The sequence below is a fragment of the Parafrankia sp. FMc2 genome (assembly GCF_041008525.1).
Classification (GTDB): domain Bacteria; phylum Actinomycetota; class Actinomycetes; order Frankiales; family Frankiaceae; genus Parafrankia.
In genome coordinates, this window is the sequence record NZ_JBFLUG010000002.1 from 1 (window position 1) to 115,343 (window position 115,343).

The window sequence follows — 115,343 nt, forward strand, 5'->3', positions numbered from 1 at the left end:
GCGGGGGCGCGGGCGGGCGGGGTGAGTGTGTCGGCCGGCCGGGCAAGTGCCTCCGGCGGGGCGGAAACGGGCCGCCGGGTCGCCGGCACCGGTGACCGGGGTTACGTTTCCGGACGGCGTCCAGCCCGCGCAACAGCTCCGAGCCGGCGGTGGCTCCGCACCGTCAGTGGCCTCGGGGCAGGAAGCGAGCGTCAGCCGATGGACCGGATCCGCCCCCTCAACGCCTTCGACACCGCCTTGCTCGACTACCAGCTTCTGCACGCCGACGTGCCGATCAACGTCAACTGCCTGCTCGTCGGGACGGGCCCGGCACCGGGTATCGAGGCACTGCGGGCCTGGGTGTCCGAGCGGCTGCTCCGGTTCCCGCTGCTCACCGAGCGGCTGGTCTGCCTGCCCGGACACCGGGCCCGGTACGGGTGGCGCGCGGATCCCGACGTCGACCTCGACCACCTCGTGCGGGAGCACCCGCCCGCCGGCGTCCCGGGCGGGGGCGACGGCGGCGCCGGCGAGCCGGGTTTCGCCGGCACGGAGCTGCGTGACTTCGTGGAGCGCCGCAGCGGCGCGGTCGTCCCCGTTGCCGGGCCTCCCTGGCAGCTGTGGCTGCTGCGTTCCGCGGACGACACCGCGTTCGCCCTGCTGTACCGGGCGAGCCACATCCAGCAGGACGGCACCGCCAAGAACCTGGTGCTGTCGGCGCTGTTCGGGGTCGGCTCCGACCCGACGGCGTTCGTGCCGCCGCAGCGCCGGGAGCCGGGGCGGGCCCGGTCGCGGGAGGTCGGTGCGGCCGTCGCGCGCTCACTGCAGTGGCTGGCCCCCAACGCCAGGTCGGCACCGTTCACCGCCCCCTGGATCGGGCGGACCACCCACAGCTGGGCCACGACCTCCCTGGCCCGGCTGCGGGCCGTCGGCGCCCCGGTCGGCGCCACCGTCAACGACGTCTTCCTCGCCGGGCTGGCCGGGGCGCTGCGGCGCTGGGAGGGAACCGGTCCGGCCACGGAGGGCCTGCCGGTGGCGATGGCCGTCAGCACCCGCCAGCCGGGCGAGCGTGCCATGCTCGCGAACTTCGTGGCCGGGGCGCGGATCGTCCTGCCCTGCGCCGAGCCGCTGCCCCTTGATCGGCTGCTGGCCGTCCGGGACCGCACCGACCGGCTCAAGCAGGGCGGCACCCTCGGGGTGGGGGAGCGGCTGCTGTTCGAGCTGCTGCCCGCCCGGATCCGCCCCCGCCTGTTCGGCGCCGGGCTGAGCGGGCGGTCGTCCGCGCTGTCGGTCTCCAACCAGGCCGGCGCACCGGGCCCGCTGGCCGTCGCCGGTCAGCCGATCACCGCGGCGGTGCCGATCCCGACGTTGTTCCCGGGGCAGCGGCTGGCCTGTCATCTCAGCGGCCTCGGCGACACCGTCAGCGTCGGCACGGCGGCGGACGCCGGGCTGCCCGGGTCCAGAGATCTCGCCGGTCTGTGGGAGGCGGAGGTCAACCTCCTGGAGGAGGCCGTCCGCGCGCTGCTGGTCGGCAACGGGCAGTGGGGTGGCCGGCGTGTCCGCCGCGGGTAGGGCGACGGCTGCCAGCAGGACGGTCGTCGCGGCGGCCGTCCTCGTGCTCGCGGCCTGCCTCACTCCGGCGTCGGCGAGCGCGGACGGACCCACCCGGCCGCGTCGGGCGGGAGCTGGCGCGGGGGAGGGGCCCGGGGAGCAGGCGGTCCGGCTGCGCCATGCCGGGGTCGACCGCCACGCCGTCGTGCACGTGCCGGCCGCGGCGGCCCGGGCGGGCGGCTCGCTGCCGGCGCTGTTCCACTTCCCGGGCATGTTCGAGACGCCGGAGATCGCGGACGCCTCCGCCGGGCTGGCGGCGTTCGCGGACCGTGCGGGTTACCTCCTCGTGATCCCCGAACATGAGGGAATCGGCTGGCAGGGCGTACCTGGTGGGCAGGACGCGCCGCCCGTCGACGACCCCGGTTTCGTCCGTGCGCTGACTGATCTGGTGGTCGCCCGGTACGGCGCCGACCCGTCCCGGCTGTACGCCTCGGGCATGAGCAACGGCGGCCTGTTCACCCAGGGGCTCGCCTGCCGGTACCCGGACCGTTTCGCCGCGTTCGCGACCGTCGCCGGGTCGGCCCCCGGCGTCGGCTGCCCGTCCCGGCCGCCGGCGCCGGTGCCGATGCTGGTGATCCACGGCCGCGAGGACAAGGTGATCAACTACGGGCAGGCGGAGGCCGGTGCCCGCGGCTGGGCGGACGCCGCCGGCTGCGCGCAGACCACCCTGGACACCCCGCTGCCGGACCGCGACCGGGCTGACGGCACCACCGTCGTGCGCCACGAGTTCACCGGATGCCCACCGGGCACCCCCGTCATCCTCGACGAGATCGTCGGCGGTGGCCATCTCCGGCCCGGCGGGGAGCCGCTTCTCCCCGGGCAGGTCCTCGGGCGCGGAAACGGCGATCTCGACGCGAACGAGGCGATCTGGGCCTTTGTGTCGCGCTTCCGGCTGCGTCCCTGAGCGAGGGGGCCTGGTCGCGGACAGATCGCGCATACGCTTCGAGCGGAGGGCGTATCCCGACGAGAGGAATGTCATCGGCGATGGCAGTCGTGGGAATCACCGGGCACCGCGTCCTGTCACCCACCATCACGGAGTACACGACCGCCGAGACGCTGCGGCTGCTGCGCCGGCACCCGTCCGGTGACCTGGTCGGGGTGAGCTGCCTGGCCGAAGGCACCGACAGCACCTTCGCCGACCTGGTCCTCACCATCGGGGGCAGCCTCGTCGCCGTCGTCCCCGCGCGGAACTACCGGGACTTCCTGCCGGCCGAGCACCGGCCGGAGTACGACCGCCTGCGGGACGCCGCGATCCGGGTGCGGACCCTGGAGCTGGCCGAGGTCGACCTGGAGGCGCTGATGGCCGCCAGCCGGGCGATGGTCGACGAGTCGGACGAGCTGATCGCCGTCTGGGACGGCCGCCCCGCGCGCGACTACGCCGGCACCGGCGACGTCGTCGCCTACGCACGAAGCAGGAACAAGCCTGTCCACGTGGTGTGGCCGCAGGGCGCCGTGCGCGACTGACCGCCCGGTCGAGCGGTCACCCGCCCGGTGATCGCCCGGGTCAGCGAGGGGCCAGCGGCACCACGCTGATCTGTACCGGGGTGAGGCCGCTGGTGGGGCCGGGCGCCGGAGGCGGCGGGTGCGGGGCCGCGGGGGTGACCGCCGCGCCGGCCGGGCCGGTGCCGGCGGCAGCGGCCGGCGGTGGCGGTGGGGCTGGCGGAGCGGGCTGGGTCACCGCGGCCGCACCCGGCACTGGCTGATCGCCAGGTGCCGGGCGGACCGCCTGCGGAGGAACCCGTGCCGGCCTGGGGCGTGGCGCGTGTGGGCCCGGCGCGACCTCCACCGCGGTGGCCACCCGCGGCGGGGCCTGCGGGAGCTGCGCGGGGACGGCCGGCTCTGTTGCTTCCGCGGCGCCCGAGGGGGGCGTACTCGCGGAGCTGCCCGGGACGAGGCCGGTGCCGGTGCCGGTGCCGGGAACTTCCGCCTCCTCCGCGGCGGGACGTGGCGTGGCGCTGCGCCGGGGATGCTCCGGAAACGGCGGAGCGGCGCGGTCGGGCGCCTCCGGCCCGGGCAGCACCGCCGTGGTGCGTGCCGCGGCGGTGGCGGTGATCGGGCCGGCGGAGGGACCGGCGATGGCGGCTACCGCGACCGCTGTGACCGCGCAGAGCGCGGCGGCCGAGACCGGGCGCCACCGCGCTGCCGGCCTCTCCCACCGCCCGTCCATCAGGGCAGGCTCTGCTGTGCGGGCGGGCTCTGTCGTGCGGGCGGGCTCTGTCGTGCGGGCGGACTCTGCCGTGCGCGCGGACCTGAACGGCCAGCCGGGCCGCGGCGGCGTCGGCGGGGCGATGCCCGCGGCGAGTGCCCGGGGCTGCTCGGCCGGCGCTGCGACGTCGGGGAGCCAGGGTGTTCCCGCCACCGCGGCCTGCATCGCCGTGCGGGCCCGGCCGGGCGGCAGCGCGTCAAGGACCGCCGCGGTGGTCCGGTCGACCGCAGGGGCGCCGCGGCGCCGGGTGCCCGCCACCGCGGCGCCGCGCCGCGGCCAGCCGGTCGGGGCCGGCTGACCTGTGCCGGCGAACGCGACCACGCGGGCCCAGGCGGGGCCCGCCGGGTCCACCGCGCCCTCGCCGCCGGGCGGCGTGGGCGTGAGGCCAAGGGAGACCACACGCGGCCCGGCGAGCGACAGGACGATCTCCTCGGCCGCCGGGACCGACTGCGCACCCGCCCGGATGTCGGCGCCGGCCGGCGAGGCCAACAGGTCGAGGAGGGTGACGGCGACCCGGTTCAGCTCGGCGGAGGACAGCGGCCCGCGCTCGGCAACCTCCTGGGCCAGCGTCGGGCCGTCGACGTACTCGGTGACCAGGTACGGAAAGCCGTCGCCGTCGCTGCCGTCGCCGATGACTCCGACGTCCAGGACAGCGCAGCGGGCGGGGTGGTCAGCGGCGGCGTGCTCGGCGACCGCGGTGAAGCGTGCCCGCAGCCGCTCCTTGGCCTGCTCCCGGTCGGCCTGCTCCCGGCCGGCCGGCTCGGGCCAGGTGCCCTGGACCGCGGCCGGGTCAGCCAGATGGAGCGCGACCCAGGCGCCGCCGACGGCGCGGCTGAGGAGCACGGGCCCCGTTGGGCCCTGCGCGATCCGGCCGAGCACGCGGTAGGGCCCGACCGAGGTCGGGTCGCTCGCGAGTGGCGGCTGCGCGCGCCAGGGCAGGCCGGTCGTCATACCGGCGCTTCACGGGTGACGCGGGCCTGACCGAGGGTGCTCACCCGATCGAAGGTAGCCGTTCGGGTCGTTTCCGTGAAGCCCGGATCGTCCCCGTCCGGTACGGCTGGTCCCGCCGACGTGGTCCCGACCGGCGCGCGGGGCGGGCGTTCACGCGCCGTCGCGGTAGGTCCGTTCGATGCCGTCGAGGAGCCAGGTCAGCGCCTGTTCGAACCGCTCCGCGGCGAACGGGGCGTCGCCGGCCAGCATCCGGGAGAGGTGGGGGAACACCCCGCTGTCGAGGAGCCCGCGCAGCGCCGGGTCGGCGTCGATGCGGCGGCGCAGTCCGCACAACGGCTGCGGGACGTCCGCTCCGAGTGCCTTCGCGGCCAGCTCCTGTGTGGCGCACCCGATGACGAGGTCGTCCACCGCGTGGATGATCGTCCGCTGGGCCGCCGTGTCGCTGGTGATCCCCGAGGCGGCGGCGAGCACCTGCTCGAGGTGGCGCAGCTTGTTCGGGCCGAGCGCGGGGCGCAGGCCGAGGGCGAGCACCCAGGGGTGGCTCAGCAGGCACTCCCGCGTCCGCCGGGCGATGCGGGTGAGACCGGTGCGCCAGTCGGGGCCGAGGTCGGTGACGAGATGCTCGGCGAACAGGGCGTCCCGCATCAGCGCGAGCAGCGCGTCCTTGTCCTGGACGTGGGTGTACAGCGTCATGGTGCCGACCCCGAGCGCTGCCGCGACGCGGCGCATCGAGACCGCCTCCAGCCCTTCGGCGTCGGCGATCCCCAGGCCGGCGGCCACGATCCGGTCGGAGGTGAGGGAGCCGCGGGGCGTGGCCTGCCGCTCGCGGGCCCGGGTCGGCGGTCTGGGTGTTCCGGCCGCGCCGGAGGGGCGCTCGACATCGGCCGGAACGGTGCCTGTGGTGCTCATCTCACCCGCCAGGGACATCGTCTTTGTGGGGCGTCAATCGTACGGCGTACGCTCGACCGGTTGGTTGCCCGTACAGCGTACGAAGCGTACGCGGGCAGGGGCGGGTGGTGCGGCGGGGCCGAGCTTCGGACGCCGCACGACGACAGGCGTGGGCTGTGGGAGGCGCGATGGCGGACGACGGGGCACTGGCGGGGAGCGGAGCGGGAGCGGAGAGCGGCGACGAAGGCGGAGACGGCGCGGTGGAGAAGCCCACGGCGGTCGTTCCTCCGGTGGCTTCCGGGTCAGCCGATGGGACGGCGCCAGCCGACGGGGTGGCGGCTGAGCCTCGACCGGCCGAACCTGTGACGGCGAAGCCGCCGGAGGAGGTCCCGGCCGCGGCGCAGGCTCCGACACGTGGCCCCGCGCGCCGTGCGCCGGCGTGGGCGGTGCTGGCCGTGTGCTGCCTGGCCCAGTTCATGGTCGTCCTGGACGTGACGATCGTGAACGTGGCACTCCCGTCCATGCAGTCCGACCTGGGACTCTCCGCGTCCGGACTGCAGTGGGTGGTGAACGGGTACACCCTCGCCTTCGCCGGCCTCCTGCTCTTCGGCGGGCGGGCCGCGGACCTGTTCGGTCGGCGCCGGGTCTTCGTCACAGGGCTGACGTTGTTCACCGCGGCGAGCCTGGCCGGCGGCCTGGCCACCACCGAGGCCACGCTGATCGCGGCGCGCGCGGTGCAGGGGCTCGGTGGCGCGGTGCTCGCGCCCGCCACGTTGAGTGTGCTGATGACCTCGTTCCCGGATCCGCGTGAGCGGGCTCGCGCGCTCGGTCTGTGGAGCACGACCGCTGCCGGCGGTGGCGCGCTCGGCGTGCTGGCCGGCGGCCTGCTGACCCAGATCGCGGACTGGCGCTGGGTGTTCTTCGTCAACGTGCCGATCGGGCTGGCGCTGATCATGGGTGCGCGGATCGCGCTCGTCGAGTCCCGCGGCCAGGCGCGCGGGGTGCGGGATCTGGACGTGCCCGGCACGGTCACGGTCACCGGCGGCCTGGTCGCGCTGGTGTACGGCATCGTGCGGACGGAGTCGGGCAGCTGGGGCTCTCCGGTCACTCTCGGCTGGCTGGCGGCCGCGGTGGTGCTGCTCGCCGCGTTCGTGGTCATCGAGCTGCGGACGGCGAACCCGCTGGTGCCTCTGGGTGTCTTCCGGCGCCGTGCGCTGCGCTACGCCAACCTGATCATTCTGATCATGGGAACCGTCATGTTCGGGCTGTTCTTCTTCCTCACCCTGTATCTGCAGCGGATCCAGGGCCAGGAGCCGCTCGAGGCCGGTCTCTCGATGCTGCCGATGCCACTCATGATCATTGTCGGCTCGCAGTTCAGCTCGCGGATGGTCGGCCGCCTGGGCCCGCGTCCGCTCGTCATCGCCGGCACGCTGACCGCGGCGACCGGCATGGCCTGGCTCGGCGCCCTGAGCGCCGGCGGCTCGTACTGGACGCAGGTCTTCGGCCCGCTCGCGCTGTTCGGCCTGGGTATGGGCACCAACATGGTCGCCGTGACCACGGCTGCGACATCCGGTGTGCCGCCGCAGATCGCCGGTCTCGCGTCCGGGCTGCTCAACACCGGTCGGCAGATCGGCGCGGCGGTCGGCCTGGCGCTCCTGGCGACCATCGCGCACCATCACAGCGAGGGACGGCTCGCGGCTGGCACGCTGGAGGCGGAGGCGCTGACCTCCGGGTACTCCCTCGCCTTCGTGATCTCGGCCGGGCTTCTGCTGCTCGCTGCTGTGGTCGCATGCCTGCTTCCCGGACTTCCACCGGCGGTGCCGGTGACCGTCGCCGAGCAGCCCCGCGGGGACCGCGAGCGGCTGGAGGCCCTCGCCGAGGCGTGACCTCCGGCTGATCCCTCGGCTCGACCGCGTGGGCTGTTCCGCCGCCTGCACCGCGGCGCCGGCAGCCGAAGCCGGCACCGGCGAAGCCCTGATCACGCTGTCGGTGCCGGCCGGACGTCGGGCTGGACGTCGGGCCGGCACCGGCGGCTGCTACTCGATCGCCTCGCCGCGAGCGAGGCGCAGCGAGACCTCCATGATCCCGTGGTCCTCGGTGGAGATACCCGGGATGCTCGGGTTCGGGATGTCGAAGTCCGCGAAGGTCACCGGGATCTGGCCGACCACCTGGATCTGGTCGTCGAGGCGCTGGGCCTGCAGGTCCATGGTCACCTCGCGGGAGACCCCGCGCAGGTTCAGGGTCCCGGTGGCCTTGTATGTGCGCTTCTCGTCGCCGGCCGGGATGGAGCCGAGCTCGATCGGCCGGGTCAGGGTGAACTCCGAGACCGGGTAGGTGTCGACGTTCATGATCCGGTTGCGGAACTGGTTGTCGCGGCGGTCCTCGTCGCTGCGCACCGTCGCCATCTGGACCTCGAAGTTCGCCTCGGAGACCTCGGTGCCGGAGATGGTCACCGTGCCGGCGACGTCCGAGGTGCGGCCGGCGGCCGTCGTGTTCTGGCCGAAGAGGACCTCCTCGACGCGGTAGCCGGCCTCCGAGCCCGAGGTCACCCGCCAGGCGCCGTCCAGGGATCCGGTGGCGGCCGTTCCGGCGGTCGCGCCGCCGTTCGACGTTCCGGTGGCCTGGTCGTCGAGCGCGAACTCCTCCGGGGCGTCCTCCTTGATGACGTTGATGTACAACGCGGTACCGCCGACGACCAGGACGGCCACCGCGAGGACCGCGCCGATGAGGTACAGCGGCCAGCGCCGCTTTCCGCGAGGCGTGCTGTCTGCCACCGGTCACCCGCCTTGTGAAGGTCCGAACATTCCTGGCGGCAATGTTGCACACACAACCTGAGTGGAACCTGATGATGCGGTGTCAGTAGCGTGTCGCGCTCCGCCACGTTGCTGTGCTCGCGTCTGCCGGCGGCGTCGCCCGTCTGCCGGCGGCCTCGCCGCCCGTTCTCGTCGCCATGGCCGCCTGAGCTGCGGTGCTACCAAAATGCGGGCCAGTGCTCCGGCCTTCAGGCCGGGGGTGAAGGCCCGCGCGGGAGGGCCTCCAGGCCCGAGCGTGCTTTAAACCGGACGGGTCTGTTCCTCGATGTACCGGTGGAGCACGTCCAACGGCGCGCCACCAACCGAGCCCGCGAAGTAGGAACCCGACCACAGCCGGTTCGCTCGCCAGTAGTGCCGGGCCAGCTCGGGGAACTCCTGGCGCATCCGCCGGGACGACACGCCCTTGAGACTGTTGACCAGCTTCGACAGGGCGACCTTCGGCGGGAAGGTCACCAGTAGGTGGACGTGGTCGTGTTCGCCGTTGAACTCGACGAGTTCGGTCTCGAAGTCGACGCAGACCGCCCGCGCGATCTCTTCCAGGCGGGTCAGGTGCCGGTCGTCGAAGACCCGATGCCGGTACTTGGTAACGAAAACCAAGTGAGCGTGCAGCGCGAAAACGCAGTGTCTGCCGGTACGGATGCTCGGATCGCTGGCCATAGACCAATGGTAGGTTCTGCTCGTGCAGCTTCGGTACAGCTTCCGCTTGTATCCGAGCGCCGGTCAGCGGGCGGCGTTGGCGCGGGCGTTCGGGTGCGCCCGCGTGGTGTACAACGACGCGCTGCGCGCCCGGGAGACTGCACGTGCCGGCGGACTGCCGTTCCCGAAGACCGGGGATCTGTCCAAGCTGCTGATCACCGAGGCGAAGAAGACCCGGGAACGGGCCTGGCTCGCGGACGTGTCTGCGGTGGTCCTGCAGCAGTCCCTGCGGGATCTGGACACGGCGTACCGGAACTTCTTCGACGGGTTGAAAGGCAAGCGCCCGAGGATGGGTCCGCCTCGGTACAAGTCGAAGCGGGACAGCCGGCAGGCGGTGCGGTTCACGGCGAACGCCCGCTGGTCGCTCACCCCGGGCGGGAAGCTGCGACTGCCGAAGATCGGCGACGTGGACGTGACGTGGTCCCGGCATCTGCCCTCGGCACCGTCCACGGTGACGGTGGTCCGGGACAGTGCGGGCCGGTACTTCGCGAGCTTCGTCATCGAGACCGGGTCGCAGGAGACCCTTGCGGGCTCGCCCGCCGAGATCGGTGTCGACCTTGGGCTGACGCACTTCGCGGTCCTCTCGGACGGCACGAAGATCGACTCTCCTCGGTTCCTCCGTCGGGTCGAGAAGCGGCTGAAGAAGGCTCAGCGGGACCTGTCCCGCAAGAAGAAGGGCTCAGCGAACCGGGCCAGGGCCAGGCTGAGGGTCGCCCGTGCGCATGCGCGGGTGGCCGACGCGCGGCGCGAGTTCCACCACCAGCTGTCCACCAGGCTGATCCGTGAGAACCAAGCGGTCGCCGTGGAGGACCTGGTGGTCCATGGGCTCGCCCGTACCCGGCTCGCCACATCGGTGCACGACGCTGGCTGGTCCGCGTTCGTCGCCATGCTGGAGTACAAGGCCGCCCGGTACGGGCGGCGGTTCGTGCGGATCGGCCGGTTCGAGCCCACGTCGCAGGTGTGTTCGGTCTGTGGGGTGAAGGACGGGCCGAAGCCGCTGGACGTCCGGAAGTGGACATGCGGTGCTTGCGGGTCGACGCACGACCGGGATGCGAATGCGGCGGTCAACGTCGCGCTGGCCGCCGGACTGGCGGTGTCTGCCCGTGGAGCGCAGGTAAGACCGGCACCCGTGCCGGCACCGCGCGGCGAAGCGGGAACCCACCCGAAGCTCACGCCCACAGCGGCGTAGCAGGCGGGAATCTCCGTCCTTCAGGGCGGAGAGGATGTCAACCGCGTGGCGTGCTGGGCGGCTCGGCCTCCGCGTCCGACCCGGGGACGTCGGCTCCGGGTGGTGGCGGGCTGGCAGCCGGCTGCTCCGGCTCCGGCTCCGCCATCGAGCCGACGGCGGGCTCCTCCGGCGCCGAGCAGCGTGACAGCATCGCCGCGGTGTTACCGGTCGCCCCGGCGAACCGGGCCGTGATCCCGCGTTCGCGGAACTTGTGCTGCACGTCCTCGAGCGCGGCGACGCCGGCGGAGTCCAGCAGCTGCGCCTCGGACAGGTCGACGACGACGCGCGGCGGGTCGTGGGCGTAGTCGAACGCGTTGACCAGGTCGTTGCTGGAGGCGAAGAACACCGGGCCGCTCACGGCGTAGATCCGCTCGCCGCCCTCCGGGTCGAGAACGCTGGTCACCTTGGTGAGATGGGCGACCCGCCGGGTGAACAGCAGAGCTGACAGCACCACCCCGACGAGCACGCCGTAGGCGAGGTTGTGGGTCGGCACGACCACCCCCACGGTCACGACCATCACCAGTGTCTCCGAGCGGGGCATCCGTCGCAGCGTGCGCGGCGCGATGCTGCGCCACTCGAAGGTCATCACCGAGACCAGGATCATCACGGCGACGAGAGCCGACATCGGGATCACGCCGACCGCCTCGCGCAGCGGGACCACAAGGAGAAGCAGGAATCCGCCCGCGGCGAAGGTCGACAGCCTGGTCCGGCCGCCCGAGGACACGTTGACGATCGTCTGGCCGATCATGGCGCAGCCCGCCATGCCGCCGAGGAACCCGTTGACGATGTTGGCGAGCCCCAGCCCCCACGCCTCCCGGTTCGCGTCGTGGGACGTGTCCGTCATCCGGTCGACGATCTGCGCGGTGAGCAGCGTCTCCAGCAGGCCGACCGCGGTGAGGGTGGCGACGTACGGCGCGATGATCCGCAGGGTCTCCCAGGTCATCGGCACCGAGGGGAGCCCTGGCACGGGCAGGGAGCTGGGCAGGCTTCCCTCGTCCCCGACCGTCGGCACCGAAAGGTCGAACGTGACGGCGGTCAGCGTCAGCAGCGCCACCGCGACCAGCGGCGGCGGCACGGCCCGGGTGATCCGCGGGACGGTGAGCAGGACGGCCAGGCCCACCCCGACCAGGATGTAGACGGCGGGGGACTCGCCGACCACGTGCGGCATCTGCGCCATGAAGATCAGGATCGCCAGCGCGTTGACGAAGCCGATCATCACCGTCCGGGGGACGAACCGCATCAGTCGCGCCACGCCGAGCTGACCGAGGACGAACATCGTCACGCCGACGCCGACGGTGGTCGCGAGCAGGTAGTCCAGGCCGTGCTCCCGCACCAGCGGGGCCGCGACCAGGGCCATCGACCCGGCCGCGGCCGAGATCATCGCGGGCCGGCCGCCGGCGACGGCGATCACGACCGAGATCGTGAAGGAGGCGAACAGGCCGACCTTCGGGTCCACCCCGGCGACGACCGAGAACGAGATGGTCTCCGGGATCAGTGCCAGTGCGGTGACCAGGCCGGCCAGCAGCTCGACCCGGACCGTGCGCAGCCCGGGCCAGGCTGGCCGGGCCGCCCTGGCCAGCCTGGGCAGGCTCGCCCGCGCCCGTACCCGAGCGAGAAGCGGGCGGGTGCGGGCGGCGGCGGGCCCGGGCTGACCCAGGGACATTTCAGGCACGCTGAACTCTCACAGGCGCGAGGTGGTGGTGCGGTCGAGACACCATCCGGGATGAACCGGTCGGGCTGTCGGGGCTCCCGCCTGGACGGGCCGGCACACGGCCCCGGCGCGGACCCCCTCCGGCCGGAGGGGCCCGGATGACCCGGTGGCCGGGCGACGGTGCCCCGGCCGCACGGCGGAGGACATCCCCTACTCTTCCGGTAGGTCAGATATGACGATACAAAGCCCCCCGAACCGGATCTACGGGCCCTCTTCTCACGCCCGCGGCGCTCCGAGCCGCTCAAGGTCATCCTGCATGGTGTTGATCTCCTTGGCCTGGTTGACCACCATCGCCCGCGCCAGCGCGCGCACCCGGTCGTCAGCGGCGTGCAGTGAGGCGTGCTGGGCCATCTCGACCCCGCCGCGGTGGTGACGGATCATCAGGGTGAGAAACAGGACGTCCAGGTCACGCCCGCTGGCCGCGGCCAGCCGAGCCAGCTCCGCCTCGGAGGCCATGCCCGGCATCCGCACTGCTGCTGTCTCCTCGGCGGCCGCGCCCCCGGTAGAGGCGCCCCCGCCGGCGGTGCTCCCGGCCGGCGAGTTCCCCTCCAGGCCGGGCATCCCCCCGTGACCGGGGTGGCCGCCGCCCTGACCGGCCGGGTCATCCGGGTCGGTCATCCACGCCATCGGTGCACGGGCGGAGGTCTGCGGCCGGCCCCAGCCGGCCAGCCAGGTGTACATGACGCCGATCTCCTGCTGCTGGCCGAGCGCGATGTCCTGGGCGACGCTGCGGATGGCGGCGTCACCGCCCCGGCTGAACTCGACCATGGCCATCTGGACGGCCTGCGAGTGGTGCTCGGACATGTCCCGGGCGAACCCGACGTCCACCGAGCTGTCGGCCGGTGGGCGGTCGAGTAGCCCGCGCAGCCCGGCACCCGCGGCGAGGAGCCCGACCACGGCGAACAGCACGAGCGGTGTCCACCAGAGCCGCACCCACGCAGGGGACCGCTCGGCCGGCGCCGCACCCGAAGCGGCCTCGGGCGCCGTCGTCGCCGCGAGTGTCGTCTCCGCGGGCGCGGTCTCCTCGGGCGTCGTCACGTCCCTGGTGGTCTGGTGCTCACGCGGCATGGCGGACACGCCCTGATCGTCGTCGGACCGGCTCATCACCGTCCAGTCTGACCCACCAGCGGCGCCCGGTCAGGGGCGAACCGCCCGGGAGCGCCGGGCCACCCGGCCCCCGGGTTCCCTCCGGCGGGTCGTCAGACCTGGATGTGGGAGTTGAAGACGAACGTGCGCTTGCCGACCTGCACCCGGGTACCGGGCACCAGCGGCGCGGGCTGGTGCGGGCTCAGCGGCGTCCACACGGTCGCCTCCGGCGGGGCGATGTACGTCCCGTTGGCCGACCCGCGGTCGGTGATCACCGCGTCCCATCCGTTCAGGGTGATCACCGCGTGGACCCGGGACACCGCGCTCTCGCCGTCCTCCACGGGCAGCGGGCGGGCGTTGCCGGCGCGGACCGCCTCGTCCCGGTCGGGCTGGCGGCCGATGACCAGATCCATGTCGACGTTGACGGTCTGGCCGTCGTCGAACACGAGCACGCCGATCGGCGGCCGCGGGCCGAGCACGGTCCGGTTCGTCTGCTGGGCCAGGGAGATCCCGCACTCCGCGCAGTACGGCGCCTGCGGGTGGTTGAAGTGGCCGTTGGCACACATGATGCCCTCGACCTGGGGCTGCGCCGCGTTCGGCAGCATCGTCTCGGCGTCGTCGTCCTCGATGAGGTCCGACACCGTGAAGGTCGGGTCGCCGGGCAGCTGGGTGAGCGCGTCCTGGTCGTCGTCCAGATCGTCGTGGAGGTCGTCGTGCAGGTGCTCCGCACTGTGCCCGTCGTGGCCCTGGCCGCGGGCGGCCAGCTCACGCGCGGCGAGCGTGGTGGGGGGATCCTCGTCCAGCTCGTCGAAGTCGGCGGCCTGGGTCGGCTCGGCAGCGGCCGCGAGCCGGCGGTGCGCCTCGTCGTCCTTGCTGAGCAGCGGGGTGAGCGCCGGCGGTGCGGTGGACAGCTGATCGGGCATCCGCCGGCCCGGAGAGGGGATGGGCGCGGCCTCCGTCATCGGCTCGCGCGGCGGCTCGAACCCGGCGAGGAACGCGTCGCCGGAGCCGAGGGACGCGGCCGCGGCGGCAGCGTCGTCGTCCACGATCAGACTCGCCGCCGTGCCCGGAACGGCACCGACCCGCAGGTCCAGCGGGAAGCCGAGGTCGTCGAGCCCGCGCAGGCCGGTGAGCCCGGCGAGGCCCGCCTGCAACAGGCTGGGCATCGCCTCGGTCGGCCCGATGTCGACCCTCGTGGTCTCGAGCGGCAGCAGCCGGTCCACCCAGGTCGCGGAGTCCACCCCGGAGAGGGACACCGGCGTGGGGCCGCCGGTGACGACGTCCATCGCACCGTGGACCAGCGCGGCGATCCGGTCGTTGACAGTTGTCAGCAGGCCGAAGTCGGGGACCCGCTCGGCCTCGGCGTCGACGAGGAGGCCGGCCACGCGGCGGACGAGACGGGAACCTGTCGTGGCCGGGCTGCCCGCCTCGCTGGTGACCTCGGCACACAGCGCGAGCAGCCGCTTGGTGGTCTCAATGGTCTCCGGCCGGCTCACGGAGGCGACGACCAGCACACCGGGCCGCCTGACGACCACACCTGCCTGCCCGCCGTGCCCGGTGCCGACCACGACCCGGAAACGGTCCAGTCCCGCCATTGCCTCGCCCTTCGCCGCTTCTCCGCGTCGTGCAAACGGTACCGATCTTCAGACTAGCGGCACCCCCGCGCGCCGTACCGTACTTATCCTGCCGGGCGGATCGCCACGGTAAGCCGATATGTCCGATGTTCACCTCCGGTGAGGGGTGTGCGTGCGTCCGCCTTCTCTCCCGTGGTATCACCCACGCGGACGCGGCCTGGCGTGGTCGTCAGACCGGGCAGTTCACGGCCGGGCACCGCCGCCCCGCCGGGCGCCGGCCCGAGGGCGTTCAGATGAGCCGCCCGCCGCGGAAGCGCCACCGCAGGAACGGGACGCGCATGGGGCCGTTCGCGGTCAGCCACACGCCCAGCCAGACGACCGCGAAGTGGAGCAGGAAAGCGGCGCCGGCCAGTCCGTCCGCCCCCGGAACCGCGCCGGCCCGCACCGCGAGCCAGACCAGCAGCCCTTCGTTGAGCGCGGTGAGCAGGCCGAACAGCATCGGCCAGTCCTTCTCCCAGCGGAACTGCTGCAGGCCGTGATAGACGACCTCCCAGCCCAGCCCGATCGCCGCGACGGTGAACAGCACCCCGAAGCTCGCCCGGTAGGCCGCGCCCAGCGGCGCGTCGGTGGGCAGTACGGGGGTGATCAGCACCGTCAGAAGAGTGCCGACGATGGCCAGCAGGAACAGCCTGGTCTGAAGTCGTCCGGCCAGTGTCGGCACCATCGTTCAGATTCTCCGATCGGTACGGCGTCAGACCGGTTGGTTGCGCATCCAACGCACCCATTGCGACACCGAACGGGCCACCCCCAACCGGGGTACGAATCCCTGCGAAGCCAGGTCGTCACAGATTTCCTGGGCGGCGATCTGCAGCCCCAGGAAGGTGTCCACCCCGGGGAAGTACCCGCCGAGAGTCGCCGCGCCCGACGCGTAGAGCCGCCCCGAACCGCTACGCGTGCCGCGGACCTCGAAGGTGCGCTCCACGTCGAGGCGGCCGAGCGGGTTGTGACCGGCACCGGAGTGGTCGAGAAGGTCGGCGAGGACCCGGTGCTCGCGGATGTCCGCCACCAGCCCGGTCGCGTCGATCACGTAGGCCGCGGGGACCTCGAGCATGCCGTCGGCGGTGCGGACCCGGGTGACCACCGTGCCGCCCGGCCCGGGGGTGAGCCGCTCCACCTCGCCGACCCTGGTCGCGTACCAGCCCTCGTGCCGGCCGCGGGCGAGCTGCTCCTGCCACTTGCGCCGCCGGGGGGTGTTCGTCCCGCCGATCGTCTCGTAGAGCGCCCTGCGCTCGTCGCCCTCGAGCGCGCGCATCCGGGCCTTGAGCTGGCCGCCCCACACCGACTTCGGATAGTTGAACCCCTGGTAGGCCCAGCCGTCGCCACCGCGGCGGCGCATGAACACGCTCGGCCCGTGGGACCCGCGTACGTAGGTGCGGAACAGGTGCACGATGTGCGTGCGGGCGCCGTGCCGGTCACGGTCGGTGATCAGGCGGTCGAGGATCCGCGAGGCGACGATGCCCGCGCCGCGCACCACCACCGTCGCCGGATGGCGGATCAGCTCGTCGTAGACGTGCTCGTGCGGCTCGTAGGCGTTGACGACCCGGCGGACGTCCCCGTATCGCGACCGGTACTCCTGCAGGTCCGGGAGGAACTTCAGGCCCGGGTAACCGACCCCCAGGTGGACGTGCCGGCTGCGGAACGCCACCCGCCGGGTCGCCGACCGCCCGGTCGGGGGAGTGATGATCGTGAAGTAGCCGCCGCCGGCGCGGCGGCGGACCATCCGCACCTGGCCGGGCACCAGCATCTGCGGGTAGGAGATCCGCGCCGCCTCCCGGGCCATGCTGTCGAAGACCGCCCCGATCCTCGGGGTGAAGTAGTCCGACAGCAGCGGCTCGGTGGCGACCCGGAACAGCGGCTCCACGAAACCGCGCAGGCCGCGGGCGGCGAAGGCCTCCCGGACGGCGTAGGACGGGAACGCCCAGATGTTGTCCGGCGTCGACCCCGAATCGGACCGGATGCGTTCGTGGTCGGGGATCTGGGAGACCCGGGTCAGGTACCGGTAGGTCTGCCACGGCGTCTCGATGTTGGAAAGCACGCGGATGGCCGAGGTCGGCGCCCCCGCGATGCGCAGGTAGTCGACCAGGACGAACGAACCGATGCCACCGCCCACCGTGACCAGGGGGGTGTCGTGGACGGGGATGCCCGCCTGGGCCAGCATGCCGTCCGTCCAGACCGACGTGTCCACCAGCGCGGGGGTGAGGTCCCCACGCACCGGGGCCGGGTGGCTGGCCCGAGCGGGGGCCGGAGACCTGGTCCGGCCGGGCGGTTCGGGATGTGCGGGTGGCGGCGGTCCGGACCGGGCGGGCGGTCGCGAGGGTGCGGGCGGTGCCGGCTGCGGTGGCGGCTGCGGTGGCGGGGCCACCGGGCCCGCGAGGACCGTGGTCGGCCCGTCGGCGGGGTCGTCGGGCTGGTCGTCAGGACGCGCGGTGGGGCGCCCGCCGGGGCGGGGCTGCCGGTCACCGGGTGACTGCGCGCCGATCACCGCCGGTGCCTCCTAGATCCGACCTGCCGGCCTGACGCCGTCTTCCCTGGCCGGGAAGCCAGGATAGGTCGGTGGACCCCCCGTCCGGGCCGGATGTCCGTGGCAAGACAGGGCCCGGCCGGGCCCGGTGCCGCGACGGGCCCCGGGCCCGGGGCGCCGTCGTCAGGGGAGCGCCCGGTCCAGGTGGATCGCCGCGCTGATCAGGGCCAGGTGGGTGAACGCCTGCGGGAAGTTGCCCAGGGCCTCACCCGACGGGCCGATCTCCTCCGCGTAGAGCCCCACGTGGTTGGCGTAGGTGAGCATCTTCTCGAACACCAGCCGGGCCTCGGCCGTGCGGCCGGCCCGGGTCAGCGCCTCGACGTACCAGAACGAGCAGAGGTTGAAGGTGCCCTCGTCGCCGGTCAGCCCGTCGCTGCCGTCGGCGGCGTACCGGCGCACCAGGCTGTCACTGACCAGGTCCGAGCCGACCCGGTCCAGGGTCGACAGGAAGCGGGGGTCGGTCGGGCCGGAGAACTTCACCAGCGGCATGCAGAGCAGCGACGCGTCCAGCCGCGGCGAGCCCGGGAACTCCATGTACGCCCCGAGCTGGGGATTCCACGCCTCGTTCTGGACGAACCGGTAGGCCCGGCCGGCGTGGTCCTTCCAGTCGTTGGTGGGCCCGGGAAGACCGCGCTGCCGCGAGATCCGGCAGGCCCGCTCGAACGCGACCCAGGTCATCACCGCCGAGTAGGTGAACCGCTGCCGCCCGCCGCGGGTCTCCCAGATGCCCTCGTCGGGCTGCTCCCAGTGCTGGGCCAGCCAGTCGAGCTGGCGCCCGAGCGCCTCCCAGAGCTGGAACGAGATCGGGACCTGCTTGTTGTAGAGGTAGACCGAGTCCATCAGCTCGCCGTAGATGTCGATCTGGAGCTGGTCGGCGGCGCCGTTGCCGATCCGGACGGGCTTCGACCCGCGGTAGCCCGCGAGGTGCTCGAGCACGATCTCGTCCAGGTCGGCGTTGCCGTCCACGCTGTAAAGCACACGCAGGCCCTGATCGGGGGGTGCCTCCTTGCACCGCTGCTCCAGCCAGTCCATGAATGCCGCGGCCTCGTCGGTGAAGCCGAGTGCCATGAGCGCGTAGGTGGTGAAGGCGGCGTCCCGGATCCAGGTGTAGCGGTAGTCCCAGTTGCGGACCCCGCCGAGCTCCTCCGGCAGAGAGGTGGTCGGGGCGGCGATGAGTGCCCCGGTCGGGCGGTACACGAGCAGCTTCAGGACCAGGGCCGAGCGGAGCACCATCTCCCGCCAGCGGCCCTGGTACCGCGCGGAGCGCAGCCAGCTCTGCCAGTACCCGAGGGTCCGGGCGAACAGCTCGTCCGCCTCCCCGGTCTGCAGGGGCCGGATGGGGGAGTTCCACTCCAGCACGATGTCGGACGTCTCGCCCGTCGCCAGCTCGAAGTCGCAGGCGACCGCCGTCCCCACCACCCGCAGCGGCAGTGCCGTACGCAGGACGAGGCTGCCCGACACCGACTCGAAGACCGCCCCCGCCCCCGGCACCAGGGTCACTGTGTGGGACGCCCGCCCGTAGTCGAAACGGGGGTCGCAGCGCAGCGTGAACCCGGCGGTGCCGCGGACGGCGCGGGCCTGCCGGACGATCACGTGCGGTGTCTCGGTGCGGTCGTTGTCGACCGGGACCATGAAGTCCACGACCTCGCCCACCGCGGACGGAGTGAGGAACCTGGTCATCAGGATGTTCGAGTCGGGCAGGTAGAGCTGCTTGGCCTTCGACCCGCCGCAGTGAATCCGGAAGGAGCCGCCGCGGTCAGCGTCCAGCAGGCTCGCGAAGACGGACGCGCCGTCGAAGCGCTGCGGGCAGTACCAGTCGATCGTTCCGTCCGTGGCCACCAGGGCCACGGTGCGGAGATCACCGATGACCCCGTGCTCCTCGATCGGCGGGTAGTCGGATCCGGGCATGCAGTTCTCCGCGCGTGGGATGTCCGGGCGAGCCGGAGAGACGGGCTGTGCGGCAAGTCCTGGGAAGCGGCGGGTCCTGAAGGTTCCGTGCGTCTTCCATCGGGTGGTCACTGCGCCCACGTCGGCGTGGTTAGCCGAAGGTACCCCGCCCCGGCGGGCGGACCGGCCTCTCCGGCAGGCCACAGAGCACCGCCGAAAGTGCCCCCGACTACCCGATCGGGGTGGTGACGGCCTGCCCCGGCCGGGCGGGCGGGGGCTGGCTCCGGCGAGGTGAACCGCCACTTCTGACAGTCGAGTCGTCTGCGGGGGCGACTGCGGCGACCATGGCCCACGCGGGTGGTCCGGCACAGGCCCGGGGTCTTGAGTGTCCGGCGTTCGGGCAGGCACCCTACGATCACGACATGACGAAGCAGTGGCCGGCCATCGCGGACGGCCGAGCCGGCCTTGTCATGTTCGCCCGCGGCGACCGGGTCTTTCCGGTGGATGACCTTGGCGGCGGTGTGTGGTCCAGGCGTGGGACGGTGCTCTCCGTGCACCCGCTGTCGTGGGAGGAGATGCAGCCCTCGTCCGGCGGCGTGCGGGTGGACGCCACCCCCGCTGCCACCTCCGGGTGCGCGCGCGCGACGGTGCTGTGGGATGACGGCTCCGCGGAGGTGCTGGCGGAGGACAAGCTCTGCCTGGTCTACGACCAGGAGGCACCCGTCGGCATCCGCGTGGTCACGATGCCGATGAGCCAGCCCTGCGACGTGGTGGACCACGGCGGGCAGGTGGTGCTGGTGCTGCGGGAGGGCCTGCTGCCCCCCGAGGCCGTCATCGCGCTGCGTGCCGGGCTCGGCCGGGTGCGCGCCGCGCTGACGCCGGGCCACACCGACACCGCGTCGGCGGCCGAGCAGCGGCGCAGGGACCTCGGTCTGCTCAACGCTCTGATCGCCGAGATGACCAGCACCGGCGTCGCGCCCACCGGAAGAGCAGCCGCCGGCACCAGGTCCGCCGGACCGATGCCCGCCGGACCGATGCCCGCCGTCACGCCGACCGGGACCGCGCCCCCTCCTGCCCCCGCGACTACCGGCACGAGCGGGGAGCCTGCTCGGAACCCGGACGCCGGGCGCCCGGCGGCGGCGGTCGGGCGCCCGACCACCGCGCCGGGCGGTCAGAGCGGGAACGCGCCTCGACCGAGCGCCGGCGTGCCTCGATCGGGGGTGAGTGTGGGGCGTCCTGACGCCGTCCCGCCGGGCTTCCGCCCCCGGATCCCGGGGCCGGGGGAACCGGCCCGGCCCGCCGCGGTCGGGTCCGCCCCCGCGGGGGACGAGGTCGTGGTCGGTGGCTACCTGCCGGCCGAGCCCGCGCAGCCGAGCGGGATGACGCGGCGCACCCAGGGCGGCCAGGGCCCCGAGGGCGGGCAGCGACCCGCGGCCGCGGTGCTGCGCCCCGACGTGATGGTCGGCGGACCCGGTGACGGCGCGGCCACGGGTCCGCAGGTCCGCCCGGACCTGGGCGGGCGCCCTGACGTGTTCGTCGGACGTCCGGACACGGACGCGGACATCGAGGGCATGGTGGCCAGCCCGCAGGGCAGGGCGGTCACGAACCCCGGGACGGGCCCGCTGCCCGGTTCCGGGCCGCAGGCACGGTCCAGGAGATGACCCGGAGACAAACCGGCGCACCGGCCGCGGGCCGGGGGACCGCGTCGGCCCGGTGCGCCTGATCCGGTGATGGAGAGAGCCGCGGCGCCGCTGGTCGTCAACCGGCGGGAGGGGCGGGGACCCGGACCGCCGCGGGCTCAGAGCCCCTGAGGGCGGGGCCGCGCGCTCAGGAGGTCGAGTACGGCCCCGGACGCACCCCCGGGCTGTAGGCGTTGCCGTTCATGCCCGCGCGTGGCTGCTCGGTCATGGCCTGGCTGACCTTCGACGCGATGGCTTCGGTGAGCCGGATTGCCTGGGTGAGCGAGAGATTGAGGACGATCTCGCTGTCATCGGTCATCGCGAAGCGTACCGACACATCCGCCATGCTCTTTCCTCCCATTTCAGGTCCCCCGGACACCCGTGGCCGGTGGCCGATCGTGCCGAGGAGGCCCTTGAGGACCGCCTCATCCCCGCGGCCAAGGGACGTGGTGACCGATCCACGATCCCCGATCGGGTTGTCGGCGCGTGCGTGACCCCCCTCGTTCGGGGATGGGGCGATGCTGGTAGCCGTCGGCGTGGTGGACTTTCGGTGACTTCCCATGGTCGAAAACGTCTCCCCCGTACTGACCTCGCCTGACTGAGGTCATCTCTCGGTGATGGTCCCATCTCGGGGCGTCGCCGGCATTCAGGGGAGTTTTCGGTAAAGGTGACATGAGACACGACTGTGGTCTTATTCGAGGGTCATCCTGCCTCCTGTTTCCGCTCCCGGCGGCTCCGCGGCGGTCGAACCGTCGCTCGCGGCACCCGGGAGCGGCTGTCCGTGCCGGCTCGGGAGCAGCAAGCTGCCAGAAACGGTCAGATCCACCCTGGGAACCACATCCGCATCCGCCAGGACGAGTACGGAATCACCTCGGCGGCCAGAATCGGATAGAAGTAGGCGAACAGGAGGACCACAGCCACCGTGTACACGCCGACGGCCAGCGCGCCGGTGAGCCGCCTGACGTCAGACGCCTCCCGCGGCCCCAGCGCCAGCCCCGCCATCGCCGTCAGGCCCAGCACCAGGAACGGCAGCGACGGCAGCGCGTAGAAGAAGAACATCGTCCGGCCCGGGAGCAGCAGCCAGGGCAGGAACGCGGAGCCGAACCCGACGAGCACCAGCGCCGCCCGCCAGTCGCGGCGGCGTACCCACAGCACCAGCGAGCCGACCAGGGCCGCCGTGCCACCCCACCAGATCGCCGGGTTCCCCAGCGCGATGACCTCCCGTGAGCAGCCACCCGGTGCCGTGCAACCCTCGGCGCCGAACGCCGGCGAGCTGTAGAAGTAGGCGATCGGACGTCCGAGCACCAGCCAGCTCATCGGCGTCGAGCGGAACGGGTGGGAGTCGGACAGCCCCTCGTGGAAGTTCAGGACCTGCTGCTGGTAGTCCCACCAGCTGCGCCAGGCATTGACGAAGCCGTCACCGTGCGCGTCCCGGTTCCAGCCGCCGTCGGTGACGAACCAGCCCGTCCACGTCGCGAGGAACGTCACGACGGGCAGGGCGACGAAGCCCACCAGCCAGCCGGGCAGATCACGGCGCAGCGCCCCCAGGAAGGGTGACGGCGCCCCTGCCGTGCGGCGGGCACCGACGTCCCACGCCAGGGCCAGCGCCGCGAAGCCGACCACGGTGTAGAGCGCGCTCCACTTCACGCCCATGGACGCGCCGAGCGCGACTCCCATGAGGATCCGCCACGGGCGTGGGCCGAGCCGTGGCCCGAACCGCGCGTCGGCGGACCCCGCCGCGCCCGGCTCCATCCGGTCGAGCCGGGCGGCCATCCGCCGGCGGCCGTCGTCGCGGTCGAGCACCAGGCAGGCCAGCGCGATGACGATGCCCGTCATCAGGAAGATGTCGAGGATGCCGATCCGGCTCTGCACGAACTCCAGCCCGTCCAGCGCCAGCAGGAGGCCGGCGAAGCATCCCAGCAGCGTCGAGCGGAAGATCCGCCGCGCGGCCCGGGCGAGCACCAGGACGGCGAGCGTGCCAGCGAGCGCGGACGAGAAGCGCCAGCCCAGCTCGGGGCTGCCGTGCGCGGTGCCCGCACAGTCGACATAACCGAACAGCCACTGTGACGCGGCCATGAGCCACTTGCCGAGCGGCGGGTGGACGACGTACGCGGGTCCGTCGCAGGTCTTCGAGTTGATCTCGTACCCGGCGGTCATGAGACCCCAGGCGTCCTTGACGTAGTAGACCTCGTCGAAGTAGAGCCCGCGGGGTTCGGTGAGCCGCCAGAAGCGCAGGATGCCGGCGGCGACGGCGATGAGCACCGGGGCGACCCAGCCGACCAGCCGGTCACCCGGCATGGGCGGGCACAGCTTCGCCCGCCGTTCCTGCCGCTCCCGCTCCGCCCGGCCGGCCGGGACGGCGGCAGTCGGCGTGCCCGCACCCTTACCCGCGTCCACGTCCGCGTCGGGACCCGGCGGTCCGGTCTCGGAACGGGAAAGATGCGCCGTCGTCGCCGTCACACCGATCAGGGTAGGTCCTGGGTCCTGGCAGACTGGTCGGGTGTCCGGGACCCTGGTGCTGTGCGGTGCCCCGATCGGTGACCCACGCGACGCCAGCCCGCGGCTCGCCGAGGTGCTCGCGACCGCGGACATCATCGCCGCCGAGGACACGAGGCGCCTGCGCCGGCTCGCCCACGCGCTCGGGATCACGATCCGGGGCCGGGTGGTCTCCTGCTACGACGCGGTCGAGGGCGCGCGTGCCGCGATGCTCACGGAGCAGCTGCTCGCCGGCTCCACCGTCGCGCTGATCACCGACGCCGGCATGCCCGCGGTCTCGGACCCGGGTTTCCGCCTGGTCGCGGCGGCGTCACAGGCCGGCGTGCCGGTCACGGTCGTGCCGGGCCCGTCCGCGGTGACGGCGGCCCTCGCGGTGAGCGGGCTCCCCTCGGACCGGTGGACCTTCGAGGGGTTCCTGCCCCGCAAGGGCGGTGAGCGCCGCGCCCGACTGCGTGGCCTCGCGGCAGAGGCCCGCACCATGGTGTTCCTCGAGTCCCCACACCGTCTGGTGGCGGCGCTGCGCGAGGCGGCGGACGTCCTCGGTGGCGGTCGGCGGGCGACCCTGTGCCGGGAGCTGACCAAGACCTGGGAGGAGATCGTCCGGACGGATCTGGCTGGCCTGGTGGACTGGGCGACGGACGGCCGGGAGATCCGAGGCGAGTTCACCCTGGTCGTCGCCGGTGCTCCGGCGGGGGCCCGCGGCGGAGCTGACAGCGCGCCCGGTGGTGCGGCCGCGGGCCGGCCGGCCGGCCCGGCGGTGCTGGCCGCGGCGGTCGAGCACCTCGTCGCGGGGGGCATGGCGCCGAAGGAGGCACGTAAGACGGTTGCCGCCGACCACGGGATCGGGTCCCGGCAGGTCTACGACGCGATCGTCGCCGCCCGTGCCGCGGCCGAACCCGAAGGCGATGACGTTCCCGACCCCGAGAACGCCGCCGGGCCTGACGAGGGCTCCGGGTCTGACGAGGGCTCCGGGGTCGGAAGGCACCTGGGCGGTTCGTCGCTGACCGGAGCCTGAACCGGGCGGGCCCGTTCCGCCGGCGCGGCACCGTGGCCGGAATCGGACGCGCCGGAACCCGGCCTGCTGGCAACGGCGGCCGGGGGCGGGACACTGGATCGCGACAGCCGGGGTACGCCCCGCGCGCCGTGGTGGCTGAAAGAAACCGTCCGCCCGCGTCCGACCCCACTCCGCCGGAGTGCGGACCGGTTTATGATGCGCGATGCAGGCGTCAGGGGGGCGGTTCGCACCCCGCGGGTCGCGGTTACGGCGGCTCGCGGTGCGACCGACGACGCGAGGGGGAGCTTTCATATGGGCGTGGCAACGACCGAGTTCTCGGTCCGGAAGACGGAGATTCCGGGGCTGCTCGTCTTCGACATCACCAGCATGGCGGACGAGCGCGGCTGGTTCCAGGAGAAGTTCCACCGGGCCAAGCTGGTCGCCGCCGGGTTGCCGGAATCCTTCGAGGTGGTGCAGACCAGCGTCTCCTTCAACCGGAGCGCGGGCGTGACCAGGGGTTTTCACGCTGAGCCCTGGGACAAGTACATCTCGGTGGTGGCCGGCCGGGTCTTCTGTGCCTACCTGGACCTGCGGGCGGGCGGGAACTTCGGGCGGGTCGTCACCGTCGAGATCGACCAGAACTGCGCGGTGTTTCTTCCGAGAGGGGTGGCGAACTCCTTCCAGACCCTGGAGGATGACACCTACTACATCTACAGTGTCAACCGGCACTGGAGCGCCGAGGAATACGACGACTACGTCTTCGTCAACCTGGCGGACCCGGCGCTCGGCGTGCGCTGGCCGATTCCGCTCGACGAGGCCGTGATCTCGGAGCGGGACCGGAACCACGCCGCGCTGGCGGATGTCCGCCCGTTCGACGAGGTGCCGGCATGACAATGGCACGGTCGTCCGCGCACAACGCCCGCGGCCGGAACACGGCGGGTGGCCACGGAGAGCTTTCCGCAGGCAGGTCGGGATCGGTGTCGAAAGGTGGGCGCAGGCCGGTATGAAGGGCATTGTTCTGGCGGGAGGTACGGGTTCCCGGCTCTATCCCATCACCCACGCGGTCAGCAAGCAGCTCATGCCCGTCTACGACAAGCCCATGATCTACTACCCGCTTTCCACCCTGATGGCCGCCGGAATCCGCGAGATCCTCATCATCACCACCCCGCAGGACCAGGCGCAGTTCCAGCGCCTGCTGGGTGACGGTTCGCGGCTCGGCTGCCGGTTCGAGTACGCCGTGCAGGACGAGCCGCGTGGGCTGGCCGAAGCCTTCATCATCGGAGCTGACTTCGTCGGCGACGACAAGGTCGCCCTCGTCCTCGGTGACAACATCTTCTACGGCGTCGGCCTGGGGGAACAGCTCAGGCGGTACACCGACCCGGTCGGTGGGGTGGTCTTCGCCTACCACGTCTCGGATCCGGAGCGCTATGGCGTGGTCGAGTTCGACGACCGGCGGCGGGCGATGTCCATCGAGGAGAAACCGGAGAAGCCGAAGTCGCGCTACGCCGTGACCGGTCTGTACTTCTACGACAACTCCGTTCTGGAGATCGCCCGGGCCACGAGGCCGAGCGCCCGGGGCGAGCTGGAGATCACCGCGGTCAACCAGGAGTACCTGAGCCGCGGTGGCCTGAACGTGCACCTGCTTGACCGGGGTACCGCCTGGCTCGACACCGGCACGTTCAACTCCCTCATGCAGGCAGCCCAGTTCGTGCAGGTGATCGAGGAGCGGCAGGGTCTCAAGATCGGCTGCATCGAGGAGGTCGCCTGGCGGGAGGGCTTCCTCACGGACGACCAGCTGGCGGCGCTCGTGCGGCCGCTGGCGAAGAGCGGCTACGGCGCCTACCTCCAGAGCCTGCTGGAAGGCTGAGTCGCGCCCGGCGGCGGCGGGCCCGGGCTGTGCCCGGCCGAGGCCGGGGGCTGACGCCGGGACGGGGCGGGGTCCGGGACGTCCGCGGGGCGCAGGAAGCGCGCCGGGTTGCCGACCCACACCTCACGCTCCGGAACGTCGTGCAGGGCAACCGCTCCCATGCCCAGGGTGGACCATGGCCCGACGGTGAGACCTTCGCGGACCAGCGCGCCGGCGCCGAGATAGGCCCCCGACCCCACCCGCACCGAGCCGGCCAGCGAGACGGACGCGCACAGCGTGGCGTAGTCGTCCACGACGTCGTCGTGGGTGAGAACCGTGTTCGGCATGATGACCACGTGCCGTCCGAGCTGGACCGAGGCGGTAAGCACCACGCCGGCGAGCAGGACGCAGCCGGGCCCGACCGTGGAGGAGCCGGAGACCGCCGCGGTGGGGTGCACGATCGTCGCGTACCGCTCCTCGGTGACACCGGCCTCCGCCAGCCGGCCCGCGAGCCGCTCGCGGCCCCGGCCCGGGCCGGGGCAGAGCACGATCCGCGCCTGGGGACGCTCCGTCACGGCGTCCAGGCCACCGAGGACGGGTAGCCCGTCGATCTCGCTGCCCCAGCGCGCGGGGTTGTCGTCGACGAATCCCAGGATGTCGTGGCCGCCGGCGGCCCGTGCCGCCTGCGCGGCCTCCCGCGCCAGGCCGGAGGCGGCGACCAGGATCAGCGGCCCGCCGCCGCCCGCCGCACCGGCCGGGCGGGTGCTAGCCGGCCTGGACATGCTGATCCAGGAAGTCCTCGACAGCCCGGGCCCGGTCCTCGGGTGCCGCGGCGACCGTCTGCTGCAACGTGATCAGGCCTTCGGTGGTGAGGGCCTGGGTGACGCGGGACAGGACGCCCTGTAGCTGGAGGTTCGCGACGTCCAGGCGGACGACGGGCAGGAGGTTGTTGGCCGGCAGCGCGTGCCGGTCGTCCTCGAGCACGACCAGCCGGTTGGCGGCGACCGCGGGATCCGAGCGGTAGACGAGCGCCACCTGCACCTTTCCGTCGAGCAGGGCACGGATCGTGCCGGGCCCGCCGTTGTCGAGGACCTCCGAGTGCCCGAAGCTGACGCCGTAGGTGTCGCGCAGCACCGGCAGGCAGGCGGACCACGCCGAGCAGCTCGCCGGCGCCCCGAAGGCCAGCGCGGGGCCGACCCCGGGGGCGGCCAGGTCGGACAGGGTGCCGAGGTGGTGCTCCTCCGCGGTCGCCGCCGTCACCGCGAACACCGGTGCCCGCCCGCCGGGCGCGGCCGGGTAGGCGATCAGGCGGCGCTGGGTCAGCGCCGGCATGAGGCCCTTCACCGTGACCACCTGGGCGGTCAGGGCGGGCGCCGTCTGCACCCCGCTGCCGGTCTGGCCCGCGAGGCCGGATCGCAGTTCGTCGAGATGATCCGGCGCGACGTCGACCGTCCCCTGCTCCAGCGCCCACATCAGCTGGTCTCGGGTCGGGAAGGAGCGCACCGTGGTCTGGTACCCGTGCCCGCCGAGCTCCCGCGCGTAGAGGTCGGCGACCAACGAGCTGTCGAGGGCACTGGTGGCGCCGACCGTGATCCGCGGACCGGCCGCGCCGTCGTCCGCACCGCCGCCGCCGGTCAGGCTGACGCCGACCAGTACCCCGACGGCGATGACGCACAGGACGGCCGCGGCGGAGGCGGCCAGCCGCGCCCGCCCGGTCGGAAGCCTCACCGAATGCCGCTCGCGGTGTCCGGTGAGGCTTCCGACCGGGCCCCGGGACCGGGGGACGCGCTCGCCGCGGCCATGGCCGCGGTGCGGACCGCGATGACCGACTTGACCAGCGGGCCGCTCCGCTCGTCGATGATCTCGGAGTCGGGGAAGTAGGCGCGCAGCTCCGTCCGGCCGATCAGCTCGGTCGACATGGTCGCGCTCAGCGCGTCCTCGCGGTCCGGCGACTTCGTGTGCGCGAGCGGCCAGTGCTGGGCGACCGAGGCACGAGCCGAGACGGGCAGGAACTGGAATCCGGGGAACAGCCAGTGCGGCTCGAGGGGGAAGTAACGGTTCGGTGTCTGCACCCAGTGCAGCGGCGCCAGGCGCCGGGTGACGTCCGCGAACGCGAGCCGCTTCGCGTGCCCGCCGACATGCTCGATGACCGAGTTCGAGAAGACCAGGTCGAAGCGCCCGGTGAAGGTCTCCGCCGGCGGGTCGCAGGCGTCGCCCACGACGACCTCGATGCCAGGCGGGGCGGGCTCGGCCGGCTTCTCGAGGTTGATCACGACCACGTGGACGGGTCGCCGCTCCAGCCGCTGCCAGAAGTCGACGGTGCCGCCCAGGTCGACGACCCGCATGTCATCGATGTCCGGGAAGTGCTCGCGCACGCGGTCCCATCGGCGGCCCCGGCTGCGCGCGCCGAGCGAGTTCGGCGACTCCACCATCAGCCGGCGCACGCTCCTGCCGACGCTCATGGGCGCAGCACCTGACCGGCCGGGCTGCCGGCCGCCTCGACCGCCGGGTCGTCCGCCTGGTGGGTCGGAATCGGGATGCTCCGCGCGGGGACGTTGCCGGCGGGGACGTTGCCGGCGGCAGTGAGGCCGGCGGCAGTGAGGGCGGTCAGGCTGGCGGCACCGGTGACCACGGCGGCTCCCGCCGGCTCGGGGCGCGTGATGCCGTGCAGCCGGTCGTACACGCTGATGTAGGCGGCGGCCTGGGCGGCCCAGTCCAGCACGTCGACAGCGCGGCGGCGACCGCGCTCGCCCAGCTCACGGCGGCGCTCCGGGTCGTCCAGAAGGTCACAGACGGCGGTGGCGAAGGCGACCACCTCGCCTGATTCGACGTACACGGCCGAGTCTCCGGCCGAGACCCGCGTCTCGGCGAGATCGAAGGTCACGACTGGCAGCTGGTGCGCCATGTACTCCATTGTCTTGTTCATCGTCGAGATGTTGTTCAGCTCGTTGAACGGGTCCGGGCTGAGCCCGACGGACGCCGTGGAGAGATAGTCCCGGATCATTTCCGGGTCGGCCCGGCCGGTGAACGTCACGTAGTCGTCGAGGTCCAGCTCGGTGCACAGCGCGCGGAGCTCCTCCAGGCAGTCGCCGAACCCGAGCAGCGCCGCGCTGACGTCGGTACGGCCGAGCTTGTGGACAATCACGTCCATGACGCGCAGCACTATGTCCACGCCGTCCTGGGGGCCCATGATGCCCAGATAGCAGACGAGGTGCTCGCGGCCGAGACGCAGCTCGGGGCGGGCGGGCCCGGGTTTCATCCGGGTCGTGTCGGGGCCGCTGCGCACCACCGTCGTGTTGTCCGGGGTGCGACGGCCGCGCTGCATCGCGATCTCGCGGTAGGACTCGTTCGTGGAGATCACGTGGTGTGCGGCGCGGTAGGTGACGCGCTCCAGGCCGAGCAGCGCCTTGAAGATCTTCGTCGACGGCTTCTCGAACCGGGCCAGGTAGATCTCCGGGCAGAGGTCGTGCTGGTCGTACACGAACCGCGCGCCGACCAGCCGGCCGAGCAGGCCGAGCGGCGCGTAGGTGTCGGGCGGGTTGCAGGCCTGCACGACGGAGAACGGCCTGGTGGCGAATATCCGGACGAACAGCAGGGCCGTCCGCAGCCAGCAGTAGACGAACTCGTTGATGTACCCCGCGAATCCGTTCGCCTGCGCCGGCGGACGGTATTTGTAGAGCCACACGCCGTCGAGCACTTCGCGGGACGGGTCCCCCGGGCCCTTGGGGCAGATCACCGAAACCTCGTACCCGGCCTTCACCAGGGCCTGGCACTCCAGCCAGACCCGACGGTCCAGCGGAACCGGCAGATTCTGGACAATAATTAGTACATGTTTGCGTGCCAGCGTTCCCAAAGCCACTGCTTCCCCCCAACGCGGCGGCACCATGGAACTCGGTTGTGTACAGTTTTTGGACCAGCGAATTATGTACCCGTGTCGACCGGTGCCTCTGCGCCGACTGGTATTTTGTGGCCGACCGGTTCTTTGTGTCGACCGTTGCTCTGCCGACCGGTACCTCATGCTGACTGGTACCACTGTCGACCAGCACCTCAGTCAACCGCTTCTCCGACCGGAGGTCGGCACGATCTCAGGGTCTGATCTCTCAGGTGCACAGCCTCGCGGCGGTACGGCCTCGCACGTGCACGATCTCATCCGAAGCATGATCAAGGTGCCGGATCACCCAGTTTAGGGCATCCGGCGGATGACGATAGCGGACGGCCCCCTTGGGGGCAAGCACGTCCATAGCCGTACTATGTCCCGGGCGCGGCTTGCCGTTCGGCGCCCGACCAGCAGCCTTCGGCGGCTATAGGGGGGACGACCGTGGGTGTTAGCGAGGTAAGTCCGGCCGGGTCAGACGAGGCGGGTGGGGCGGGGCCACCCGATGTCTCCATCGTCATCGTTACCTTCAACAGCGCTTCCGTACTCGCTGAATGCATGTCTGCCTTGCCTGCGGCAAGCGACCGAGTACGCATCGAGACGCTTGTCGTCGACAACGCGTCGCAGGATGCGACGCTGGAAGTCGCGCGTGCGGCGGGTGACGGCATCCGTGTCCTGTCGACCGGTGCGAACGTCGGCTACGCGGCCGCAATCAACCGCGGCATGCAGGCAGTATCCCCGGCGGCACGGGCCGTGCTCATCCTGAATCCCGACATCCGCCTGCGCCCCGGTGCCGTCGCGGCCATGCTGGACGTCCTGGCGACGCCCGGCACCGGTGTGGTCGCGCCCCGGCTGCTGGACGCCGACGGGGCGCTGGCGCACTCGTTGCGCCGGGAGCCGTCCATCGCCCGGGCCTGGGGCGAGGCGGTCCTGGGGGGCCGTGCCGGCCGGTGGCCGGTGCTGGGCGAGGTGGTCACCTCGCCGCGGTCCTACGCCGTGCAGACCGTCGCCGACTGGGCGACGGGGGCCGCGCTGCTGGTCTCCCGGGCGTGCGCGGCGGCTGTGGGGGAGTGGGACGAGTCGTACTTCCTCTACTCGGAGGAGACGGATTTCCTGCTGCGGGCCCGTGATGCCGGGTTCGCGCTGCGGTACGCACCCGACGCGGTCGGCGTGCATCTCGGTGGCGAGTCGGGCACCGCTCCGGCGCTGTGGACACTGCTCATGGCCAACCGGCTGCGGCTCTACCGGGCGCGGCACGGCGCTGGGGCGAGTGTGGCGTTCACGGCCGGGATCCTCGCCGGCGAGCTGGCACGCGCCGCTGCCGGGCGCCCGACGAGCAGGGCGGCGGTGGCCGGCCTGCTGACCTCCAGCCAGCAGCGTCTCGCAACGCGGGCCGGCGGCCGTCTCCCCGCCCGCGGGCGGGGAGCTTCCCTCCTGGCCGGGCTGGCTGATCGTGTCCCGGCTGTGATCCCGGTGCCCGCGAGGGCTTCCGGCGGCGGCTCCGCCGGGGGATCCGCCGGCATCCGTGGCGCACGCGCCCGGAAATCCCCGGGCCTGCCCACCGGTACCGACGAGCGGCCGATCGTGTGCTTCTCCGGTCAGGACTGGTGGTATCACAACCGGGCTCATTCGGACTTCCAGCTGATGACCAGGATCGCCGAGCGGCGCCCGGTCCTGTTCGTCAACAGCCTGGCGGTGCGGATGCCGCTGCCGGGCCGCAGCACCCAACCGCTGCGACGCATCGTGCGTAAGGCGAAAAGTATTTCCCGCGGAGTGCGGACTCCACGCGAGGATCTGCCGGATTTTCACGTTCTCTCGCCGGTTCTGCTGCCCTTCTACGGCAGCGCCACGGGGCGCGCTGTGAATGCCTGGCTGGTTCGCCGGCAGGTCGCCGCGGTGGCCCGCCGGCTCGGCATGCGGGTACCGGTCTATTTCGTGACGATGCCGACGGCCTGGGACGCGGTCCGGCCGCTGGCCCGAGCCGGGCTTCTTTACAACAGGTCGGACAAGCATTCCGAGTTTACCGAGAGTAACGGTGAGGTCGTGGCTGCGCTGGAGGACGAGCTCCTGCGGCACAGTGACAGCGTCCTGTATGTCAGTCACGAACTCATGGCTCGGGACACCGCCGATGTGGGGGATCGCGCCCACTTCCTCGGGCACGGGGTGGACCTCGGCCATTTCGACGCCGCGACGGCGGTGCCCGCGCCCGCCGACATCGCGGGTGTTCCCGGCCCTCGGATCGGTTTCTTCGGCGCGCTCGACGACTACACCGTCGACTTCGACCTGCTGGAGCGGGTGGCCGCCGAGATCCCGAACGCGAGCCTGGTCCTGATCGGTGACGCGACCTGTTCGATGCGCCGCTTCGAGGCCTATCCGAATGTCCACTGGCTGGGCTTCCGCCCCTACGAGACGATTCCGTCCTACGGCGCGGCCTTCGACGTCGGCATCATGCCCTGGCTGCGCAACGAGTGGATCCGGTTCTGCAACCCGATCAAGCTGAAGGAGTACCTGGCGCTGGGGCTGCCGGTGGTGACCACGGACTATCCGCAGATCGCCGGTGACCGCGGCGTGGTGCGGGTCGCCACCAGCGCCGAGGAGTTCGTCGACCATGTGCGTGCGGCGATCGCCGACGGCGGTCCCGGCGACCCGGTGAGCCGGCGCCGGCACGTGGAGCGTGACTCCTGGGACGCCCGGTCCGACGAGCTCCTGGAGCTCATCGACAAGATCGCCGCCGGCAACGCGGGCGGGGTCCGCTGATGTGCGGCATCGCGGGCATCGTCCGTTTCACCGGCGAGCCGGTCGAGCCGGAGCTGCTGGCCACGATGACCGGCCTGCTCACCCACCGCGGGCCGGACGCGGAGGGCTTCTGGGCCGACGGGCCGGTCGGTTTCGGGCACCGGCGGCTGTCGATCATCGACCTCGGGGGCAGCGCACAGCCGATGGCCGCCGTCGGCGACCGGCACCACATCTGCTTCAACGGCGAGATCTTCAACTACCGGCAGCTGCGCGAGCAGATGTCGTATCCCTTCCGGACCGGCGGTGACACCGAGGTCGCTCTCGCGATGTTCGCCACCCGGGGGGTCGAGGGGCTGCAGCGCCTCATCGGTCAGTTCGCCTTCGCCGTCCACGACGCCCAGACCGGTCAGCTGACCCTGGTCCGCGACCGGGTGGGCGTGCTGCCGCTCTACTACCACTTCGACGCCACCCAGCTGGTGTTCGCCTCCGAGATCAAGGCGATCCTGCCGGCGCTGCGCCGGCCGCCGAGCGTCGACCACCGCTCGGTCGCCGACTACCTGGCCGGCCGCTCCGTGCCGGCTCCCGGCACGCTGTTCGAAGGCATCCGCAAGCTCCTTCCGGGCCACGTGCTCACCGCCAGCCGGGCCGGGCGGGTTCTGATCGACCGGTACTGGTCGCCCCCGCCGCTGTCCGAGGTGCGGCCGGTGGATCCCGCCCGCGCGGTCGACATGGTCGACGCCGCCCTGCAGCGGGCGGTGCAGCGGGCCACGGTCGCCGACACCCCGGTGGGCTCCTACCTTTCCGGCGGTGTCGACTCCAGCCTGGTCGCCGCGCTGATGACCCGGCAGACCGACGAACCCGTCCACACCTTCTCGGTGGGTTTCGGCCCGGGCCCGCATGACGAGCTGCCGATGGCCCGCCTGGTCAGCTCCCGGCTCGGCACCCGGCACCACGAGCTCGAGGTCACGCCGAACGACTTCGCCGACCTGTGGCCGGCGCTCACCTGGCACCGGGACGCACCGGTCTCGGAGCCCGCGGACATCGCCGTGCACCGGCTCGCGCAGCTCGCCCGGGAGGAGGTGCGCGTCGTCCTGTCCGGGGAGGGCGCCGACGAGCTGTTCGGGGGTTACCCCAAGTACCGCCTGGCCGCGCTGACCTCGCGGATCGGCGTCGTACCGGCCTGGCTGCGCGGCCCGGTGTTCGACCAGGCGCAGCGGACGCTGCCGGTGGGCGCGCACCGCCTGCGGATCGCGCTGCGGGCGCTGGGGGAGACGGACGAGCGGGCCCGTCGCGACGGGTGGTTCGCCCCGTTCACCGAGCGCGAGCGGCGTCGCCTGCTCGGCGTCGCCAGAGGTGAGCCAGGCCGCCTGCAGCCCGCCGCCGAGAACGACCCGCTGCGCGGCATGCTCGAGACGGACCTGCTCGGCTGGTTGCCGGACAATCTGCTGGAGCGCGGCGACCGGATGACGATGGCCGCCTCGGTCGAGATGCGCCCGCCGCTGCTCGACCACGAGCTCGTCGAGCTGGCGTTCCGGCTCCCCTCGACGGTCAAGGTGCGGGACGGCCGCGGCAAGTGGGTGCTCAAGGAGGTGGCCCGCCGTTACCTCCCGGCCGAGATCGTGGACCGGCCCAAGGTCGGCTTCAAGGTGCCGCTGAGCGACTGGTTCCGCGGTGACCTCTCGACCCTCGCCGGGGACATGCTGACCGGCCGCGACTCCTTCGTCGGCGAGCTGCTCGGGACGTCTGCCGTCCGGGCGCTGCTGGCCTCCCACGCGCAGGGCCGCCGCAACGAGGAGATCCGGATCTGGACGCTGCTGTGCCTCGAGGTGTGGCACGAGGTCTTCTTCCGCCGGCAGACCCATGCCCGTCCGGCAGGACCCGCGGGCGCCCTGGGAGTCGTACCCGGCTGACCCTGTACCCGGCTGCTGCCCGCCTGCCCGCCTGGTCAGGCAGCAGGCCGGGGCGGCAGGTCCCGGACCCGGCGGGCGGGGATGCCGGCGTAGACCCCGTCCGCCGCGCAGTCGGCGGTGACCACGGCGCCAGCCGCGATGACGCACCCGTCGTGGACTGTCACGCCGGGCATGATCGTGGCGCGGGCACCGATCCAGCAGCCGTCACCGATCACGATCGGTCGGCCGGTCAGCGCACCGGCCCGCGACCGGCCGGTCCCGGGCCGGTGGGTGCTGGTACACAGCAGCACCTGCATGCCCAGGTGACAGTCCGCCCCGATCGTGATGTCCGCGAACGAGTCGAAGAAGCACCCGTGGTTGACGTACGTCCGGGGCCCGATCGAGACGTTGCGCCCCCCGAACCAGCAGCCCGCGGAGATCGCGGAGTCCGTCACCCGCATGCCTGTGCGCGCCAGCAGCTGCGCCCGCAGCGGCCGGGGGGTCACCTGCGCTGCCAGCGCGCCGTTCAGGACGACGTCGCGGACCAGGTCCCGGGCGGCCTGACGGGCCCGGACCACACGAGAGGGCACGAGCCCCGTCCCCGTCGCAGTGGTCATCGCGTCGTCCTCCTGTGGTCGGGTTCCTTCGTCAGCCGCCAGGCTGCTCCGCAGCAGCCGAGGAGCAGGAAGGTGAGACTGGCGATCAGCGAGAAGCTCATCGCGTCGAAGGTCACGTAGCTGAGCATCACGGCGAAGACGCTGGCCGCCAGCGCGCGGATGAGGTCCCGGGAGCGCTGGTCGGGTGCCCGGCGCAGGGCGAGGACCACACAGACCAGCGGAATCACGAACAGCAGGATCAGCGCGACCAGGCCGACCACGCCGATCTCGACCAGGCCGCCCAGGAACTGGTTGTCGAGCGTGCGGTAGATGTCCGGCAGGAAGGTCCGGAAACCGCGGCCGAACAGCGGGGCCTGGTCGAGGTAGTAGCCGACCGTCGCGTAGTCGCTGGTCCGTCCGGAGGTGCTGGGGTCGTTGGCGACGTCGGAGAACATGCTGCGCACCGTGCCGAGCAGGCCGGGGACGGCCAGCCGCATGAGCACCAGGAAGATCGGCATGATGATCAGTGCCCGCACCCGGACGCGCGACGGCCATCCGGTGAACAGCACGATGACGGTGACCGCGGCGGCGAGCAGACCGCTGCGGGACAGCGTCATGGGAAGTGCCGCGAGCAGCATGATCACCCCGGCCCAGCGCAGCCGCCGGCGCAGCCGGCTCGCCGTCGGCAGCAGGGCGAAGTGGAACGCGAACGGAAGGATGGCCGCGAAGACCACCCCGGCCTCGATCGGATGGCTGGCGGTCGCCTTGATCCGCACGAAGGTCGACCTGGTGCTCAGCTCGTCGAAGTCGGCGATCGCCTGCAGGCCGGGCGGGCGGATCGCGGCGAGGGGGTTGAAGCCGGTGTAGAACTGCACGAGCCCGAGCAGTCCCAGCAGGCTCCCGCCGATCGCCAGCCGGCGCAGCAGGGTCTCCATCCGGTCGAGGCTCGGTATGCCGTCGCAGGCGATCAGCATGATCCCGAGCCAGCACATCGTCGCGATCAGGCCGCGGTCAGCCGCCCGGATCTCCGAGGCCGAGGTCACCCGCACGTTGGCCGCGGTGTAGCTGACCAGGACGACTACGACGAACATCAGACCGGCGGTGCGGGTCGGGTTCGGCGCCTGCTCCAGGCCGAGGGCGGGATGGAGCCGTCCGCCGAGCCAGATCAGCAGGCCGATGAGGCCGAGCAGGTTGGCGGGCGTCGCCGCTGATCCGAGCGAGCCGATCACCAGCTGTGCGGACAGGCCGAGCAGCAGGAACACGAAGACCGTCAGCAGGCTGACCGCGTCGAGGCCCGCAAGGCGGCCTGCCCAGCCCGGTGGCGCCAGACCGGCGCCCGGCGCGAGCCCTGGTGGGAGGCCTGGCGTGACCCGACGCCCCCAGTCCGCCCCGGCGCCGGAGCGGGGGCCGGCTGCGGAAGGCGAGGTCTCCGACGTGCCGGTGGTCATGAAGGTCGGTCGCTGCCCAGCGGCCGGCGGTCAAAGACCGACTGCGGGCTGTCCTCGCGCGCGTTCGGCCGCCGGAGCGGGATCCGGTAGGTGCGCTCGGTGTCGTTGTCCGCGCGCGCCTCGGACGGGGGATCGAAGGCGTCCTGCTGGTCGTACCGCTGGCGTTCCCGACGCTCGTCCTGCCGGGGCCCGGTCGTGGCCTCCGGCAGCCGCCCCGACGAGCCGCTGGGCGCGATCGGTGCGATGGGGGGAGTGGGCGAGGCGGTCTGGGGCGCCGCCGGTCGCGGCGTGCGGATCCGGTCGAAGAGCAGCACGCCGAGGAAGGTGATCAGCCCGAAGGCGGCGAGTGCCAGCGCGGCGCGGGTGTAGCGGGCCTTCTGGTCGACGGTGACGTGTGGCTTCTGCGTGATCTTGTTCAGGACGAACCAGGATTCCCGGGGGGCCCCGCCCTTCTGCTGTTCCTCGTCCAGAACCTCGCCCAGCCTGGTGACCACATAGTCGACAGTGGTCACGACCGCGGCGCGATCGGGGCCCTTGGCCTGCACGTTCAGCACCGGGCCGGCAGCGTCGGTCGGAATTCCGATCATGTAGCCCGCCGTGGCCCCCTGCCGTTTCGCCTCGTCGACCGCGTCCGCGGTGCCGACCAGGCGGCTGATCACCTCCGCGGTGATGCGCAGTGCCTGCCCGAAACCCAGGTAGGGGTTGTCGACCTTTCCGGTGTCCGCGGAAACGGCCGACGGCAGCAGGAAGACCTGCGACGATCCCGCGTAGCTGACCGGCGTGGCGACAAAGGCGCCGATCGCGGCCACCAGGGTGAGGGCGATTCCTGCCGCGGTGAGCCGCCACCGGCGGAGCAGGATGGTGAGCGCGCCGTTCATCTGCATCGCGCCTTTCTCCCGGCCCCGAGCTGGTCGGCCCGGCCAGACGGGTTCGGGAGAATCCGTGCCCGTGCCCGTGCCCGCGCCGGGCGCCGGGCCGGCCGGTCAGCCTGGCCTTCGGACATTGCGGCGGGTGGGCCCCACCCGCCGCGGCACCGTCGCTCAGTGCGCGGTTTTCCGATTCGAGAAAGCAAGAGAGTACCCCCCCAGTGCCCAGGGCCAACGGCGGCCGCTGGCGGCATGCTCGTGCGGGAAAGCTGGTCGGCCCATGGCCGGGCCGTGCACAGGTCGGCGCCGTCGCCCGTGCTCATCGGCCGGCGCCGCGGGCCGGCCGCAGGTAGCCGGCGCGCCGGGCGCTGGTTCCCACGGCTGCGGTCGAAAGCGCGGCGACCAGGAGAACTCCGGCTGCCGCCCGGGGGCGGCTGCCCCCGGCGTAGGATGCCGGGCTCGCCGGGCCGGTCGACTCCCGGTGCCCGCGCGGGAGCGGGACGATGACGATGCGCTTCGCCTCGGGAATCTCGTCCTGCCAGGTGTCGAGCTGCTCCGACAGCCGGTTCACCACCGCGTTGACCGTGTCGCGGGCCACCGCACCGTCGGTGTCCGCGGCGACAATGCTGATGATGGTGCTTCGTTCGATGACGTCCGCGAACGGTTCGGTGCTGTTTCGCGAGAAAGCAAGCTGGAAATCGGTCAGGTGTCCGGCGCCCAGCGCACCTGGCCGGGTGAGCTCGGAACGGGCGTAATAGATCAGCAGCTCGCCGGCGAACTGGGCGTTGACCGCGTCGTCACGACCCTGGTCCACCCGTAGAACAACGGCGACGCTCGCTGCCTGGGGTGGCGGGCGCAGAAAAAGCGCCACCGCCCCCACTGTGACTCCGGCCGCCAGCACGGCGGCAACCAAAACCCGGGCCCGCCCCATTCCCGTCCCCCCAAGGCGCCCTCGCCGGTCGGCGTTGGGCGGATGTGATCCGCTCCCGTGAGCTTCGCATGATCGGAGCCGATTGTGCCCCCTGTCGCGGAGATCTCAGGCCGTGTGAGATCTCTGGCCGCACGAGATCTCGGGCCAGGCAAGAGACGGCCGGCAACGTCGTGCTCCACCCACCACCATAGGGCAGTCGCCCGGACGGCTGCCGGCCGGCCGACGCGCGCCCGATACGGGTCGGTTACCATCGGCCACGCATTCGTGGGCGCGGATGTTCAATCGGGAGGGGGACCGATGAGCGGCGCCGTGCGCGCAACCGGCCTGCCGGCGGCTACACAGTGGCACGAAATTGTTACCGTGTGTGCGACGAACCGTTGGGATGGCGTCAAGCTACACGACCGTTCGCTGGCGGAGCAGCTGGCCCGGCACGTTCCCGTGCTGTATGTCGACCCGCCGATCTCACCGGCTACTCCACGGCGGCGGGCCGACATCGCGCCGCCCGCCGCGCCGCGGGTGCGCATGGTGGCGCCGAACCTGGCCCATCTCGCGCCGGTGGTCCTGCCCGGCCTGCGCCGGCGCGGGGTTGCCCCGGCCAACGCGGAGATCGCGCGGCGGCAGATCGGGCGGGCGGTGCGCGAGCTGGGCGCGCCCGTGGCCGCGCTGGTCGAGGCCGATGTGCTGCTGCCCGCCTTCGGCGCGGCCCGGGAGCGGCTCCGGGTGTACTGGGCGCAGGACGACTATGCCGGGGGCGCGGCGCTGCTCGGCCTCGACCCGGTGCGGGTGCAGGTCGCCGAGGTGAAGGTGGCGGCGAAGGCCGACGTGGTGATCGCCGCGAGTCCGGTCGTCCACGACAAGCTGGCCGCGCTGGGCGCGAATCCCGTGCTGATTCCGTACGGCTGCGATCCCGGGGCTTTTGCCGGCGTCGAGTCCGCGCCACTGCCGGAAGACGTCCACCTTCGGGCCCCGATCGCAGGGCTAGTTGGGCATATCAATGCGCGAATCGATCTGAATCTGCTGGAAGCGGTGGCGGCCGAGGGGCATTCCCTCCTGCTGGTCGGCCCGATCGATCCGGCCTTCGAACCGCTGCGGATGCAGGCACTGCTCGCCCGAAAGAACGTCGAGGCGGTGGGGCGGAAGCCCGCGGAGCAGCTGCCGAGCTATCTGCGGGTCATCGACGTGGGGCTTGTGCCATACGCCGATACTCCCTTCAACCGTGGTAGCTTCCCTTTGAAGACTCTGGAGTACCTCGCAGCAGGGCGAGCTGCTGTCTCGACGGATCTGCCGGCCACGCGCTGGCTGGATTCATCGCTGATAGTCACTGCCACGACGCCGTCGCACTTCACGGCGGCGGTCACCGCGGAGCTGCAACGCGAGCGGTCCGGCCAGCTGGCCGCCGCGCGCCGCGCGTTCGCGGAAAGCCACAGCTGGGAGCACCGGGCCGCCGCCTTCGCCGCGGCGCTCCGGGTCACCCGACCTGACGGTTCTGTGTCCATGTACGGGGGGGACCGACCGGAGGTTCGCAATGACCGTGCGTAACGCATCAGGCGATACCGGTACAGCAGACGAGATCGCGGAGGAAACAGGGAGCGGGCCTGCCCCCGGCCCGGCCGGTGACGGCGCCGAGCCTGGATCCGGCGCCGTCTTCTCCCGCCCGGCCTCCGGGGCCCGACGGGCCGGGCGTCCCCGGGCATCCGGTGGCGGGCGGCGCCGGCGGCGGCGGGCACCCCGCACCGCCCAGCCCGCACCGTTCCGTCCGCGCACCCTGTCGATCATCGTGGCCGTCGCGCTGCTCGCCGGTGTGACCGGCCTGGTGGTCGGTCTCCAGACCAACTCCGGCTCCAACGACCTGAACGTGACCGAGGCCGGGCGTTCCGGTGGCCCCGCCAGCGTGATCAGCCTCTGGGGCTCCAGCGCGCGCCTGCCGGTCCAGACCAGCCCCGACACCCGCCGGGTCGTGCTCGGCCTGCGGTTCCGCGCCGAGACCTCGGGCGAGGTCTCGGCGCTGCGGGTCTTCCGGCCAGGTGCCGGCGGCGGCCCGAACACCGGGGCCCTGTGGTCCGCCGACGGGCGGCTGCTCAGCACCCTCACGATCCCCGACAGCGACCGCGGCGGGTGGCGCCGCGGTGCGTTCGGGCGGCCGGTCGCCCTCCAGGCCGGGCGTACCTACGTCGCCGCCTACCAGGTGGAGACCGGCGGCTACGTCGACCAGGTCAACTACTTCGCCAACGGCCAGGTGCGCAAGGTCGGCCCACTGGTGGCGCTCGCCGGGGTGTACACCTACCGCGCCTCCGCCTTCCCGAACGAGACCTGGGAGGCGAGCAACTACTACGTCGACGTCGAGTTCCGGCCAGGCAGCCGCCCGTCGGGCGCGCCGGTGACGGCCCCGCCGTCCCCGGGCCCGAACGCGACAGCGCCGCCCTCGTCGCCGGCCCCGTCCGGCACCGCGGGCCCGGGCGCGACTCCCCAGCCACCGGCTCCCACCGCCCCCGCGACCGGTAACCCGGCTCCTGGCGCGACCAACCCGGGAGTGCCCCCGCCGTCCTCCGGCGGCGGGGCCGCGACGCGGGACTGGCCGGGAGCGCACAACACCGGCGTCAGGGCCGGGGTGACCCTCACTCCCTCCCGCTCGATCACGGTCACCGAGGACAACACGGTGATCAGCAACCTGGACGTGAAGGGCACCATCAAGGTCCGGGCCCGCAACGTGACCATCCGCAACGTCCGGGTGCACGGCTGTGGTGAGGGCGGTGCCATCGACACCGGCTACATGCAGGACAGGACGGGCCCGACCCTGATCGAGGACGTCGAGGTCAGCGGTGACGGCCTGTCCTGCGACCGGTCCGGTATCGGGAACTCCAACATGACGATCCGCCGGGCCAACATCCACGGTTTCCGGGCCGGTATCTACTCGGACGGCAGCACGGTGGTCGAGGGCAGCTGGGTGCACGACCTGTACTCGAACCAGTCGTCGCACATGGACGGCTTCCTCTCGAACGGCGGCTCGAACCTCACCCTCATCGGCAACACGATCGAATGTGCCGTCCCGGACGGGAACGACTACTGCACGGGCTCGATCGGCCTGTTCGGCGACTTCGCGCCCATCCAGAACGTGCTGATCCAGCGGAACCTCTTCAACACGCAGGGCTCCTACTGCGTGTATGGCGGCTCGGGCGACCAGAAGCCGTTCCCGGTGGCGAAGAACGTCCGCATCCTGGACAACACCTTCGGCCGCCGCTACCACGCCGCCTGCGGCACCTACGGGACCATCGCGGGCTTCGTGCGCGGCAACGGCAACGAGGTGGCCGGCAACGTCTGGGCCGAGACCGGGGCGCCGGTGACCCTCTGAGGGTTGGGTGACGCGCACCTCCACCCCTGAATCCCGCAACCACCCCTGAATTCCGCAACACACTGGCTGGCGCGAGGTGGGTGGCGTCGGCGGCCGAAGTGCCGCCGGTGCCACCCACCTCGTCGCATGTCCGGGCTCGGCAGCCGGAGGGGCCGGCACGGCGGACGAACAACGGCATGACGCCAGACGAACCACCTTCGGTGGGCGATCGCCGCTACGCTGTACGGGTTTGCCTGAATGGGGTATGTGCGCTAGCGTTTCGTGTCGCCACAGCGGCACCAATCAGGGGGTATGTGCCGCGCGGCGTGGGGGGTTCACATGCACGTTTTCTCGTCGCGGCAGTTTCTGTCGCCTGTTGACGGTCTGTACGCATCCGGGCACGTTGCTGCCCTGATGTGACGTCTCCTCGCCTGGCCGGAGTCCGGCGCGTGACTGTTCCGCGCCGGTCCCTCAGGGGCCTGTCCCGCTGACGGCTTGCGCCGTTTTCCTCAACCCACAGATGCCATCCGGCCGGACCTGACCCGGCGGGCCGGGGCGAGGACATGGAACCTGTCCTGAATTCGGGAGATCGCGATGCAGTCTCGTCGGCGCGTGGCCAGCCTCTGGCGTCGTGGCTCGATCCCTTCGCTGCCGGGCCGCCGTCACAGGTCCCGGGCCGTCGGGCACCCGGCCCGGCGCGCCCTGTGGCGGGTCGCGCTTCTCGCGTTGCTGGTGGGCGCCGCCTCCGCCGGTCTCACCGCCGTGCCGGTGGGGTCCGTCCTGCCGGCGGCACTGACGCCGCCGGCAGCCCAGGCCGCGGGGCCGTGCGATCCGCCGGTCAACCCGATCGTCTGTGAGAACAGCCAGGCCGGCACACCGCAGTCGCAGTGGCTCCTCACCGGCGCCGGCGACCCGTCCATTCAGGGCTTCGGCACGCAGATCAGCGTCAACAAGGGCGAGACGATCCGCTTCAAGGTGAAGACGGACGCCTCCGACTACCGCATCGACATCTACCGGATGGGCTACTACCAGGGCAACGGCGCACGCCGGCTCGACACCATCGACCCGAGCGCGGCCCTGCCGCAGATCCAGCCCGCGTGCTACACCGACCAGACCACCCATCTGGTCGACTGCGGCAACTGGGGCGAGTCGGCGTCCTGGCAGGTTCCCTCGACCGCGGTCTCCGGCATCTACTTCGCGATCCTGCACCGTGAGGACACCGGTGGCGAGGGCCAGATCACCTGGGTCGTGCGGGACGACGCAAGCCACAGCGACGTCCTCGTGCAGGCCTCGGACACGACCTGGCAGGCCTACAACTGCTACGGCGGGTACAGCCTGTACGAGCTGAGTGACACCTGCCGCCAGGCGAAGAAGGTCAGCTACAACCGGCCGTTCGCGACCCCGGAGAACAAGTTCCAGGACTGGGTGCTCAGCTCCGAGTACCCGATGATCCGGTTCCTGGAAGCGAACGGGTACGACCTGAGCTACACGAGCGGCATCGACTCGGACCGCTCCGGCGCGCTGCTGCGCAACCACCGCACCTTCGTCTCCTCCGGCCACGACGAGTACTGGTCCGGCGCGCAGCGGACGAACGTCGAGGGTGCCCGGGACGCCGGGGTCAACCTCGCGTTCTTCTCGGGCAACACGGTCTACTGGAAGGTCCGCTGGGAGCAGAGCATCGACGGGTCGGGACAGGCCTACCGAACGATGGTCTGCTACAAGGAGTCGCGCGACAACGCCAAGATCGACCCGTCCAGCGAGTGGACCGGCACCTGGCGCGACGCGCGCTTCTCCCCGCCGTCGGACGGCGGCAAGCCCGAGAACGCGCTGACCGGCACCTACTGGCTCGTCCAGAGCGACTACCACGCGATCAAGGTGCCGGCCGCGGACGGCCGGATGCGGTTCTGGCGCGACACGGGCGTCGACGATCTCACCGGGAACGAGGTGGCGACGCTCGCGCCCAGCACCCTGGCCTACGAGTGGGAAACCGACATCGACAACGGGTTCCGGCCGGCGGGCCTGTTCCAGGTCGCCCATTCGGACGTCCCGGATGCCGTGTCCGTGGTGAAGGACGCCTACGGAAACGTCGTGGAGCCCGGCTCGGCCATGCACGCGATGACGATGTACCGGGCGGACAGCGGTGCGCTGGTCTTCAGCTCGGGCACCATCCAGTGGTCCTGGGGGCTCGACGAGTCGAACCCGGACAGCACTCCGCCGGACAGACGGATGCGCCAGGCCACCGTCAACCTGTTCGCTGACATGGACGCCCAACCGGCCACCCTGATCGATGGCCTGACCAGGGCGACCGCCTCCACCGACAGCACCGGCCCGGCGGTCACCATCACCTCGCCGGCGGGCGGCGCCGCGCACCTGAACGGGGCCGCGGTCACGGTCACCGGGACCGCGGCCGACGCCGGCGGCGGTGTCGTCGGCGGCGTCGAGGTCTCCCTCGACAACGGCCAGACCTGGCATCCCGCCCAGGGGCGGGAGTCCTGGACCTACACCGGCGCGGCGGTCGGCGTCGGCGCGGTGTCGATCAGAGCCCGGGCCTCGGACGACAGCGGCAACATCGGCGCGACCGCCCAGGTCGCGACCACGGTGTCCTGCCCCTGCACGATCTTCCCGACGGATGCGGTGCCGGCGACCCCGGCGAGCGACGACGGTGCGGCGATCAACGTCGGCCTGAAGTTCACCTCCACGGCGGACGGCTCGATCACCGGTGCCCGGTTCTACAAGGGCCCCGGCAACACCGGCACCCACACGGCGACGCTGTGGACGGCCGACGGCACGCCGCTGGCCAGCGGGACCTTCGTCGACGAGACCGCGAGTGGCTGGCAGACCGTCAGCTTCCCGCAGGCGGTGGGTGTCACGAAGGACACCACCTACGTGATCTCCTACCACGCTCCGTCCGGCCACTACGCGGCTGATCCCGGCGCCTTCACCAACGCCGGTACGACCGGTCTGCCGCTGCGGGCGCTGCCCGCCGGGCCGACGGCGTCCAACGGCGTGTACCGGTACGGGCCGGCGGGGCAGTTCCCGAACCAGTCCGTCGCACCGGCGGCCGGCCAGCTCAACTCCTCCTGGAACTACTGGGTGGACGCGATCTTCTCCGACGCGTCGGCCGCGGACGTCTCCCCGCCCTCGGTGACCGCGCGGACGCCGGGCGCGGCGGCGACCAACATCGACCCGGCCACGACCGTCACCGCCACGTTCTCCGAGGACATCACCGCCGGCAGCGCCTCGCTGGTGCTCCGCGACGCGGCGAACGCCGTGGTCCCCTCGGCGGTCGCCTACAACGCCACCGACCGCCGGATCACCCTCACACCGAACGCGACCCTGCCCAGCGGGAGCACGTTCACCGCGGTGCTGTCCGGCGCCAGTGACGCCGAGGGCAACGTCATGAACCCGGCGATGTGGTCGTTCACGACGGCCGGCCCGCGCACCTGCCCCTGCACGATCTGGGACGCCTCCGCGACACCGGCGGTGCCCGCGGCCGACGACCCGGGCGCGATCGAGGTCGGGGTCAGGTTCCAGCCGACCAGTGACGGCTGGATCTACGGCCTGCGCTTCTTCAAGGGACCGGGTAACACCGGCACCCATGTCGGGTCGCTGTGGGACTCCTCCGGGGCCCGGCTGGCCTCGGTCACCTTCACCGGGGAGTCCGAGACCGGCTGGCAGCAGGCCGCGCTCTCGCCGCCGATCGCCGTCCAGGCCGGGACGACCTACACCGCCTCCTACCACGCTCCGGCCGGCCACTACGCGTACACCAACGGCGCGTTCGCGACCGCCGGTGCCGGCACCGCCCCGATCCGGGCCCTGTCGAACACCGACGCCGGCGGGAACGGCGTCTTCGCCTACGGGCCGAGCAGCCGCCCGACCGAGTCGGCGCAGGCGTCCAACTACTGGGTCGACGTCGTCTTCGACACCACCGCGCCGAACGACTCGGTGCCGCCGGTGGTCGCGGGCGTCACCCCGGCGCCGGGCGCGACCGCGGTCGCGCCCGGGACGGCGATCACGGCCACGTTCAGCGAGCCGATCCAGCCAGGCACGCTGGCGATGACGGTCCACGAGGCCGCCGGTGCCGGTGCCGCCGCCGCCGGCACCGTCAGCTACGACGGGCCGACCCAGACGGCCACCTTCACCCCGAACGCGACACTGGCCTACGGCCGCGGCTACACGGTGACGGTCTCCGGCGCGACGGACCTGCTCGGCAACGCGATGGCGGGCCCGGAGACCTGGACCTTCACGACGGCCCAGCCCGACTGCCCCTGCACGGCGTTCGGATCGACCGTTCCGCCACAGATCGCTGGCGACGCCCAGGCCATCGAGCTGGGCATGAAGTTCCGCGTGAGCCAGCCGGGTCTCATCAGCGGCGTCCGGTTCTACAAGTCGGCCGGCAACACCGGAACCCACCTCGGCAGCCTCTGGTCGGCGACCGGCACCCGGCTGGCGGCCGCGGTCTTCACCGGCGAGACGGCAACCGGCTGGCAGACGGTCTCGTTCACCGGCCCGGTGGCGGTGACCCCGGGCACGACCTACATCGTCTCCTACCACACCAACACCGGCTACTACGCGGCGACGGGTGGCTACTTCGCGGACCCACCGGCGAGCACCTCACCGGTGGTGGCGCTCGCCAGCGGTGCGGACGGGCCCAACGGCGTGTACGTCTACGGCGGCACGGCCTTCCCGACCGAGTCGTACAACAACGCCAACTACTGGGTGGATCCCGTGTTCGTCCTGAACGGGGCGCCGGACAGCGCCCCGCCGGCGATCGCGGGCCGCACCCCGGCGCCCGGCGCGACCACCAGCGTGGCGTCGGACCCGGTCACCGTCACCTTCAACGAGCCGATCCGGTCGTCCACGTTTGCTCTGACCCTGAAGGACGATGCCAACCGGGACGTACCGGGCGCGGTGAGCTACGACTGGGAGACCTCGACGGCGACCCTGCTCCCGGGCCGGGAGCTGAGCACCGGGCACCAGTACACGGCCACCGTCGCCGTCGAGGACCTGGCCGGCAACGCGCTGGCTCCCACCTCGTGGACGTTCACACCGCTGGTCGACTGCCCGTGCACGATCTTCCCGGCGACATCCACCCCGGCGGTCGCGTCCGCCGGGGACACCGACGCCGTGGAGCTCGGCGTGCGGTTCCAGGCCGACCAGGACGGCTATGTCACCGGCCTGCGCTTCTACAAGGGCGCGGCGAACACGGGCACCCACGTCGGTCACCTGTGGGATGCGGGCGGTAACCTTCTCGGTAGCGCGACCTTCACCGGCGAGACGGCGTCCGGCTGGCAGCAGGTCCTGTTCGGCACCCCGGTGGAGGTGACGGGTGGGGCCACCTATGTCGCCTCCTACCACGCCCCGGGCGGCGGTTACTCCTACACCCCGAACGACCTGGCCGCGACGACCACCCGCGCGCCCGTCCGCGCGCTCGGGGACGGCGTGGACGGGCCGAACGGGGTGTATCGGTACGGTGCGCCGGGCTTCCCGGACCAGCCCGGGGGCCGGAGCAACTACTGGGTCGACGTCCTGTTCACCACCAGCCCGCCCCAGTGACCAGCCCGTTCCAGTGACCAGGGGCCAGGTGGGCGGCGGCGGGTCGGACCTTCCGTCCGCCCACCCACCGGGTGGCGGGCAGCTGGTCGCCGGGCCCTGACCCCGAGTGGAGAAGGCACCGTGAAGATCCTGGTCTACCCCCATCACCTGGAGATCGGCGGAAGCCAGACCAACGCGATCGACCTCGCCACCGAGCTGCGGGACGCGCATGGCCACGATGTGGTCTTCTTCGCCACGCCCGGCCCGGCGGCCGCGCTGCTGCACGAGCGGAAGATCCGCCTGATCCCGGCCCCGGCCGCCTTCGGGGCCCCGTCCGCACGCATGATCGCCGCGCTGGCCCGGGTCGTCCGCGAGCAGCGGCCAGACGTCGTCCACGCCTGGGACTGGCCGCAGTGCATCAACTCCCTGCTCGCGTTCGGGCCGCTCGGGGTGCCGTTCGCCGGCAGCGACATGAACAACCTGTCGGTGTCCGCGCACCTGCCGAAGGCGGTGCCCATGACGTTCGGTACCGAGGAGACGGTGGACGTCGCGCGCGGGCTCGGGCACCGGCGGCTGTTGCTGCTGGAGCCGCCCGTCGACACCGACCGCGACGACCCTGCCGTGGTGGACGGCGAGACCGTCCGCGCCGAGCACGGGATCGGCGCCGACGAGCTGCTGGTCGTCGCCGTCTCCCGTCTGGTCGGCTGGCTGAAGCTGGAGGGCCTCATCCGCGGGATCGAGGCGGTCGGCGAGCTCGCGGGGGACCATCCGGTGCGGTTCCTGCTCGTCGGTTCCGGCACGGCCGAGGAGGACCTGCGGGAACGCGCCGCCGCCGTCAACGCCAGGGTCGGCCGCGAGGTCGTCATCGTCCCCGGGCCGATGCTCGACCCCCGGGGCGCCTACGCGGCCGCCGACGTCGTGCTGGGCATGGGCGGCTCGGCACTGCGCGGCCTGGCCTTCGGTAAGCCGGTGCTGCTGACCGGCGAGAAGGGCTTCTCCACGATCGTCGGCCCCGACACCGTGGCCCCGCTGTTCTGGCGCGGCTACTACGGCGTCGGGGACGGCACGCCGTCCGACCTCGCCGGCCAGCTGGCGGACCTGCTCGGGGACGCCGCGCTGCGGGCCCGGCTCGGCACCTGGGCCCGCGACCTCGTCCTCGACCGCTACTCACTGACCGTCACCGGCCGCCGGCTCGACGAGTTCCTGCGGGATGCCGCGGAACGTCCGCCGGTCCGGGCGGGCATCCTGCGGGACCTGGCCATGATCGCTCCGCGGGCGACCGCGAGCCGGGTCGTGCCGCCGGCCGTCCGCAACCGACTCCGCGGCGGCTCCACCCCCACGAACTGGGCGGACGTCGCCGTCGCCCGCGGCACACAGGACGGTCCGAGCCCCTCCCGCCCCGGCGGCCACCAGGCCGCGCCGACAGCGGGGGCGGGGACCAGCATCGGCAGTGACACCACGACCAGCAGTGGCACCACGACCGGCGCCGGCGCCGGCGTTGGTGCCGGTCGTGGCGAGGGAGCGGGCTAACCGGAGACGGCGGGTTCGGCGGGCGGCTGCGCGGGCTCCCGCGGGGGCCGGACCAGGGAGCGCATGGGCGCGACGATCGGGGCGTACGCCAGGGTCGCCGCGCCCCCGCCGATCACCAGGGCGAGCAGCGGCGACGACGTGAGCCGGGATCCGAGCAGGGCCACCGCGGCGAAGACGGCACCGCCGATCGCCGGCCGGACCAGGACGAGCGCGATCTGCCGCAGTGAGAACTCCATGGCGCGCAGAGCCAGGCAGAAGGCCGGGACGACGATCACCACGGCAACGAGGAGCTGCCCGGCCGCGACCCCTCGGATGCCGTCGAGGTGCGCGCCGACGGCGAGGACGGGAATCAGAACGATCAGCCAGATCGTCTGGATGCGGACCATGATCCGGGCCTTGCCGACGGCGACGAGCAGGTCATCGGTGATCTCGATGGCGACGCGGACGATGGACAGCACGGCGAGGAAGCGCAGCGCCTCGGCCGCCGGCACCCACTTGGACCCCTGCAGCGTCTCGATGATCTCGGCACCCAGGACGGCCAGCAGCGCGCACACCGGCACGGTCACCGCGGTGAGCAGCGCCAGCGCGCGGGCGAAGGCGGTGCGCAGCCGTTCCGGATCGGAGCCGAGCTGCGCGAACCCGACCAGGCTCACCCGCCGGACCGCGAACGAGAACATGTTGACCGGCCAGCTCGCGAGGTTGAAGGCCTGGGTGTAGAGGCCGAGCGGCGCCGGCCCCAGCATCCGTCCGGTGATCGTGGTGTCGACGTTCAGCATGCAGAAGGTCAGGAAGCCGGACCCGGTCAGCGGGACGCCGTCCGCGGCGAGCCGGCGGGCCATGTCCGGCCGGAAGCCGGGAAGCGGGCGGCGCGGAGCCAGCACGATGATGGCGAGCGCACCGACGAGGTTGCCGGCCAGCCGGCCCAGGACCAGCCCCCAGACACCCATGCCCGTGGCGACCAGCCACAGGGTGAGCCCGGCCCAGACGGCGAGGTTCAGGCTGTCCGCGATGGTCCGGCGCCCCTGGGAGAAGGAGCGGGTGAGCAGCGCGGTCGGTACCGCGGCGGTCGCGTCGATCAGGATCGTGAGGGCCAGCACGCGCAGGAAACCGGTGGCCTCGGGGATGTGCAGCGCGCCGGCGAACAGCGGCGTGGAGACGAAGAACAGGCCGTACAGGACCGCACTGAAAGCCATGATCAGGGTGACGCCGGTTCCTTCGACCTCCCGGACGTCCCCCTCCCAGCGAATCAGGGCGGCGGTCATGCCGGCGTCGTTGAGGCTCATCAGGAACTGCATGGCGAGCAGCGCGAGCGCGAACACGCCGAACTCGTCGATCGACAGCATCCGGGCCAGGGCGATCCCGATGATCAGGACGCCGGCCCGGGAGATCACGTTGTTGAGGAAGCTCCACCCGAGCCCCCGCCGGAGCTTGTTGCCCAGCTGGTCGTCCGGGGCACCCGCCGCGGGCAGCCGTCCCTCGGCCGGCGACGCGGCGCCCGGGCCCAGCGCGAGCGCGGCGCTGTCGGCACGCTGACGGGACCCGTACTGGCTGATGACCAGGGTCGGTTCGGCGTCCTTGTGCGGAGCCGGCGGTTCCGGTGCTCCGAGCGGTTCGAGCAGGTCGGGTGCCGGGCGTGCCTTCGCCACCTCGCTCGCCCGGCCGGCCGGCGACGACGGCACTCGTTGCACGGTGACGGTGCGGTCGATGTCGTCCGTGCCCGGCGACCGCTGCAGGGTGACGGTCCGCTCGATGTCCTCCGGGGGTGTCGGGCGGCGTGCCCGGGGCGTGCCCTTCACGGCGTCCGGCAGTGCCGGGCGCTGCACCATGACGGTGCGCTCGACGTCCTCCTGGGCTGGCGCCGGGTGATCGGCCTCGGTAGCGCTGTCGGTCTGCTCCGGGCCACCGGCCTGCCCCGGGGCGCTGGCCTGGGTGGGGTCCCAGGCCAGGGTCATGGTTCGTTCCTGGTCCCCGTCCGGGTACCGCTGGGTGCCGGGTGACGGGTCACCCGGCGGTACGTCCGCGTCCGTCAGGTCAGGCATGATCCGGAAGGACGCCACCGCTGGCCTGGTCCCGGCGGTGGCGGGTGCCGCAGGCGCAGGTCAGGTCCTCGCCGAGGCGCTCGCCGCAGGCACACATCCAGCCGATCTGGCGAGCCGGGTTGCCGACGACCATCGCGCCGGGCGGGACGTCCCGGATCACCACCGTGCCGGCGCCGACGAAGGCGTTCTCGCCGATGGTGACGCCGCAGACGATCGTGGCGTTCGCGCCGATCGTGGCACCCGAGCGGATCACCGTCGGCAGCAGGGCGTCGCCTGACTTCTTGACGGCCGCCCGGGGCATGTAGTCGTTGGTGAACACGGCGTTCGGGCCGAGGAAGACGTCGTCGCCGACGACGAGGCCGTTGAACAGGGCCACGTTGTTCTTGACGGTCACCCTGTCCCCGAGCCGGACCTCGGACTCGACGAAGGCGTGGTCGCAGATGTTGCAGTCCGCGCCGACGACCGCCCCGGGCAGGACGTGCGCGAATGCCCACACCCTGGTGCCCGGGCCGACCTGGTCGCTTTCGCACAGCGCCGCGGGGTGCACGAACGGCGCGGGCCGCCCGGCCGCGACCGCCGGACCGCCCGCTGCTGCCGGGCTGCCCGCGACATCCGTCGCCGTCTCAGTCGCCACTGTCGAGCACCGCCTTCGTCAGGGTCTCCACGACGCGCCGCTGCTGGGCATCGGTGATCTCGGGGAAGATGGGCAGCGAGAGGATCTCGCCGGCGAGCAGATCGGTGACGGGGCACGGCCGCGGCGCGTGCCCGGCGAACGGCACGGTGCGGTGGATGGGCTGCGGGTAGTGGATGCCCGCGCCGATCCCGGCGGCGTGCAGCCGGGCCAGCACCCTGTCGCGCTCCGGCACCCGGACGACGTACAGGTGCCACACATGCACGTTGCCCGGCGCGGCCTGCGGTCGGCCGAGGTCCAGGCCGAGGGTCTTCTCCGCCTCGGCCAGGTAGGTGTCGTAGCGGTTCGCCGCCGCCCGCCGTGCCTCGTTCGCCGCCGCCAGGCGGGCGAGCTTGGCGCGCAGCACCACCGCCTGCAGGGTGTCCAGCCGCGAGTTGACGCCCAGGTGGGTGTGCTCGTACTTGGTCAGGCTGCCGTGGCAGGAGATCGCCCGGACGGTGGTGGCGAGCTCGGCGTCGTCGGTGAGGACGGCCCCGGCGTCGCCGTAGGCACCGAGGTTCTTGCCCGGGTAGAAGCTGGTCGCTGCCGGTCCGGCCGCACCGATCCCGTCGCCGTTGCGGGTGGCGCCCTGCGCCTGCGCGGCGTCCTCGACGATCGCGATCTCCCGTCCCGCGACGGCGGCGCGGATCCGCTCCAGGGGAGCGAACTGCCCGAAGAGGTGGACGGGGATCACCGCACGGGTGCGGGACGTGACCGCCTGCGCCACCTCGTCGGGGTCCAGCAGCTGGTAGGTCTCGTCGACGTCCACCAGGACGGGCCGGGCGCCGGCACGGGCGACCGCCTCCGCGGTGGCGATGAACGAGTTCGCGGGCAGGATGACCTCGTCCCCGGCCTGCCGGCCGATGCCGAGGGCGCGCAGCGCGAGCTCGATCGCGTCGGTGCCGTTGCCGACGCCGACGCAGTGCCGGCGGCCGCTGAAGGCGGCGAACTCCCGCTCGAACTCGGCGACCGGAGCACCGCCGATGAACGAGGTCGTCGCCAGCACCTGGGCGAAGCCCGCCGCGACCTCGTCCTCGACCCCTCGGTGCGCGGCCGCGAGATCCACGAACGGAATCGTGTCGTTCGTTGTCATCTGGTAGTCGTCCCTCTTAGCGGTGGCTCTGGTCGGGGCCGGGCCGGGCAGGTGTGCTCTCCGCGGCCGCCCGGACGGAACCGGCGACCCGCTCGACGTCGCTCTCCGTCATCTCGTGGAACAGCGGCAGGATCACCGTGCGGTCGGTGAGGCGGTCCGTGACCGGAAGGCCGGCCCGGGGAGAGGCGCTGTCCCGGCGGTCGCCGCCGCCGTCGTAGGCCGGCTCCCGGTGCGCGGCCATGATGCCCCGGCGGGCCGAGATGCCGTCGCGCAGCAGGTGCTCGAGCAGCTCGTTGCGGGTGCCGGGAAAGCTGTCGGTCAGCTCGACCCAGAACGACTGGTAGTTCGACGTCCCGTACGGCGGGTCGGCGCACACCCGCAGGCCGGGCACCGCGGCCAGGGCCTGCTGGTAGACGGCCGCCAGCGTGCGCCGCCGCGCGATCAGGTCGTCCAGCCGGCGTAGCTGGACCAGCCCGATCGCCGCCTGGACGTCGGTCATCCGGTAGTTGAAGCCTGTCTCGACGTAGTCCTCGATCACGATGCGGCTGCTGGCGTGCCGGTCGGCGGCGCTCACGCTCATGCCGTGCTCACGCAGCCGCCGTGCCCGCGCCGCCCATTCGGGGCGGTTGGTCACCAGCGCGCCGCCCTCGCCCGTCGTGAGCAGCTTGCGCGGGTGGAAGGAGTAGGCGGCCAGCGCGGCGTCGCCGCCCACCGCGCGGCCCCGGTAGGTCGAGCCGATGGCGCAGGCCGAGTCCTGTACGAGCTCGAGACCACGCCGCAGACACAGTGCCCGGATGGGATCGACGTCGAGGGGCATCCCGCCCTGGTCGACCGCGATCACCGCGCGGGTGTCGGGGGTGAGGGCGGCCTCGATCGTGGCCGCGGTGACGTTCTGCGTCGCCGGGTCGACGTCCGCGAAGACTGGTCGGGCACCGACGTAGCGGACCGCGTTCGCCGTGGCGATGAACGACAACGACGGCACGACGACGTCGTCACCGGGGCCGAGCCCGGCGACCACCATCGCCAGGTGCAGTGCGGCGGTGCAGCTGGAGACGACGACCGTGTCGGCCGCGCCGAGGCGGGCCGACAGCGCCCGCTCGAACTCGGCGACGCGCGGGCCCTGGGCCACCCAGCCCGACCGGACCGCCGCCGCCGCGGCCGCGGCCTCCTCCTCGCCCAGCCAGGGACGCATCACGGGCAGGACGGCAGGCGCGGCGGCGGTCGCCGCCGCGGGATCCGGACTCATCGGGCGGTGCTCCCCGCCCCGGCGCCCACGGCCGGGCCGGTGGCGTCCGCGCCGGTGGTGCCGGTGCCGGTGGTGCCGGTGGTGCCGAGCCCGCGCCACCAGGTCACCAGCTCACGCAGGCCCTGCGGGATGTCGATGGTCGCGGTGAAACCGAGATCGCGTTCGGCCCGGGAGATGTCGGCGAGGCGGCGGGGGACCGGGTTCGTCCTGCGTTCCGGGCCGAACTCCGGGTCGAGGTCGCTGCCCATCACGTCACTCAGGGCACGGGCGAGCTCCAGCAGGCTGGTCTCCCGCCCGGACGCGATGTTGTAGACCTCGTCCGTCACGTCGGAGAGTGCCGCCGCCACGTTGGCCCGGGCGATGTCGACCGCGTTGACGAAGTCCATCGTCTGGCTGCCGTCCCCGAAGATCAGCGGCGCCTCGCCGCGCTCGATCCGCTCCATCCAGCGGATCAGGACCTCGGTGTAGGCGCCGTGGGCGTCCATCCGCTGCCCGTACACGTTGAAGTAGCGCAGGACCACGTAGTCGAGGCCGTACATGTCGTGGAAGCTGCGCAGCAGCGACTCGTTGAACAGCTTCGCCGCACCGTAGATCGTGCGGTTGTCGTACGGGTGGTGACGTTCCGTGGTGGGGAACTCCTCGGCCAGGCCGTAGATCGACGCCGAGGAGGCCGCCACGACCCGGCTCACGCCCGCCGCGACCGCCGCCTCCAGCACGTTGAACGTCCCGCCGGCGAGAACGTCGAAGGCAAGGCGCGGTTCCTGCGCGCACTGGGTGATGCGTATCGCGGCCTGGTGGAAGAGCAGGTCGATTCCCGCCATCGCCCTGGCAACAGCGTCGACATCGCGAACATCGCCTTCGATGACCCTGACCAGGCCACTGCTCAGTGCGGACTCGATGTTCTCCGGCCGACCCCGGGTGAAGTTGTCGAGAATGACTATCTCGGCAGGCCGGAGCGGGATCAGCTGGTCCGCGATGTGTGACCCGATAAGGCCGGCACCCCCGGTGATGAGAACACGCCGGCCGGCGACCTCGGTCATACGGCGAACCCTTTCCCCTCGACTGGCAGCGGGACCGCCTGGCCGCCCTTTGCGGCGCTTTCGGTGGCGGCTTCGAGCATTCTCAGGACGCGAAGCCCCGAGGCCCCGTCGGTGCGCGCCGGCCGGCCCTCGCGGATCGCGTCCGCGAACTCGGTGACGACGCCGCGCAGCGCCTCCGTCTCGGCCAGTGCCGGGGCCACCATGTCGCCCACCCGGTACGACACGAGGCGGCGGGCCCGGTCGTCCAGCGGCTGCTCGGTGATCTCGACACCCTTGTCGTAGATGCTCAGCCGCTGGGACGGCTCGAGGTCGTCCCAGACGACCATCTTCCGGGACCCTCCGACCACGGTCTTCCTGATCTTCGTGGGGCTCAGCCAGTTGACGTGGATGTGCGCGATCCCGCCGTTGTCCAGCGGCATCGTCAGGTAGCCCACACAGGCGCGACCGGCCTTCACCGGGTCCGCACCCAGCGCGGTCACCGACGTCGGCGTGGCCTCGGCCGGCAGGACGAAGTCCAGGATGGACAGGTCGTGCGGCGCGAGATCCCAGAAGACGTCGACATCCGGCTGGATCAGCCCGAGGTTGATGCGCACCGAGTCCACGTACTGGATGTCGCCGAGGTCGCTGCCGTGGGTCAGCTCCCTGATCTTCATGACCGACGGCGTGTAGCAGTAGGTGTGGTCGCACATCAGAACGACACCCGCGGCCTGGGCCGCCGCCACCAGCTTGGCGCCGTCCGCCGCGGTGGCAGCGAGCGGCTTCTCGACCAGCACGTGCCGGCCGGCGTCGATGCACGCGAGCGTGAGCTCCGTGTGCGTGGCCGCCGGAGTGGCGATGGCGACCGCGGTCACGGAGGGGTCGGACAGCACGTCGCCCAGGTCGGCGGTCACCCGCACGTCGTCGAGGTGCCCGGCAACCGCGCGCGCTCGATCGGTGTCGAAGTCACAGACCCAGCGCAGGCGCCATGAGGTGGATGTGGCGAAGTTTCGGACCAGATTCGGGCCCCAGTAACCGGCTCCGACCACGGCAACCCCGAACGGTTGCACAGAGATCTCCTTCACGTGGATTCGGGTGTGACGTCTTTGTGGACACCACAATATTCACGAACGGGAGAGGGAAGTAGTAAATTATTTGCTCTGAACGTCATCAGAATGAGCTGATGAAAAGCCGCCTGACGCATTCGGCTGACCCGCGCGCCGCGCCTGGCCAGGTAATCAGATTGTTGAGCGTGTCTGACCGGCAGCACCGAAGACGGCTGCCTCTCGTCACGCATCCCCCCATGTGGCATCCCCCCATCCGGGTGGTACTGTAGCATTCGGTGCACGATGATCGTAAGCGCATGATCTAGGGATGCACCTCTCGAGAAGCGCGGTCTCGGGATGCACGGCTCAAGCGGCACGGTCTCGAACTGACATGATCTCGAACCGGCGCGGTCTCGAGGCCGCATGATCTCGGGCTCTCCTGATCCCCGGAGTCGGGATCTTCCGGTGCCGCGGGCTCGTGGTCTCCGAATTTCTGTAACCGCTACCGTCGTGGCCTCGGGCGTTGTGGTCCACGCCGCCACGATCGTTGCCGGCCGCGGCCGGCGAGGGCACCCGGTGATCGCCTGCGGGCAGTCCGACAGTGAGCAGGCGGGGGGCAGCCACTGTGTACACCGTGTCGCCTGCCCCGGCTCGCGACGACGCCGATCCCACGGATCCGGCCGCCGGGGCGGGGTCCGCCGCGCCGGCGGGGCCGGTAGCTCCCCGGCGGGGCCGGGCGGTCGGTGCCACGGTCGTCCTGCTGGGGCTCACCAGCCTCCTCACCGATCTCTCCACCGAAATGGTCACAGCGGTGCTCCCGCTCTACCTCGTGGAGCGGCTCGGCTTCAGCCCTTTCCAGTACGGGCTGGTCAGCGGCCTCTACCAGGGGGCCAGCGCCGTCGGCCGGCTGCTGAGCGGCGTCGTCTCCGATCGTTTTCACCGGCATCGCGAGGTCGCCGCCACCGGTTACGCCATGTCGGCGGCGGCGAAGGTCGTCCTGGCCGCGGGCGGTGCCAGCCCAGCTGTGCTGTCCGGTTCCCTGGCCGCCGACCAGATCGGCAAGGGGATCCGCACCGCGCCCCGCGACGCGATGCTGTCCCTGTCGGCCCCCGCGGCCCGGCTCGGCTTCGTCTTCGGCGTCCACCGGGTGATGGACACCGTGGGTGCGATGCTCGGCCCGTTCACCGCCTTCGCGCTGCTCGCGCTCTCACCCGGGTCCTACGACCTGGTGTTCGTGTTCAGCGCCTGCATCGGGCTCGTCGGTGTCGCGGTGATCGTGCTGCTCGTCCGCCCACCGGCCGCCCCGGCGGTGACCGAGCCAGCGTCCGGAACCGAGCCAGCGTCCGGAACCGAGCCAGCGTCCGGAACCGAACCGGTGTCGGGAACCGCGTCGGCGGGTGCCGGGCCGCCGCCCGGCACCCGGGCGTCGCTCGCCGCCACGGCCGGGTTGCTGCGCTCCGCCCCGTACCGGCGGCTGGCGCTCGTGGCGGTGGGGCTGGCCCTGTGCACGGTCGGCGACGGCTTCATCTACCTGCGGCTGGTGCAGCAGGTAGAGCTGGCCGGTATCTACTTCCCGCTGCTGGCGGCCGGCGTGTACTGCGTGTACCTGCTGCTCGCGCTGCCGCTGGGCCAGCTCGCCGATGCTGTCGGCCGCCCCTGGGTGTTCCTCGGCGGGTATCTGGCGCTGAGCGGGGTGTACGTCCTGCTCTGCAGCCCGCGGCCCGGCGCCTCCGGCCTGGTCGCGGTGCTCGTCCTGCTGGGCGCGTACTACGCGGCCACCGACGGTGTGCTGGCCGCCGCGGCGAGTGCGCTCGTCCCGGCCTCGGTGCGCACGGGTGGGCTTGCGCTCGTCCAGACCGGTGTGGCGCTGGCCCAGCTTGCCGGGTCCGCGGTGTTCGGCGCGCTGTGGACGTGGTGTGGGCCGGAGGTGGCCTTCCGCTGGGCGGTGCTGGCCGGTCTGATCGCGGTGCTACTGGCGGTGATCGCGCTGCGCGGCGGGGGCGTCGCGGGTGCCGCGCGGGAGGACGTCGCGGGTGCCGCGGAGGAGGGGGAGGAGCAGCGTGGGTGAGACCAGGGCCGGGAGGCCACCCGGTGGGGCCGGTCCGACGGCGGGGCCGGGATCGTCGGCACCGCCGCCCGGCGGGGGAGAGCCGACGGCCCGTCCCCGCGGGGCTGCTGTCGCCTTCGTGGTCGTGCTTGTGGTCTGTCTGATGGTCGGCACCGGCTACGTCGTTCATGTCGTGCGCCGGGACGCCGATCGCAACGCCGTACCGGTGGCCGCGCCGGGCGAGGCCCCGGCCAGCCTGGATCCGTCCAGCCTTCGCGGTGATCCGCGGGTGGTCTTCCGTTCCACCGCGCGGGATGGCAGCTACGGCCGGGTCGCGATGGTCCCGCTCGGTGATCCCGACGGGACGCCGGCGATCACCCGGATGTCATGCGACCGTGTCGACGTGCGCGGGGAGACCGGCCTGTGCCTGGCCGCGGACCGCGGGCTCGTCACCACCTACGCGGCCTACCTCTTCGACGCGGACCTCCGCACGGTGCACTCCTTCCGGCTGAGCGGCGTGCCCAGCCGGGCCCGGCTGTCGGCGGACGCACGGCTGGCCGCGGTGACCGTCTTCGTCACCGGCCATTCGTACGCGGGGCCCGCGTTCTCCACCGCCACCACGCTGTACGACGTGGCGGAACAGCGCGAACTCGGCAATCTCGAGCAGTTCGCGATCTTCCGCGACGGCGAACGGATCAACCCGGTGGACCAGAACTTCTGGGGAGTGACCTTCGCTGACGACGGTGACACCTTCTACGCGACGCTCGCCACCGCCGGCACCACCTACCTGGTGCGGGGGTCGCTGCGTGACCGTGAGGTGCACACCCTGACCACCAACGTGGAGTGCCCCGCGCTGTCCCCGGACGGCACCAGGGTGGCATTCAAGGAGCGGGCCGAGGGCGACGGCCCGGTCCGGTGGGTGGCGACGGTGCTCGACCTGGCGACGATGCGCCGGACCCACCTGGCCGACACCCGCTCCATCGACGATCAGATCGCCTGGTACGACAACCGCACCATCGCCTACGGCCTCCCACGTGCCGGCGGTGACGCGGCGATCACCGACACCTGGGTCGAGCCGGCCGACGGCTCCGGCGCGGCCCGGGTCCTTGTGCCCAGGGCGTGGTCTCCGGCCTTCCGTGGATGAGCGTCGTGCCGGCCGGTGGCACGGCGCCACCCGACGGCGGGCCGGCCGCCGAACCACGTGAAGCACAGCACATTGCGCCAGGGCCGCGGCGGGGCCCGCGCCGTCTACCGTCACGAAGGTGATCGTGGACGCGGAACGGCACCCCAGATCGCGGCGGCTGGCGATCCGCTACGGCGTGCTCGGCATCACGGTCCTGCTCGTCCTGTCGACCGTGCGGATCATCGTCTTCCCGAGGATCGACCAGCCGCGGCCCGTTGACGCGATCTTCATGCTCGGGGGGCCGGGGCCCCGCCTCGCCAGGACCGTGGAGCTCGCCCGGTCGGGCATCGCCCCGACAGTCGTCGTCTCGATGCCGGGTACCTGGCGGTGCCCCGACGCCGCCGAGATCGGCCGTCCGGTGCGGGTCATCTGCTTCTGGCCCGACCCGAAGACGACCCAGGGCGAGGCCCGGGAAGCCGCTCGACTGGCCCGGATCCACGGCTGGAACTCGATCCTGTTCGTCACCGACCGCTCCCAGGACAGCCGGGCGCGCCTGCGCATCGAGCGCTGCTACGACGGCGAGGTGCTCGTGGACGTCGTCGAGACCCCGCTTCGTGACTGGCCGTACCTGTTCGCCTACCAGACGGCGGCCACCGTCAAGGCCCTCGTCTGGCAGCGGGACTGCTGAGCGGGGCCCGTCGCGGGCGGGTCGACCGGCGAGGTCAGCACTCCCGCTGGACGACGAGCGCCTTGCCCATCGCGGCCCACTCGTAGGCGATCATGTACGGCCACATGAGTCGGGGCGGCGGCACCGGGCTCATCAGGACCTGCCCGGGGTAGCAGCGCGCGAGCCGCAGCCGCGCCCGGGTGGTCTGGCTCGTCGAGGTGATCACCAGGATGGATCGCCAGCCGTGGCGGGCGGCAGCGGCGGCCGTCCAGCGCGACTCGCCCTGGGTGGTGAGGGGATCCGGCGCGAAGCAGATCACCTCGACCTCGGGGATCGGCGGGGGGCAGAGGTCGTCCACCGTGGGCACCGAGACGGCCAGCGTCGGTGCGTAACCGGCCACGGCGAGCGCGACGGCGTGCTCGAGGCGGCCGGGGCTGCCGGCGAACATCACGATGGCGTCCACCGGCGCCGGCGCGTCCCGCCGTGGGAAGACGAACAGCCGGGCGGTCGCGCCCAGGAACAGCAGACTGGTGACCCCCAGCGCCACGGCCACGGTGCGCCGGCGCCGCAGTCCGGTACCCCGGGCGCTCCCCCCGCCGGGTCTTGTGCCTGGCCGCAGGCCGGGCCTCGTGCTGGTGGCACGGCTCGGCGCGGCGGAGCCTTCGACTGGTGCAGACACGCGGGCCCCGTCAGCCCGGCCGGCGGGCACCGAACCCGCCGGTGCTGAACCCGCCGGTGCCGAAGCCACCGGTGCCCAGCCCCGGGCGCGGCCGTCCCAGGCGGAGCGGGCGTGGGCCGGCGCCGCCCTGTGAGGGCAGGGGAAGCGTCGGTTCGGGGCCCGGACCCGGCGGCGGCGCCTGCGTGGACCGGTCGTCCGGAGCCGCGGCCGGCGCGCGTCGGCCGGCAGGGCCCCGGGTGGCCGCATCCGGACCGTCGTGCGTACCGGCAAGGCCACCGGGGGGCGGCGCGTTCCAGCGCGGATGGTGGAAGGGCGCGCGGGCGGAGTCCCGGGGCCAGACCGTCCAGGAGGCCCCGGACTGCCACTGCACGATCGGAACCTGGTGGCCGACCTGGAGCCCGGTCGCCTGGTCGAGGCGGAAGCGGCCGAGCAGCGTAGTCGTGTCGAGCCCGCGGGCGGCGGCCAGGAGCGAGGCGTCACCGACGCGGCCGCAGAGCCGGATGCAGCGCCCCAGGATGAGGCCCGACACGTACGCCCACGCCGCGGTCGTGGTGGGCGGGACCCCGTGCAGCGCGGTGAAGTCGGCGGAGAACTGCCGTGCGGTCGGCCCGGTTCCCGTCTCGGCGGCGTTGTCCGGTGCCCAGCTCGCCGGGGCCAGCAGGCCCTCACGCAGGGCACCCAGCCCTGCCGTCGCCTCCGCGCTCACCGCGGTGGAGAACGCGGCGGCCCGCCACGAGCGGCGCAGCAGGATGTTGGCGATCTCCAGCTCGTCCTCGGCGCTGCCGTGCACGATGAGGACGTCCGCCGGCGCCAGCGGGCGGGCCGCCGCGCCGCCGCGGCCGGCCGCGAAGGTGTTCGACACGACCTCGTAGCCCTGCGCCCGGGCCGCCGCCCGGCACACCGACGTCAGCTCGACGGCCATCTCACCGGAGGCGAGCAGCGCGACGCGGCGGGCCTGCCGGTCGACGGAGCGGATCGCGGCCAGCACCCCGCGCGGCCAGGTGGACGCCGGAGCGGCCATGTTCACGATGTGCGGGAACGACTGGCGGACGAAGCGGGTGGACGGCGCCCCCGCGTTGATCACGAGACGGTCCGTGGCGCCGAGCGCGGCCAGTGCCGCCCGCGCGCCGACCGGGCCGAAGATCGCCGCCGGCTCGGCGGCGGCCGCCGCCCGCATCGCGCGGACCGGGTCCGGGTAGGCGTCGTACGCCGTCACACCGATCTCGTCCCAGGGGGGCGGGAGCTGTTCGTCACGGGCCCAGAGCGTCATGCCTCGCAGCGCCGCCAGGCCGACGGCGGCGTCCGGTCCGGTCAGCGGCGTGACCAGCGCGACTGGAAGCGGTGTCGTCATGGCCGGGAGCCCGTGAGGTCAAGCACTCCCCCAGAATCCCACGGCCGCCGCGGTGACACGCCCGGCGGGAGTCCTAAGATCTGGCGTGGGGCGGCCCGTGTGCGGCGCCCCGGCGGCGACGGGTGAGGAGCGAACGGGTGGCGAGAAACTCCGGTCGGTCGGGTGATCCGCCGCCGCCCCCCGAGGCACTGCCCGTTCCCGCGGTCGACGCGCACTGCCACCTCGACCTGATGGACACGCCGGTCGCGGAGGCCATCGCCGCCGCCCGGGCGGTCGGCATCACCCGGATGATCACGGTCGGCGTCGACCTGGCGACGAGCCGCTGGCAGGCCGGCGTCGCCGCGGAGCACCCCGAGGTGCGCGCCGCGGTCGCCATCCACCCGAACGAGGCCGCCCGCGGGGTGCCGGAGGAGACCTTCGAGGCGATCGCCGCACTCGCCCGCACGGCCGGGGTCGTGGCCGTCGGGGAGACCGGTCTGGACTACTACCGCACCGCGCCGGAGCAGCACGCCGTCCAGCAGGAGAGCTTCCGCCGGCACATCGCGATCGCCAAGGAGGCCGGCCGCGCCCTGATGATCCACGACCGGGAGGCGCACGACGACACGCTGCGCATCCTGGCCGAGGAGGGGGCGCCCGAGCGCGTCGTCTTCCACGCCTTCTCCGGCGACGCGGCGATGGCCAAGCTCTGCGCCGACGCCGGGTACGTCATGTCCTTCGCCGGCAACGTCACCTTCAAGAACGCCGAGACGCTGCGGGAGGCCGCCGCGGCGGCACCCGCCGACCTCCTGCTGGTCGAGACGGACGCGCCCTACCTCACCCCGGTCCCGTGGCGCGGGCGACCGGGCGGGCCGTACCTGATCCCGCTGACCCTGCGGGTTCTCGCGCAGACCCGCGGCGTGGCCGTCGACGAGCTCGCCGCCCAGGTGACCGCCAACGCGGAACGGACCTTCGGGCCCTGGTAGACACCGACGCGCTGCTCTCGCCGGCCGACATCCGCGAGCTCGCCCACGCGCTGGACCTGCGGCCGACGAAACGGCGCGGCCAGAACTTCCTGGTCGACCCGAACACCGTCCGCCGGCTTGTCCGGCTGGCCGCGATCGGCCCGGACGACGTCGCGCTCGAGGTCGGCCCCGGGCTGGGTTCGCTGACCCTCGGGCTGGTCGCCGAGGCGGCCGCGGTCGTCGCGGTCGAGGTGGACCCGCCGCTCGCCGCCGCCCTCCCGCTGACCGCCGCCGCCCGGCTGCCCGAGGCGGTGGCGCGGCGGCTACACGTCGTCGAAGCCGACGGGCTGCGGGTGGGGCCCGCCGACCTGCCGGCCGAGGTTGCCGCCCCGACCGTGCTGGCGGCGAACCTGCCGTACAACGTCGCCGTCCCGCTGCTGCTGGGGCTGCTGGAGCGGTTTCCGACCGTGCGTCGCGGCCTGGTGATGGTGCAGGCCGAGGTGGCCGACCGGCTCACCTCGCCGCCGGGCGGGCGGATCTACGGCGTGCCAAGCGTCAAACTGGCCTGGTACGCCCACGCGCGCCCGGCCGGTGCGGTGCCCCGCCCGGTGTTCTGGCCGCAGCCCAACGTCGACTCCGGCCTCGTCGCGTTCGAACGCCGGGCCGACCCGCCCGCCGACCCGGACCTGCGCGCGGAGGTCTTCGCGGCGGTCGACGCGGCCTTCGCCCAGCGGCGCAAGACCCTGCGGACGGCGCTCGCCTCCTGGGCGGGCTCACCGGCGGCGGCCGAGCGGCTTGCCCGGGCCGCGGACGTCGACCCGGGCGCCCGCGGCGAGACCCTCGACGTTTACGCGTTCGCCCGCCTCGCCCGTGAGGCCCGCCTCGCCCGTGAGGGCGGCTCTGCCGCCGACTAGAGGTCGACGCCGATGGCGCGGCGGGCGCCGGCGAGCACCGGGCGGGCACGGTCGCGGGCCTTCTCCGCGCCGGCGGCCAGGATCGTGTCCAGCTCACTGCCGGGGGCGACGAGCTCCTCGTAGCGATCCCGCAGCGGGGTGAGCCAGGTGTCCAGCGTCTCGAACAGGGCGTTCTTCAGCTCGCCCCAGCCAGTGCCGCCCTGCTCGAGACGGACGCGCATGTCCTTCACGGCCTCGGGGCTGGCGAAGTTCTCGTAGATCTGGAAGGCGGCCGAGCTGTCCGGGTCCTTCGGCTCCTCGACGGGCGTGCTGTCGCTGACGATGCCGCGGACGAGCTTGCGCAGCCGGGACGGCGGCGCGAACAGCGGGATCGTGTTCCCGTACGACTTGCTCATCTTCCGGCCGTCGGTGCCGGGCATCGTGCGGGCGTTCACACCGGTCGGGATGATCGCCTCGGGGATCTTCAGGCTGTAGGTGGAGCCGAAGAGGTGGTTGAACGAGCCGGCGATGTCGGCCGCGTACTCGACGTGCTGGATCTGGTCCTGCCCGACGGGGACCACGTCGGAACCCATGATCAGGATGTCGACGGCCATCAGGACGGGGTAGTTGAACAGGCCCATGTTGACCCCGGCGTCGAGGTCGGCCACGCCGTTCTCGGCGTTGCGGTCACGCGCGGCCTTGTAGGCGTGCGCGCGGTTCATCAGGCCCTTGCCCGTGACGCAGGACAGGATCCAGGCGAGCTCGAAGATCTCCGGGATGTCGGACTGCTTGTAGAAGACGGTGCGCTCGGGGTCGAGGCCGAGGGTGATCCAGGTCGCGGCGACGGACCGGGTGTACGCCGCGAACTTCTCCCTGTCCCGGATCGAGGTGAGGGCGTGGTAGTCGGCGATGAAGTAGATCGACTCGTAGTTCGCCGTCAGCTCGAGCGCGGGGCGGATCGCCCCGATGTAGTTGCCCAGATGGGGATCGCCGGTCGGTTTGATCCCGGTCAGCGACACCCGCGGGCGGTCCTGCGTCATGCCCGGTGATTCTACGGCCAGCCCCCGACAGCCCCGGCGGCCGAGACCGGCCCGGCGCCGAGGCGTCGGCGGCGGGTCTCAGGCGTCCCCGCCGAACAGGCCGGTCACCGACCCGTCCTCGAAGACGGCCTTGATCGCGGCGGCGATCAGTGGTGCGATCGACAGCTCGGTCAGCTTGTCGATGCGCGCCTCGCTCGGCAGCGGCAGGGTGTTGGTGAGGACGACCTCGCTGATCTCGGAGTTCTTCAGCCGGTCCGCCGCCGGGCCGGACAGCACACCGTGGGTGGCGGCCGCGATGACGTTCACCGCGCCGTGCTCCTTCAGCGACTCCGCGGCCTTGGTGATCGTCCCAGCGGTGTCGATCATGTCGTCGACGATCACGCAGGTGCGGCCGTCGACCTCGCCGACGACGTCGAACATCTTCACCTGGTTGGGCACGTCCGGGTCGCGTCGCTTGTGGATGATCGCCAGCGGGCAGCCCAGCCGGTCGGTCCACCGCTCCGCCACGCGAACGCGACCCGAGTCCGGTGCGACGACCGTCACCTCGGAGGTGTCGAGCTTGCTCTCGATGTAGTCGGCGAGCAGCGGCAGGGCGAACAGGTGGTCCACGGGCCCGTCGAAGAAGCCCTGGATCTGCGCCGTGTGCAGGTCGACGGACATCAGCCGGTGCGCGCCGGCGGCCTTGAACAGGTCGGCGACCAGGCGGGCCGAGATCGGCTCGCGCCCACGGTGCTTCTTGTCCTGGCGGGCGTAGGGATAGAACGGCGCGACCACGGTGATGCGCTTCGCACTGGCACGCTTGAGGGCGTCCACCATGATCAGCTGTTCCATCAGCCAGGTGTTCACCGGGGCGCCATGAGCCTGCAGCACGAAGGCGTCGCACCCGCGCACCGACTCCTCGAACCGGACGAAGATCTCCCCGCTGGCGAACTCGTAGGCGTTCGTGGGCACGGGCTCGACGTCGAGCTCGCGGGCGACCTCGGCCGTGAGCTCGGGATGCGAGCGTCCCGCGAAGAGCATCAGGTTCCGGCGGTTCTCGGTCTGGTATCCCACCGTGTTCTCCTCAGGGCGTGACTGGCGGCGCTGACAGGCGGCCGTGACAGGGACGGTTGTGGGCGTGGAATCCTTGCTGGGACGACGCACCCTCGCTCGGATGGTGCCCGTTCCAGGCCGGGGCCCGGGCACCGCGATCGCCCGGTCAGGTTGGCCTACCCGGTTCGATCGGGGCGCGCACGGGAGCCGGAGGGCGGGCGATCTCAGGACAGGGGGCCCCTCCGCGCGCCGGCCGCTGACCAAAGGCCCTGATCAGCACACGCTCGGCCAAACCCTTCCTACGTTCGGCCCCCGGGCGTGCAGACGCCAGCGATGGGCCGGGATGAGGATCCGGCTGTGCTTCAACTCACGCTCCGGGCCGGTGCCCCGCCCCGCTGCGTGAGCCGTCATTCGCGTCGTCGTTCGAGCTGCCGTCCGGGCCCTGGCCCGGTCCGCCGTGGCCCGGTCCGCCGTGATCCGATGCGCGGTGGTCCGATGCGCGGTGGGCCGCGTGCAGCGCGGCTTCGGCGGCGGTCGCGGCGGGGCTGCCCGGCCGGCGGCGCAGGACCCAGTCCACCAGGGTGCGCTGCCGGCCCTCGCGGACGGCGAGCGCGCCCGGCGGGACGTCCTCCCTGATCACGGAGCCGGCGCCGGTGTAGGCGCCGTCGCCCACGGTGACCGGCGCCACCAGCATCGTGTCACTGCCGATCCGGACGTCGGAGCCGATCACCGTCCGATGCTTGGCCACCCCGTCGTAGTTGACGAACACGCTGGTGCAGCCGATGTTGCTGCGCTCGCCGATGACCGCGTCGCCGACGTAGGCGAGGTGCGGCACCTTCGACTCGGCGCCGATCTCGGCGGCCTTGGTTTCGACGAAGGCCCCGATCTTGCCGTTCCGGCCGAGGGTGGTGCCGGGCCGAAGGTGCGCGAACGGGCCGACGACGGCGCCCGGGCCCACCTCGCAGCGCTCGGCGACGGATCGGGTCACCCGGGCGCCCGGCCCGACGGCGGTGTCGATGAGGGTGCAGTCCGGTCCGACCTCGGCGCCGCGGGCGAGCCGGGTGGCGCCGCGCAGATGCGTGTTCGGCTGGATCGTCGTGTCCGGCTCCAGGACGACGCCGGCGTCGATCCAGGTGGAGGCCGGATCGACGATCGTGGTGCCGGCGAGCATGGCCGCCCGGACGATGCGGTCGCGCAGCGCCAGGCCGGCGTCGCTGAGCTGCAGGCGGTCGTTGACCCCGGCGGCCTCGGCCGCGTCGGCGAGTGTGTGCGCGACCACCGGCTGCCCGTCGGCGACCAGCAGGCCCACCACGTCGGTGAGGTACTCCTCGCCCTGGGCGTTGTCGGTGGTCAGCCGCTTGAGCGCGCCTCGGAGCAGCTCCAGGTCGAACACGTAGACGCCGGTGTTGATCTCCCTGATCGCGGCGGTGGCGGCATCGGCGTCGCGCTGCTCGACGATCTCGCGCACCTGGCCGCCGGGTGCCCGCACGATCCGCCCGTACCCGGTCGGGTCGGCAACGGCGGCGGACAGGACCGTGGCCGCCGCGCCGGCCGCGCGGTGCTGGTCGAACAGCCCCGTGACCGCCGCGCCGGTGAGCAGCGGGACATCGCCCGGCATCACCACGACCGCCGCGTCGGGCGGGAGGCCCTGCAGCGCGCCGAGGGCGGCGCGCACGGCGTGCCCGGTGCCGCCCTGGCGCTCCTGTACCGCCGTGACGACGTGTGGGGCCCGCTCGGCCAGCATGGCGGTGACCTTCTCCCGCCCGTGGCCGACCACGACGACGGAGTGCTCCGCGCCGAGCGGGCCGGCCGCGTGGAGCACGTGCTCGAGCAGGCTGAGCCCGGCGACGTGGTGCAGGACCTTGGGCGTCTCCGAACGCATGCGCCGACCTTCGCCCGCAGCCAGGACGATGACCGCCGCCGGACGTACCTCAGTCACACGAGCTCCCCGGAATCTCGACGGACCTGGTGGTGGTGCCACTCCCACCCGGAACGACGTGCCGTGGACGACCCGGCCGACTCACGGAGGGTGAGGTAACGGCAGCCAGCCTACCGGGTCGGGCCTCCAGCGAAGACCGGGCGGCCCTCGCGCCGGACCGACCGGTCGTAACGCGGCGCGAAATAAGAAGAATGTTTTGGCGGGACTGCCGATGAAACACGATCGCGGCGGTTTGCATATTCCGCGGACCCGGCGTCCCCTCGCGCTCCGCCGCCACGACTCGAACGTGGACTAAGGGAACCAAAATCCCCTGTGCTGCCTATTACACTACGGCGGACCGTTGAGGGAGGACCGTTGCGGGCGTACCGTGGAGAAGGTAACCGTCCGGAAAACGCCGGCCACTCTGCGCCCACTCTACCATCGTGCCGGCTCTCGGAAGAAATGTTCGGGGGTCTCCGGCGTGCACTCGTGGCCCCGCCGGTGTGGTACGCGGTTCGGGCCGTCGCCGCCGAGAGGCGGTCGCCGGGGCGGGGCCGGCCGGCCACGGCTGGTTGTCGCCGCACTGCCGCGGTCCGGCCCCGCCTTCGTCCTGTGTCGGTGCGGGCACAGATGGCCCTTCGCCGACCCTCTGCCGCCCGGGAACGCAAGATTATGATCTTGTCGCGGGGGGTGTCGAGGGGTGGCGAAGTGGGAATCCCCGCTCCGGTATCCGACGTGATCCGCCAGCCCGCGCCCCCTGTGTGCCCGGCCGCCCCGCCCGTTTGCGTGGCGGACGCCGTGATTGGTGCCCGTTGTCATGCGGGCGGGCTAACGTGGCGACCAGAGGGTCGGCAGTGAGCGGCCCACCGCGACGGACGGGATGAAGCAATGACCGCTACCGACACGGTGAAAGCCACCGAAACCAGGCATCAGGGCGCGCCCGCCGCTGGCAGTGACGGTGAAGTGACGGGCACCGGTCAGCCCGACTCGTCGACCTCATCGACCCCGGCGGGGCGCCACACCATCGCCCCGAGTTCGCTGGCCCGTGCCCGCGGTGAACAAGTCGTGCTGGTCACGACCATCCTCATTCCCTTCCTCGCGCTTGTCGCGGCAGTTCCGCTGTTGTGGGGGCGGTGGATCTCCTGGCGGGACGTCATACTGGCCGCGGTGATGTACGCGATCACGGGCCATGGCATCACCATTGGATTCCACCGCTATTTCACGCACCGGGGATTCAAGACGTCCAGGCCGGTGCGGGCCGCGTTGGCCATCGCCGGCAACATGGCTATTGAGGGCCCGGTGATCCGGTGGGTCGCCGACCATCGCCGCCATCACGCGTTCAGCGACGCCGACGGTGACCCGCATTCGCCCTGGCGTTACGGAACCGGCTCGGTGGCGCTCGCCCGCGGGCTGTGGCACGCGCACATCGGCTGGCTTTTCGACGTCGAGCAGACCGACCAGCGCCGCTACGCCCCCGACCTTCTCGACGACCCGATGATCGTGCGGATCAGCCGCTCCTTCGCGCTCTGCGCCTTCGTCAGCCTCGCGCTGCCAGCCGTCGTCGGCGGGCTGTGGGGCGGCTCGTTCGAGGCCGCCGTCCAGGCGTTCTTCTGGGCCTCGCTGGTCCGGGTGGCCCTGCTGCACCACGTGACCTGGTCGGTGAACAGCATCTGCCACGTGATGGGGTCCCGGCCCTACCGCTCGCGGGACCACTCGGGCAACGTCTGGCCGCTCGCGCTGCTCTCGATGGGAGAGTCCTGGCACAACCTCCACCACGCCGAGCCGACCTCGGCCCGGCACGGTGTCCGCCCGTGGCAGGTCGACACGAGCTTCTACGGGATCAAGCTGATGGAATCACTACGGCTGGTCCGGGACGTCCGCTGGCCCGACCCGGCGCGGCTCGAGAGCAAGCGCGCCTGACCCGGAGCGCGGGCGGCGCGCGCCGGCCACGCCGCCCACGCAGGGTGCCCCGGGGCGGCAGCCCCTCGCACCCTGCGGTCATCACGTGCGGCGGTCAGCCGGCAAGCTCCGACAGCTCGAACCAGCGCTCCTCCAGCGCGGCGGTCTCCGCCTCGGCCTCGCGCAGCTCGTCGTTGAGCCGGCCGATCACCGCGTAGTCGCTCTGGTCGTGCGCCGCCATGCGTTCGTGGATGCTGGCGATCTTCTCCGAGAGGCGTTCCAGCCGCCGCTCGGTCGCGCTCAGCTCCTTGCGGGTGGCGCGCTCCTCGGCGCTCGAGCGGCGGGGCGCGCTCGGCGCCGGATCGGCGCGGGAGCTGCCCGAGGCACCCGGTGCCGGCGTCCCGGCCGCCCGGAGGCGCAGGTACTCGTCCACCCCGCCGGGCAGGTGCCGCAGGCGCCCGTCGATGATCGCGTACTGCTGGTCGGTGATCCGTTCGACCAGGTAGCGGTCGTGCGAGACGACGATGAGTGTGCCCGGCCAGGAGTCGAACAGGTCCTCCATCGCGGCGAGCATGTCGGTGTCGACATCGTTCGACGGTTCGTCGAGCACGATGACGTTCGGTTCGGACAGCAGCAGAAGCAGCAGCTGCAGCCGTCGCTTCTGCCCACCGGAGAGCTCCTTGACCCGGGCCGACAGATGCTCGCGGGCGAAGCCCAGGCGTTCGAGGAGCTGCGCCGGAGTCAGCTCCCTGCCGTCGATGACGTAGGTCGTCCTCGTGCGGGCGAGCACGTCGCGTACCCGGTCGCCGGCGATGTCCTCCAGCTCGCGGAACTGCTGGTCGAGCACCCCCAGCCGGACGGTCTTACCGCGCTTCACCGTCCCGGAGGTGGGCTCGAGCGTCCCGGCGACGAGGTTGAGCAGCGTGGACTTGCCGGCGCCGTTCGCGCCGAGGATCGCGGTGCGCTCGCCCGGCGCGATCCGCCACTCGACGTCCCGCAGCACCTCGCGGCCGTCGAACGACACCCCGGCGTCGAGCAGGTCGATCACGTCCTTGCCCAGGCGGGCGACGGCCAGCCGGGACAGCTCCAGCCGGTCCCGCGGCGGTGGCACGTCCGCGATGAGCTGGTTCGCGGCGTCGATCCGGAACTTCGGCTTGGACGTGCGGGCGGGGGCGCCGCGCCGCAGCCAGGCGAGCTCCTTGCGCATCAGGTTCTGGCGCTTCCCCTCGACCGCCGCGGCCTGCCGGTCACGCTCGACCCGCTGCAGCACGTAGGCCGCGTAACCGCCCTCGAACGGCTCGACGATCCGGTCGTGCACCTCCCACGTCGTCGTGGCGACCTCGTCGAGGAACCACCGGTCGTGCGTGATCACCAGGAGCCCGCCCGCGTTCCGGGGCCAGCGGGACCGCAGGTGCGCCGCGAGCCAGGTGATGCCCTCGACGTCGAGGTGGTTGGTCGGCTCGTCCAGGGCGATCACGTCCCAGTCGCCGACGAGCAGGGTGGCCAGCGCGACCCGGCGGCGCTGACCGCCGCTGAGGGTGCCGATCCGCGTATCCCAGGCGATGTCGGGTACCAGGCCGGCGATCACGTCGCGGACCTTCGGGTCACCGGCCCACTCGTGTTCGATGCGGTCACCGACGATCGAGTAGCCCACGGTCGAGGCGTCGTCCAGCGTGTCGGACTGGTCGAGCATTCCCATCCGCACCCCGCCGCGGCGGGTCACCCGCCCCGAGTCGGGCTCGACCCGGCCCGACAGCATCCCCAGCAGCGAGGACTTCCCGTCGCCGTTACGGCCGACGACGCCGATCCGGTCGCCCTCGTTCACCCCGATCGTCACCGCGTCGAACACCACGCGCGTCGGGTACTCCAGCCGCAGCGCCTCGGCCCCCAGCAGATGTGAGCTCACAGGCGGACACCCATCAGGGGCTCGGGCGCGACCCGCGCCCGGGACGTCACGACAGCCGGCGCCGGAACCCGACTCACGCCGGTGACGAGGCGGAGGGCGCGGGGGAGACCGGCGGGGCGGGGGGAGTAGGTCCGGTGGACGGCCGGCTCACCTGGGCACCCGCCACCGGCCCCTGGGCACGCCGCACCGCGCGGGCGACACCCATGCCGGCCAGACTGGCCGCCAGCGAGACACTCGCCGCGGCATCGCGGGCGAGGAACGCGCAGGTCGGGCCCGAGCCGCTGACGATCGCGCCGATCGCGCCGAGTTCGATCCCGCTCTCCAGCACCCGCCGCAGGGACGGGCGCAGCCGCAGCGCCGCCGGCTGCAGGTCGTTGACCAGGGCGGCCCCGAGCTCCTCGGGATCACCGCTGCGCAGGGCGGCGAGAACCGCGTCGGCGGGCGTCGGGCCGGTCTGCAGCCGGCCCTCGGCGAGTCGGTCGAACTCCGCGTAGACGGCCGGCGTGGACAGCCCACCGTCGGCGAGGGCGAACACCCAGTGGTACTCACCGCGCCCCAGGACGTCGGTCAGCTGCTCGCCGCGGCCGGTGCCGAGCGCCGTCCCGCCGGTGAGCGGGAAGGGGACGTCGCTGCCGAGCCGGGAGGCGAGCTCGACGAGGGTCGCGCGGTCGAGCTCCGTGCCCCACAGCGCGTCGCAGGCGACCAGGGCGGCCGCGGCGTCGGCGCTGCCGCCCGCCATGCCGGCGGCGACCGGGATGCCCTTCGACAGGGTCAGATGGATGGCCTCGCCGCGGATGCCGGCCGCCTCGGCGACCAGGTAGGCGGCGCGGACGGCGAGATTGTCGCGGCCGGTCGGCACCACGGAGATCGACGGCTCGGCGGCGGTGGCACCCGCCACCGCGCCGGCACGGCTACCGGTGTCACCGGGGGCACCAACGCCGCTGTCGTCCTCGCCGTCGGCCGCCGGGCCTGCCGGCTGGGCGCCCTCGCCGGCGACACCGACGGTGACCACGATCGGGTCCTCGTCGGTGAAGACCGGCGCGGAACCATCCGGCCCCGAGACGGACTCGAGCGGAACCGAGGTCGCGGTGATCTCGTCGTACAGCGAGACGGCCTGCAGGATCGTCGTGACTTCGTGGTACCCGTCGGGGCGCAGCGGACCCACCCCGAGGTGCAGGTTGACCTTCGCGGGTGCGCGGACGGTGACGGCGGGCTGGGCGTGGCCGGGTTCGGCGGTGCGTCGACCCGGATTCGATCGAGGCAGCGGACGCTCCTTGGCTCAGGCGTCGCTCGCGAGCGAGCGCGCTCGGCATGGCCGGTGGTGGTCACCAGGGCTTGCGCTCAACTTATCGGTCGCGACGTCCGATCGGCCCGGCGCGCCGGGCGGACGTATGAGTCCGGTCCGGGCGGGTACCCCGTCAGGTGCACGGCACCGTCGGGACGTGGGGGCCGTTGCCGGGGTTGCCCGGCGGCTCCGCAGGTGTCCGGCGACGCGTGGTCGGGCTGGCCAGGCCGGTCGGCCGGACGAACGGAACCGTGACACGGAGGGAAATCCATGACGACCACACGGAACCAGCCCCCACCGGATGCGGCGCATCCAGGGCTGGGAGAGACCCGGGAAGACCACCGCAAGGGCGCTTCCTCCATCGACTCCGGTGCGAAGCGTGACTCCGGTTCCGGGCGCTCGGCCTCCCCGGCCCGGCGGACGTCCACCGAACTGGTCACGGCCCAGGGCCGGACGTCGATCGCGGACTCCGTCGTCCGCAAGATCGCCGGTGTGGCCACCAGGGAGGTCGCCGGGGTGCACGAGCTCGGTTCCGGCGGCAGCCGCGCGATGGGTTCCTTCCGGTCCCGGTTGCCGGGCACCAGCCCGAGCGTGTCGCAGGGGGTGACGGTGGAGGTCGGCGAACGGCAGGCCGCCATCGACCTCGACGTGGTCTGCGAGTACGGCGTCTCCATCGTCGATCTGTCGCAGGCGGTGCGGCGCAACGTCGTCGACTCGGTCGAGCAGATGACCGGGCTCGAGGTCACCGAGGTCAACATCGCCGTGGACGACGTCTATATCGGCGACGACGAGGGCTCCGAGACACCACCCCGGGTCCAGTGACCAGCAGCGTGGCGGACGTCGGCGCCGACGCGCACGCCGCGGCGGACGCCGGGCCCGGCGCGGCTGCTGGCGGCCATGTCCGTCCGGCCGTGGCCGTGGCGGTGGCCGCGGATACCGACGCCGACAGCGATGGCGAGGTGGCCGCTGCCGTCGCGCGGCGGGTGACCGCATGTCCCGATGTGGTCCGGCTCGTCGGTCACCCGGCCCGGTACGGCGCCGGCTGGGACGGCCACGGATACGGCGACGGACGCGGCCACGGTGGCGACGCGGAGGGAGCAGGCGGCGCGGGCGAGCTCGCGACCTACGCCGGTGGGCGCCGGATCGAGGGCGTGCGGGTCGGCCCGGATGCGGTGGTGGTGGCGGTGGCCTGCCGCTTCGGCCCGACCATGGCCGAACTGGCCGCCCAGGTCCGGGCCGCGGTGCTCGTCGCCATGCCGACTGCTCCGCGGATCGATGTGATCATCGATGATCTCGAGGTCGACATCCCTGCCTGGGCCGGTGTCACTGACCATGGCTGTCGCTGACCATGGCCGCCGCGGAGCAGGCGGCGCCGAAGCAGGCGAGGCGGCGGGCGAGGCCGCGCGAGCCGCGCGGCGGCGGTTCATCCTGGCGAACCATCCGGATCGTGGTGGTGACCCGGCCGACTTCGCCGCGGGCCTGCGAGCCTTCGGGTCCGCGCCGCGGGTGAGTTCGGCGCCGGTGAGCCCGCCGGTGAGTTTCTACCGCCGCCGGAGTGCGCTGCACCGGGCGCTTGCCCGCGCGACGGCCGTGAACTGGAAGGCCCCGGCCGCTCGGCTGAGACTGGGCTTCGAGACTGCTCACCGCCGTGTGTCACGACGCGACGGCCACAGGTGACGCTGCGGCGATCCCGCCGCGTGTCCGAGAACCCGCCGGGGCGGCCTGGCGGCTGGTGAAGGAGGTCCTGGATGCGATGGGGTCCGCTGGGACTCGCCGCCGGGCTCGTCGCTGGGCTGGCACTGGCCTTCGGCGGCTTCGGGGAGTTCCTCATTGTTCTGCTTTTCGGAGCCATCGGGCTGTTCGTCGGCAAGATTGTCGATGGTGACATCGAGCTGGGCCGGTCGGACCGGGACGGGTTCGCCGGCATGCGGCGCCGGAGGCGCCCGTGACCACCGAGTTCCCGGACCGCGTCCGCCCGGGAGGGGCGCGGCGCCCGGGGTCGGTGCGGATCGCGGAGCAGGTGGTGGCGAAGATCGCCGCCGGGGCCGCGGCGGACGTCGAGGGCGTCACGGCCCCGCCCCCGCGGCTCGCGGTCGGCGCGGCCACCCGGCTTCACGGCTGGGCCAGCCGGGTCGTCCATCCGGGAGATCGCGCCCGGGCCTGGCCGGTCGGCGGCGCGTACCGGCCAGGCCCGGTGCGACGGAGCCCCGGCCAGCGACCCGAGGGCTGGCCCGAGGCGAGAGCGAAGATCGTCGATGGCGGAGTGTTCGTGTCTCTGACGTTGTCCGTCGCCTACCCCGCATCCGTCAGCGGGACCGCGGAGGCGGTCCGGGACCGGGTGCGTGAACGGGTCGCCGCCCTCGCCGGGCTCCCCGTCATGGGGATCGACATCCAGGTCGCAACGCTGTGCGGGCGGTCCGGGGCACACCCGTACTGAGCCGTCGGCGGACAGGTCGGGAGGGGGGCGCCATGCGGGTCGGAAACCGGCTTCCCGCCGCGCTGGTGGCGGCGGTGCTCGCCGCCGCCGGCGTGATCGCGGTCCTGGAGATCACCGCGGCGGCCGGTGGGCAGGGGCCGATGGTGGTCGACTGGCCCGCCTGGTCGGCGCGGCTCGCCAGCTGGGCGTGGTCGTCCGGCGCGGTCCGGCTGTGCGGCGTGCTGCTGGCGCTCGCCGGCCTGTCGGTACTCCTGCTGAGCCGCGCCGCGGGTGGCGGCGGTCGGTTCGAGGCTCACCCGAGCGAGGCCGGGACGGTCATGTACGTCCGCCGCCGTGCCCTCTCCCGTGCTCTGCGGGCGGCGGCGCTCTCCGTCGACGGGATCACCGCGGCGTCGGTGCGGGTGCGCCGCCGCCGCGCCGTGGTGCGGACCCGGCTCCGGCCGCGCACCTCGGTCGGCGCGGTGGCGCAGGTCCGGAGTCGACTCGCCGGCACCGTGGAGTCCTTCGACCTCACCCACCCGCCACGGCTCGTGATCGAGGTGGGCGGGCGCGCCGTGAGGGGCCCCAGGTGAGGCCCGGCGGCGGTCCCGCGCGCCACCTCGCCGCGGACGCCAGGCCGCCAGGCGCCCCGGGCGTCCCTGGTACCTCCAGCGCCCCTGGTACCTCCGGCGCGTCAGCCACCGCAGGCGCTGCCCGGCGGCCGCGCCGTTTCGTCCCGACGGTGGAGCGCTGGAACCGGTTCCTGCTCGTCGCCGCCGGCCTGCTGCTCCTCGGCGCCGGAATCGTCGTGCTCCTGGCCGGAGCTGGCGTCTTCGGGGCGGCGGTCGAGGACCGGCCCGTGCTCGGGCCGGACGTCCGGTCATTCGCCGCCGGTCACGGGTGGTTCTGGCCCGCTCTCGGTGTCGTGCTCGGGCTGCTGGCGCTCTGCGCCGTCGGCTGGCTGGCCGCACAGCTGCGAACGGGGCGGTTGCGTGGCCTCTTTGTGACCGATGACGCGTTGGGCGGTGTGCGTGTCGGGTCTGCCGCACTCGCCGACGCGGTCGTGGACGACCTGGTCGGCAACCCGGTCGTGCGGGCGGCCCGGGTGGTCGTCCGGGGCCGGCCGCGCCGTCCGGTCCTGCAGATGAGCATCGAGACGGACGCCGGAGCCGACGCCCGCGCGCTGCGTGCCGACATTGAGAGCCGGGTACTGCCCCGGGCGCGCCGGGCCCTGGGTCGCCCGGACCTGGCGGGTGAGATCGAGATCGGGGTGGACGCGGGTTCGCCCGCCCGGGTGCGCTGACCCTCCGGACGGGCCCCGCCGTCACCGGGTGCGCGGTGGCTTTGTAACCTGGTGGGTGCTGTGGGGCAGTGAACGGCACGACGGTCTCCGGCGACACGACACCTGTCAGGTGTTGACAGCAAAGCTTCCGGTACTGTTGAGGACCGCGTCACTGCGCGGTCCGCCTCTGCTCCTGAATCGTCGTGCCCCTGAACGTCGTTGCTCCCTGACGTCGTGCCCCTGAACGTTGTCGGCCCCTGAACATCACCCTGCGGGTGAACAACAGGCGCCGAGTCCCGTTTTTGTCGAGAGGATGAGCACCCCCATGTCCGAGGTCCGCATCGCCGCGGAGCCGCGCACCGAGTTCGGGAAGGGCGGGGCTCGTCGCACCCGCCGGGCCGGCAAGGTCCCGGCTGTTCTCTACGGTCACGGCAAACCACCGCGTCACATCGCGCTGCCCGCGCACGACCTGCTGCACGCCTTCAAGACCGACGCCGGCACCAACGTCCTGCTGACGCTGGAGCTGTCGGGGGTCACGGAGCTGGCGCTTCCCAAGGAGGTCCAGCGCCACCCGATCCGCGGCAGCTACGAGCACCTCGACCTGGTTCTGGTGAACCGCGGCGAGATGGTCACGGTCGAGGTCTCCATCGTCCTGACCGGTGACGCGCACACCGACACCCTGGTCGACCAGCAGGTCATGGCCCTCTCGGTCAAGGCTGACGCGACCGCGCTGCCCAGCACGATCGAGGTCGACATCACGGGCCTGGAGCCGGGGCACGGCATCGCCGCCTCCCAGCTCGAGCTGCCGAGCGGCGTCGAGCTCGAGGCCGACGCCGACCTGGTCGTCGTCCAGGGCCTGGCCAAGAAGACCGCGGCGCAGCTCGAGACCGATCTTGGTGAGGGCGGCGCGGCCGAGGGCTCCGAGGCCACCGAAACCGCTTCGGCCTGAGCGTTCCGGCGAACCGCATGGACGTGTCAGGCAGCGACGGGCCCTGGCTCGTCGTCGGGCTCGGCAACCCCGGCCCGGGCTATGCGGGGAACCGGCACAACATCGGTTTCATGGTGGTGGAACTGCTGGCCGAGCGCACCGGCGCTCGGCTGCGGTCCCACCGCGCGCGGGCTGACGTCGACCAGGTACGCCTGGCCGGCCAGCCTGCGGTACTCGCCCGGCCCCGGACGTTCATGAACGTCTCAGGGCCGCCCGCGGCGGGTCTGCGCGCCTTCTACAAGACCGACGTCGCACGGGTGATCGTCGTGCACGACGAGCTGGACATCCCGTTCGGGGCGATCCGGCTCAAGCGTGGCGGCGGCGACAACGGGCACAACGGGCTACGATCGATCACGTCCGCGCTGGGCTCGCGGGACTACCTGCGGGTTCGGGTGGGCATCGGCCGCCCCCCGGGCCGGATGGACCCGGCCGACTTCGTTCTGCGCGACTTCAGCACCGTCGAGCGCAAGGAACTCCCACTCCTCGTCGACAGTGCCGCTGACGCCGTCGAGTCACTGGTCCACGAGGAGCTTTCGGTGGCCCAGAACCGCTTCCACGCAGGGTGACCGGGCCCGGGCGCACCGGGTGTCGGCCAGGTTCGGCCGCAGGGCATCCGGGTAAGTTGGGCCAGCCCTGACAACTCTGTGAACCACTGCGCGGTCGGGTCCCGGTCTGCTTGCCGGCGTGACCCGGGCGGCAGTCGGGAGGAGCGTGCGCGCCGGTGACCCGGATCCATGAGCTGAGCGCCCGATGCTCGCACTGACGCCCGGCCGGCCGCTCGAGGGCAGCGCCTACACGGTGGTGGCACTAGGTGCGCACGCGGATGACGTGGAGATCGGCGCCGGCGGCACGATCGCCCAGATGATCGAGGCGCATCCGGGCACGGTGGTCCACTGGGTGGTCTTCGCCGGCAGTGGCGAGCGGGGCTCCGAGGCCGAGGCCAGTGCCCGGGAGCTGCTCGGTGCGTCGCTCGGGTCGCTGCACCTGCACGAGGTGCGGGACGGCTTCCTCCCCCGCGAGTGGAGCGGGGTCAAGGAGATGCTGCTCCAGATCTCCCGCCAGGTGACGCCGGACATCGTCTTCGCGCCGTCCCTGGGTGATGCCCATCAGGACCATCGCATGCTTGCCGAGCTGGCCTGGCAGGCCTTCCGCGGCGCACTGATCCTCGGGTACGAGATCCCCAAGTGGGAGGGCGACCGAGGCACCGCGAACCTGTACGTTCCCGTTCCCGAGCCGGTGGTGGCGGCCAAGGTCGACCATCTCGAGCGGCACTTCCGCAGCCAGCACGACCGCGTCTGGTTCGACGAGGAGACCTTTCGCGCCACGATGCGCCTGCGCGGCGTCGAGTGCGGCAGCCGCTACGCAGAGGCCTTCGACGCACGGAAGCTGACGCTCGTCTGGTGACCCCCGGTCGCCAGGGCGGCCAGGCCGCCACGGCCACCGGGGTTGGCGCAACCGCCACAGCCGGCCGCGCCGCCACAGCTGCCCGCGCCGGAGCGGCGATCCGCGCCGGCGCGGGGACAGCTCCCGGCTAGGTGGCTGCCCGCTCGGTGACCCGGGCGGTCTCGCCGGGGCGGCTGGCGAGCATGCCGCGGATGCGGGCGATCAGCGTCGCGTGGTCGAGCTCCCGCAGGACGAACTCACGACCCGCGGTGCCGATCTCCGCCGCCAGCCACGGGTTCTCCAGCAGCCCGCAGATGGCGTCCGCGAAGGCTCCCGGGTCGTCCGCCACGAGCAGGTGCTCGCCCGGGCGCCAGCCCAGGCCACGGCTGCCGGTCGGTGTGCTGACCACCGGCGTGCCGGCGGACATCGCCTCGATCGCCTTGATGTTGACACCGGAGCCGGAGCGCATCGGGTTCACCGACACGGTGGCGCCGGCGACGTAACCGACCACGCTCGGGACGTTCGTGTGCAGCTCGACGCCCTCGAATCCGCCGAGCCAGTCGGCCAGGCCGTCCTCGGGGCGCCGCCCGACCACCTGCAGGGTCGCGGAGGGGTGTCGCATCAGGACCGTGGGCCAGCAGCCGCCGAGGAACCACCGCAGCGCCTCGATGTTCGTCGGGGTGTCGAGCGAGCCGACGAACACCAGCTTCTCGGGGGCACGCTCGACGCTCGTCAGCCCGCCGGCGGCACGCGCGGCGGCGACCGTGCTGGCGGGCAGGAACGGCGGCAGGTGGTAGGTGGGGACGCTCGCCCGTGCCTGGCGCCACTCGTGGTCCTCGACGGAGATGTCGGCGATCGCGTTGATCAGCGGCGAGTGGTGCATCTCCTGCTCGGCGAGCCGCAGCCGGTGGTACTCCAGCTCGTAGGCGACAGCCCGCGGCCCGGTGGAGCTGCGCGCCAGAACGTGGAAGAACTCCGAGTCGATGTTGTGCGCGCGCACCAGATGCGGCAGCCGCCAGATGCGCGCGATCTCCTCGCCCAGATGGGACGTCCGACAGCTGTAGCTGATGACGGCGTCCGCGCGCGGGGGCGTGTGCTCGAGGGCCCGGCGCAACGGGCCGACGGGGCGGGACGCGTGGATGAACGGCCGCGGGGAAAGGTGCGCGAGCGGACTGTCGTCGCGGGGAAGCCGGATAACGGCCGCGCCGGGGACGGCCTCCTCGTACGCGGCGATGTCCAGGTCGGTGCGGGACGGCACCAGAACCTGCATCCGGATACCGGCCGCCGAGGCCGCGGTGAGGAAGCTGAATGTCTCCACCCGACCGCCGGCGTCCGAGGGCAGGAAGGGCTCCTCGACTACGACGATCCAGCGTTCGGAGTCGCTCATCCCAGTCACTTTAGACCGGTGGCCGACACCATCGCCGAGCGGTCCGCGGGTGGCGGTTCGGTCACCGGCGGTGCGGCGGAGGCATCACACTTTGGTGGTATCGGCGGGTATCGACGTGCTGCCGGGATGGCATGTCTCGTTTCCCCGTGATTGCGGGCGGGGAACAGCGCGGGTCCTGCGGCGACATGCCGGAGCCCCAGGCCGGAATAAGGCGGGAGCTGCCGGGGACGTCGCGGTTCCGATGGGTGACGTCGCGGACGCGACGGTAACAACGCCCGGGGGCCTCTCTGCGGGCGCGCAAGGCCACCGCTACGGTTATGCCATGACAGGAGCTCGTGCGTTCGGTAAGGGCACCGCGATCGCGGCGCTCGGCGCGACCGCCGTGTACGGTCACGTTCTGTATCCCGCTTATATCGGGCACCGCAGTCGTGGGCTCACACCGTCACAGCCCGAGGAGCCGATGGTCTGGCCCGGGCTGAGTGTGGTGGTCTCCGCCTACCGCGAGGCCGCAGTGATCGGCACGAAGCTCGACGAGCTCGCCGGCACGGACTACCCCGGCCAGATGGAGATCATCGTCGTCGCCGACGACGCGGAGACGGCCACGGCCGCCCGCCGTCCCGGCGTCCGGGTCCTGTCCTCGGGTGAGCGGCTCGGCAAGGCCCGGGCGGTGAACCGCGGGGTCGCGGCGGCGAGCCACGACGTCGTGGTGCTCACCGACGCGAACGCGGTCCTCGCGCCGCAGGCGCTGCGTGCCGCGGCCCGCCACTTCTCGGACGAGACCGTCGGTGCGGTCGCCGGGGAGAAGCAGGTCGACGACCCGGCGGGGGCCCAGGGCTTCTACTGGAAGTTCGAATCCTGGCTCAAGCAGTGCGAGTCCGCGACCGGCGCGACCATCGGCGTGGTCGGCGAGATGCTCGCCTTCCGCCGCAAGGCGTTCCGGCCGCTGCCGGCCGACACCGCGGTCGACGACGCCTGGCTGGCGCTGGACATTCTCGAAAGTGGCCTTCGTGTGGTCTACGAGCCCGAGGCGTACTCGATTGAGACGTCCGCGCCCGACTACGAGGCCGAGTGGGAGCGCCGCACCCGCATCGTCGCCGGCAACCTCGACATGCTCTGGCGGCGGCGCAGCGCGCTCGTCCCCGGCGCGCTTCCGGTGACCTCGCAGCTGTGGGGGCACCGCCTCGTCCGGTCGTCGTTCGGGCCGATGGCCCACGTCGCGCTGGTCGCCCTCAGCGTGCCGGCCGCCCGGCACAGCTGGGCCGCCCGGATCTTCCTGGCCGGCAACGCGGCCGGCGCGGCCAGCGCCGGGGTGCTGATGAGGGGTGGCACACCCCCCGGCCCGACCCGCCTCGTGGCCCAGGTCTTCTTCCTGCAGGCCGTGGCGCTCGGCGGGGTGCGGCGGTTCCTCGCCCACGACCGCCCCGCCGTGTGGCCCAAGCCCGAGCGGCAGGCCCCGCCCGGCCAGGCGCCGTCCCCGACGCAGCTCCCGGCCGCGGTCGAGCCCACCACCGGCCCCGCCACCCAGGCCTCCAGGGCAAGCTGAGAGGAACGACCCCGTGCCGGACAACGCCCCCGCGCCTGCCACCCCGGCCGCGCCCGACACCCGGCCGGCCGTGCCGGGCTGGTCGTTCGAGCTGTCGCTGGTCAGCTTCCACAGCCGCGACCAGCTTGAGCAGATGTTCGAGACGCTGCCGCTCGACCTGCCCGTGGTGGTCGTCGACAACGCCAAGGGCGTCGATCACGTCGACGAGATCGTCGCCCAGCGGCCCCACGGCCGGTACATCGACTCGGGCGGCGGGAAGGGCTTCGCGAAGGCCTCGAACATGGGGATCCGGACGTCCGCCTACGAGTACGTCGTGCTCGGCAACCCGGACAGCCGGCCCACCCTCGAGGTCATGCAGGCGCTCGTCGACGACCTGGAGCGCGACCCGGAACTGGTCGTCAGCGCGGCCACGATGCAGGGCACCGACGGCCGGCCCGAGCTCGGGAACGGCGGCTGGGAGCCGACCCCACGGCGGGTCCTCATGCACGTCCTCGGCGCGCACAAGATCGCTCCCGCCTCGGCGCTGTTCGCCCGCCCGACGCCCAACCAGCCGTTGAGCCCCGAGTGGCTGACCGGCGCCTGCATGGCCGTGCGCCGGAAGACGTTCCTCGAGCTCGGTGGCTTCGACGAGACGTTCTACGTCTACAACGAGGACATGGCACTCGGCCGCGCGATCAGGGAGGCGGGGCTGCGCCAGCAGCTGCGCACCGACCTGCTCGTCCCGCACGGGGCGGGCGGCTCCGGCGCCGGCAAGACCTGGATGCTCCAGATGCGCGGCGCCTCGATGGTCCGCTACCTGCGCAAGCACAACGCCCCGGCCCGGGTGAACGTCATGCGCTCGATGCTCGTCGCGGGCTACGCCGGGCGGACGGTGCTCTCCCGTGCCCGTGGTCGGAAGGCCACGGCCGACGAGCACGCCGCCTACATCAAGGGCCTGCTGGTAGGCCCCCCGCCGCGCTGAGCCGTTCCGGGTGCTGAGCCGTTCGGGGTGAGGCCGGGGCCGGCTCCGGGGACGTGTGTCGCTGCGGGCCCGGCGGGTCAGTGGGGGGTGCGCCAGCCGCGGGTGTCGACGGGGACGTCCCGTCCGCTCGGCCAGGACGGTGGTGCCGGCGCGAGAGGTCCAGGCGCCGGCCAGGCCGGCGGGACCGGCAGGGTTCCCCGCGGCAGGGGCTGACCGGGTAGTGGGTTGGTCGCGAGAGTGTGGACCGGCGCCGGCGCCCTTCCCCGGCGGCGGGCCCGGCGGGCCGCGAAGCGGTCGCCGAACAGCATGTACGCGAGCGTCCCCAGCAGCACGCCCTCCACCACGGCCAGGCCGAGCATGAGCAGCCAGACCTCGATCGAGGGCCCGTCCGAGCTCTCGACAGCCTCGACAGCCTCGGCAGGCGCGTCAGCGCGCTGGCCGGGCGGCGTGCCCGGTGCCGCGGTGGGACCATCAAGCGCCGTCGCGGGCCGTGGGGCCGGAGTCGCCAGCAGCGGGTTCGCGGCCACGCGGGGGATGTCGGCGGTCAGCGCGGCGACCGGATCCACCAGCCCGAAGCCGTAACGGTCATCGCGCCCGGGCGGGCCCATGTCGATCGCCGTGCGGATCAGCCGGTTGACGACGTCGGCCCCGTCGAGGCCGCTCAGCTCCGACCGGACCAGCGCCGCGACCCCCGCCACGATCGCGGCGGAGTTGCTGGTGCCGCCGCCCGTGTCGAGCCCGTCGCTGGAGACCCGGGTCGGCACCGGGGCCCTGATACCCGGGCCGGGCGCCGCCAGCACGGCCTCCGGCCCCTGGACGGAGCCACCCCAGAAACGGCCGCGGTAGTCCGATCCGGTCACGGCGATGACGCCGGGGATGTTCGCGGGCGAGTTCACCTCGGTGTCGCCGGGCTCGGTGTTGCCGGCGGAGGCGACCACGACGACGTCATGAGCGAGGGCGTACCGGACGGCGCTCGCCTCCCGGGACGTCGCCTCCCCCACGGAGCCGAGGGACATGCTGATCACGCCGGCGCCGCGGTCCACCGCGATCCGGATCGCGCGGGCGACCTCCTCGGAGTCCGCTTCGGCGCCGGTGGAGATGGGCAGGATCTTCGCCTTCGGTGCCACCCCCCAGACGGAGGGGTCACCGATGTCCGCGCGCGCCGCGACGATGCCGGCCATCGCGGTGCCGTGGCCGTCCGGGTCGTCGTCCCGCAGCCCGTCGGGTGCGGCGTCCGGGCCGATGCCGTACCCGGGCAGCAGCTGGCCGCGCAGCTTCGGATGGGTCGCGTCCACGCCGCCGTCGATGATCGCGACGATGACGCCCTCGCCCAGGGTGAGCTGCTGGGCGTCGGTCAGGCCGAGCGTCTCGTGGTACCACTGCCGGCCCTCGGCGGAGAACCCGCTGGACCGCGGGCTGCCCGGAGGCGAGCTGGGCACCATCGACGGGGGTGACGGCGGGGTGCCTGCCGCCAGGCTCGGCGCGGCGCCCGCTGTCAGGACGGCCGGCAGCATCAGTACGGCCAGTGGCACCGCGCGCAGGGCCCTGGACGTCCGCCCGGGCCGGGCACGGCTGTCGTGTCGGTGAGCCCTCACTGCCTGACCTGCCTTTGCGCGCTCCATGAGCGCGGACCGGGAGCGGTGCATCACGCCATCAACACGTACATGCTGTGGAGGCGAGCCTTCCACATTCGCGGGATTGTGCAGCCGTTTGTCCGCGAGTCGACAGACTGTCCGGGGTCAGGGTGCACGTCCGCAACCGTTTATGGTGCTGGTCACATTCTTTTGGCGTCGCCGGGAAGGGCAGCCGTGCGCCCGCGCCGTCGCGAGCCACTCTTCGGGCGTCGTTCCGAGCAGCCGGCGGTCGGCCGTGCTGCGTTGCTCCTGGTGACCGGTTGTGGACGGGCGGATTCGTGCCGGCGCCTGTCCTGGCCCCATGGGTCGGCCACGGCGGGTGCTGGTCAGGCGGCACCGCGGTGGCCGGGGCGGCCTGGTGGTTTCTCCGGTGCGGTGACGGCGGACCGACCTGGAATCCACTCGCGGCCCGCGCCTCAATGTTCTCGCTGGCACGAATCCGCGGCACCCGAAGGCGCAGCCCGGATTATTGTGTGGGTCAGGACTGGACACGGGGTTCCGGCGTGGTCGACGGCGGCGGGAATGACGCGCGGACCGGTCGGATCAATGCGTGCGATGGCTTCGGGCCCGGGCCTCCGGCTACGCGCGGGCGTTCCGCTGGCTGCCGTTCACGCGGGCTGCGGTCCGCCTCGGCCCATGTTCCAGGGCGAGCGCGCTCGCGGGTTTCGCCGCTGGCAGCGCTGCGGTCCGGTCGGGCGGGAGATCGCCGGGGCAGGCTCGGCGCGGTGGGCCGCCGCGAGTGGGAAAAGGCGCTGGTGGCGGTGAACGGTGCTGTGCCGGGGCCTGCGGGCGAGGCGCATTGAGCGCTACTCCGGTGGCGCCTCGCGCGATCTTCTCGTGGCATTTCCTCGAACGTTCTCCGGTACCGTTCCGCCGGATCGGCGGGCGCGGAGTACCGACGAACCGACCGGGTTCGGAATGGGCGCATCCGGCGGGCCGGCGAGGGCGGGTAACGGGCGCGGGATGGCCCCCCGGATCCCGCCAGACCGTTGGCGGCGCCGGCCCGCGCCTGTCTCGTGGCGCCTGGCTGGGCTTCGGGTGGACGCCGGCATCAGGGCCAGGACCGTCCGGTGCCCGGCGATGGTGACCGATGATCGTCGGGCGTGCCACGCCGAAGGCCACGCCAGACGGCGGTATGCGCAGCGTGGCCGTCGCCAGACGGACAGGAACGGAACGGGGCGTCACTGAGGTGCCGTCGGAGCACCTCGGTACCTTCTGGGGTCGGAACGTTGGGTCACGTGTGAATCCCGCGTGCCGTCGTCGAGATCGGGAGGACTCGCGGATGAAGGTGCTCGTCACCGGCACGGAAGGCTACCTGGGCTGCCTGCTCGCGCCGGAGCTGCTGCGCGACGGCCACGAGGTGGTCGGCGTGGACACCGGCTACTACAAGTACGGCTGGCTCTACCGCGGGACCGACCGCGTGCCCTACACGCTCGACAAGGACCTGCGGAACCTCACCGTCGAGGACCTCGCGGGTGTCGACGCCGTCGTCCACATGGCGGAGCTGTCGAACGACCCGCTGGGCGCCCTCGCGCCGGACGTCACCTACAAGGTGAACCACCAGGGCTCCGTGCGGCTGGCGAAGCTCGCCAAGGAGGCGGGCGTCCAGCGTTTCGTCTACATGTCGTCCTGCAGCGTGTACGGCGTCGCCACCGGCGAGGACGTCACCGAGACGTCACCGGTGAACCCGCAGACGCCCTACGCGGAGTGCAAGGTCTACGTCGAGCGGGACGTGACGCCGCTCGCCGACGACACGTTCTCGCCGACCTTCCTGCGCAACGCGACCGCCTTCGGCGCGTCCCCGCGGATGCGTTTCGACATCGTGCTGAACAACCTGGCAGGTGTCGCGTGGACGGCCGGCGAGATCGCGATGACGTCGGACGGCACACCGTGGCGGCCGCTGGTCCACGGCCTCGACATCGCGAAGGCGATCCGCTGTGTGCTGGCGGCGCCCCGGGACGTCATCCACAACCAGATCTTCAACGTGGGCGACAGCGAGCAGAACTACCAGGTGAAGGAGATCGCGGACGCGGTCGCCACCGTGTTCACCGGCTGCCGGCTGAGCTTCGGGGACAACGGCGGCGACAACCGCAGCTACCGCGTGTCCTTCGACAAGATCGCGACCCAGCTCCCCGGCTTCGCCTGTGACTGGGACGCCCACCGCGGCGCCAAGCAGCTGCACGAGGTCTTCAGCCGCATCCAGCTGGACGACGAGACCTTCACCGGGCGCGGGCACACCCGCCTCAAGCAGCTCCAGTACCTGATCGGCACCGGGCAGGTCGACGCCGAGCTGTTCTGGACCGCCTGATGATCCTGCGCCCGACGGCTGTCGAGGGCGTGACGATCGTCGACGTCGAGGCGTTCACCGACGCGCGCGGCCTGTTCGCCCGCACCTTCTGCCAGGAGGAGTTCGCCGCCGCCGGCCTGGAGGTGGCCGTCGCCCAGTGCAGCGTGGCCTACAACCGGCTGGCCGGCACGGTGCGCGGCATGCACTGGGCGGGGGAGCCGGTGCGGGAGACCAAACTGGTCCGGTGCACCCGCGGCGCGCTGCTGGACGTGGTGGTCGACACCCGGCCCGGTTCGCCGACCTACCTGCAGCACGTGTCGGTCGAGCTGACGGCGGAGAACCACCGGGCGCTGTTCGTCGCGGCCGGGCTGGCGCACGGCTACCAGACCCTGGTGGATGACACCGAGGCCACTTACCAGATGAGTGTTCCGTTCACTCCCGGGCACGATCGTGGTGTGCGCTTCGACGACCCGCGGCTCGGTATCGCCTGGCCGCTGCCCGTCTCGGTGATCTCGGACAAGGACTGTGCCTGGCCGCTGCTTCCCGCCACCGACGTACCGAGCGGCGAGACCGCACTCGCACTCGCACCCGCGGTCGTGCCTGCCGGTCGGAGCGCCTGACGGTTCCCTCGCCACCGCCGTCCCCGGCCGCTCGCTCCGCCCACTCCACCCGCCTTTCGGCTGCCCTCGACCGCCACCGGAGTGGGGCGGACGCGGGTCCGTGCCGGGGGCGGCGGCGGGGGCCGGGCCTGCCGAGATGCCCGGCGTGCTTGCCTCAGGTCAACTCCATGCGTGTGTGACACTCACGTGACGGGAAAGGCGCCTGCGGCGGGTGCGTCCTGGGCAGGACCCGGACAGCGCGCAGGTGCGGGTCGAGAACGCCACGGCGGGAGTCGGGAGCCACGGCGGCGGCGATCAGCACCGCGGCGGCGGGCGTCTGACGACGGCGAGCGTAGAGAAGGCGGCGGGCGGCGTGAAGGTGGCGGGGTGTCATCAGGGTGGCGGGCGCCGGAACGTGTCGGAAGGCGGCGAAAGCCGCGACAGCGGCGAAATCGGCACCTGACGTGGCAGCTCACAACGCTGAGTAGCGTGGAGGTGGTCCGGACGCGGCTGACGGTCGTCGTGCCGTCGACGCCATGATTCCGTACGAGGCCGGGTCCTCGATCCGGGCCACTGCAGTCCGAACCGCTGTATTCGAGCCGGCGCGCACTGGTCACCGCTCGCAGGTGACCTCGAACAGGGGAACGCATGTCATCCGGAAGCACAGCAGAAGGAAGCCCGGTCGGGGCGGGACTCGCCGCCCCGGTGACTGCCTGCAGGTCCTGCGACGGGCCGGCGCCTCGCCTGTTCCTGTCGCTGGGCGCCACTCCCGTCGCCAACCGGCTGGTCAGGGCCGACGCGCTCGGTGCCGCCGACCCGGTCTTTCCCCTCGAGGTCGGCTTCTGCGAGCAGTGCGCGCTCGTCCAGCTCACCCACGCGCTTCCCGCGGACGAGATCTTCGACGCTGACTACCCGTACTTCTCCTCGTTCTCGGACATGCTCGTCCGGCATTCGGAGAAGCACGTCATCGATCTGATCGCCAGCCGTGACCTCGGCCCGGACAGCCTCGTCGTCGAGGTGGCCAGCAACGACGGCTACCTGCTCAAGGCGTTCGTCGAGCGGGGCATCCCGGTGCTGGGTATCGAGCCGACCCCGGGGCCCGCGGCCGCCGCCCGCAAGGCGGGCGTGCCCACCCGGGAGGAGTTCTTCGGGGCCGACCTCGCCCGCACGCTCGTCGCCGAGGGCCTGAAGGCGGACGTCATCATCGCCAACAACGTGATGGCGCACGTCCCCGACCTGAACAGCTTCGTCGAGGGCTTCTCGATCCTGCTCAAGGACGACGGCGTCATCGATGTCGAGAACCCCGATGTCGGGGCGCTGCTGGCGAACAACGAGTTCGACACCGTGTACCACGAGCACTTCTGCTACTTCTCCACCATCGCGGTGGACGCGCTCATGCGCCGGCACGGCCTCGCTCTCGCCGGCGTCGACGAGTTCCCGGAGCTGCACGGGGGCACCCTGCGCTGGCGGATGCAGCACCAGGCCGCCGCCGAGCCCGCCAGCTCCGTCGCGGCCGTCCTCGACGGCGAGCGCGCCGCCGGCCTCGGCACGTTCGACCGGTACGCCAGCTTCGGTGACGGCGTGCGCACCCTGCAGACCGAGCTCGCCGAGCTGCTGCGGTCGCTGCGCGCGGACGGGAAGTCCGTCGCGGCCTACGGCGCCGCCGCGAAGGGCGCCACGCTGCTGAACTCGACCGGCATCGACCACACCCTGGTCGACTTCGTGGTGGACCGCAACGTCCACAAGCAGGGCAAGTACATCCCCGGCGCGCGGATCCCGATCCTGGACCCGGCCGCGCTGCTCGAGCGTCAGCCCGACTACCTGCTGCTGCTCGCCTGGAACGTCAGGAAGGAGATCATCGCCCAGCAGGAGGAGTACGCGGCGCGGGGCGGGCGCTTCATCGTCCCCGTCCCCCGCCCGGTCGTGCTCTAGGGAAAGCGCCCGGCCAGGGAGCGCTCTACAAGGGAAGCGGTACCCACCGAAACAATGACACCAGTGTCGGCAGCCACCCGGTTGCGCCCCGCACCCCGTGGCCCGGACGTTTCGCGCGTCCCGGGTGGATCGGGGTGTCCGGCGTGACCGACCTCGGCATGGAGCCGAGGGCGGCCGGCGGCGAGGACGACGAGCTCCCGCCCGAGACGCCGCCAGGCGATGCCGGCACCACGCAGTACGTCCCGCGTCTCCCGCGGCGCCCCCACCAGCCGGAGCAACCGGACCAGGGAGCGCCCGGGCCGGAAGGCGGGGGCGTTGGCCAGACCGGCGGCAGGCCTGGCCAGGGAGCAGGCAGCTGGCCGGGCCGGGGCGGCCCGCGGCCCGTCTCGGACGTCCACGTCGGCACTCCGGCACCTCGCAACGGCCCGCCCGGGAGCAGTGGGCATCCCGGTGGGGACGTTCCACCGGGTACACCGCCGGACCCGCGCGGGGGTAGTGGCCCGCGGCGGCCGCCGTCCGGGCCGATCCAGGTCGAAGGCCCGTCCGGCCCCGCCCGCCGGGGCCCGGATCACACTCCGCTGCCCGGCCGGACTCCGCTGCCCGGCCGGACTCCGCTGCCCGGCCGGACCCCGTTGCCCGGCGCCGGGCCTGGCGTGGTGCGGACCCCGCCCCCCGGGCGGACCCCGCCGCCAGGCCGTACCCCGCTGCCGGGGCGAACCCCGCCTCCAGGAGCGGAACCGGGATCGCGGCCGGGCGCCTCGCGTGCCCTCACGCCACCGCCGGGCTGGACCGCGATGCCACGGCAGCCCGTCGGCGACACACCGCTGCCCGGACCGCCGGCCCCGGGCGGAGCCCGGCCGGACTCCGCCGGGCGGGGCGAGCCGCCGCGCCGCGGTGACGCCGAACGCACCCCGGCTCCCGGCAGCCGCCCGAACACACCGGCAGGCGGCTGGGTGCCACCCGAAACCACGGTGCGGATGGCAGGCGGGCCGCTGACATCGAGCCCGCCCGAGCCGCCGGCGCACGCCGGCCACCCGGGGGAGGGAGCACGGCAGCCGACGCCGGCTCCCGGTCGGCGCCCGCCCACCGGCCCGGACTCCTCGCCCGGCTTTCGCGTGGATCTGCCCACGCCGCCACCCGGGCGGAGCCAGCCCCCCACGCCCTCGCCCGGCTCGGGCTCTTCGCCAGCCAGCTCCGTGCCAGCCAGCTCTGTTTCAGCGGGCTCCTCGCCATCGGGTGGTTCGCCGGCGGGAGCCGGTCCCGGAGCCCCACCGGCGCAGGCGTCAGCACCCGCGGGTGCGCCGGGCGGTGCGGAGCAGGGCCGCCGGGCGGGGCGTGGCTGGTCGGTGACAGGGCGGCGCGAGCAGCCGCGTTCCGACGCCGGAGCCGCAGGTCGCGGCGCGACCGGTGTGGGTCCCTATGCCGGCTCCGGTCGTGGCCGGGGCCAGTCCGGCGGGAGCGGTCCGTCCGGCGGGAACGGTCCGTCCGGAGCGCGCGGCCAGTCCGGGGGCCGCGGCCGTGGCCGCCGGGGCGACGGGGCGGCCAGGCCGACCGGGGCGTCAGCCTCGGACATCCACTTCATCAACGCGTTCACCGACACCGTCGACCTGTCGGCGCTGCGCCGACGGCTCGAGATGGAGGACGCGGGCAGCACCCCCGAGGCGACGGAGTACATCCCGCGCCTCTACAGCCGGAAACGCCCTGCGGCGGATGCCGCCAGCACCCAGGTCGTGCGGCGGCCCGGTGCCGCCGGAGGTGGCTGGGACACCCGCTCCGGCGACCTGGCCCGGCCCGGCCCGGCTGGCCCCGGCGACCCCGACGCGGGCGCGGGTGCCGCGGGTGCCGAACGGGTTCGTTCGCCGCGCCGGCACCGCGCCGGTGCGGCGGGGGCGGCCCGGGGCGAGGACGGCCCGCCGTCGGCGGCTCTGGCCGAAGGGCCCGGCCCCGGGGGGGAGCCGATCGAGGGGCAGCCGGGCCAGCAGGCCGCGCCCGGCAGCGGATCAACGAAGTCGAAGGCGATCTGGACGCTCGCCGACCAGGGAGTCTCCAGCGCCACCAACGCCGCCGTCTCGTTCCTGATCGCCCGACAGGTGAGCACGTCCGAGTACGGCGCCTTCGCCGTTTCCTACATCATCTTCTCGGTGATCATCGGGCTCTCGCGGGCGGGTTGCTGTCTGCCGCTCGGCATCGCCTACTCGGGCAGATCCGTCAGCGACTTCCGGTACGCCGCCGCCTCGGCGACGGGGACCTGCCTGGCTGCCGGCGCGGTGCTCGGGGTCGTGCTGGCCGGGGCGGGAGCACTCCTCGGCGGCTCGGTCGGCGCCGGCCTGGTCGTGATGGGCTTCGTCCTGCCCGGCCTGCTGGTCCAGGACGCCTGGCGTTACGTGTTCTTCGCCCAGGGCAGACCATTCGGCGCCTTCCTCAACGACATCGCCTGGGCCGCTGTCCAGATGATCGGCGTCACCGTCCTCATCGAGCGCGGTGTGAAGGCGGCCCCGCCGATGCTGCTGGCCTGGGGCGTCTCCGCGCTGATCGCGGCCCTGCTCGGCGTGGCACAGGCAGGGCTGTGGCCGGCGCCCTCCCGGGCACTCACCTGGATCCGGGAGAACCGGGCCAACGCGATGAACCTGTCGGCGGAGTTCGTCACCGTTCAGGGCGCCCTGCAGGCGTCGATTCTGCTGATCGGCGTGCTCGGTTCCAAGGAGATGGTCGGCTCGTTGCAGGGGGTGCGCACCCTGCTCGCCCCGACCACGGTCGTGGGCATGGGAATCGTCAGCTTCGCCGTGCCCGAGCTCTCGCGCCGCAGCGCCATGTCCGCCCGGTCGCGGGAGCAGGCCGCGGTGCTGCTGACGGCGATCGTGGTCGGTCTCGGCGGTTTGTGGAGCCTCATCTTCCTGCTGTTCCCCCGCATCGGAGAGGCGCTTCTCGGGGACACCTGGCCCGGCGTGCACGCAATCCTGCTGCTGTCGGTCCTGCACTACGCGGGGACGGCGGTGCCGACCGGTCCGGCCTGCATCATGTACGCGCTCGGGCACACAAGGACCACATTCCGGATCAACCTGGTCATGGCGCCGATGCTGTTCGCGTTCCCGCTTGTCGGGGTGCTGATCGGCGGGGCGCAGGGCGCGGTCGTCGGATTCAACATCGTGTTCTGGGGCATCGCACCGGTCTGGTGGATCGTGCTGCGCCGCGTCGTCCGCGAGCACGAAGCGAAACGCCTGCAGGCCCTGGCCGCCGCCGACCATGCGGGCACCGCGCGGCGGGGCGGTCGACAGGCGGGACGGCAGCGGGATGACGGCAGGTGGGGCTCGGACGGCACGCGGGATCCGGAGCCCCCCGCGGGCACGGAGGATCTGGTGGGCGCCGGGAGTCCGACGAGCACGGAAGGCCTGCTGGGCACCGACAGCGCGGGCCACGGGGACCTGGCCATGGGTGCCGGGACCTCCGGCCAGCACCGGGCGGGCCGCAACGTCCGGCTGATGCAGGGCCCCGAACAGGACCGCCCGGATGCCGGCGGCCGGACGTCCGCGATGATGCGCACGCCGCCCCCGGCCGGGGGCGGATCTGCAACATCGACCGGTTCAGGACCACAGAGAAGCACGGACGGCCGAACTGAGAGCGGAAATTTACCCGAACGGTAGCTTGCATCCGTGCTATAGGTCGCTCACTTTGAGCTATCGGCTATGCTCACAAATCGGTTCCGTCAGATCTTGGCCGTGGTCCAATGACCGGGCTTACGCTCCAGTGGGGGGCCCAATTGACTCCGCTTCACACGCCACCGGCAGGGCCCGCGTCGACGTTGGTCCGCGCGCGGCTGGCCGGCTCCTCGACGCCGGTCAGAGGTACTGAGGCGGGTGTCAGATGAGCCGCTCCGCACAGTCACCAGCTGAGGGTGGCCGCGCTCCGTCCGCTCCGTCGCTGGTCCGCATTGTCAAGCCGCGGTGGATGGTCATCGTCATCGCCACGGTCATCCTGGCTGCACTCGCGATGATCGTGTCAAAGCAGCAGGCTGCCACCTTCGAGGCCAGCTCCCGGATCTTCCTGAACACCAGCGGAGCCACCCTCGGCGGGAACTCGGTCGACGCGGGTCGCTTCACCCAGACCCAGGCCCAGGTCGCCACCTCGACGGCCACGATGGACCGGATCTCCGAGGATCGGAAGATCTCGCGTGCGGACGTGGCGGACCGTCTGGAGACGACCCCGTCGGACGAGGGCTACTTCTTCGTCATCACCGGCACCGGCCCGAGCCAGCAGGCCGCGATCGACTTCGTGAACTCCGCGATCGTCGCCTACACCACCCAGCTCGGCACGTCCGGCTCCGGCGAGACGACCACGGTCGATGCGCTGACCACGATCCGGAACCAGAAGCTCGAGGAGCACACGCAGGCGCTGGCGCAGCAGCAGGCCCTGCCGGCCGGGCAGCAGAATCCGGTGCTGGACGCCCAGATCAACGTGCTCGGTGAAGAGGTCAGCCGCCTCAACGCCCAGATCGTCGACGCGGGCCTGAACACCCTCACGGCGAACACGACGATCCGGCTCGCGGAGTCGCCGCGGTCGGACGGGCAGGTCGCACCGAACACCTTCCGCAACGTTCTGGTGGCTGCGCTGCTCGGCCTGTTCGGGTCCGTGGCCGGGCTGTGGATCATGTACCAGCGGCGCCCGACGATCCTCGACCCGCACAACTCGGCCGACCTGCTGGGCGTGCCGCTGATCGCGGACCTCCCGCCGAGCCGGACGAGCGCCAACGCCGCGGAGACCCTGGTCTCGGCGATGTCGGCGGTGATGTCGCCGACCAGCAAGGTGGTGGCCTTCACCCCGGCCTCCCGCACGGACCTCAGCTCCGAGCTGGTGGCCGCGGTCGCCGCCGCCTGGTCCGACGACCAGGGCGTCGTCCTGATCCTCGACACCTCGGCGCAGTCCGAGGTGCGGGCGTCCCTCGAGGGGCTGCCGCGGGCCACCTCGGCCGAGCTGCCCCGCTGGGCGCACGAGCCGACCTGCCTGGCCCGCTCCTCGGGCACCGGGCGCGGCCACATCCTCTACAACCGGGTGTCGCCGGCCCGGGCGGCCCGTCCCGGCGGCCTCGCGCCGATCCTGGCCGACCGCGCACCCGTCGTCGATCTGGTCATCCTCGTCACGGCCGCGCTCGCGGACCTGCCGATGACGGCCGCCTCGGCGATCCAGGCGGACGCGGTCGTCGTCATCACCTCGCCCGACACCAACCTCAAGGAACTCGAGCAGGTGCCGCGCGACTGGCCGGCCCTGGCCGAGCGGGTCGTCGGCGTCGTGCACGACGGGCGCACCGCCGTGCGGCGCAACGCCGGCGCGGGCGGTCGTGGTGCGGCCTCGGCTTCGGTGGAGTCGATCACGTCGGCGTCCCCGCTGGGCGCCGAGCCGGCCGGTCGCGGAGTGCGCGACACCGAGACCACCGACCGGTACGCACGGCCCGCGAACCGCTGAGCACCTCGGCCGCCGGTTTGCCGGCGGCCGTCACCAGCACGTAAGGCAAGGCAGGGGGCCCCCGCCCGCGACGAGCGGGTGGGGGATGCGGAGACCGCACCGAATGAGGGGCGGGTTGGCCTGGATCTGGCAGAGTCCGGGCTGACCCGCCCCTCGCTGTCTGCCCGGAGCGCCTACCTACCGGTCCGCTGAACGCGGCCCGTGGCATCGAGCAGGATTCGCCTGGGGTGCCTGGCCCCGGTTGCGGGTCGCGTCCACGGCGCCGCTGGCTACCTCGGCGCCGCTGCTGCCTCGCGGTGCGGCTCGCTGCGCTGCCAGGCGTTGCGGCTGAGCCGCTGCGTTTCTCCGCCGAGCCGTTGCGGCGCCCGCCTCGCGCCAGCCGTATGCGAAAGGACCACCCGGCTCCACGAAGACGGCTGCTGATCGTGCACGTCCCGCGAGATCCCGCGAGGCCCGCTCCGAACGTGCGGTCTCCACAGAGGTCTGCGGAGCGCAGGGGTCGGCTTGTGCTGGAGACGGGTCTGTGTTGGACCGGGCCGGGACGCTGACAGGCCGCTGAGGCCCGCTCAGACCTCGCGCTGCGCCGGGGCCAGCAGAGCAGCGGAGGGCTGCGCCGCGCGGGGGCTGGGGCGGCCGCGGTTCCAGCGCTCGTCCTCGGGCGTGACGGTGTACCAGGAGACGAGAAGCATGCCCAGCGTCGTCACCACGGGACTGAGCAGACCACCCGACAGCACGCTGTAGAAGACAACGACCGACCCCGACAGGACGAACGACGGCGAGCCGCGCACGAACATGCTCAGCACGAACGCCAGGAACGCGACCGTTCCGAGGATGCCGTACTCCAGCACGAGCTTCGGCAGGAGCGCGTAGTTCAGCGGCAGGCTCGTCCGCAGGAAGAACGCGGTCGCGTCGCGGTCAGCGAAGCCGGGGCCCTGGCCGAAGACGACGGTCGCCGGGTCCTTGTCGAGCGCGTCCCAGGTCCTTGTGTAGGGCTGGACGAACCGGAGGCTGCCGCTGGAGTTGTTCGAGGACGTCTCGGTGGCGCGTTCGGCGAAGATGCTGGCAGCCGGGGTGAAGCTGAGGATCAGCACGACGATGCTGACCCCGATCAGGGCCGTGGTCGCGAACCGGGCGCCCTTGTGGACGGACAGCAGCACCAGGGCGATGGCGAGCAGAACCACGCCGGTGCCGGAGACCGTCGAGAGCAGCGCCATCACGTAGAGGAGGTAGCGCCACCAGGTGCCGTTGCGCAGGATGCAGACGACGACGCCGAAGGCCAGGAACTGCGAGCAGAACGACGGTTCGAGGCAGATGAACGCGTTCGACTTGTAGAGGTCGGATCCGTACTGCACCGGGTAGCTGGTGTTGAACCCGTGCATGCGGAAGTCGGAGGGAATCACGGTCAGCACGTCGGTGTACTTCCACCCGACCAGCTGGATCGCGAACTGGAAGAGGGCGATCCCGGCGAGGATCGTGGTGAGGGTGACGAACCGGTCGAGCACGCGGGGGAAGATCGCCTTCGCGTCGGCCGGGGCGAGCCCGAAGCACAGCGGGATGTAGGTCGCGAACAGCAGTACCAGCGAGGTGATGGCGCTGTCGTCCAGCTCGCGCAGGAAGGCCACCAGTGCGGCTGCGCAGCAGGCGGTCATCGCGAGCAGGTAGGCGCGCAGCCGGCCGATGTTCAGCTGGATGTCGCCGTGACTCAGCATCACCGCGACGCCGACAATGGTGATCGGCAGGATGAGCTGCAGCTGGGCGCCCGCCACCGGGATGGCGAGCCGCTGCAGGAAGATGTTGGCGCACAGCAACACCGTCAGTGTCTTCAGGATGCGCGCGTTGCCCGGTCGCCTTTCGGCGGCCTCGGCGGTGGGGATCACCCACGAGCGTGGAATCCTCGTGGTGAGGGTGGTGGTGACCACCTGCTCCCGCCCCCCGTTCCTGCCGCAGTCGATATGCCCGGCCCGCGCCCGCCCTGCCCGCGGCGCTGGCCACAGACGCCATGCGTCGGCTCGGGGCGCCAGTCTAACTGCGGGTGGAATACGGCCCCGTGGCGGCTGCTCCGGACCCCTCGCGACCAGGTATGGTTAGCAAACCTCACGTCACGTCATTGTTGCGATAGGCGATCTTGGTTATGCCTGTCACATTGATCGTGAGGAGCTGAAACCAGTGGGCACGTCCACATGCTTGTAAAGATCTGACCATCTCCGTGGCGGGGGGAACGGTCCGTCCCCGGTGCTCCGTTGGGCGGATCGGAAGCGCCCGGCCACGAGCAGGCACCGCTGGCACCCCGGTCCGGCGCCAGGTCCGGCGTGCGCTGCCGCATGTCATCAAATGATCATCAAGGTGCGGAGGTGTGTCAGCGATGGAGGTGGGGGGCGTGGAACATCGCCGAGGGGAAGGCCCCGACGCTGGACCAGCGTCCGGCGGTGAGCCGCCGACCGGCGAGGCAGCCCCGCCGCCGCGGGCGGGTTCCCGATCCCGAGCTCGGTCGCCGTGGGCGGCCGGGAGCGACGACGCGACCGGTCAGAGCCGGCGGCGGCAGCGCCGGGTGCTGGTGCTCGGTGCCGTCGGCGCGGCGCTCGCCGTGGTGCTGCTTGCCGTCAGCGTGATCGTCTTCACCGGCGGGGAGGACGGGCCACCCACGACCCATCCGACCACGACCGGTGTGAGCTGGGCCTCCGGTGCGAACGCCAACCCACCGAACGACCTCGGCGCCTGGGAGCAGTGGGTCGGGCGCCCCACCGACATCGCGATCCTGTTCACCGCCCGGACGAACTGGGAGACGGTGACCCAGGCCGACTGGCCGATGTCGGACTTCCGTGACTACCCGGGGGCGCTCTCCATCGCCCAGCCGCTGTTCCCCAGGGGCAGCAACGAGGCGGCCTGCGCGCGCGGTGAGTACGACGGTCACTGGCGCGACTTCGGGAACACCCTCGTCCGCAACGGCCGCCCGGACGCGATCGTCCGGCTCGGCTGGGAGTTCAACGGCGACTGGTTCCGGGACTGGCTTCCGCGCGACAGCGGGACGTGGAAGGTCTGCTTCACCCGCGCGGCGGCGGCGCTGCGGTCGACCGCACCCCAGGTGCAGATCGAATGGAACATGACCGCGCACCGGGACACCATGGTCAACGGTGACGGTGTGTGGGAGGCGTACCCCGGCGACGACGTCGTCGACATCATCGGGATCGACGCCTACGACAGCTCCCCGGCGTCGATGACCCAGAAGATCTTCAACGAGCAGTGCAACCGGCCGTCGGGTGTCTGCACGGTGGCGCGTTTCGCCCGCGAGCACGGCAAGCAGTTCGCGGTGGCGGAGTGGGGGCTGGACCGGCGCGCCTCCGCCGGAGGCGGCGGCGACAACCCGTTCTACATCGAGAAGATGTACGAGTTCTTCCTCGCGAACCGGGACATCCTCGCCTACGAGGCGTACTACAGCGCCTCGCCGGACGAGAACGACAACGTCGCGTCGTCCCTGCACAACCCGGTGACGAACCCGGACAGCGCCCGGCGCTACCTGGAGCTGTTCGGCGGGCCCCGCCGGCCGGCGACCGGCACCTCCGGAGCCGCCCGGTGACCGGTGGTCCCCCGGCCGTCCGGCCCGGGGGCCGCCGGCGCCGGGGTCAGTAGGACTTCTGCGCCGGGCGCAGGTGCAGTTCGGTCACCTCGGCGGTGCGGGGGAGCAGCGCCAGGTAGGCGACCAGGTCGGCGACGTCCTCGGCCTGGATCAGTAGTTCGGGCCGGTACGGGCGCCCCTCCCGCTCGAAGATCGCCTCCTGGCGGGGGGTCGCGGTCCGGCCGAGGTGGATGGTCACGACGCGGATGCCGTCGGCGTTGACCTCCTGGCGGAGGCTGTCCGCGACAGCGCGCATGGCGTGCTGGGTGGCGGCGAACTGGCTGGTGCCGGCACCCGCGCGGACGCCCTGCGAGGAGTTCATGATCAGAATGTCGGCACCGTGGGGAGCCCCGGCTCCGCCGGGCCCGGAGCCTGCGGAGTCCCCAGAGTCCCCGGAACCGGCGGCGGCCCGCAGGGCGGGCAGCAGCGACCGGGTCAACGCGAAGGGGCCGCGGACGTTCGCGGCGTACTGCGCGTCGAAGTCGTCGACGGAGGCGTCCTCGACCCGTGAGCTGAGGTAGCCGCCGGCGCTGTGGACGAGCAGGTGCACGCGCCCGTACCGGTCGACGGTGTCGGCGGCGAACCGCTCGACGGCCCCGCTGTCGGTCAGGTCGAGCTGGACCGGCACGAGTGAACCGCCGACCATGCCCACCGGGCCGGCCGTGACGGTCTCCTTCGCGAGGGAGTCGAGGCGGGCCTGGTCCCGCCCCAGCGCCAGCACGGTCGCGCCGGCGGCGGCGAGCCGCCCGGCCACGGCCCGCCCGATGCCGCTCGACGCTCCGGTGACCACCGCGACCCGGCCGGTGAACCTCCCCGGCGTGGCACCGAGAGAGGCATCGGTGTCGGTGTCGGTGTCGGCAGTCTGGGTGGTGTCGGCGGTGCCGGTGGTGCCGGTCACGAGGCGGTCCCGTGCTCGTAGACGAGCATGGCGTCCGGCAGCGGGGGAGCCTCGTCGTAGGTCAGGCAGATGTCCTCGGCGATCTTACTCAGGTCGGTGCCGCGCAGGTAGTCGCGCATGGTGGTTCCGGTGCACTCCGAGTCGACGTTCACGGCGCCCACGTGGTTGATCACGTCGTCGACGTGGACGGTGCGGAAGTCGATGCTGAACCGGGTGCGGCCGGAGGTGTTCGGCACCGAGGAGTGCAGCTGGTTGCCCGAGAAGATCAACATGCCGCCGGGAGGCGTGACGACCCGCGTCTGCGGGAAGATCTCGACCTCCTCCTCGGGCTTCGGCTGCACCCGGGTGTCCGACCTGATGTGCTTGGCGGCGGACGCGCGGTTCGTCTTGTTCCACTCGTAGTAGTTGTACGTGCGCGAGCCGTTCTTTACCGCCTGGGTGAAGTAGCGGGGGTGGAAGGCCAGGCCGTTCTCCGGGACGACGTCGAAGATCGGCATCCACCAGTTGAGCTGGCAGAACGGCGCGGAGTACCAGGTGTCGCGGTGCGGGTGGAAGGCGTAGGCGATACCCGAGGTGAGGTAGTCGTCGCTGGTGGATGTCCGCAGCCGCGGCACGTCGAAATAGGTCCTGCTGATGTCGCAGCCCAGCTCGGCGAGCATCGCCGGGATGAGCTCCTTGCAGGTCGGGTGGTGGATGAACCGCGGCTTCAGCTCGGCGAGCAGAGCCGCGTACTCCTCGACGGGCATGTGGTGCTGGGCGGTCTCGGGGTCGAGGTCGCCGAAGGCCTCCCGGACGAGCCCGCGGGTGAACTCGACGAACGCCGTGGTGCTGGGCCGCGGCGAGTAGACGAAGAGCTCGCCCTGGTAGAGCTTGGCGCGCCGCTCGTCATCGGACAGTGCTGAGTCGAGCAGCACGGTGCTCATCGGGTTCCCCCTCGTCCTGGACGTGAATGAGTAGCAGCCGGGCGAGGTCGAGCTCCTCCGGCGTGGTGACGTGGATGTTGGCCGGTTCTCCCGCCACGACGACGACCCGTCCACCGGCGTCGGCGACCATGGCGGAGTCCTCGACCGCCTCGACGGCGCCGGCATGCGCCGCACGCAGGGCCGTGGCCCGGAACGCGTGCGGTGTCTGCACCAGGCGGTGGGTCTCCCGGGGCAGGGAGGCACCCGTCACGAGGTCGGTGCCGGCACCCGGGCTGTCATCCCGGGGGATCTCCCGGACCTCCTTGACCACCTCGGTCAGCGGGAGCCCGGGCACGGCGCCGTCCGCCCCGGCGCGGACCGCCGCGACCACCGCGCGGTAGAGCGCCGGGGAGGCCAGCGGGTGCGCGGCGTCCGTCACCACGATCACGTCGGCGTCGGCCGGGACGGCGGCGAGGCCCGCCCGCACCGACTCGGCCCGGGTGGCGCCACCGGGCACCGCCCGGACGCCGGTCGGCGGCACCCACCCGTCGAGCAGCGATGCGGGGAGCACGACGACGACCCCGTCGCAGGCGGCGGAGGCGGACCGCACCGGGTGCGCCACCAGCGGATCGCCGCCGAGATCCGCGAACTGCTTGGGTCCGCCGAACCGGGTCCCGCCGCCCGCGGCCAGCACGATCGCCCAGGCCGCCCCGCCGCCCGCCGGCACACCGGCCGGACACCCGCCGCCGGTCATCGGATGACGACCTCCGCCGTCGGCGAGAGCGGCACGGAGGGCGCCGGCACCGAGGGTGCGGAGGGGGCGGAGGGTGTGGACATGACGGGAGCGCCCGGTCCCGCGGGGGGTACGGGCAGGGCTGCCGTGACCGGCATCTCCGGGACCCCCGACGGCGGGACGTGCGTGATGGGCAGGGTGTCGCGGGCACCCGGGCCGCCGGCGGCAGCGGCCGGCTCCGCGACCAGCAGACCGACGCCGGCCAGCGCGTCCGCCGCGTTGGCGACGGCGTCGAAGGGCAGGTCGGCCCGCTCGGCGATGTCCAGCAGGCTGTTCGTCCCGTCGGCGAGGTTGAGCACCCACAGCAGGCCCATCTCGATCGACGCACGGTTCATGGTCGCGCCGATCGACCGGTACAGCCCGCGTCGGCCGAGCTGCGGCTCGCCGTAGGGGGAGGTGCTGCGCCAGACCCGGTCGGCCTCGCAGATCTCGATCGTCCGGCGCAGGATGGCGAACGAGTCCGCCAGCGCCTCCGGGGTCACGAAGTCCAGGTTGTCGGCCGAGGTGTGGTACTCCGGGTACTCGCCGTGCTGGCTGCGGCCGAACCGGCCGAACGGCAGGTTGAAGCCGGGCGAGCAGAACTGGCGCTCGTCGTAGCCGTAGGGGGAGAAGTCGACGATCCGGTGCGGGCGGCCGGTCTCGGCGAGCGCGCGGGCGCTCGCGCGGTCGATCGTCGCGTCGCCGCGCCGGCTGCGCTTGTAGGTCGGTGCTCCCCTGTCCCCCAGCCCGGTGAGAACCAGGCCGTGCCGGATGCGCCCGGTCACGGCCGGGTTCAGGGCCAGCCAGGCGATCGAGCCGATGGTGCCGGGGATGAACAGCAGCCGGTAGGTGAAGCGGCGCGGCTCGCTCGCCAGCGTCGCCGCCAGCTCGGTCGCCACCGCGATGCCGGACGAGTTGTCGTTCGCCATCGCCGGATGACACAGGTGCGTGGTGACGAGGAACTCCTCGTCGGTCGCCCCGGGCAGGACGATCTCGCCGTAGGTCAGCGAGCCGTCGGTGAGCGACGTGTCGATCTGCACCTCGTACTCGCCGTCGGGCAGGGCGGCGAGCTGCCGGTCGGTCAGGCAGAAGCCCCAGGCGTCGTTGTAGTAGGACGTCCGGTAGGGCACCCAGTCCGGCCGGTCCGGCATCGAGTACAGGTGCCGGCGCAGGTCCTCCAGCGGCATCCGGGCGTGCGTCGGAACGCTGTAGCCGAGCAGGTGCAGCGGGTTGTCGGCGACGTCGAGGACGATCCGCCCGTCCGGCCCGATGAGCCGGGCGCCGTTGACGTTCCACTCCCGCGGCACGGTCCAGTCGAGGACAGGCGTGCCGCTCGGCACCTCGTGCACGGTGAGTGGCACCTGTGCGGGCAGCGCCGCCCGCACCAGGTCGAGCGTGGCCCGGACGCCGTGGCCGGTGATCGAGCGCATCGGCGGCATCAGCGTGGCGACGAGGCTGTGGAGGCGGCGCCCCGTCGCCTCGTTGTCGGCGGTGCTCATGGGTTCGGCGTCCGCTCGCTCAGTCGGCCCAGACGCGCCACGGCGCGGCGCCCGCGTCCCACAGCTGGTTGAGCTCGGTCCAGTCGCGGAAGGTGTCCATGCCCATCCAGAAGCCCTCATGGGTGTGCAGGGTGAGCTGGCTGTCCCGGGCGAGCTGCTGGAGCGGGTGACGCTCGAGCATGGTGGACGGGTCGTCGTCGAGGTACTTGTCGACGAACTCGCGCTCGAAGACGAAGTAACCGCCGCTCACCCAGCCGGTCGCCGGGGGCTTCTCGGCGAACTGGGTGACCGCGTTGCCCTCCGTGACCAGCTCGCCGTAGCGGCTGGACGGGCGGACGCCGGTGACCGTTCCGATCCGGCCGGACCGGACGTGGTCGGCGAGGACGTCCGCCACGTTGATGGCGCCGACGCCGTCACCATAGGTGATCATGAAGCGCGGGCCGGTGAGGTACTGCGCGACCCGGCGCAGGCGGGCGCCGGTGCCGGTCAGCAGCCCGGTCTCGGCGAACGTGACCTCCCAGTCCTCGTCGCCCGCGGTGTTGTGGAACTGCGGGGTGTGGTCGTCCGCCAGCCGAAGCGTGAAGTCGGCCACCTGCTCGCGGTAGGCCAGGAAGTAGTTCTTGATCAGGTCGCTCTTGTAGCCGAGGCACAGGACGAACTTGCGGAAGCCGTAGTGCTCGTACGTCTTCATGATGTGCCACAGGACGGGCTTGCCGCCGATGTCGACGAGCGGCTTGGGGAGCTTCTCACTGGCCTCGCGCAGCCGGGTTCCCATGCCGCCACAGAGGATGACCACAGGAATGTCACGCGGGTCGACAGCTGTGGTATCAGTCGTAGAAGATCGGGTTGTCTCGGTCGTCAAGGCGGTCGCGTCTCCCGTGTCGGTGCCCCGGCGGACCCGGGGGCGGTTGGCTCTCCAGCCCGCGGCCGGTCCGGTGACGTCAGATATGCCTATGTCAGCTGTGGCTCGCCTGCCGCGGGCCTGTCGGCCCTGCCCGCGGGCCTTTCGGCTCCGCGGGCCCTGTCTGCCGGCCCGGCCCTGTCTGCCGGCGGGGCCGGCAGCGGGCGGAACTGCTTCCCGCCGTGGCGGCCGGTGCGGCCGTCCTGCTCGCCGGCGTCACGGGCGGAGCGGGCCGCGAGGCCGTTGCCCGGCGAGGCGGATGTGCAGTGTCCTCCCTTGGTCCGGGCGCGACGCGGCAACGGTACCGTACCGCCCTTTCCGTGCTGGTCCACGACCCCGCGACCCGGTTGTGGGCCGCTGAGGGCCGCCGGCCCGGGCCCGGAGCGGCGACCGCGCCGCGTCGGGCGGGATTCGCCTGGTCGCGTGGCGCGGCCGGCCGGGGGCCCGCGACGGCGACTCCTCTACCGGTCATCGACGTTGACGTGAGTGTCTGAGTAGTGGTCTGCCCGGTCCCTTTGTAGCTGGCGTCGGAGGGCCTTGTTACGGTTTGTCGGATGCCCCGGGATGAACGCCGCGTCACGACCTCTCCCGGCCCCTCCGGGTCCCTGCGGTGCGGAGATCCAGTACGTCAATAGCGTCGTCTTCTTCTACGTCGGCCGGGAGGTAAGGTCCATGCTTTCGGTCGAACTTTTTACGTTTAGTAAACGACCTGGTCGGTTCCGCGAACCGGCCCGGAGTGGCACCGCGCCCGGGGGTGGATCCCATGCCGTCTGATGAGCGGTACGGCCACGGGGCGCGTCCGCTCTCGCGGCCGCGTCGCGGTGGTGAGGCCGAGACAGGTGGGCCGGACGCACCCGGCGCTGCCTTCGACCCCGAGATGCTGTCGGCGCGTGGGCGTCCGACGCGCCGCCGCGGGCGCACAGCACCACTCGCGCCGTACCCGGACCGACCGGAGAACTTCGACGACGCCGACCGCGGCGACGCCGGCGGCCGGGGCGAGCCCGGCCGCCGTGATGACGCCGGCCGGCGCCCGGGCGCCGATCGTCATCCCGCCGATCGCCGACCAGGTGAGGACCGGCGCTTCGGTGACGGCGGGCATCGCGTGGCCGACCCGCTCGGCGAGGCGGGCGAGCCCGACGCCGCCGACCGGCGCGCGGCGCGCGGCCGGCCCGACGGGCGGGGTCGCGATCGTGACCGCGGGTCTGCGGCGGACCGGTCCCAGCCGAGCGGTCGGGCCCGGGAGCGGGGCCGCGGCACCAGCCGGGACGCCGGCCGGCCGGCCGCCGGTGACCTGGCCACCCAGCACTTCCGCCGCAGCGACTGGGACGGGGCGCCCCGAGACGGGCGCGGCGGGGCCAGGCCTCGGGAGAACGCCGACGCCCACAGCGACGGCCGGGTGGGTGCCGACCAGACGATGGTGATGCCGCCGGTCCGGCCGAAGCCGCCCGAGGCAGGGCCTGGGCCTGCGCTCCGCGACAACCCCGGCCGCCGCGATGACGGGTCCCGTGCCGCGGCGACCGGGCGCTCCAGTCGGGATCGCGGCGCGGTGACGGACCGCCCCGGTCGGGATCGCGACCGCGCCGACCGGGACCGCGCCGACCGGGACCGCGCCGACCGCGACCGCGCCGACCGCGACCGCGCCGGCCGGGACCGCACGGGCGAGGCAGGCGGCGCCGGCCGAGGGGCGCGAGGCCACGCTGCCGTGGCTTCCAGCGGTTCGGTCACCGGGATCCTGCCCATGGCGGGCGACGAGCGTGATCATGGGGGGCGTGGCCGGGTCGCCGGCGCTGCCGGTGGCGGGAACCGCCCCGGTGACGACAGGTCGGTGACGCACCGGGCCACCGACTGGATCATCGAGCACTGGGGGGCGAAGCCCGGGCGGCACCCGTATCTGCCGGTGGCCCTGGTGGTCTTCGCCGTGCTCCTCGCGCTGGTCGCCTGGATGTTAGGGCCCGCCCAGCACGAGGACGCCGACCTCGCCGCCAACTCCGCTCCGGTGCAGGCGCCGATACCGAGCCCGGCCGTGGCGTCGCAGGTACCGGTCACGGCCCCGGCGCCGGGGCCGCAGAACCAGCAGCCGATGGCGGCGCCGCCATCGGCCAGGGTCGAGCGGGCGGCGACGAGCGGTCTCTTCCCGAGCGGGGTCGCCGCGCACACGATGGCCGAGGCGAACGCCTGGGCGGAGTTCCGCGGCACCCCGGTGGACGTCGTGGTGACGTACACCGACCGGGACAGCTGGGACGCGATCGTCAACCCGTGGATGGGCCGGGTCTTCTCCTCCTTCCCCGGTGATCTGGTTATCAGCGTTCCGATGTTTCCCGACGAGGGGCCGCAGAAGGGAAACCTGGTCTCCTGCGCCGAGGGTGACTACAACGCCCGGTGGCGCCAGTTCGGCCGGTGGCTGGTGAGCCAGGGGCGGGGTGACTCGTTCGTCCGGCTGGGGTGGGAGTTCAACGGGGGGTGGTTCGCCTGGAAGGCCTCGGCGAACCCGACGGCCTACAAACAGTGCTTCCAGAACGCCTCGTCGTCGATCAAGGAGACGAGCCCCGAGGTGCGCATCGACTGGACCATCAACGCCCACGGCCCGGACTACGACGCCTTCAGCGTCTACCCGGGCAACCAGTACGTCGACGTGATCGGCATCGACAGCTACGACCAGTACCCACCGAGCCCCACGTCCAGAGAGTTCGGCGAGCAGTGCAACGCTGACCAGGGCCTGTGCCAGGTGATCAACTTCGCCCGCCAGAACGGCAAGCTGTTCTCGGTGCCCGAGTGGAGTGTGGTGAGCCAGCAGAACACCCAGGCGGGAATGCGCGGCGCCGCCGGCGGAGACAACCCGGTCTACATCCAGGAGATGTACAACGTCTTCCGGCGCAACGCCAACATCCTGGCGTACGAGGCGTACTTCAACGACGACATCGTGGGCAACGTCCGCTCGACCCTGGTGAACCCGAACCGGCACCCGGCCTCGTCCGCCCTCTACCAGCGTCTCTGGTAGCCCCACCCCACTCCCGGCCCAGGGCCCCGCGCCTCCGCCGGAGGTGCGGGGGACCGTTCGCCGGCCGTCCTGAGGTTCCTGGTCAGGACGTCCCGGAGCGTTCGGCGTCGTCGTGCAGGCCCCCGACGAACGCCTCCGCCACCTGCACCTGCTCGCGCAGCGCGGTCAGCTTCTCCTCCGCCAGCGTCACCCAGGTCGCGAGCCGGGCCTGCAGCTCCGCTCGCCTCGCGGCGGGCAGCTCCGGCTCCTGGAGCTCGTCGCGCAGCATCAGCAGCGAACGCATCTCGTCCAGAGTGAAGCCGAGCGGCTTCATCTTCTTGATCAGGAAGAGGCGGTCGACGGCGTCGTCGTCGTAGAGGCGGAAGCCACCGACCGTCCGGCCCACGGGCATGAGGAGGCCGGCCTCCTCGTAGTACCGCACCGTGCGCAGTGACAGCCCGACTCGCTCGGCGACATCCCCGATCTGGTGGACGTCGCGGCGTCGCGTGGTGGACAAGTCGACCCTTACGTCAGTATCTGTCGCCGGCGGCAAACCGGGCGTCAGCCGACTGTACGTCGATCCGCCACGCGGCGCCCGCATCTTGGCGCAGTGCCCTGCCGTACGCTGGGTGCGACGACCTCGCCGCGGGTATGTGTCGAGGGCCGGGTACGTGGGTCGGGGGCACGAGGCTGGCCTGAGTCCGGCTGGCGCGAGTCCGTCTGTGGGGGTCGGGCCCGTCTGCCGTCACGGCGGTCTCCGGCTGTGTCCCCCCAGGCAATATCGCCCGCGGCGGGACTGTTGCACCGGTGGACGGCCGCCGGGCGGTGCCGCCCTCCGGCTTTCCCGGTTCTCCGGCTTCCTCCGGTTCCCCGGTCGGTCGGAGCCACATCGGAGCCGCACCTGATTCGCTGGCACTGGAGAGGCACGGGACGGATCACATGACCCTCGCGCCGCTGCTCGACGCGCTCACAGCCCGCCCTGGTGGCGACCCGGCGCTGATCCGCGCCCTGTCCTCGCTGGACGAGCCTGTCCTGGATCTGGCCGGCCCCGCCGGGCTGCGGCCGTTCGCCGCCGCGGCGCTGGCCGGTCCGGGCCGCACCACGCTGGTTGTCACCGCCACCGGCCGGGAGGCCGACGACCTGGCCGACGCGCTGGGGAGCCTGCTCGGCCCGGAGCGGGTCGCCGTCTACCCGAGCTGGGAGACGCTGCCGCACGAGCGGCTCTCCCCGCGCGCCGACACGGTGGGCCGCCGGCTGGCCGTCCTGCGTCGCCTCGCCCATCCGGATGCGCGAGGTGGCGCCGGCCCGCTCGCGGTCGTCGTCGCCCCGGTCCGCTCGGTGCTGCAGCCGCAGGTCGCCGGCCTGGGTGATCTGGCCCCGGTCACCCTGGTCAAGGGGGACAACGCCGACCTGGAGGAGGTCACCGCCCGGCTCGTCGGGATCGCCTACCACCGGGTCGACCTGGTGGAGCGCCGTGGCGAGATGGCGGTGCGCGGCGGCATCCTGGACGTCTTCCCGCCCACCGAGGAACACCCGCTGCGGATCGAGTTCTTCGGCGACGAGGTGGACGACATCCGGCACTTCTCCGTCGCCGACCAGCGGGCCCTGCCCGCGGCCGACGGCGCCGGGCCGCCGGCCCTGTTCGCCCCGCCGTGCCGTGAGCTGCTGCTCACCGAGGACGTCCGGGCCCGGGCAGCCGCGCTGGCGAAGGAACACCCGCAGCTCGTCGACATGCTGGACAAGATCGCTCAGGGCATCCCGGTCGAGGGGATGGAGGCGCTCTCGCCCGTCCTCGTCGACGAGATGACCCTCCTGCTGGACGAGTTCCCGCCCGCCTCGCGTGTCCTCGTCTGTGATCCCGAGCGGGTGCGCACCCGGGCGGCGGAGCTGGTGCGGACCAGCAAGGAGTTCCTCGAGGCCTCGTGGAGCGTGGCGGCGCTCGGCGGCGGCACGCCGATCGACCTGGGCGCGGCCACCTACCGCTCGGTCGCCGAGGCCCGGGAGCGCGCCGCCCAGCTGGGGATCCCCTGGTGGTCGGTCAGCCCGTTCGCCGCCGACCCCGCCGCCGGTGAGCCCGACGAGCTGCTCGGCGACGACACGGTCGTGGCGAGCCTGCGCCCCGCTCCCGCCTACCACGGCGACACCGCGCGGGCCACCGCGGACATCAAGGGCTGGCTTGCCGACTCCTGGCGGGTGCTGCTCGTCACCGAGGGGCACGGGCCGGCCGAGCGGCTCGTCGAGATCCTGCGGGAGGCCGACCTCGGTGCCCGGCTCGCCGCCGACGCCGAACTCGTCCCGGGCGTGGCCATCGTCACGCAGGCCCAGCTCGGCCAGGGCTTCCTCAGCCCGACCCTGCGCCTGGCGGTGCTCACCGAGACCGACCTGGCCGGCGCCCGCGGTGTCACCACCCGGGACATGCGGCGGATGCCGAGCCGCCGGCGCAAGGGCATCGACCCGCTCGCCCTCGCCGCCGGTGACCTGGTCGTACACGACGCCCACGGAGTCGGCCGCTACGTCGAGATGGTGACCCGCACGGTCGCCGGGGCCAAGCGCGAGTACCTGCTGCTGGAGTACGCCCGCGGCGACCGGCTGTACGTGCCCACCGACCAGCTCGAGCAGATCACCCGCTATGTCGGCGGCGAGGGCCCGAGCCTGGACCGGATCGGCGGCGCCGACTGGGCCAAGCGCAAGACCCGTGCCCGCAAGGCGGTCAAGGAGATCGCCGGCGAGCTGATCCGGCTGTACAGCGCGCGGATGGCGGCGCCCGGCCACGCCTTCGGCCCCGACACGCCCTGGCAGCGCGAGCTGGAGGACGCCTTCCCCTTCCGGGAGACCCCCGACCAGCTCTCCGCGATCGACGAGGTCAAGGCCGACATGGAGAAGCCGGTCCCGATGGACCGGGTGATCTGCGGCGACGTCGGGTACGGCAAGACCGAGATCGCGGTCCGGGCGGCGTTCAAGGCGGTGGCGGACGGCCGGCAGGTCGCCGTGCTCGTCCCGACCACACTGCTCGTCCAGCAGCACTACCAGACCTTCGCCGAGCGGTACGCGCCGTTCCCCGTCACGGTGAAGGCGATGAGCCGCTTCAACTCGCCCTCCGAGCAGCGGGCGGTGCTCGAGGGGCTCACGAACGGCACGGTGGACGTCGTGATCGGCACCCACCGGCTGCTCTCCGGCGAGGCGAAGTTCTCCGACCTCGGCCTGGTCATCGTCGACGAGGAACAGCGCTTCGGTGTCGAGCACAAGGAACACCTGAAGAAGATGCGGACGGCGGTCGACGTGCTCACCATGAGCGCCACCCCGATCCCGCGGACGCTGGAGATGTCGATCACCGGCATCCGTGAGCTCTCCACCATCGACACCCCGCCCGAGGAGCGCCATCCGGTGCTCACCTCGGTGGCTCCCTACGACCCGAACCAGGTCGGCGCGGCCATCCGGCGGGAACTGCTCCGCGAGGGCCAGGTCTTCTTCATCCACAACCGGGTCGAGAGCATCGACCGCGCCGCCGCCCGGCTGCGTGAGCTGGTGCCCGAGGCCCGCATCGCGACCGCCCACGGCCAGATGCACGAGGACGCCCTCGAACAGGTGATGGTCTCCTTCTGGGAGAAGAAGTTCGACGTCCTCGTCTGCACCACGATCGTCGAGTCGGGCCTGGACATCTCGAACGCGAACACACTGATCGTCGAGCGGGCCGACAACTTCGGCCTCTCCCAGCTGCACCAGCTGCGCGGGCGGGTCGGCCGCGGCCGCGAGCGGGCCTACGCCTACTTCCTCTACCCGCCGGACCGCCCGCTCTCCGAGACGGCGCACGACCGGCTCGCGACCATCGCGCAGCACAACGACCTCGGCGCCGGCATGGCTGTGGCGATGAAGGACCTGGAGATCCGCGGCGCCGGCAACCTGCTCGGCGGCGAGCAGTCCGGCCACATCGCCTCCGTCGGCTTCGACCTGTACGTCCGGATGGTCGGCGAGGCGGTGGCCGAGTACAAGGGCGAGGTCGAGGAGCCGCTGGAGGTGAAGGTCGAGCTGCCCGTCGACGCGAACCTGCCGCACGACTACGTGCCCAGCGAGCGGCTGCGTCTCGACGCCTACCGCCGGCTTGCCGCCGCCGTCTCCGACGACGACATCACCGAGGTCCGCGGCGAGCTGACCGATCGCTTCGGCCCGCTGCCCGAGCCGGTGGAGAACCTGCTGGCCGTCGCCCACCTGCGGGTCCTCGCCCGCCGGCACGGCGTCGCCGAGATCACCGTCGCCGGCCGCCAGATCAGGTTCGCCCCGCTGGACCTGCGGGAGAGCCAGACCCTGCGGCTCAACCGGCTCTACAAGGGATCCGTGGTCAAGGCGGCGGTGCGCACGGTGCTCGTCCCGGCGCCGACCGAGACCGGCCGGATCGGCTCCCGCCCGCTGCGCGACCGCGCGCTGCTGGCCTGGGCCGGTCAGCTGCTCGAAGCAGTCGCCGGCGACTCGGTCGCCGCGGCGGCCAGCCGGGACGCCGCGAGTCCGGCCGGCCGTGCGGCACGCCGATGAGGCACGCCGGGCCGGCGGACGGTGCCGGGAGCCGTTCGTGGCCCGCCGGTGAGGTGAGCCGGACCGGCCCCTTCCACTTCCGGGCCGAGGAGCGGATACGGTCAGTGCCGTGAAGTTTCCGCGTCTTCTTGCCGGGCTCGGGCTCGCCGTGCTGACCGGCATCGCAGGTACCGCATGCACGACGCACGCCGGGGCGGCCGCCCAGGTCGGGTCCAGCACGATCGAGACCTCCACCGTGCGTGGCATCGTCGACCGCGGTTTCGAGGCGGTCGAGTCCGTCCCCGCCGAGCAGGCCGCCCAGAGCCTCGACCGCGCGGAGCTCCAGCGCCGCACGATCACGACCCTGGTCCAGCTGAAGGTGTTGGAGACGGAGGCGAAGCGGCTCGGCATCACGCTGAGCGGCCAGGACATCGACGCCTACTACCAGGCGTACTCGGTTCTGCGCTTCGGCAGCGTCGAGGCGTTCGAGACCCGCGCCGCCGCGGCCGGTTTCGCCCGGGAGGACGTCGACGTCATCGTCCGGGCCGGAGCGCTCGAGTCGGCAATCGGCGACAAGGTCGCCCCGACCACGCTCGCCTCGCCCGCGGAGGCCCGCGCGCAGTACGACGGCATCGTCGCCCAGGTCGGCGACCTGCCCCTGACCTTCGAGGTGGCACGGCCCTACCTGCAGCGCTTCCTGGCGTCCGACCAGCGCTCCGCCAGGATCCAGCCGCTGCTGGAGGAGGCCGCGACCCGCGAGCACATCTCCGTCAACCCGCGCTTCGGCGAGTGGGACCCGAAGCAGTTCGCCGTGGTCTCCGCGCCGGGCACGATCGCGACGACGTCCGCCCCGGAGCCCGCGCTGGACCTCTCGCTGCAGTCCTGACACACGCGGTCCTGGAACCACAGTCCTGACGCTGCGGTCCTGACGCTGCCGTGCTGACACTGCGGTCCTGATCACGGCCGGCGGGCCCCGGCCTGCTGGAGGGAACATCCGTCATGGCACCGCGCATCACACTGGTCGAGACGAGCGCCCGGGTGGCCCCCGGGCTGCTCACAGCCGCAGCCTGGGACCTGCTCCGCTCGGTCCCGGTCTGGACGGCGAATCCGGCCCATCCACAGCTTGCGGCGCTGCGCGCGGCCGGCGTCGAGGTGTCGCTCCTGCGCGACCTGCCCGATCAGGCCGACCTGGTCGCGCAGGTGCGGGCCGCTGTCGCTGCCGCCGCGGCGGAGACGGCCGGCGGTCGGCAGCCGGAGCAGATCGCCTGGCTGCTGGACCCGGTCACCCCGAACGCCGTCGACCAGGCGCTGCGCGAGGCCGGTGCGGCGGCGGGGATCGACCTGCTCACCGCCACCCAGGACCTCCCCGGCTCGGCGCTGCTCGACGCCGTCGCGGTGATGGACCGGCTCCGCTCGCCCGGCGGCTGCCCCTGGGACGCCGAGCAGACCCATGCCTCGCTGGCGCCCTACCTGCTTGAAGAGGCGTACGAGGCCTACCAGGCCATCGAGGACGGTGATCTCACCGAGCTGCGCGAGGAGCTCGGGGACGTTCTGATGCAGGTGCTCTTCCACGCCCGGGTGGCGGCCGAGGCCGGCCCGCGGGGCTGGGACGTGGACGACGTCGCGACCGGCCTCGCCGCCAAGCTGATCCGCCGTCATCCGCACGTCTTCGGAGATGTCGCCGTCTCCGGTGCCGACGACGTGGTCACCAACTGGGACGCGATCAAGGCCCAGGAGAAGAGCCGGAAGTCGGTCACCGAGGGCGTGCCGCTCTCCGCGCCGGCGCTGTCTCTCACGGCCAAGCTGCTCCGGCGTGCGGTGAAGCTCGGGTTTCCGCTCGTCCTGGCCCTTCCGGCGGAGGAGGGCGAGGCTGGCCGCCCGGATGCCCCGGATGCCCCGGATGCCCCGGCGGCTCCGTCCGAGCTCGTGGGGCTCGCCGTCGGGCTGGCACGCGGCGCTGGGGCTGGCGCTGGCGCGTCTGCCGGCGCCGACGGCATCAACGAGAAGTGGGTCGGGGAGCTCCTGTTCGCCGCCGCCGCGCTGGCGGGTGCGTACGACGTCGACCCGGAGGCGGCGCTGCGGGGCCGCGCCCGGGCCTTCCGCGATCGGCTGGCTCAGGCCGAGCACGCCGCCCTCGACGGCGGCCAGGAGCCCGCACGGCTCGACGCGGCCGGCTGGGGCGCGCTGTGGGAGGCTGCCGGGCCGGTGACCGCGTCGGGGCCGGTGGCCGCCCCCGGAGCCTGACTGCCGGGAGCCTGACTGCCCGGAGCCCGAAGGCCCGGAGGTGCCCGCCTGCGCCCAGGGCCCGGGCCACCGCGTGGTCCGCTGTTGTGCGGGTGGCGCCTGGGCGGGCACCAGGTCGTCTAGCCTCACAGCATGGTTACCTCGCCCAGGCAGGCGGTGGCTGACGTCCAGCGTCTCGCGCGGCGTCGCGTCGCCCCCGTCATCCTTGAACTGGATCTGACGTCCGACCTGGTCGAAGGTGTGCCCACCGATCCGCTCACGGCGGCGGTCGCGCACCGCCGGGTCACGTTGCGCGAGGTCGTGGACGGGCTGCGCCGGGCCGGTGAGGACGACCGTGCCCGGGTGCTCGTCGCCCATATCGGAGCAGCAGGGATGCCGCTGGCACGGGTGCAGGAGGTCCGCGACGCCGTCGCCGGCTTCCGGGCCCGTGGCGGCTACGCCTACGCCTACGCCGACACGTTCGGCGAGTTCGGTGGTGGCACCGTCCCCTACTACCTCGCCTGCGCGTTCGACGAGATCTGGCTCGCACCCCCCGGCGATCTCGGCCTGACCGGGATGGCGATGGAGACGCCCTTCCTGCGCGACGCCCTGGACCGGCTCGGTGTCAGCGTCGAGATCGGCCAGCGCCACGAGTACAAGAACGCGGTGAACACGCTGGTCGAGCGGGACTTCACCCCCGCCCACCGGGAGGCGCTCGAGCGGATCGTCGATTCCTGCTCCGAGCAGGTCGTCGCCGCGGTCGCGGCCAGCCGCGGCCTGCCGGCCGAGCGGGTCAGAAGCCTGATCGACGACGCCCCGCTCACCGGCGAGGCGGCACTCGCGGCCGGCCTGGTCGACCGGATCGGCTACCGCGACGAGATCTACGACCGGGCTCGGGCGCGCGCGCGGGATCTTGCCGGCGCGGCGGGTGGCCCGTCCGGCTCCGGTGGAGCGGGATCGTCGGACGACATCGAACCTGTGCTGATGTACGTCTCGGCCTACCGGCGCACGTCGGTCCGCCGGGAGGAGTCCCCGGTACGCAAGGCCCGCGCGCTCGCCGCCTCGCTGCCCGCGACGGTGCTCTCCGCCGGGCAGGGAGGCGATGCGGGGCGGCGCCGTGACGGAGCGGGCGGGCCGGCCGGGGCCGGCAGCGCTGGCCGCGGGTCGGCCGAGGGCGGCCCGCCCGGTGACGGGAGCGGGGCCGGTACGTCGCGCGAGGTCCCGCCCGATCTCGATCCGCGCAGCTCGGTGGTCGCGTTGGTCCACGGCACCGGGCCGGTCGTGCTCGCTCCGTCGACGACGCCGTTCGGTGGGCCGGTGCTCGCCGCCCAGACCGTCGCGGCGGCCTTCCGCGCGGCGGCCCGGGACGCGAGCGTCGCCGCCGCGGTCTTCCGGGTCGACAGCCCGGGCGGTTCCTACGTGGCTTCGGACGTGGTCCGTCGGGAGATCGAGCGGTTCCGGGCCACCGGCCGTCCGGTGATCGTCTCGATGGGCGCGGTGGCCGCGTCCGGCGGCTACTTCGTCGCGCTCGGCGGTGATCTGATCGTGGCCGCCCCGGGAACGCTGACCGGTTCGATCGGCGTGTTCGGCGGCAAGCAGGTCGTCCGGGACCTGCTCGGCAAGGTCGGTATCGGCTTCGGCGCGGTCGCCGCCGGCGAGAACGCGCTGATGATGTCCCCGCGGCGGCCGTTCACCGAGGCCGAGCGGGCGAAGCTCGAGGAGTTCCTCGACCGGGTCTACGCCGACTTCGTGGCCAAGGTCGCCCAGGCCCGCGGGATGTCGCCCGAGGAGGCGCACGAGCTGGCCCGCGGCCGGGTCTGGACAGGCGCCGACGCGCATCGCCACGGCCTGGTCGACGAGCTGGGCGGGTTGTCCCACGCGATCGACCTCGCCTGGGCCCGGGCCGGGCTGCCCGCCGGGGAGACACCCCGGGTGCGGGTGACCCCGAAGCCGTCGGTGCTGGACCGGCTGCGGGTCCCGAAATCCAGTGAGGAGGCGACGGCCGCGGCGGTGCGGCCCGCGCTCGGTGCGTGGGCACGGCCGGCCGCGCTCCTCGGCGCCGCTGCGGTACTGCGCGCGGGGGTCGGCGCCGGTGCAGGCGGCGTTGGCGGGTTCGGTGGCGCCAGCGGTCTCGCCGAGGGGTGGGGGCTCGCGGAGAGCTGGGGCGCGCTCGCCCCGCTGGCTGCCCGGGCAGGACTTCCGGTCCACGGGCCGTTGCTGATGCCACCCATCGGGCGGGTCCGGTAGTCCCCTGGTAGTCCTTGGGAGACCCACCAACGTGGTGTGCACGGCGCCCGCGGCCCGCTGGCGTGGTCAGATGACGACGCCGGGCGGGC

General features: G+C 72.7%; 88 protein-coding genes and 1 tRNA gene. 45 read left to right on the top strand and 44 right to left on the bottom strand.

Annotation, left to right across the window (positions count from 1 at the left end; translation table 11 throughout):
* The 3 genes from AB1460_RS01260 to AB1460_RS01270 all read left to right on the top strand — a co-directional run.
* A partial coding sequence (locus AB1460_RS01260) for a wax ester/triacylglycerol synthase domain-containing protein (protein WP_368958669.1) occupies positions 1-1,548 on the top strand: 1,548 nt, incomplete at its 5' end.
* Positions 1,532-2,491, top strand: a complete 960-nt coding sequence (locus tag AB1460_RS01265) for an alpha/beta hydrolase family esterase (protein ID WP_368958670.1) — start codon at positions 1,532-1,534, stop codon at positions 2,489-2,491. The genes AB1460_RS01260 and AB1460_RS01265, both read left to right, overlap by 17 nt.
* Positions 2,492-2,571: 80 nt before the next feature.
* Positions 2,572-3,051 carry a hypothetical protein gene (locus tag AB1460_RS01270; protein ID WP_368958671.1) on the top strand — a complete coding sequence of 160 codons (480 nt, stop codon included), beginning with the start codon at positions 2,572-2,574 and terminating at the stop codon, positions 3,049-3,051.
* Between the two features lie 40 nt (positions 3,052-3,091).
* Here the strand turns inward: AB1460_RS01270 and AB1460_RS01275 are convergent, their stop codons facing one another.
* Together AB1460_RS01275 and AB1460_RS01280 are read right to left on the bottom strand one after the other, a co-directional pair.
* Positions 3,092-4,744, bottom strand: a complete 1,653-nt coding sequence (locus tag AB1460_RS01275) for a hypothetical protein (RefSeq protein WP_368958672.1) — start codon at positions 4,742-4,744, stop codon at positions 3,092-3,094.
* A 150-nt stretch (positions 4,745-4,894) separates the two neighbouring features.
* Positions 4,895-5,653 (bottom strand): TetR/AcrR family transcriptional regulator, encoded by a 759-nt coding sequence (locus AB1460_RS01280; RefSeq protein WP_368958674.1) that lies wholly within the window; start codon positions 5,651-5,653, stop codon positions 4,895-4,897.
* A 167-nt stretch (positions 5,654-5,820) separates the two neighbouring features.
* On the opposite strand from AB1460_RS01280, the gene AB1460_RS01285 reads away from it, so the two are divergent.
* Entirely contained in the window at positions 5,821-7,518 is a 1,698-nt protein-coding gene (locus AB1460_RS01285) for an MFS transporter (RefSeq protein WP_368958675.1), read from the top strand.
* A 150-nt stretch (positions 7,519-7,668) separates the two neighbouring features.
* Here the strand turns inward: AB1460_RS01285 and AB1460_RS01290 are convergent, their stop codons facing one another.
* Positions 7,669-8,406, bottom strand: coding sequence for a YceI family protein (locus AB1460_RS01290; protein ID WP_368958676.1), 738 nt, complete (start codon positions 8,404-8,406; stop codon positions 7,669-7,671).
* A 279-nt stretch (positions 8,407-8,685) separates the two neighbouring features.
* The gene (gene tnpA, locus AB1460_RS01295; protein ID WP_368958677.1) at positions 8,686-9,102 is read right to left on the bottom strand and encodes an IS200/IS605 family transposase; all 417 of its coding nucleotides are present in this window, start codon (positions 9,100-9,102) and stop codon (positions 8,686-8,688) included.
* 22 nt (positions 9,103-9,124) lie between these two features.
* Between tnpA and AB1460_RS01300 the strand changes: the two genes are divergently transcribed.
* Entirely contained in the window at positions 9,125-10,330 is a 1,206-nt protein-coding gene (locus AB1460_RS01300) for an RNA-guided endonuclease InsQ/TnpB family protein (protein ID WP_368958678.1), read from the top strand.
* Positions 10,331-10,367: 37 nt separating this feature from the next.
* Here the strand turns inward: AB1460_RS01300 and AB1460_RS01305 are convergent, their stop codons facing one another.
* The 6 genes from AB1460_RS01305 to AB1460_RS01330 form a co-directional block, all read right to left on the bottom strand.
* The gene (locus AB1460_RS01305; protein ID WP_368958794.1) at positions 10,368-12,032 is read right to left on the bottom strand and encodes a SulP family inorganic anion transporter; all 1,665 of its coding nucleotides are present in this window, start codon (positions 12,030-12,032) and stop codon (positions 10,368-10,370) included.
* Between the two features lie 264 nt (positions 12,033-12,296).
* Positions 12,297-13,148, bottom strand: a complete 852-nt coding sequence (locus AB1460_RS01310; RefSeq protein WP_420497161.1) for a DUF305 domain-containing protein — start codon at positions 13,146-13,148, stop codon at positions 12,297-12,299.
* Positions 13,149-13,279: 131 nt separating this feature from the next.
* Complete coding sequence (locus AB1460_RS01315; RefSeq protein WP_368958680.1) at positions 13,280-14,761, bottom strand: FHA domain-containing protein; 1,482 nt, start codon at positions 14,759-14,761, stop codon at positions 13,280-13,282.
* A gap of 268 nt (positions 14,762-15,029) precedes the next feature.
* Positions 15,030-15,464: a hypothetical protein gene (locus tag AB1460_RS01320; RefSeq protein WP_368958681.1), complete on the bottom strand. Its 435-nt coding sequence runs from the start codon at positions 15,462-15,464 to the stop codon at positions 15,030-15,032.
* Positions 15,465-15,491: 27 nt separating this feature from the next.
* Positions 15,492-17,282, bottom strand: coding sequence for a hypothetical protein (locus AB1460_RS01325; RefSeq protein WP_368958682.1), 1,791 nt, complete (start codon positions 17,280-17,282; stop codon positions 15,492-15,494).
* A gap of 162 nt (positions 17,283-17,444) precedes the next feature.
* Entirely contained in the window at positions 17,445-19,229 is a 1,785-nt protein-coding gene (locus AB1460_RS01330; RefSeq protein ID WP_368958683.1) for a glycoside hydrolase family 15 protein, read from the bottom strand.
* A 401-nt stretch (positions 19,230-19,630) separates the two neighbouring features.
* On the opposite strand from AB1460_RS01330, the gene AB1460_RS01335 reads away from it, so the two are divergent.
* The gene (locus AB1460_RS01335) at positions 19,631-20,869 is read left to right on the top strand and encodes a hypothetical protein (protein ID WP_368958684.1); all 1,239 of its coding nucleotides are present in this window, start codon (positions 19,631-19,633) and stop codon (positions 20,867-20,869) included.
* A gap of 166 nt (positions 20,870-21,035) precedes the next feature.
* Here the strand turns inward: AB1460_RS01335 and AB1460_RS01340 are convergent, their stop codons facing one another.
* Positions 21,036-21,233: a hypothetical protein gene (locus tag AB1460_RS01340; RefSeq protein WP_071084894.1), complete on the bottom strand. Its 198-nt coding sequence runs from the start codon at positions 21,231-21,233 to the stop codon at positions 21,036-21,038.
* Positions 21,234-21,703: 470 nt separating this feature from the next.
* Positions 21,704-23,347 carry a dolichyl-phosphate-mannose--protein mannosyltransferase gene (locus AB1460_RS01345; protein WP_368958685.1) on the bottom strand — a complete coding sequence of 548 codons (1,644 nt, stop codon included), beginning with the start codon at positions 23,345-23,347 and terminating at the stop codon, positions 21,704-21,706.
* Between the two features lie 40 nt (positions 23,348-23,387).
* On the opposite strand from AB1460_RS01345, the gene rsmI reads away from it, so the two are divergent.
* The 3 genes from rsmI (at position 23,388) to rfbA (ending at position 26,244) form a co-directional block, all read left to right on the top strand.
* Positions 23,388-24,398 (top strand): 16S rRNA (cytidine(1402)-2'-O)-methyltransferase, encoded by a 1,011-nt coding sequence (gene rsmI / locus AB1460_RS01350; RefSeq protein WP_368958686.1) that lies wholly within the window; start codon positions 23,388-23,390, stop codon positions 24,396-24,398.
* 291 nt (positions 24,399-24,689) lie between these two features.
* A complete protein-coding gene (locus tag AB1460_RS01355) occupies positions 24,690-25,268 on the top strand; it encodes a dTDP-4-dehydrorhamnose 3,5-epimerase family protein (protein ID WP_368958687.1) in 579 nt (192 codons plus the stop codon).
* 112 nt (positions 25,269-25,380) lie between these two features.
* On the top strand, positions 25,381-26,244 hold the full coding sequence (rfbA, locus tag AB1460_RS01360) for a glucose-1-phosphate thymidylyltransferase RfbA (RefSeq protein WP_368958688.1): 864 nt from the start codon (positions 25,381-25,383) through the stop codon (positions 26,242-26,244).
* On the opposite strand, the gene AB1460_RS01365 is transcribed toward rfbA, so the two are convergent.
* Genes AB1460_RS01365 through AB1460_RS01380 form a run of 4 tightly spaced genes read right to left on the bottom strand, consistent with a single transcriptional unit; the run spans position 26,217 to position 30,082 of the window.
* Positions 26,217-27,005, bottom strand: coding sequence for an acetyltransferase (locus AB1460_RS01365; RefSeq protein WP_368958689.1), 789 nt, complete (start codon positions 27,003-27,005; stop codon positions 26,217-26,219). The two genes, rfbA and AB1460_RS01365, sit on opposite strands and share 28 nt — an antisense overlap.
* Complete coding sequence (locus AB1460_RS01370; protein ID WP_368958690.1) at positions 26,989-27,951, bottom strand: glycine betaine ABC transporter substrate-binding protein; 963 nt, start codon at positions 27,949-27,951, stop codon at positions 26,989-26,991. The genes AB1460_RS01365 and AB1460_RS01370 overlap by 17 nt, the downstream gene beginning before the upstream one ends.
* Complete coding sequence (locus tag AB1460_RS01375; RefSeq protein WP_368958692.1) at positions 27,948-28,685, bottom strand: class I SAM-dependent methyltransferase; 738 nt, start codon at positions 28,683-28,685, stop codon at positions 27,948-27,950. Before AB1460_RS01375 ends, AB1460_RS01370 begins: the two co-directional genes overlap by 4 nt.
* Positions 28,682-30,082, bottom strand: coding sequence for a glycosyltransferase family 4 protein (locus AB1460_RS01380; RefSeq protein ID WP_420497154.1), 1,401 nt, complete (start codon positions 30,080-30,082; stop codon positions 28,682-28,684). Before AB1460_RS01380 ends, AB1460_RS01375 begins: the two co-directional genes overlap by 4 nt.
* 459 nt (positions 30,083-30,541) lie before the next feature.
* On the opposite strand from AB1460_RS01380, the gene AB1460_RS01385 reads away from it, so the two are divergent.
* Positions 30,542-32,854, top strand: coding sequence for a glycosyltransferase (locus AB1460_RS01385; RefSeq protein WP_368958694.1), 2,313 nt, complete (start codon positions 30,542-30,544; stop codon positions 32,852-32,854).
* Entirely contained in the window at positions 32,854-34,743 is a 1,890-nt protein-coding gene (gene asnB / locus AB1460_RS01390) for an asparagine synthase (glutamine-hydrolyzing) (RefSeq protein WP_368958695.1), read from the top strand. The genes AB1460_RS01385 and asnB overlap by 1 nt, the downstream gene beginning before the upstream one ends.
* A gap of 35 nt (positions 34,744-34,778) precedes the next feature.
* On the opposite strand, the gene AB1460_RS01395 is transcribed toward asnB, so the two are convergent.
* The 4 genes from AB1460_RS01395 to AB1460_RS01410 all read right to left on the bottom strand — a co-directional run bounded on the left by AB1460_RS01395 (position 34,779) and on the right by AB1460_RS01410 (position 38,446).
* Positions 34,779-35,339, bottom strand: a complete 561-nt coding sequence (locus AB1460_RS01395) for an acyltransferase (RefSeq protein WP_368958696.1) — start codon at positions 35,337-35,339, stop codon at positions 34,779-34,781.
* Entirely contained in the window at positions 35,336-36,766 is a 1,431-nt protein-coding gene (locus AB1460_RS01400; RefSeq protein ID WP_368958697.1) for an O-antigen ligase family protein, read from the bottom strand. The genes AB1460_RS01395 and AB1460_RS01400 overlap by 4 nt, the downstream gene beginning before the upstream one ends.
* Complete coding sequence (locus tag AB1460_RS01405) at positions 36,763-37,650, bottom strand: hypothetical protein (RefSeq protein WP_368958698.1); 888 nt, start codon at positions 37,648-37,650, stop codon at positions 36,763-36,765. The genes AB1460_RS01400 and AB1460_RS01405 overlap by 4 nt, the downstream gene beginning before the upstream one ends.
* Before the next feature lie 301 nt (positions 37,651-37,951).
* A complete protein-coding gene (locus tag AB1460_RS01410; RefSeq protein WP_368958699.1) occupies positions 37,952-38,446 on the bottom strand; it encodes a hypothetical protein in 495 nt (164 codons plus the stop codon).
* A gap of 414 nt (positions 38,447-38,860) precedes the next feature.
* On the opposite strand from AB1460_RS01410, the gene AB1460_RS01415 reads away from it, so the two are divergent.
* The 4 genes from AB1460_RS01415 (at position 38,861) to AB1460_RS01430 (ending at position 48,956) form a co-directional block, all read left to right on the top strand.
* Positions 38,861-40,102 (top strand): glycosyltransferase, encoded by a 1,242-nt coding sequence (locus AB1460_RS01415; RefSeq protein WP_368958700.1) that lies wholly within the window; start codon positions 38,861-38,863, stop codon positions 40,100-40,102.
* On the top strand, positions 40,095-41,912 hold the full coding sequence (locus AB1460_RS01420; RefSeq protein WP_368958701.1) for a DUF4082 domain-containing protein: 1,818 nt from the start codon (positions 40,095-40,097) through the stop codon (positions 41,910-41,912). The genes AB1460_RS01415 and AB1460_RS01420 overlap by 8 nt, the downstream gene beginning before the upstream one ends.
* Positions 41,913-42,485: 573 nt before the next feature.
* Complete coding sequence (locus AB1460_RS01425) at positions 42,486-47,447, top strand: DUF4082 domain-containing protein (RefSeq protein ID WP_368958702.1); 4,962 nt, start codon at positions 42,486-42,488, stop codon at positions 47,445-47,447.
* 120 nt (positions 47,448-47,567) lie between these two features.
* Positions 47,568-48,956 (top strand): glycosyltransferase family 4 protein, encoded by a 1,389-nt coding sequence (locus tag AB1460_RS01430; RefSeq protein ID WP_368958703.1) that lies wholly within the window; start codon positions 47,568-47,570, stop codon positions 48,954-48,956.
* Here AB1460_RS01430 and AB1460_RS01435 read toward each other — a convergent pair.
* The 6 genes from AB1460_RS01435 to AB1460_RS01460 all read right to left on the bottom strand — a co-directional run bounded on the left by AB1460_RS01435 (position 48,953) and on the right by AB1460_RS01460 (position 56,090).
* Positions 48,953-50,995: a lipopolysaccharide biosynthesis protein gene (locus AB1460_RS01435; RefSeq protein WP_368958704.1), complete on the bottom strand. Its 2,043-nt coding sequence runs from the start codon at positions 50,993-50,995 to the stop codon at positions 48,953-48,955. The genes AB1460_RS01430 and AB1460_RS01435 overlap by 4 nt on opposite strands.
* The gene (locus tag AB1460_RS01440) at positions 50,988-51,542 is read right to left on the bottom strand and encodes an acyltransferase (RefSeq protein ID WP_368958795.1); all 555 of its coding nucleotides are present in this window, start codon (positions 51,540-51,542) and stop codon (positions 50,988-50,990) included. Before AB1460_RS01440 ends, AB1460_RS01435 begins: the two co-directional genes overlap by 8 nt.
* A gap of 76 nt (positions 51,543-51,618) precedes the next feature.
* The gene (locus AB1460_RS01445) at positions 51,619-52,758 is read right to left on the bottom strand and encodes a DegT/DnrJ/EryC1/StrS family aminotransferase (RefSeq protein WP_368958705.1); all 1,140 of its coding nucleotides are present in this window, start codon (positions 52,756-52,758) and stop codon (positions 51,619-51,621) included.
* Positions 52,759-52,774: 16 nt separating this feature from the next.
* Positions 52,775-54,004 (bottom strand): DegT/DnrJ/EryC1/StrS family aminotransferase, encoded by a 1,230-nt coding sequence (locus AB1460_RS01450; protein ID WP_368958706.1) that lies wholly within the window; start codon positions 54,002-54,004, stop codon positions 52,775-52,777.
* Complete coding sequence (locus tag AB1460_RS01455; protein ID WP_368958707.1) at positions 54,001-55,044, bottom strand: NAD-dependent epimerase/dehydratase family protein; 1,044 nt, start codon at positions 55,042-55,044, stop codon at positions 54,001-54,003. Before AB1460_RS01455 ends, AB1460_RS01450 begins: the two co-directional genes overlap by 4 nt.
* Positions 55,041-56,090, bottom strand: a complete 1,050-nt coding sequence (locus tag AB1460_RS01460) for a Gfo/Idh/MocA family protein (protein WP_368958708.1) — start codon at positions 56,088-56,090, stop codon at positions 55,041-55,043. Before AB1460_RS01460 ends, AB1460_RS01455 begins: the two co-directional genes overlap by 4 nt.
* A gap of 610 nt (positions 56,091-56,700) precedes the next feature.
* Here AB1460_RS01460 and AB1460_RS01465 point away from each other — a divergent pair.
* The 3 genes from AB1460_RS01465 to AB1460_RS01475 all read left to right on the top strand — a co-directional run bounded on the left by AB1460_RS01465 (position 56,701) and on the right by AB1460_RS01475 (position 59,924).
* On the top strand, positions 56,701-58,134 hold the full coding sequence (locus AB1460_RS01465) for an MFS transporter (protein WP_368958709.1): 1,434 nt from the start codon (positions 56,701-56,703) through the stop codon (positions 58,132-58,134).
* The gene (locus tag AB1460_RS01470; RefSeq protein WP_368958710.1) at positions 58,127-59,257 is read left to right on the top strand and encodes a hypothetical protein; all 1,131 of its coding nucleotides are present in this window, start codon (positions 58,127-58,129) and stop codon (positions 59,255-59,257) included. The genes AB1460_RS01465 and AB1460_RS01470 overlap by 8 nt, the downstream gene beginning before the upstream one ends.
* A gap of 124 nt (positions 59,258-59,381) precedes the next feature.
* Positions 59,382-59,924, top strand: a complete 543-nt coding sequence (locus AB1460_RS01475; protein WP_368958711.1) for a YdcF family protein — start codon at positions 59,382-59,384, stop codon at positions 59,922-59,924.
* Between the two features lie 34 nt (positions 59,925-59,958).
* Here the strand turns inward: AB1460_RS01475 and AB1460_RS01480 are convergent, their stop codons facing one another.
* Positions 59,959-60,582, bottom strand: a complete 624-nt coding sequence (locus tag AB1460_RS01480; protein WP_420497155.1) for a YdcF family protein — start codon at positions 60,580-60,582, stop codon at positions 59,959-59,961.
* A 10-nt stretch (positions 60,583-60,592) separates the two neighbouring features.
* A complete protein-coding gene (locus AB1460_RS01485; protein WP_368958712.1) occupies positions 60,593-61,933 on the bottom strand; it encodes an ABC transporter substrate-binding protein in 1,341 nt (446 codons plus the stop codon).
* Positions 61,934-62,070: 137 nt separating this feature from the next.
* Between AB1460_RS01485 and AB1460_RS01490 the strand changes: the two genes are divergently transcribed.
* Positions 62,071-62,895, top strand: a complete 825-nt coding sequence (locus tag AB1460_RS01490) for a TatD family hydrolase (protein WP_368958713.1) — start codon at positions 62,071-62,073, stop codon at positions 62,893-62,895.
* Positions 62,896-62,945: 50 nt separating this feature from the next.
* Positions 62,946-63,788: a 16S rRNA (adenine(1518)-N(6)/adenine(1519)-N(6))-dimethyltransferase RsmA gene (rsmA, locus tag AB1460_RS01495; protein ID WP_420497162.1), complete on the top strand. Its 843-nt coding sequence runs from the start codon at positions 62,946-62,948 to the stop codon at positions 63,786-63,788.
* Here the strand turns inward: rsmA and AB1460_RS01500 are convergent.
* The 4 genes from AB1460_RS01500 to AB1460_RS01515 all read right to left on the bottom strand — a co-directional run bounded on the left by AB1460_RS01500 (position 63,785) and on the right by AB1460_RS01515 (position 68,115).
* Entirely contained in the window at positions 63,785-64,807 is a 1,023-nt protein-coding gene (locus tag AB1460_RS01500) for a tryptophan--tRNA ligase (RefSeq protein WP_368958714.1), read from the bottom strand. The two genes, rsmA and AB1460_RS01500, sit on opposite strands and share 4 nt — an antisense overlap.
* Positions 64,808-64,885: 78 nt before the next feature.
* Entirely contained in the window at positions 64,886-65,860 is a 975-nt protein-coding gene (locus AB1460_RS01505) for a ribose-phosphate diphosphokinase (RefSeq protein ID WP_368958715.1), read from the bottom strand.
* A 346-nt stretch (positions 65,861-66,206) separates the two neighbouring features.
* Complete coding sequence (gene glmU, locus AB1460_RS01510) at positions 66,207-67,778, bottom strand: bifunctional UDP-N-acetylglucosamine diphosphorylase/glucosamine-1-phosphate N-acetyltransferase GlmU (protein ID WP_368958716.1); 1,572 nt, start codon at positions 67,776-67,778, stop codon at positions 66,207-66,209.
* Between the two features lie 265 nt (positions 67,779-68,043).
* Positions 68,044-68,115, bottom strand: a tRNA-Gln gene (locus AB1460_RS01515).
* Positions 68,116-68,645: 530 nt separating this feature from the next.
* Here AB1460_RS01515 and AB1460_RS01520 point away from each other — a divergent pair.
* Entirely contained in the window at positions 68,646-69,677 is a 1,032-nt protein-coding gene (locus AB1460_RS01520) for an acyl-CoA desaturase (RefSeq protein WP_368958717.1), read from the top strand.
* A 94-nt stretch (positions 69,678-69,771) separates the two neighbouring features.
* On the opposite strand, the gene AB1460_RS01525 is transcribed toward AB1460_RS01520, so the two are convergent.
* A complete protein-coding gene (locus tag AB1460_RS01525) occupies positions 69,772-71,562 on the bottom strand; it encodes an ABC-F family ATP-binding cassette domain-containing protein (RefSeq protein WP_368958718.1) in 1,791 nt (596 codons plus the stop codon).
* Between the two features lie 73 nt (positions 71,563-71,635).
* On the bottom strand, positions 71,636-72,727 hold the full coding sequence (locus AB1460_RS01530) for a 4-(cytidine 5'-diphospho)-2-C-methyl-D-erythritol kinase (protein ID WP_420497156.1): 1,092 nt from the start codon (positions 72,725-72,727) through the stop codon (positions 71,636-71,638).
* Between the two features lie 390 nt (positions 72,728-73,117).
* Here AB1460_RS01530 and AB1460_RS01535 point away from each other — a divergent pair, with 390 nt between their 5' ends.
* From AB1460_RS01535 to AB1460_RS01580, 10 genes are all read left to right on the top strand, one after another.
* Positions 73,118-73,669, top strand: coding sequence for an Asp23/Gls24 family envelope stress response protein (locus tag AB1460_RS01535; RefSeq protein ID WP_368958719.1), 552 nt, complete (start codon positions 73,118-73,120; stop codon positions 73,667-73,669).
* Positions 73,666-74,193 (top strand): hypothetical protein, encoded by a 528-nt coding sequence (locus AB1460_RS01540; RefSeq protein WP_368958720.1) that lies wholly within the window; start codon positions 73,666-73,668, stop codon positions 74,191-74,193. Before AB1460_RS01535 ends, AB1460_RS01540 begins: the two co-directional genes overlap by 4 nt.
* The gene (locus AB1460_RS01545) at positions 74,180-74,524 is read left to right on the top strand and encodes a hypothetical protein (protein WP_368958722.1); all 345 of its coding nucleotides are present in this window, start codon (positions 74,180-74,182) and stop codon (positions 74,522-74,524) included. The genes AB1460_RS01540 and AB1460_RS01545 overlap by 14 nt, the downstream gene beginning before the upstream one ends.
* A 71-nt stretch (positions 74,525-74,595) precedes the next feature.
* Positions 74,596-74,796, top strand: a complete 201-nt coding sequence (locus AB1460_RS01550; protein WP_368958723.1) for a hypothetical protein — start codon at positions 74,596-74,598, stop codon at positions 74,794-74,796.
* Positions 74,793-75,284: an Asp23/Gls24 family envelope stress response protein gene (locus AB1460_RS01555; protein ID WP_368958724.1), complete on the top strand. Its 492-nt coding sequence runs from the start codon at positions 74,793-74,795 to the stop codon at positions 75,282-75,284. The genes AB1460_RS01550 and AB1460_RS01555 overlap by 4 nt, the downstream gene beginning before the upstream one ends.
* Positions 75,285-75,316: 32 nt before the next feature.
* Complete coding sequence (locus AB1460_RS01560; protein WP_368958725.1) at positions 75,317-75,856, top strand: DUF6286 domain-containing protein; 540 nt, start codon at positions 75,317-75,319, stop codon at positions 75,854-75,856.
* Positions 75,853-76,566 (top strand): alkaline shock response membrane anchor protein AmaP, encoded by a 714-nt coding sequence (locus AB1460_RS01565; protein ID WP_368958726.1) that lies wholly within the window; start codon positions 75,853-75,855, stop codon positions 76,564-76,566. The genes AB1460_RS01560 and AB1460_RS01565 overlap by 4 nt, the downstream gene beginning before the upstream one ends.
* Positions 76,567-76,870: 304 nt before the next feature.
* Entirely contained in the window at positions 76,871-77,494 is a 624-nt protein-coding gene (locus tag AB1460_RS01570) for a 50S ribosomal protein L25/general stress protein Ctc (RefSeq protein ID WP_368958727.1), read from the top strand.
* A gap of 17 nt (positions 77,495-77,511) precedes the next feature.
* Positions 77,512-78,099: an aminoacyl-tRNA hydrolase gene (gene pth / locus AB1460_RS01575; RefSeq protein WP_071089031.1), complete on the top strand. Its 588-nt coding sequence runs from the start codon at positions 77,512-77,514 to the stop codon at positions 78,097-78,099.
* Between the two features lie 184 nt (positions 78,100-78,283).
* Positions 78,284-78,937 carry a PIG-L deacetylase family protein gene (locus AB1460_RS01580; RefSeq protein WP_368958728.1) on the top strand — a complete coding sequence of 218 codons (654 nt, stop codon included), beginning with the start codon at positions 78,284-78,286 and terminating at the stop codon, positions 78,935-78,937.
* Positions 78,938-79,064: 127 nt separating this feature from the next.
* Here the strand turns inward: AB1460_RS01580 and AB1460_RS01585 are convergent, their stop codons facing one another.
* Positions 79,065-80,303, bottom strand: a complete 1,239-nt coding sequence (locus AB1460_RS01585; protein WP_368958729.1) for a glycosyltransferase — start codon at positions 80,301-80,303, stop codon at positions 79,065-79,067.
* Between the two features lie 322 nt (positions 80,304-80,625).
* On the opposite strand from AB1460_RS01585, the gene AB1460_RS01590 reads away from it, so the two are divergent.
* Together AB1460_RS01590 and AB1460_RS01595 are read left to right on the top strand one after the other, a co-directional pair.
* Positions 80,626-81,846: a glycosyltransferase family 2 protein gene (locus tag AB1460_RS01590; protein WP_368958730.1), complete on the top strand. Its 1,221-nt coding sequence runs from the start codon at positions 80,626-80,628 to the stop codon at positions 81,844-81,846.
* Positions 81,847-81,916: 70 nt separating this feature from the next.
* The gene (locus AB1460_RS01595) at positions 81,917-82,807 is read left to right on the top strand and encodes a glycosyltransferase (protein ID WP_420497163.1); all 891 of its coding nucleotides are present in this window, start codon (positions 81,917-81,919) and stop codon (positions 82,805-82,807) included.
* A 77-nt stretch (positions 82,808-82,884) separates the two neighbouring features.
* On the opposite strand, the gene AB1460_RS01600 is transcribed toward AB1460_RS01595, so the two are convergent.
* Positions 82,885-84,402 (bottom strand): S8 family serine peptidase, encoded by a 1,518-nt coding sequence (locus AB1460_RS01600; protein WP_420497157.1) that lies wholly within the window; start codon positions 84,400-84,402, stop codon positions 82,885-82,887.
* 1,321 nt (positions 84,403-85,723) lie between these two features.
* Between AB1460_RS01600 and AB1460_RS01605 the strand changes: the two genes are divergently transcribed.
* The 4 genes from AB1460_RS01605 to AB1460_RS01620 all read left to right on the top strand — a co-directional run bounded on the left by AB1460_RS01605 (position 85,724) and on the right by AB1460_RS01620 (position 89,259).
* Positions 85,724-86,749: an SDR family oxidoreductase gene (locus tag AB1460_RS01605; protein WP_368958732.1), complete on the top strand. Its 1,026-nt coding sequence runs from the start codon at positions 85,724-85,726 to the stop codon at positions 86,747-86,749.
* Complete coding sequence (locus AB1460_RS01610) at positions 86,749-87,348, top strand: dTDP-4-dehydrorhamnose 3,5-epimerase family protein (RefSeq protein WP_368958733.1); 600 nt, start codon at positions 86,749-86,751, stop codon at positions 87,346-87,348. Before AB1460_RS01605 ends, AB1460_RS01610 begins: the two co-directional genes overlap by 1 nt.
* A gap of 244 nt (positions 87,349-87,592) precedes the next feature.
* Entirely contained in the window at positions 87,593-87,790 is a 198-nt protein-coding gene (locus AB1460_RS01615) for a hypothetical protein (RefSeq protein WP_368958734.1), read from the top strand.
* Between the two features lie 185 nt (positions 87,791-87,975).
* Positions 87,976-89,259 carry a methyltransferase domain-containing protein gene (locus AB1460_RS01620; RefSeq protein WP_368958735.1) on the top strand — a complete coding sequence of 428 codons (1,284 nt, stop codon included), beginning with the start codon at positions 87,976-87,978 and terminating at the stop codon, positions 89,257-89,259.
* On the opposite strand, the gene AB1460_RS01625 is transcribed toward AB1460_RS01620, so the two are convergent.
* Positions 89,256-89,657: a hypothetical protein gene (locus tag AB1460_RS01625; RefSeq protein WP_368958736.1), complete on the bottom strand. Its 402-nt coding sequence runs from the start codon at positions 89,655-89,657 to the stop codon at positions 89,256-89,258. The genes AB1460_RS01620 and AB1460_RS01625 overlap by 4 nt on opposite strands.
* A gap of 1,011 nt (positions 89,658-90,668) precedes the next feature.
* Here AB1460_RS01625 and AB1460_RS01630 point away from each other — a divergent pair.
* Both AB1460_RS01630 and AB1460_RS01635 read left to right on the top strand, forming a co-directional pair.
* Positions 90,669-92,900 (top strand): teichoic acid transporter, encoded by a 2,232-nt coding sequence (locus AB1460_RS01630; RefSeq protein ID WP_368958737.1) that lies wholly within the window; start codon positions 90,669-90,671, stop codon positions 92,898-92,900.
* A 220-nt stretch (positions 92,901-93,120) separates the two neighbouring features.
* Positions 93,121-94,716, top strand: coding sequence for a lipopolysaccharide biosynthesis protein (locus tag AB1460_RS01635; RefSeq protein WP_368958738.1), 1,596 nt, complete (start codon positions 93,121-93,123; stop codon positions 94,714-94,716).
* A gap of 566 nt (positions 94,717-95,282) precedes the next feature.
* Here the strand turns inward: AB1460_RS01635 and AB1460_RS01640 are convergent.
* Positions 95,283-96,635, bottom strand: a complete 1,353-nt coding sequence (locus AB1460_RS01640) for a hypothetical protein (protein ID WP_368958739.1) — start codon at positions 96,633-96,635, stop codon at positions 95,283-95,285.
* Between the two features lie 458 nt (positions 96,636-97,093).
* Here AB1460_RS01640 and AB1460_RS01645 point away from each other — a divergent pair, with 458 nt between their 5' ends.
* Positions 97,094-98,290 carry a glycoside hydrolase family 26 protein gene (locus AB1460_RS01645; RefSeq protein ID WP_368958740.1) on the top strand — a complete coding sequence of 399 codons (1,197 nt, stop codon included), beginning with the start codon at positions 97,094-97,096 and terminating at the stop codon, positions 98,288-98,290.
* A 46-nt stretch (positions 98,291-98,336) separates the two neighbouring features.
* Here AB1460_RS01645 and AB1460_RS01650 read toward each other — a convergent pair whose 3' ends face one another.
* From AB1460_RS01650 to AB1460_RS01670, 5 genes are all read right to left on the bottom strand, one after another.
* Entirely contained in the window at positions 98,337-99,119 is a 783-nt protein-coding gene (locus AB1460_RS01650; RefSeq protein WP_368958800.1) for an SDR family oxidoreductase, read from the bottom strand.
* Positions 99,120-99,223: 104 nt separating this feature from the next.
* Entirely contained in the window at positions 99,224-100,150 is a 927-nt protein-coding gene (locus AB1460_RS01655; RefSeq protein ID WP_368958741.1) for a hypothetical protein, read from the bottom strand.
* Positions 100,113-100,883: an IspD/TarI family cytidylyltransferase gene (locus tag AB1460_RS01660; RefSeq protein ID WP_368958742.1), complete on the bottom strand. Its 771-nt coding sequence runs from the start codon at positions 100,881-100,883 to the stop codon at positions 100,113-100,115. Before AB1460_RS01660 ends, AB1460_RS01655 begins: the two co-directional genes overlap by 38 nt.
* Positions 100,880-102,400 (bottom strand): DUF4910 domain-containing protein, encoded by a 1,521-nt coding sequence (locus AB1460_RS01665; RefSeq protein WP_368958743.1) that lies wholly within the window; start codon positions 102,398-102,400, stop codon positions 100,880-100,882. Before AB1460_RS01665 ends, AB1460_RS01660 begins: the two co-directional genes overlap by 4 nt.
* 19 nt (positions 102,401-102,419) lie before the next feature.
* Complete coding sequence (locus AB1460_RS01670; protein WP_368958744.1) at positions 102,420-103,262, bottom strand: glucose-1-phosphate cytidylyltransferase; 843 nt, start codon at positions 103,260-103,262, stop codon at positions 102,420-102,422.
* Between the two features lie 802 nt (positions 103,263-104,064).
* Here AB1460_RS01670 and AB1460_RS01675 point away from each other — a divergent pair.
* Entirely contained in the window at positions 104,065-106,299 is a 2,235-nt protein-coding gene (locus AB1460_RS01675) for a glycosyl hydrolase (protein WP_368958745.1), read from the top strand.
* A gap of 82 nt (positions 106,300-106,381) precedes the next feature.
* Here AB1460_RS01675 and AB1460_RS01680 read toward each other — a convergent pair whose 3' ends face one another.
* Complete coding sequence (locus AB1460_RS01680) at positions 106,382-106,795, bottom strand: MerR family transcriptional regulator (protein WP_368958746.1); 414 nt, start codon at positions 106,793-106,795, stop codon at positions 106,382-106,384.
* Between the two features lie 422 nt (positions 106,796-107,217).
* Between AB1460_RS01680 and mfd the strand changes: the two genes are divergently transcribed.
* The 4 genes from mfd to sppA all read left to right on the top strand — a co-directional run bounded on the left by mfd (position 107,218) and on the right by sppA (position 115,254).
* Positions 107,218-110,805, top strand: coding sequence for a transcription-repair coupling factor (gene mfd, locus AB1460_RS01685; RefSeq protein WP_368958747.1), 3,588 nt, complete (start codon positions 107,218-107,220; stop codon positions 110,803-110,805).
* 109 nt (positions 110,806-110,914) lie between these two features.
* Complete coding sequence (locus AB1460_RS01690) at positions 110,915-111,670, top strand: SurA N-terminal domain-containing protein (RefSeq protein ID WP_368958748.1); 756 nt, start codon at positions 110,915-110,917, stop codon at positions 111,668-111,670.
* A 113-nt stretch (positions 111,671-111,783) separates the two neighbouring features.
* Complete coding sequence (locus AB1460_RS01695; protein WP_368958749.1) at positions 111,784-113,028, top strand: MazG family protein; 1,245 nt, start codon at positions 111,784-111,786, stop codon at positions 113,026-113,028.
* Between the two features lie 132 nt (positions 113,029-113,160).
* Entirely contained in the window at positions 113,161-115,254 is a 2,094-nt protein-coding gene (sppA, locus tag AB1460_RS01700) for a signal peptide peptidase SppA (protein WP_368958750.1), read from the top strand.
* Positions 115,255-115,343: the final 89 nt, after the last annotated feature.

Excerpts from the sequence above, each read along its gene's own strand:
- AB1460_RS01270 (WP_368958671.1), top strand. The coding sequence starts at position 2,572 with ATGGCAGTCGTGGGAATCACCGGGCACCGCGTCCTGTCACCCACCATC.
- AB1460_RS01275 (WP_368958672.1), bottom strand. The coding sequence starts at position 4,744 with ATGACGACCGGCCTGCCCTGGCGCGCGCAGCCGCCACTCGCGAGCGAC.
- AB1460_RS01280 (WP_368958674.1), bottom strand. The coding sequence starts at position 5,653 with ATGAGCACCACAGGCACCGTTCCGGCCGATGTCGAGCGCCCCTCCGGC.
- AB1460_RS01285 (WP_368958675.1), top strand. The coding sequence starts at position 5,821 with ATGGCGGACGACGGGGCACTGGCGGGGAGCGGAGCGGGAGCGGAGAGC.
- tnpA (WP_368958677.1), bottom strand. The coding sequence starts at position 9,102 with ATGGCCAGCGATCCGAGCATCCGTACCGGCAGACACTGCGTTTTCGCG.
- AB1460_RS01305 (WP_368958794.1), bottom strand. The coding sequence starts at position 12,032 with ATGTCCCTGGGTCAGCCCGGGCCCGCCGCCGCCCGCACCCGCCCGCTT.
- AB1460_RS01310 (WP_420497161.1), bottom strand. The coding sequence starts at position 13,148 with ATGCCGCGTGAGCACCAGACCACCAGGGACGTGACGACGCCCGAGGAG.
- AB1460_RS01315 (WP_368958680.1), bottom strand. The coding sequence starts at position 14,761 with ATGGCGGGACTGGACCGTTTCCGGGTCGTGGTCGGCACCGGGCACGGC.
- AB1460_RS01320 (WP_368958681.1), bottom strand. The coding sequence starts at position 15,464 with ATGGTGCCGACACTGGCCGGACGACTTCAGACCAGGCTGTTCCTGCTG.
- AB1460_RS01330 (WP_368958683.1), bottom strand. The coding sequence starts at position 19,229 with ATGCCCGGATCCGACTACCCGCCGATCGAGGAGCACGGGGTCATCGGT.
- AB1460_RS01335 (WP_368958684.1), top strand. The coding sequence starts at position 19,631 with ATGACGAAGCAGTGGCCGGCCATCGCGGACGGCCGAGCCGGCCTTGTC.
- AB1460_RS01340 (WP_071084894.1), bottom strand. The coding sequence starts at position 21,233 with ATGGCGGATGTGTCGGTACGCTTCGCGATGACCGATGACAGCGAGATC.
- AB1460_RS01355 (WP_368958687.1), top strand. The coding sequence starts at position 24,690 with ATGGGCGTGGCAACGACCGAGTTCTCGGTCCGGAAGACGGAGATTCCG.
- rfbA (WP_368958688.1), top strand. The coding sequence starts at position 25,381 with ATGAAGGGCATTGTTCTGGCGGGAGGTACGGGTTCCCGGCTCTATCCC.
- AB1460_RS01365 (WP_368958689.1), bottom strand. The coding sequence starts at position 27,005 with ATGTCCAGGCCGGCTAGCACCCGCCCGGCCGGTGCGGCGGGCGGCGGC.
- AB1460_RS01375 (WP_368958692.1), bottom strand. The coding sequence starts at position 28,685 with ATGAGCGTCGGCAGGAGCGTGCGCCGGCTGATGGTGGAGTCGCCGAAC.
- asnB (WP_368958695.1), top strand. The coding sequence starts at position 32,854 with ATGTGCGGCATCGCGGGCATCGTCCGTTTCACCGGCGAGCCGGTCGAG.
- AB1460_RS01395 (WP_368958696.1), bottom strand. The coding sequence starts at position 35,339 with ATGACCACTGCGACGGGGACGGGGCTCGTGCCCTCTCGTGTGGTCCGG.
- AB1460_RS01400 (WP_368958697.1), bottom strand. The coding sequence starts at position 36,766 with ATGACCACCGGCACGTCGGAGACCTCGCCTTCCGCAGCCGGCCCCCGC.
- AB1460_RS01405 (WP_368958698.1), bottom strand. The coding sequence starts at position 37,650 with ATGCAGATGAACGGCGCGCTCACCATCCTGCTCCGCCGGTGGCGGCTC.
- AB1460_RS01415 (WP_368958700.1), top strand. The coding sequence starts at position 38,861 with ATGAGCGGCGCCGTGCGCGCAACCGGCCTGCCGGCGGCTACACAGTGG.
- AB1460_RS01425 (WP_368958702.1), top strand. The coding sequence starts at position 42,486 with ATGCAGTCTCGTCGGCGCGTGGCCAGCCTCTGGCGTCGTGGCTCGATC.
- AB1460_RS01435 (WP_368958704.1), bottom strand. The coding sequence starts at position 50,995 with ATGCCTGACCTGACGGACGCGGACGTACCGCCGGGTGACCCGTCACCC.
- AB1460_RS01445 (WP_368958705.1), bottom strand. The coding sequence starts at position 52,758 with ATGACAACGAACGACACGATTCCGTTCGTGGATCTCGCGGCCGCGCAC.
- AB1460_RS01450 (WP_368958706.1), bottom strand. The coding sequence starts at position 54,004 with ATGAGTCCGGATCCCGCGGCGGCGACCGCCGCCGCGCCTGCCGTCCTG.
- AB1460_RS01455 (WP_368958707.1), bottom strand. The coding sequence starts at position 55,044 with ATGACCGAGGTCGCCGGCCGGCGTGTTCTCATCACCGGGGGTGCCGGC.
- AB1460_RS01485 (WP_368958712.1), bottom strand. The coding sequence starts at position 61,933 with ATGACGACACCGCTTCCAGTCGCGCTGGTCACGCCGCTGACCGGACCG.
- AB1460_RS01500 (WP_368958714.1), bottom strand. The coding sequence starts at position 64,807 with ATGACGCAGGACCGCCCGCGGGTGTCGCTGACCGGGATCAAACCGACC.
- AB1460_RS01520 (WP_368958717.1), top strand. The coding sequence starts at position 68,646 with ATGACCGCTACCGACACGGTGAAAGCCACCGAAACCAGGCATCAGGGC.
- AB1460_RS01535 (WP_368958719.1), top strand. The coding sequence starts at position 73,118 with ATGACGACCACACGGAACCAGCCCCCACCGGATGCGGCGCATCCAGGG.
- AB1460_RS01545 (WP_368958722.1), top strand. The coding sequence starts at position 74,180 with ATGGCTGTCGCTGACCATGGCCGCCGCGGAGCAGGCGGCGCCGAAGCA.
- AB1460_RS01550 (WP_368958723.1), top strand. The coding sequence starts at position 74,596 with ATGCGATGGGGTCCGCTGGGACTCGCCGCCGGGCTCGTCGCTGGGCTG.
- AB1460_RS01560 (WP_368958725.1), top strand. The coding sequence starts at position 75,317 with ATGCGGGTCGGAAACCGGCTTCCCGCCGCGCTGGTGGCGGCGGTGCTC.
- AB1460_RS01570 (WP_368958727.1), top strand. The coding sequence starts at position 76,871 with ATGTCCGAGGTCCGCATCGCCGCGGAGCCGCGCACCGAGTTCGGGAAG.
- pth (WP_071089031.1), top strand. The coding sequence starts at position 77,512 with ATGGACGTGTCAGGCAGCGACGGGCCCTGGCTCGTCGTCGGGCTCGGC.
- AB1460_RS01580 (WP_368958728.1), top strand. The coding sequence starts at position 78,284 with ATGCTCGCACTGACGCCCGGCCGGCCGCTCGAGGGCAGCGCCTACACG.
- AB1460_RS01585 (WP_368958729.1), bottom strand. The coding sequence starts at position 80,303 with ATGAGCGACTCCGAACGCTGGATCGTCGTAGTCGAGGAGCCCTTCCTG.
- AB1460_RS01590 (WP_368958730.1), top strand. The coding sequence starts at position 80,626 with ATGACAGGAGCTCGTGCGTTCGGTAAGGGCACCGCGATCGCGGCGCTC.
- AB1460_RS01605 (WP_368958732.1), top strand. The coding sequence starts at position 85,724 with ATGAAGGTGCTCGTCACCGGCACGGAAGGCTACCTGGGCTGCCTGCTC.
- AB1460_RS01610 (WP_368958733.1), top strand. The coding sequence starts at position 86,749 with ATGATCCTGCGCCCGACGGCTGTCGAGGGCGTGACGATCGTCGACGTC.
- AB1460_RS01620 (WP_368958735.1), top strand. The coding sequence starts at position 87,976 with ATGTCATCCGGAAGCACAGCAGAAGGAAGCCCGGTCGGGGCGGGACTC.
- AB1460_RS01635 (WP_368958738.1), top strand. The coding sequence starts at position 93,121 with ATGAGCCGCTCCGCACAGTCACCAGCTGAGGGTGGCCGCGCTCCGTCC.
- AB1460_RS01655 (WP_368958741.1), bottom strand. The coding sequence starts at position 100,150 with ATGAGCACCGTGCTGCTCGACTCAGCACTGTCCGATGACGAGCGGCGC.
- AB1460_RS01660 (WP_368958742.1), bottom strand. The coding sequence starts at position 100,883 with ATGACCGGCGGCGGGTGTCCGGCCGGTGTGCCGGCGGGCGGCGGGGCG.
- AB1460_RS01665 (WP_368958743.1), bottom strand. The coding sequence starts at position 102,400 with ATGAGCACCGCCGACAACGAGGCGACGGGGCGCCGCCTCCACAGCCTC.
- AB1460_RS01675 (WP_368958745.1), top strand. The coding sequence starts at position 104,065 with ATGCCGTCTGATGAGCGGTACGGCCACGGGGCGCGTCCGCTCTCGCGG.
- mfd (WP_368958747.1), top strand. The coding sequence starts at position 107,218 with ATGACCCTCGCGCCGCTGCTCGACGCGCTCACAGCCCGCCCTGGTGGC.
- AB1460_RS01695 (WP_368958749.1), top strand. The coding sequence starts at position 111,784 with ATGGCACCGCGCATCACACTGGTCGAGACGAGCGCCCGGGTGGCCCCC.
- sppA (WP_368958750.1), top strand. The coding sequence starts at position 113,161 with ATGGTTACCTCGCCCAGGCAGGCGGTGGCTGACGTCCAGCGTCTCGCG.